The sequence below is a fragment of the Lederbergia galactosidilytica genome, from assembly GCF_017873565.1.
Taxonomy (GTDB): domain Bacteria; phylum Bacillota; class Bacilli; order Bacillales; family Bacillaceae_C; genus Lederbergia; species Lederbergia galactosidilytica.
This window is the reverse complement of the sequence record NZ_JAGGKH010000003.1, coordinates 1-115,343: the sequence shown is the minus strand read 5'-3', so window position 1 is coordinate 115,343 and position 115,343 is coordinate 1. Positions and strand designations below refer to the sequence as shown.

Here is a 115,343-nt window from a genome sequence, read left to right as displayed (position 1 = left end):
GGTCGTCTGGTGCTGAAGCAAAAAAGTCGTATTGAAATGATTCCCAAGAAGGATATTATTTTTGCCGAACGGACAGGGAGATCTACGACGATTTATACAGTCGATGATGAACATGCGACATATTTATCGATGAATGAGTTGGAAGCAAGCCTACGAGAAAATAACTTTATCCGTTCTCACCGTTCTTTTCTTATCAACCTTCATTTTGTAAAAAGTTTTTCGATCTATACGAAAAAGTCATACAGCGTGACTTTCGATGGCACGAAAAAGATAGCTATGCTAACCAAAGATAAAATGGATTATTTGCAGAAGTATTATTTTTGAGGTGAAAAGATGGTAAAATTTCTCCTGTTCCTTCCATGGCTTTTCGCACTAGGATGGACAATGCTTGCAAATCACTATATTTTCACATTGTTCATCTTACTGGGAGCGACATATCAATTATTTTTCATTAAAGGGGATGAATGGCTAAGTTCATGGAAAGGAATAACAATAATCCTACAACTTTGCTGGTTTCTGGCAAGTTATGGGACAAATACTCCTTTCTTACTTCTAGGAATAGGGCTACAAGCCGTTGCCTTACACTTCTACCAAAACAGTTTACTAGTGGAAAGAAGAAAAACCAATGAAATTATCAAAAATTATGAACAACAAACAGCTCTTTTATATGAATTAAGAAGACAGCGGCATGATTTAGAAAAACATGTATCTGCCATTTTACATGCTGGTGGGAGTTCGCAGAACACGGAAAATTATAAACAAGAGGTGGCGTCACGTTTTACAGCACTAGATAAAGTTTTACATAATGAATCCAATCTTGTCGCTGGGTGTCTATATGCCTACAGCAAGCAGGCAGAGGAAAGTCATGTTTTATTAGATTACCAACTTCACCAAGCCTTATCTGGGTTGCCCTTAACAGAGTATGAATTAATCGCCCTGGTAAGTAATATTTTGGAAAATGCAATCGAGGCAGCAACAGAGGTATCCGATGGAAGAGTACTATTCAGTTGTCGGAAACAAAGCGGTATTTTTATTATTATCTGTAGAAATGATACGTTACCCATTCAAGAGCGAATTCTGGAGCGCATGTACACGCCAAAAGCAGAATCAAGTAAAACAGGAACTCATGAGGGCTTTGGTACTCAAGAGATCCAACGAATAGTGAAAAAGCATCAAGGTATCCTAGACTTTTCCTTTATTAAGGACCAGTTTACGTTAAAAATAAAATTGCCTGATGTACGGGAACTAAGGCGTTAACGATAGAATAAAAAGACAAGATGGATGCGACTATTAGCAACTCATGGGGCGTAAAACATCGTCCTTTTAAAAGTTGCCTGTCACAAGAACAATAATGTTGTTTTATGTTTGCCGAGCTCGTAGTATAGTTTTGTAATATTTTTACCTCAATGAAAGTGACGTGAAGGTTTTGAAGCCATCTGAAGAAAAAAGACTTGTAGAGGCCTGCCTTTTAGCGGGAAAGATTTTGATGCAATGTGGGGCAGAGACTTATCGGGTGGAAGATACGATGATGCGTATGGCAGCAGCGTGCGGATTCTATGAAAGTCAAAGTTATGTGACTCCGACAGGGATTATTTTTTCGCTAGAAGACTCTGACTCCTCTCAATTTGTTCGCATTAGTCAGCGTGGAACAGACCTTGAAAAAATTGCTCGTGTTAATCATATTTCCAGAAAGATGGCAGAAGGAGAATTAGGATATAGAGAAGCATTCCAATCCCTGAAAAAGCTTGAACGGGAAAACCTCTCTTTTCCGATTTGGGTTCAGATATTAGCTGCAACAATTTCAACAGGAAGCTTTTTGATTATGTTTAAGGGGGTCTGGAGCGATTATGTTCCAGCCATGCTCATAGGCGGGGCAGGCTTTTCAGCTCTCCTAATTATTCACAATCAAACAAAAGTAAAATTTTTTGCGGAATTTATGGCCGCTTTTGTTGTCGCCTTATTATCGCTTATATTTATTAGGACTGGATTAGGCAAACAGCTAGATGTTATCATTATCGCCTCGGTGATGCCACTTGTTCCTGGACTGCTGATTACCAATGCGATTCGCGATTTAATGGCTGGCCATTTTGTATCTGGATTATCGAAGGGGGCGGAAGCTTTCTTAACAGCGTTCGCGATTGGAGCAGGAGTTGCGGTCGTCCTTACACTTTGGCTTTGATAGCGCATGTTGCTGTTTGATCTGTAGACGGAATTTATCGAGAAGTTGTGCTCGCCCTTTGCCTGGCATGACAGAATTAGGCTTTTTACGCTTGCGTAACCCCTCGTTCGTTGTTATTATCCATTCACTTTAAGGAGGATCCAGCATGTCTTATTATCTGGCCCAAATTAGCCTAAGTTTAATTGCATCAATTGGCTTTGGGATTATCTTTAATGCTCCGCGAAAAGCGTTGCCCCATTGTGGACTTGTAGGTATGGGTGGTTGGATGATGTACTTAATTATGACCGATGCTGGCATTGATATTGTCCAAGCCGCTTTCTGTGGAGCATTTGTTGTCGGCTTGATTGGCCATATATTAGCAAAATATTACAAAACACCCATTATCACGTTTATCGTTGCTGGGATCATTCCTCTTGTTCCAGGGGGGACGGCTTATAACGCTATGCGTCATGTTGTGAGTAACGATTATGGTGAAGCTATTCCGCTTGCGGCAAAGGCATTTATCGTAGCGAGTGCAATAGCCTTAGGACTTGTCTTTGCAGAAGTCTTTGTACAATTTTACTTAAAGGTTTTGAAAAGGAAAAAATTAAAAAACAGCTAAATGGGATGAGGACAAAAGTTTTTAACGAAGAAAAACCGAACTACTAAGTGCATACAGCCCGCCCCGGAAATATACTTCGCTTTCCGCGGGCGGCTGGTGAGTCCTCAAGCCTACAGGATGTAGGTCACGAAAGCGTTGCGACGTACAAGGTAGTACTGGTGTAGGGGAAACAACAGGAAGTTGCGCAGAAATCTTTAAATACTTACATCTCCATGTAAATGTAAAAGAGCACACCCTGTTCGAATGTGCCCACTCATCTTCTATGATAATGCCAACATCCTTTCCAAAGCGAGTATTGCAAAAGTAGATGTGGTTTCATCGACTTGAATAAGATTGCGTTCTTCTCCTTGTTCAATTGATTCCAAACACCAAACAAGATGGGGTAAATCAATCCGATTCATCGTTAAACACGGACACATATGGGGATTCAGCGAAATAATCTGTTTATCAGGATGCTGTTTGATAATCCGTTTTACTAGATTCATTTCTGTGCCAATAGCCCAAGCTGAACCGGGTTTTGATTGTTCAATCGCTTGAATAATATAATTCGTTGAACCGGCTAAATCTGCGAGGGCAACGACTTCTCGACTACATTCAGGGTGGACAATAATCTTCATATTAGGGTAATCATCACGCACCTGTTTCACATTTACTTCAGTAAAATTCTCATGCACGGAACAATGCCCTTTCCACAGAATGACTTTCACTTTTTCAAACTGACCTTCAAAAATCAATTTATTTTGAAGCGGATCCCAAACCGCCATTTCTTCCAAGCCAACACCCAAGTTATAAGCCGTATTCCGTCCCAAATGTTGATCAGGCAAAAATAGAATTCGTTCTTTTTGCTGAAAAGCCCACTGCACCATTTTTTCCGCATTAGAGGATGTGACAGTTGCCCCCCCATTTTCTCCAACAAATGCCTTGATGGCAGCTGTTGAATTAACATAGGTCAAAGGCAAAATTGTATCGCCAAATAGATTCTGTAGCTTTTCCCAAGCTCGTTCTGTTTGGTGAATATTCGCCATGTCAGCCATCGAACAACCTGCACGCAGATCTGGTAAAAAAACTCTTTGTTGTTCTGTCGTTAGTATATCTGCCGTTTCAGCCATAAAATGTACGCCGCAAAAAACAATATATTCTGCTTTACGATTTTCCTGTGATAATTGGGCAAGTTTCAATGAATCTCCTGTAGCATCGGCAAATTGAAATACTTCATCTTTTTGATAATGGTGGCAAGGAATAAAAAGCCTTTCACCCATTTTCTTCTTTATTTTTCGAGCTCGCTCTTCCAACTCTCCTGTTGACATATTCCGATATTTTTCAGGGAGTGTATTTGTCTGTAAAGTATCTAATAGATTCATTCCATATCCTCCTCTTCATGGCAAATCTTCGAACAGCTACTTCTATATTTTGAATTCTCTTAATTTAGCAATCGTCCATCCCCTACTAATATGATTCCTCTCCCTAATGCCTTAAAGAGAGCCAACATCAACCCCTTACGATTTTGCATTCCTGAGTGATTTCAGGGACGGCCAGCGCCAACGCCCTTACCTTTTTCCTCCAATTTTGTTTACAACCAATCCCCGCATCCTTACGCTTTTTCCGAATCTTTCTGATTTTCGTTACGGTCTACACCGACATCCTTACGTTCTCTCCAACTCTCTGTTTTTTGTTATGGCCCAATTTTTTCCCACAAAGCTTTCCGCTCCAGGACAGCCTCACAGTCGTTATTTATTCAAAGTTACCTTTGCACTAATATCCAAGGCTGTGATGGAATGAGTAAGAAATCCTAAGGAGATATAATCGACTCCTGTCTCTCCATAAGAAGCGAGTTTCTCAAGTGTGATGCCCCCTGATGCTTCGGTGACGATATTATCTGGCACTTCTTTGATCCACATGTTAATCTCCTCAGGAGTTCGATTATCAAACATAATCACATCGGCCTGCGCTTCAACTGCTTCTAACATTTGCGCCCTTGTTTCAACTTCGACCTCGATTTTCACCATATGGCCTACGTTATCTCGCGCTGCTGCTACAGCCTTTGCAATCGAACCAGCAAAGGCAATATGGTTATCCTTCAACATGACTGCATCGTACAGGCCAAGCCGGTGATTTCCTCCGCCTCCACAGCGAACCGCATACTTTTCCAACATTCTTAAACCAGGTGTTGTCTTTCTTGTATCACAGATTTTTGTATGATCGCTATTTAACAAAGTGACAGCTTCTTTTGTTTTCGTCGCGATTCCACTCATTCTTTGCACTAAATTTAAAACGACCCTTTCCGCTTGTAGAAGATCGGCGACTGTCCCCTTAATCACTGCTAGCAATTGTCCCTTTTCAATCCATTCCCCATCATGAACCTTTATCTCAATAGCTAACTGATCTACAAGCAGGGAGAAACCTGTGCGGATTATTTCTTCTCCGCAAAAAATCCCCTCATCTTTTGCTATTAGAGCTAGTTTTCCCGTTTGTTCCGAGCTGAAGATACTGCTTGATAGATCACGATCCCCGATATCCTCTAAAAAGAATTGTTTAAGTTGCTGCTGTAATTTGATTTTGTTCATAGGCTATTCCCCCCATCTTTTCGGCTATGTATTAGCAATTTTCGTCTCCAGTTGTGATCATCTTCACTTGGAAAATCAGATCGATAATGACCTCCACGGCTCTCTGTCCTTTGCAGTGCTGCCTTCGTAATAAGAGTGGCTGTAATCAACATAAAATAGCGAGTGAGCTCCTCTTTATCCATCTGATCGAGATTTCCAATCTGGTTGTGCATTCCTCTGTATGACTCTAACCAACGCAACTGTGCTTTTAAATCGGCCCCCGTTCGTACAATCCCCACATAATCCATCATCCGATTCTGGATTTCCACTATAGACGGCAGTGGCTTTCCCTTTTGCTCATCTGGCAACTTCTGTCTGTAAAGAACTTCCTTACGACTCCCTTGAGTAAAGGTTTGGCTATTCAACCATTTTGCAAGATTTTCTGCCATAAACAAACCTTCTAATAATGAATTACTAGCCAAACGATTAGCTCCATGAAAACCCGTATATGCGGCCTCTCCTAAAGCATATAACCCCTGAAGACTACTCCTACCCATGAGGTCTGTTTGAATACCTCCCATTAAAAAATGACTTCCAGGGACAACTGGAATTCTCTTCTCTTCTAGATCAATCCCACTTTCTTTACAAAGGCAAGAAATTGTTGGGAATCGCTTTGAGAATGCTTTTATATGTGAGATATCTAGATAAATATCCTCTCCTTGTGAAAGATATTCATAGATTGTTTGCGAAACAATATGCCTTGGCGCTAAATCTCCCAAAGGATGTATTCCCCTCATTATTTCTTTACCAATCTTTGTCACCAACCGTCCCCCCTCACCTCGAACAGCTTCTGAGACAAGACCTCGCGTTTTCCCATTCGTATAAAGGAGGGTAGGATGAAACTGAATAAATTCCATATCCGCAATATTTGCGCCAGCAAGATAGGCCATAGCGATTCCATCGCCTGTTACTGTCTCAGCATTAGAACTATATCGATATAATTGACCACATCCCCCTGTTGCAAGGACAACATGATCGGCCAGAAAATAATGGCATATGTTCTTTTCGTCTTTTGTCTTCACACCATGACAAATATTATTTTCCACTAAAAGTTCATAAACAAAGTGATTTTCCATCACCTTAACATGATCCGGGATATGGAGAAGCAAATAATCCATGATCGTCTTTCCAGTTGCATCTCCACCGCCATGAATAATTCGCTTCTCACTATGTGCTCCTTCCCTGCCAAGCAAATAGCGCCCTTGCTCATTTTTATCAAAGGGACATCCTTGTTGTGCTAGAGATTGTATGAGTGAGGGTGCCGCAGCTGTTAAGTCCCTAACAACATCAGGATCATTATGAAACCGTCCTGCCATGAGTGTATCAGTACAATGTTTTTCCCATTTATCCTGATCCCCTATAGCAGCTGCAATTCCACCTTGCGCTAAATAAGAATTTGATTCCTTGATATTCGACTTTGTGATAATCATCACATTGATATCATGATGAAGTTGGCAAGCTAATCGGAAGGCCGCAACCCCACTCCCAATAATCAATACATCTATCTGTCTCATAAGTCCCTCCTTTATATAAAAGTAATTTGCAACCATTCAACAGACATAATTATTTTACATGTGTCTTGACACATATATTTACATATAATTAAACTTATGACAAGAGTTTTTTTAAACAATACTAGAATGGTTGTTCAAAAGGCAGGATAAAAGATCTCTGAACACATGACTTGATCTCTATCCTGACTACCAAGGATATGGACGAATTTAACAGATGGTCCGGATTTTTGCGGAACCTCTAAAAAGGAGAGAAAACATCATCAAATACTTTGATTATGCGGCTACTTGTCCTCTTGACCAAGAAGCGGCTCAACTATATGTACAAACGGCCACTGACTTTTTTGGCAATACGAGCAGCCTTCATGATACAGGCGGTCAAGCGCAGCAACTATTAGAAACATGTCGGAAGGAATTCGCGCACATGCTTAAAGTTCATGAAGAAGGGATTTATTTTACTAGTGGTGGATCAGAAGGAAACTTCCTAGCCATTCAAGCTTTGTTATCATCACCTATAAAAAGCGGAAACCATATTATTACGAGTATTGCGGAGCATGCTTCCATTCATAGTACACTTGAAAAATGTAAGCAAAATGGATATGAGGTAACAGCTATCCCCCTCAATCAAGATGGACATATTGATGTGGAAACATTAACAGACGCCATTCGTAAGGAGACTGTTTTGATAACAATCCAAGCTGCTAATTCAGAAATTGGTACAAGTCAACCAATTAAAGAAATAGGCAAGATATGTCGTGATAATGGGATTCTTTTACATAGTGACTGTGTGCAGGCTTTTGGAAAACTAGACATGCAGGAAATGGTCCAATCTGTTGATAGTTTGGCAATTTCAGGACATAAATTTTATGGTCCAAAGGGAGTGGGAGTAGTTTACCTAAGCCCACATCTACATTGGCATCCCTTTTATCCGAACACGACCCATGAAGGGGGATTCCGTCCTGGAACAGTTAATGTACCGGGGATCGCCGCAACGACCTTAGCCGCGCAAAAAACAATCGCCCATATGGAAGAGCAATATCATCATTCTCTAAAACTCCGAAAAGTATTTTTAGAGACAATCAATGCTAAGGGCAAGCAGATTGTAGTCTATCCGTCTGATCTACCCTCAATTATTGGACTAAGAATGAAAGGAATTGAAGGCCAGCTTATAATGCTGGAGTGCAATCGTGCGGGATATGCGATTTCAACTGGAAGCGCCTGCCAAGTCGGCAGTCAAGCTCCCATTAAAACAATGACAGCATTGGGGATAATTGGAAAACCAGCAAAGGAATTTATCCGCATTTCCTTTGGAAAAAATACAAAAGTCGAAGATGTACAACAATTGGGAGAAACACTTATCAAGATTTTGACTGGTCATGGAGGATAAAGCTGGAGTTAGCGGGTATGGTTGATAAGGGACGCCCAATTAGAATAGAGACAAGGATGTTCAAAACAAGCAACCTTTTCTGTGCATCTTTATTTTGCTAGGCATTGCTGTTTATTCTAAAAGCGAAGCCTATGGAAATGAAGATGCATGGAAGAAAGGGCGATATTGTAATCAACCAGGAGATTCGATTGCCGCGATTTGCACTTTGATGGTAAGGTTATAGACAACCCTAATGGCAAATATGCGGAAAGATAATAGCAGTATAGAAACGGAAACCTGTACAATGATCGTGGAAAAGAAGAATTCCGTAGGCTCCGTAGATTCTCTCCCCTCTATCGTTGTACCCCCATAGCTGAATATCACCTTTTTAGTAAATATTGAGGAATGGAAAAACAGCTCGGCAAATAGACCAAGCTGTCGTTTTTATCGCAGTGTAACTGGCGGTAAGACCCCCACTTCAAGAATTCGAAGGAAATGAAGAATTGTAAGTGGGGGATCAACTGCCAGTAACGGCCCGATTGGTTCGGGCCTACAGGATATAGGTCACGCGTTGCGACAGGACGTCGCGACCTTAGCCTTTGTACCCCATTAATCAGTGGGGATGAAGAACCCCCCCACTGATTGAAGTTTCACTTTATTGCGTTTTCTTCGACTTTTCTCCTACTGGAGGATTTTCAAGTGTCCCTTTTAAATTAACACGGTAATTCCAATAATTGATCCCTAAACCAGCTAACATCCCAATAATAATCACCGCATAGCCAGTATTGGTTCTCGCCGTTAGCCCATACCACAAAATAGCAATATATAAAAACACAACCAAAATTCGGATGATAAAATACTTTTTCATGTATTCAACTGTCCCCTCTCATGATCTACCATCATTATAACAAAAAGGGGGTGGAAAAGCAGAACTTAATTAGGTTTGCTATTGTTTCGCTATTTCCCATTCTAGCTCCCTACTACTATGTTAAGTAATGGAGAGACTATTCTTTAACAGATCCCAACACAATCCCCTTTACAAAGTATTTTTGTAAAAACGGATACACTATTAATATTGGCAAAGCACCAATAAAAATTTGTGCGGATTTTGATGTTCTTTCTGATAAATTCTTCATTTCCTCTGGGTTCACGTTCATTTGCGATAAATCCTGCTGAACGATAACCGTTTGTAAAAAAGTAGATAACGGATACTTAGCTGCATCATTAAGATAAATCAACCCATCAAACCAAGAGTTCCATTGGCCAACCATTGTAAACAAACCAATTGTTGCAATCGCAGGCATAGAAATTGGCAAATAGATACTGAACAGAATCCGAAAATGACCGGCTCCATCGATAAAGGCAGCTTCTTCTAATGTTTTCGGAACTCCGGTACGGAAGAAATTCAATAATAAAATCATATTGAAAACGTTAATAGCCGAAGGTAGTACCAATGCCCAAATTGTATTAATTAACCCAAGATTTTGGATCAATATATAGGTCGGAATCAGACCACCATTGAACAGCATAATAAAGATGAAAAAAAACACATAAAACTTTCTCCCTCTAAATTCACTATCCTCTTTTGATAATGAATACGCAGCTAAAATCATACAAAATAAACTAATGAATGTTCCAAGTACTGTTCGAAGAACGCCATTCCATAAAGAACGAAGGAAGCGGTCATTACCCAATGTCTTTTCCCATCCGTCAAAGGTAAAATCAATTGGGATAAACGTAACTAAATTGGCATTTGCTGGTGCAGAGCCGCTAAATGAGACAGCTAGAATATGGACTAATGGTAGTATACAAATAATCCCCAAGAAACCAAGGAATATATAGTTACAGATCGTAAAAATCGTATATGGTGTACTTTTGTAATGCATCGGTTACACTCCTTTAAAAAATGCGGTACCCTGCAAACTTATGTGCAAGCTTATAACCTGTAATAATCAGAACCATCCCTACCAGAGATTTGAAGAGGCCAACTGCTGTTGCAAAACTGAATTGCCCACCTAACAATCCTTCGCGGTAAACAAACGTATCAATAATGTCACCCTTTTCATAAACTAATGGATTGTATAAGTTAAAGATTTGGTCAAATCCTGCGTTTAAGACGTTTCCTAAGGCGAGCGTTGCCACTACAATAGTAATTGGTATGAGCGATGGTAAAGTAATGTGCAAAATTTGCTGAAATCTGTTCGCTCCATCGATCGTCGCAGCTTCATATAAATCTGGATTTATTCCTGATAAAGCAGCTAGGAAAACAATGGCACCATATCCGAATTCCTTCCACACATCCGTTGCAATCGCGGTAAATCGAAACCAATCACCCTCACCAAGAAAAAAGATCGGCTCGATTCCGAATACAGTGGTTAGAAAGTTATTTACGATTCCACCATCAACTGATAACATGTCCAACATAATTCCACCCAGGATAACCCAGGATAAAAAGTAAGGTAAATAGACTAGTGTTTGCACTGTTCGTTTAAATGCCATTTTCCGTACTTCATTTAGTAAGATTGCAAAAGTTATTGGGACAATTAAATGAAAAGCAATTTTCAAAGAGGATATAATAAGAGTATTCCAGATTACTTGTCTTGCATCATCAAACTCTAACATTCTTTTAAATTGCTCGAATCCGACCCATGGTGACTCAGTAAAGCCAAGATACGGTTTAAAATCCATAAAAGCCATAATAATTCCTGGCAAAGGGGCATAACTAAAAACAAGAGCTAATACAAGCGCTGGCAACAAAAATACATGCAGAGGCCAATTTCTTTTTAGATTCCATTTTTGTTTCTCTTTTCTTTTAGATACTGTTTGGATTGAGGTGCTTGTCTGTACTTCCACCTTTATTCACCTGCCTGCTTCATATTTATTATTCATCACGTTAAGAGCCTATGATTGAAGACGATATTCTTGTGGCGTCACTCCATAAAACTCTTTAAATTTTCTTATAAAATAGGAAGGATCTTTGTAGCCGACTTCATTTGCTATCAAATATATTTTTTTATTCGAGTTCTTCAACTGAACAGCTGATTCTTCCATTTTTCGAATAAAAACAAAATCACTAAACGATTTTCCCGTTTCTGTCTTGTAAATTTTTGATAAGTAAGCGGGGTGCAAGTAAACATGGTCAGCTACTTCTTGTAACGATACATCCTTATAAAGATTAATGTTTATATAATGATTCACTTGATCCACGATAGATCGATGATTGGTCACTTTTTCCTTTTTAAAGTTGGCTTTAAGCTTTGCAAATGTTCTTAAAGAAACTTGTTGTAAATCATTGATCGATCCGGTATAAGCAGATTCATGCATGGAATGAATTTGATTTCCTATTACATCTGTCAATAAATAACCGTTTTTATGAGAATAGTGGGTAAATGTATTACAAATCATAAAATAAGCTTGAAGAATGAACTCATGAGATTGATAATCTCCAATCCTCAGTTGGGCAAATATTTCTTTAATTCTTTCCTCAGCGCCATCCCAATTTCCAACATTCAATAAATCTAGCAACTGGGGTTTATCATATAAAATGTCGAAAGGAATGACATCCAAATCAGACTCGGTAAAAAAGGGGATTTTTTTCATAATTTCATGAAAGAAGCGACGATCATTTCGTATGGATTGAATAGCATCTTGAACTGCCTCCATTACTACTTCATCGGCGACTGGTTTTAGTAAATAATCGCATACGGAAAGATGGATCGCTTGCTTTGCATATTCAAATTCAGCATAGCCAGAAAGGAGAATAAATTTTCTTACCCTGTCGTTGCTTAATGATTCAATTAGTTCTAACCCAGACATATCAGTCATCTGAATATCTGTGATGATAATATCAATAGAATTCTCTTGAATGACTGTTAACGCCTCTTCGCCAGAAGTCGCCTTATATACTTTGTTAATCCCAATTCTCTCCCAATCTAGTATAGCCAGCCCTTCAACAATAAATGGTTCATCGTCCACGATTAATAGATTATACATCTATGATTTACCTCCAGCGTATGGTTACTTTGAGCCCCCCCATGGATGATTTAGAAAATATAAGACCCGAATCTTCTCCAAAGTGAAAGGTTAAGCGTTGATGGACATTCCAAGTACCTTGTCCATCTTGAGAACTTATGGAAGTATTAATTTTTTGTTGTAATTTTTCCAGTTCCTCTTCCGATAATCCCATACCGCTATCTTCAATACTAATATGATTCAAGCCATCTATTATTCTTCCAGTGAGCAAGATTTCCCCTTCTTTATTCGCCTTTATTCCATGTTCCAATGCATTTTCAACAATCGGCTGAATTAGGAGCCTAGGAATATAAAGATTGTTCATTTCTTCTACAACATTGATTTCATAATTCAATCGTTGCAATCGGATCACGTGTATGTCTAAATAATTTTTGACAAATTCCAGTTCTTCTCGAAGCGTTACTTTTTTATCATCTATTTTGGTCATATACCTATAGTAATTCCCTAGATGTAAGGACATTGCTTCAATCCCCTCATATTGTTTCAATTTCGCCATGTTTTTAATAATAAATAGACAATTGTATAGAAAGTGGGGATTAATCTGAAATTGCAGTTGTTTTAAATGGACCTCTTGGTAGCGGATCTTTTCTTTATACACTTCTTCAATTAATGTTTCTAACTGTTGGGACATATCATTAAAACTGGAAACCATAAATTGAAATTCATGAATTTGATTAGGCTTTATCCTTGCGGAATAATTTCCTCCTTTTATACGTTGAATCGCTCGGATCATATTCCGGATTGGGCTTTGGATGTTTTGATAAAATAAATAAGTCGTTAAGATACTTAATAGCAACATAATCGTTACAAACAGATAAAACATATTTCTTGTTTTTGTTAAAGGCGCAAAAACATTTTCAGCCAACGTATAATCAACAATAATCCAGCCTAATTTATCCAGTTTCATATAAGTCAGAAAATATTCCTGATCATCATACACAACTGTCACATTCCCTTGATTTTCTTGATCAATGTTGGGAATTAAATTAATAATTTCACGCATTTTTTCTTTGCTGCCCGAAGCTGAAACAAGCGCTTCTTTATCAGTCTGATACATAAATGGATCGCTATATTGATTCAATTTTAATTGGTCAAGATAACTCTCAATATTGCTAACTGGTACTTTAACTTCCATTACAATATCTGGATCTGTGCCTAACGTTATACTATTTATTGGTTCTATGAGATGTTTGATGAAATAAGACGTACCGTTCTTTTTGTCCGTTCTCAATTCCCATTCCCTGGCGATATCTTCAGTGGCTACACCATCACTCTTGGTTTCCAATGCAATAGAGTGTCTTGGTGCATAAACAGAGAAGTCTGCTTTCCATGAGCTAATCCCTTGTAATAAGGCTAATTGATCAAGAATCTGCCGTTTTACAAAAAATTGTTCATATTCGCTATACAGTTCAGCACTTTTCAAATCTTTAATACTAGAATGTCCGCTCAAGGATAATAGAAGAATTGACATATTATCAAAGCTGCTATCAATCTGGTTTTTAACGATGGAAAGACGATTAAGGTTCCGTTCTTTTACTTCATTCTCCATAATTGTCAAGCTTTGATAATAAGAATATGTGTAGATCCCGGTAATCGGAATAACAATCAATAATAGGATCATAACTATTTTTGCAAAAAGTGTTTTACGCCATTTCATAAAAAATCCCCTTAAATTCATAAGTGCAAGTGAAAGCCGGGTCCTCATTATGATGGACCCGTTATAAACAGATTATTTTACTGAATCATACCACTCATTCACTTCTTCTGTCAGTTTGTCTCCGCCAGAACTTTTCCACTTTTCAACGAGATTCTCAAATTCGTCCAATGAAAGTTCACCGTAAATAATTTTATTAAAACCCTCATCTAAAATCTTATCAAGGGATTGACCGCGTGATTTCTGAGTCTCTGTTGGTGCACCTGTAAACATACTTGGCATTGTGATGTCTTTTTGGTCGATTACAATTTTCGCGGCCTCATATATTTCCGGGTTTACATCTGCATTTTGTTTAACCTTTCTTTCAAACGGTGTTTCCGGTTCTGATCCATCAGCGAGCTTGTTCAATGTTTCCAACTGCAGAGATGGAATTCGAGCAACATCAAAGGTTAAAGAATACTTTTCTGCCGCGATAGTCCCACCAGGTACATCTCTAGAAGGTTTGCCATCTTCTAGCAAATAATCATATCCTTCTGCAAATCCATGTTCAAACTCTCCGCCTTCTTCAGGATTAGCATAATGATCAAACAGATAATTCTGGTAGACGAAAAACGCCTTTATGACTTCTGGATCCGCATCCTTGTTAATGAGAACAGCTCCATTGTTAATAGCCGTCCCACGACGACCCGCTTTCCCATCTGGTCCCGTTGGTATAGGATATGCTCGGTACTCTGCTCCATCAATATTCGCTTTCGTATCTGGTAATGGCCAGTCTACCATCCAGTGTGGTCCAGCTATAATTCCTGCGCGTCCAGCTGTAAATAATTCAGAAGCTTTTGTTTCGTCCCATAGCCCAGACTCTTTATTGATATATCCTTTTTCCATCCATTTATTTAGTGTAGCAAGTCCCTCTTTCATGGCTGGATTAGTAGAGCCATTTTCCAATTTTCCATCCTCTGTTAAATTCCATTGGTCAGGCATCGTTCCATAGGCCCCAAATATCCACCCAGCATCACTCATCCAAGTATTTAAGGCGTTTTTAAACCCAAGCGCCAATCCATAAGTATCATCTTTTCCATTACCATCTGGATCTTCGTTAACGAAAGCATCCATAATTTTTTCCAATTCATCAATTGTTTTTGGTGCGTCAAGGTTTAATTTTTTCATCCAATCTTCGCGAATAAATAACACAGGATCCCCATTATATGCATAATCTAGGATCGGTATCGCCATCTTTTCACCATCGCGCATATATGGATACCAAACACTTGGGTCCTCTGCCATTGCTGCCTTCCATGTATCGGATGCATATTTATCAAACAATTCGCCAACCGGCATAAAATTCTTTGAATCGACTAGATCTTGGTCTACCGTATCTCTTAAGGCTATGATATCAGGCATTTTTTCATTTGATGATAAAGCAAGCCTTATTTTGGTTGTAAAAGCATCGTTAGGACCACTTGTTGTCCATAAGTAGTCAAAATTAATATTGAATTTCTCCTTCGCCCATCTCGTATGGACATTATCTTCAATAGTTTCTCCATCTTTAAATGTAACGTCACCGCCTACGTGCCTTACTGTCGTGATCGTCACTTCTTCATCAAACTTTTCTGGAAGCCCTTCACTTTCAGCCGATAATAATTCCTTTTCTGCCTCTGATTCTTTTCCGCTTTCCTTACTGCATGCAATAAGTGAAAAGCTGAGCAGCATAATAATGCTGAATAGACCTAAAACTTTTAATCTCTTAGGCATTCCCATTCCCCCTCTTTTTATCTAACAAGCGCTTACATTCATAATCTTATGGGAAAAGCATATAAAACTATATAGTAACATTTTAATGTTCATAGTACTTTTTAAAGCAATTGCCGTCTTGACCCGAATTAGTATGAGACAAAATTTAATCTATATAGTTTCTATAGAAGCTCCCTCGCTAGTGATTAAAAATAACAAAGGCATTGCTTATGTTTTAAGCAATGCCTCTTATCGAACGATTATCCTATTTTACGTACACTTTCTTTAAGCGGCGAACTCTCAAAGTTTTTTAAATGGATAGAGATCTCAAAGGTTCCCTCTTGAAAAAAGTAAGGTAATCTTCTTCGAAACCATGACTGCATCGGTAAATCGGCAACTTCCTCTTTGGAAACCCAACGTGGTTCACCTTCAGGCGCGTTTTCTAACAAATTTCCTTCGTATTTCGTTGCTACATAATTAAACACGATATAACGATAGCCCTCATCAAGTAAAATATACTCGTCAACACCCTTGTAAATGAGATCTTCCGGATTCACGAGCAACCCCGTTTCTTCTCTTAACTCCCTTACGGCCCCCTCTGCAAAGCTTTCTGTCAGTTCTATTTTTCCGCCGGGTCCTAGGTATCCAGGAAATCCTCTTTTACTTGGACGGTTAACAAGTAATATTTCTCCGCTTTTTTCATTATGTACAATCACCATAGTTAAAAGAGTAGCTTCAATCTTTTGCATATATGAACCCCATTTTTTAAAAATCTTTCTATGGAGCCTATTATAACAAAGATTTGTACTATTCCTATAGATTTATATAAGCAAACTGGTAATCAAGCTAGTATGCAAACTTTATTCATTATTTGTGAGTAACAGATCGATTTTTTCACGCAGTATATCCAAGTTCTTTAATTCGGTGCTCGGACAGATATTTTGTTCAATCACATCTCCGCCAAAATCATGAATCAATAGCCCATTAAAGCAAATTTCCGTTATTTCTTCAATTGGAGCACAGCCAAAATACCCCTGCATATAGGCTTTATCAAATTTAAATAATTCACAAGCAATCAAGGCCTGTTCATAGACTAGCGGAGCTCGCACTGCATCCGCAAAATCGATTATATGTATAGTATGATCATCCGCAAGCAAGAGGTTGTCCCCATTTAAATCACCATGGACAAACACTTTTTCAGCAAACTTATAGTTTTTGATATAATTTTTTCGCTCCTTTTTGAATCTCTCTGGATACTTTGCCCAGCGCTTTTGCCGATTCTCATCTTGGATCACATCGGTATCATTAAAAGGGACACAAGGTATGTTCATTCTATCCGTAAGTTTGCGTAATTTATGACCAATCGCTATTTTATCTGCAAGCGTTAAAGTATAATTTATCTTATTAAGTTCCGTTCCATCGATATATTCCATAATTAAGTAGGAAAATAGGAATTTATCTTTTACCTCTCCACTTGCGACCAACTTTGGTACAGAAACACCAAGCTGCACGGCCCGTCGCATCGCAAATAATTCTGTTGTAAAATCCATCGTACTATCAATCCCTGATTCTGCCGGTGCAAATATTTTGATCACATATTTTCCTATTTTAAAGACAGCATTTGTTCCAGGTGTACAATGCTCTATTTCCGTAAATGGAAGCTTCTCTTTTGCAAATATCGATTGTATGAGCGGTTCAAATGTCGGAATGGATTGATAGAGTCTTCCCCATGAATCCCAGCCATCTATCTCATTAGTAAATAAGTTCATTTAGATGTTCTCCTTACTATTCTTTATGCATCTAGTCTACTTCCGCCTCTTTAATTTGCGCCTGAATAAACATCTTTGCCCCCTCTACATTCTGCAAATCTCTCTTTGGTAAAATATATGCACTAACAGAGCTATTATAAAGATAGATTGCTTGCTGAACTTCCTTCCATATGTGTATACCTAACCAGGTTACTTGTGTTTCCCTCTTTGAGGTTCTCTCCGCAATTCCTGTCTCTGACAAAGCCAGCCGATATTCTCCTAATATATCTTCATTTTCTCCCTCTTTGACTAATTTCTTCTTATTCCGAATGATGGAGCGATAAAAATATTTCGGATAGAAAATCACCCATAATATACTTATTAATAGAAAAGGGATAAATGCGCCCAAGAATGACATATCCGCCATTGTGTGAAAGAATTACGAGATGACAATCAAGAGTAGTGGAAATAAAAATCGTTGGATGTTCAAAGCTCTTTTTACTGTATTTGAATTCTTAGCATGAAACAAATTGAAATTTAGATAATCTTCTTCTGTTAAGCCATAATTAATTTCCATTAAAATCCTCCATACTTTACATAAATAGCCATTCAAACAATTGATAAATAGAATACACCAAAAACCCTAGGCCAAACAAGATAATTAAGAACCGAAACGACCAGGGTAATCTTCGTTCTAGAGTAGCCACAAAGCCTACTAACAAAAAGAAACTTCCTATTACAAAACAGAGTATGATTTCCACTATCATCATCACTTCTTTTGATTGATTTTTTAAACGGTGGCCCTCACAATATAATACGATTGAGTAACAGCTAAGCCGTTCTTTGTGGCCTCTTTATCAAACACTTTTTTAATCTGTTCCAAAGCTGCATCTTCCACCTGTTTAATCACTTCTGGTTTTTGACCAAAACACCGCCGCTTAATAATATCTACAGGCGTATGAAAATATTCGATACTATTGATGGTCTCAATTTCTGAACTTGTAAAATTATTTTCTATTTTTTGTTGAATGATATCCAAGACTGGTGTCCCTGTCGACGCTGTAAACAGGTTTGGAAATAACTGGGGAAGTTCCTTTTGTGATTTATCACCAGGATGTAAGGCAAGGATCTTCCCTCCTTTTTTAACTACTTGTGGCAAATAAGGATAAACAGATGTTGGTCCCTTGCGAATATAGGCACAATCAAATGTATCAGCAGTAAAGGGCAAACCTTGTTTCGTATTGCCTACGATAAAAGAAACATTTGATTTTCTATTTTCCATTCCTATTTGGATGAATCGATCTGTTGCATCAAGACCAATCATCTCTTTCGCTCGTAAAGCACACTTATTTGTGAATTCCCCATGTCCGCAACCAATATCGAGCACCTTTTTGTCCTGAACCATCTCGGCCACTTCTCGATCAAAAATCGACTCCCCATTTGGCTCCGTATGAGTAGATTCCCAAGAGTATTCATATTCCCCTTGTTGCCCGCTAAGCTGCTTATACCATTCGAGTGAATGTGGACGAAGCCACCCAGGTAAATGAGATGGATCGCTAAATGTTGTCATCATTGCCCTCCCTATTAATTTAATCCCATTGCAAAGGATTAATATATTCTAACGGTTTCCAAAATGCTCATTCCCTTAGCTTCACACGATAATATCGCATTGCCTTAGGAATTCCCTTTATTTCAAAAACCCCTTGATTGATCAAACACCGCACTCTATATTCCAAAAAGGAATCTCCTACCATGCCATCAATCTGTCCAAGCACTTCTCCAATCAATCGACCTGTTCGAATAAAATCCTTCCCCTTTTGCTTGTGTAAATTTTGAGCAGCGGTTATAAGCAACTCATCAAAGTAATCTTCCCCTACTTCTTTGATGATATGATCCTCCAAGATCCGCACTACGCCCTTCGTGTTAGATAAAGTGATCCATTCTTTTTCGAATCGTGATCTCTCCTCAAGGGTTAAAGCTTCCGGCAAGTTCTTTTGATAAATATCATTTAACTTCTCTGGATGAACCTCTCCTGTGTGAAAACAAAAATACTGGATTTCATTTGTATTATATAACTCCTGATAGGCAAGGGTTGTATTGATTAGGAAGGCATCATTCGGTTTTTCCTTCAACATATACAAAAGATAGCGTATCCCTGTTTGTTCGCCCGCATTTTCACCGGTCCAGAGCACAATCGGAACATGGTCTGGAATCGCCTCTAGTTCCGCGAGCGTTTTTGAAAATCTTTTTTGATACTCTTTTTCAATAAAATCATCCTCAATATTCAAATGATCCCGTAGCCATTCATAGCGATGCGTACGTCCTTCTTCTTCATGAAGCTTCCAAATGGGACCAGCAGCAAAGAAGTCAGGAAAGCCGATCACTTTATTCCCATGTTCTAACCCAAATTTTAGTGAACCTGTAGTAGATTCGCCGCAGACGATATGTACCGTTTTATATTCCATTTCAGTACATTTTTTACTACTTTGAGCAAATTTAAGGTTCCACCATACATGTAAATCTTTTATCATCTGTCGCTGTGATTCATTAGACTCTGGTATCTTTTTTAACCGAAGCATTGTTTGTAAGAGAATTGACTTTGCTTCACTTTCCGATAATTGATTAATCGAGTTTCTCAGGTTTTCATTCATAGTTATCCTCCATTTTTCGATTATTTCTCTTTCATATGGACATGAATGCAGAAATCATTAATCAGACGAATTCCCTACTAATTCGGCATAATGACGAATTAGTTCTGGGTATTCATGTATCTCTTTTTTCCCCAACTCGCTGATGGTGTATGTTCCTCTGCGAATTCTATTAAACCAGCCATAATAGTTTTTATTGAGGATAGATAAGGTCTTCTCCCCTGTCCCCAAATGACGGAGTGCTTTAGGCGATAACGAGCCGAAATGTTCGAGGCAACAAGCAATGTGGATACAATTTTCTTTATATGCCGTCATAATCTTAGTATTATGACTCCCACCAATATTATGGTCCCCATGCCTCCCTTTAAGTTCATTGAGAAGCCTGTTTCTTTTTTTCCTGCTCCTTTCCATGCTCTTTTTTCGATCAAAAGAGGATGGGGGAATTTTTATTTCAACCTGATCCTGTTCAATTGAAACGATGATTAGACCTAACTCAAGTCTCCTTATCAAGTAACATATGTTTTTCCATTTCTTCGAGAATAGACTGTACTTGGGTTTAGGAATAGCGATGTAAACGAGGTCAGATAAGCGTTGTCTTATGGTAGCTTGTATAAGGAGTTCCACACTTAAATTAAGCTTTAGCTCAACAATAATAAGCTCATTCTCTTTTACAGCAATTAAGTCACAATGGTTAACTTCTCCGTAAACCTCATATTCATGTTGGGTAAAATAGTTTTGAATCGGCTCATATAAATGAGTTTCGTATAATTTTCCTGTTTTATGTTTCATTTTTTTAATACGCTCCTAAACATGAAAGTCTAAATCAAATACTGTTTATCCATTCAACAAAGTAAAAAGCGACTTATGTCCAAATTTTGTTTCTCCCTCTGTTAAAATTGGCAAAAGAAGGTTATCAAGTCCATTTTTTAGTAAATCTATAGACTGTCGAACATATCCCTTTTCAAACTGAGCAAGCGCCACAGGCAGCTCTTCCACATCTAAAATATACCAATCACCATTCGGAAAAACCAAAACATCGATAATCAAATCTTCAAAAGTGATAAGGGAGTCTGTGATAGAGGTGTTTTTCACAATATTAAAATAGGACCCCAAATAATGGCCATTCTTGTCTCGCCAAATATACAAATTATAAGGTCGATCTTCCCAATAATAAGCCAGCGTATAACTCCCTACTGGGATGGTTAAGGTTTCTTGTTCTGTCACCATCGAAAAAGACTTCTGGACCTTATGAAAAAGAACTGCATGCTTCTTGTCCGCATACAATAAAGTACAAGGATACTCTACAATCGTCGCATCATAGCAAATTTTTCTTTCTATTATACTTGGTGTAATCGTATGTATAAATATTGGAAGTCCCCCTTTCGAACGTTGATGCTGCCGTAATATGTTCTTTTACGGATCTACTATTGATTTAGCAGCGAAGAAACTTTCTCCGTCCACTTTCCCTGCTCATCAGCAAGCAGCGTGTCCCAGCCTAGTTCCGCTGCCCCTATCAAATTTTTCTCCTGATCATCGACAAATAACAAAATTCCATTGTTTCTTAGGTAGGTTTGAGTTTTTTCGTATATGGAAATTCCTGGTTTACATGCGCCTACCGCTGCAGAAATTGTTACACTTGTTAAATACTCTTGAATCGGGATGAGGATATGTTCGATCCATTCAAGCCGATGATTGCTTAACAGATGAATGTTCGCAATCTCACTCCAACCAGGAATCTCTTCAACAGCTGGTAAAGGGGTAATCATCGATAATAATTGCTCTTTAGCCGCTTCAATATGAAGGTTAGGAACTTGCCTTTGTAAATTCTCCCAAAAAGCTTGTTCCGTCATCTCTCCTGTCCATAATTTTTCGCGGACCCCTTTTCTAAATTTGAGCAATTCTTCATACTGCACATCATAAGTGGTAGATAAGTAGTGCCAAAATAAGGGTGAAAAATTAGTAGCCAATACGCCGGCAATATCTAAGATCAAATCAGGTTTTTTCATTATTTTTCTCAATTCTCAAAGCCTCTTCCCATGCTTGGAAAAACTGTTTCACACTTGTATAGCGATTATCCCGCTCTTTTTCACTAGCCTGCATGGCCACATCGTACAGTGCCTGAGAAGCTTCCCATTTTTCGATTGATCGATCCAGTTCCCCTCCGACTAACGCGAATGCCGTCGCTCCCATTAAAAAGACATTCGTTCTACTATCAATTTCGGCTTCCTCGATAAATTCCTCAGGGGACATAAATCGGGATGAACCCCAAAGTCTGCCCATTGGATTGGTGTAAGGCTTTTGCTGATACAAATCAATATCACATATCTTCATTTGATGATGTTTAAAATCGTACAAGATACTACCATCATAAAAATCAATGGCCACATATCCCATTTCTTCCACATGAACATGGAATTCAAAGATATTCTTTAACACTGCTAATCGATGATCAATCGATAATTGCCGGAAGCGAAAATACGGTGAGTCTGGGTGTTCATATTTTAATGGAGGGGGAAATTTCCAATGCGGATGTAGACCCTCTCCCTCAAACCATTCAAATACGAGCGCATAACCATTTTCAAGCTGAAAATGTTCAACTAAGTTTACTAAATTTGGGTGTTGCAAACTCTCATAAACAGGGATTGCTTCTTTTAACCTTGTGATCGCTTCTTCCGGATCTCCAGCAAAGTGAAGAGGACTTGCACCCGCATATTTAACGAACTTCTTCACGTCATTCTTTTCCACACCAAAGCTCAAATTGCCTGAATCCTGTTCAGCAAAAACGACAAAGACATTACCTAGATCATGGAGCCAAGTAAAATCATGTGGGGCTTTTACCGAAAAAGACACTTGATCTAACGATATAAGATGACTCATTTCATCCCTCCGATTATTTACCTATGCTATCCTTATTCGATTCCAAGAAAGAAAAATCCTTTAACAGGGGTTCAAGATCCTTTCAATCTGTTGTATAATACGAACATATTTACCGGAGGTGATAGAAAATGGCGAGTACCCTACCGCCAGAATTGGTAGCATCTCATGCAAAGCCTATTATGGAAAAGGCGATTCTTTGCATGGGGTGGACAATCAAATAATCGCCGCATAATGGCTTTGCCCCTTATTAAAAAATAATAAAATAAGGAGCTAGTAAATATGACAAGCCATCTGAAAATAGAAACATTTATTCGAAGTGATCAATATCAATTTATAAAATTCCAAGTGAAAAATCTGGTGCATGCCTATAACACTGTGAAAGATCCCAATGTCTTAAAGGCGGTAAAGTTTGGAACTCTTGATAAAATCCTAGAGTTGTTCCCAGAAATCACTGAACAGCAGCGCTTGCTTTTAAGCCCTGTTACGGAAATAAAAGAAGATTCTCAAGCGAATCAATATGTAAACGAATTGAAGGATTATGTGATTCCCTTTAAAACTATAACGGAAAAAACAGTGAGCAAACTATTTCCTAAAGCAAAAAAATTAAAGCTTCCTTCTTCTTTAAAGGAAGTTAACTTTAAGGAAATCTCTTATTTGGGCTGGTATGATATCCGCTCAGAAAAGAAATTTCTCATATTCGACTATAAAGGAAAATTGATTGGTATTAACGGAACCTTTCGCCAATCCACAAAAGGCATTTGTGCTTTATGCAATGGCCATGAAGAAGTTGGGTTATTTATGGCTAACGTCAAAAGTGGCAAAGAGACCTACACAAATCGCGGAAATTATATTTGCACAGATAGCTTAACATGCAATCAGAACTTACGGTCATTAGATAAACTTGAACAATTCGTTGAGTTGGTAAAGAAATAAACTGAGGGGATTTCCCTCAGTTTTTGCTTTTATTAGGACCTCCGAGATTCCTATTAATTAATTTTCACAATAAAATCTAGCAAATGATTAGAATCAACAGGTATCTTGGCTTTTACTTTAAGACTTTCACTGTCAAGGATAATGATATGATTTCCTTCCTTATCATTGCTCATTTCTTTCACATATATTTCTTTCTCCTCTATGTTCTGATAGAGGGGCTCATACCAATGTTCTGTATTGGCAAAATCGGCATTGAATAATTGAAAATTTGGCTCACCCTCTAAATTTAAGATACCTAAGGAGAAACGTTCTTCCTCCCCTATTCCCCTCAAGCAATATAAAATTCTGTGATCATCTAAAGCTAATTGTCCATTTTCGTAAATATCATAATACTGTTGTGGTGGTAAGTTTTTAAAGGGCTCATAAGTAGAGTACTGAAAGTCCTGATCATAAACATACATTTTTCCATTCTCCCCCAAAATATAAGCAAGTTCACTTGTTGAAAAAAGGGGAATAAGCGCAATATCTTTTGTGCCAAAGTTTTCATACCTTACTGAATCATTCTTTAGATCCACTATAGCAATTCCATGCTCTGCATATTCGTCATTTTTTTCTAATGTGGCCGTTGTTCCGTATATCAACTTCTCCTCAAAATTTAAAATTGGTGCAAAGAGTGGAGAATGCCGGTATTCTGTTTCAAAGCTTTTTTTGACTGTAGCGTTTGAAATGGAAACATTGTAACCACCTATTTTTTCATTGTAATTTTGATCACCAGTTTTATGTGACACGAGCGTCTGTAAAATAATGTCGTTTCCATAGTGCATAAGATGGTCAATGCCAACATCAAAATTAAAATAATCAACATTCACTTTTTCAAAACTCTTTTTGGGGATATCATAGGTAAAATAGTAATTATCAATAGCCGTATCTCCAAAAAAGGATATATATAATTGGTTCATATTATTGGGTTTCTGGTGAGGTAGCATTCTTGAAAGTTCTTCATCGAATATTTTATATTTCCGAATGACCTTACCACTTTTTTCTACTTCTTTCACTAATGTAAAATCCTGTGAAACTCGCAAGTCCCTTGGGTAAATCAGAAAATAATCACCAGTTCCTTGTACTGTTTCTGATGAAAAGTTTTCAATCCCATCAACACGAACAAACTCACTTTGGTTGTGTCCCTTTGCGGAATAAACAATGATAGGTACGATTAGTATTAAAAAGATAAGCAAAAATAATAAGATTTTTTTATTCATTTTCTCTTCCAATCTTTACTTTACATTATGTATTAGTAATCTCCGATACTCATAATATAGACGTAAAATGTTCTAAATTCGTTTCGGTTATAAAAAAATAAAAGCTCCCCCACCCCTCCATCTGTTTGCATCCCCTTACATTCCAATTAAAAATCTAAGTAGATCCACATCTTCCGGATACATATGATTAAGTTTTAGAATATCTGCTAGAGATTTCCATGCTTTTTCTTCAATAAGCTGATCCGGATCTTGAATGCCTCGACTAGCGCCAATTGCCTGGGCAAGAAAATAATAAGTTTTTACTTGAATCCCATTGATGTTTGCATGTTTTATATATAAAGGTTTAATTATTTGTACATGATAACCTGTTTCTTCTTTCACCTCTCTTATACAGCACTGCTCCGGTGTTTCTTCCGCCTCCATTCCACCGGACGGCACAGCCCATAAATCCGCGTCCTTGCTTCTGACCATTAGCACTTGTTGATATTCATTGATACAAATAGCGGCCGAACCGCTCCATTTTTCCATCCTTTTCCCCCTGTAATCGTTGCTCAAGAAAGAACACTCAAATATAAATCCAACGAATTTTTCACTTCTTTTATGACGAACTGAATAAAATCATCGTCATTTTTCGCGGTATGGGCTTTATCCAATGCTTCATAATAAGCTAATCGATTTTCCACTTTGATGACAATGGGTGGAAAACCTGCTTTCATCAATTCTAGATTTAACAATAGGCGGGATGTACGTCCATTCCCGTCAATGAATGGGTGAATACCAACGACAATCCTGTGTAATATGGCCGCTCTTTCCACTGGATGTATGTCTAATGCCTCTCCTCTTGCCAACTCTACACATTGTTCCATTTGTTCCTTAATTAAGAAGTGAGCAGGAGGGACATGGTTGGCTCCAGCAATCAATACCTGTTGGTCACGGTATACACCCGCATAATCATCATCAATTCCTTTTAGAATAAGACGATGGAGATTTTTTATTTGCCATTCCGACAATGGTTCACCTCTTTGTACAATTTCTTCCACGTACTTTACCGCATCTCGGTGGTTAATGACCTCTAAATGCTCCCTCATCGTTTTTCCACCAATCGTGATTCCTTCTAATACGACCTTTGTCTCGTTGAGTGTTAACGTATTACCCTCTATCGCATTAGTGTTATATGTCCATTCAAGCAATAGCTTTTCCTGTAAACTCTTTAAAGTATATTTCGGTATTGGCCTCAGACTATCTAACTTTTCTTTTTTCTCGTTTATTTGTTCAAACATCTAAATCCTCCTCGTAAGCCGATTATTCCCGTCATTGTTTTGATAACATTTTACCATACCCTAGATCTCCAATTTTGAGAAATGAAAAAATCCTCCCTACTATGCAAGTATGGAGGATCCGCTTGTTCATTATCTTTTATTCATTTCGTTGGGAACAGAATTATGACGTTCATTGCGATCCAATGAGGCAATTTTTTCCATGTCCTCATCTGTTAAGGAAAAATCAAAGACATCTAGGTTTTCTTGCATACGTGAAGGTGTGACGGTTTTCGGGATAACCATAACATCTGTCTGCAAATGCCAACGTAGGATAACTTGAGCCGGTGTTTTTCCATGCTGCTTGGCAATCTCTTGAATCACTGGATCTTCAATCACTTTTGTTCCATTCATCAATGGACTATAGGCTTCAAGAAAAATACCATGCTCTTTACAAAATTGTTTTAATTCTTTCTGCTGTAAATATGGATGGCACTCGACCTGGTTCACTGCTGGAACAATTTCACACTCATCCATAATGCGTTGTAAATGCTCAATATCAAAGTTACAAACACCAATTGCCTTTGCCTTTCCATCTTTATAGAGTTTTTCTAAAGCTTTATACGTTTCTACGTACGTATCATATTTTGGTGTTGGCCAATGAATTAAGTAAAGATCCACATAATCTAGAGCAAGCTTTTCAAGACTTTCATCCATTGCTTTTAAAGTTGTTTCATATCCTTGATCAGCATTCCAAACTTTTGTCGTTAGGAAGATATCTTCGCGAGCAAGATTACTATTCGCCAGTGCTTTTCCAACTCCGACTTCATTTCCATAAATTTTGGCTGTATCGATCAAACGATATCCAGTTTCTAAAGCTTGTCTAACGGCATTCTCTGCTTCTTCATTTGGTACCTTCCAGACACCATATCCTAATTGCGGTGTACGAATTCCATTATTCAATGTTATGTAATCCATGTAATCGCTTCCTCCCTTATTTGTTCTATTTTATAGTCTACCATAGGCTTCTCTATAATTAAATTTTTTAATATACGAATCAATGTCATAATTGCTTATTAACGATCAATACACGAACGTTATTGTGAAAGGAGATTGAATGGTTAATCCATGTATTTCCTTAACTAGTTATTGGAGCGGAAGGTGGCGGCACCTCGGAGGATTCGCGTGACAAGTGAGATCCCGCAGGAGCACATATGAGGAGCTCACCGCACGCCCCCCGGAAAGCGTCCACCTGAAGCGTAAATCAGCGTTGTTCGGATTTGAATTCTAAAATCTCTATTATGAAATTGATTCATACACTAACTTTATTATGATAATGAAATAAATATGTCTTTTGTGAAAAAAGCGGACCAAAAGCTGAACTTTTAGCCATAAAAACTCCCTTCTTCCCAGACAAAATCCTTCTTGAACAAATTTAATCAAACATTTGATTAATTTGAGATTCAAACGATTATGCCTCTTTTACCTTATTGATTTTGGAGTAGGTGAAAGCTTCCAGTTTTCTCCAAGCCTCTTTGACAGATTTATCTCTAGCAACTGCCCTACTAAATCGTGTATGATAAGGGTACACGAAACAATAAATTGATCGAAAAATCATAAAAAAATGCAGATGGAACGAGACACTACTAGTTAGTGAAGGAGGAACCCCCTTGAGTTATGGAGCTACATTGCAAAAAGAAGCGATGCACATATTAAAGTTAACAAGTAGAACCTTTTACATCCCAATTAAATTATTGAATCCGACCTTACGAGAAACAGTTGGATCTGCTTACTTGTGTATGCGTGCCATTGATGAAATTGAAGATCATGAAGAGTTGCCATCTGATACGAAACAACATTTACTTCGTTCGACTAGTCGACTTCTTCAAACAAAATTTGATCCTCATGCTTATCAGCAGTTGTTAAAACCCTATGAACATCTTTTACCTGAAGTGACTTTGAGACTTCATGACTGGCTAAACGTATGTCCCGCTGGTGTTATCGATAAGGTTAAGGAATCAACCAGTATTATGGCAGACGGTATGGCCAAGTGGGTGGAAAAAGATTGGATCGTCAAAACTAAAGAAGATCTAGATGATTATACTTATTATGTGGCAGGCTTAGTAGGTGTGATGCTCTCAGATATTTGGGAATGGTATGATGGTACAAAAACAGATCGTGACTTGGCAATTGGATATGGAAGAGGCCTACAAGCCGTAAATATGCTACGAAATCAAGATGAGGATGCAGAACGTGGTGTCCATTTTATCCCAGACGGATGGGGACGTAAAGAAATGTTTAACTACGCCAATGTCCATTTAGAGATGGCGGACGAATATATCCAATTCATTGATACAAAAAACATCTTGTTATTTTGCAAAATTCCACTCGCACTCGCTAAAAAGACTTTAAAGGCATTAAGCAAAGGCGAAGAAAAAATGGGTCGTGCTGAAGTTGAATCAACAGTAAATGAGATTTTAAAAAATCATTAAGAAACAAGAGTGCAAGCGCCTGTCCCGTGGTGTCTGGTTAAATGAAACTTGCAAGATGATCAAACTAATAAATTGTTATCCAGCTTTTACTAGCAAACTAGAACCATAAATAGATTTCCAGAGGTATCCAGCAATTGAACAATTGCTGGATACCTCTTTTTTGTAAGAAAGCAGTAAAAACGATAGGCAGTCTACCACAGTCATGAAACTAAATGGTTTTGCTCACACCTCCTTAAGAAGGAACATTGCTTCATACTTTTCCTTCCAACGCAGTTAGAAAGGCGAGTAATATAGAAGCCAGCCTTTCCACTAGCCGTTGGTAAAAAATAGATTTGCTTCCCTAGATTGTAACCAATAGTCGATAATCTGGCTTTTTTGAAAAAACTTGACTAGCAAGGACGGTAGTTTGCACTTGAACTCACATCCTGTCGGTAGATCAATTTCATATTTCGATTATTTCCGGGGAAATTCTCTCTCTGTTTAAATAATATAAATGGGCTAAATGAAATACTTCCTTTTTCATATGGTCTATATTTGTGATGGAATACATACTATTTAATTTGAATCATGGGCATTTTCGTGAAATTTTAGAATGCTAAAAAACTGTAAACCTGATAAACTAGTAAATCATAATAAGATAGTTGATTAGAATACGCTAGGGGTGTGCTTGTGAAATCATCTAGAAAAATCTTATTTTATATCGTCACTATGATGTATTGGTTTTCCATGTATACGTATGTCCCCATTCTCTCCCCCTATGTGGAGCATCTTGGGGGCTCAGTTTTTATGATTGGGCTAGTTGTCGGCAGTTATGGATTTACACAAATGCTTGTCCGTATCCCTTTAGGCATTTGGTCTGATCGGATCGGGAAGCGAAAACTATTTATTTTTGCTGGAATTGCCTGCGCAGTATTAAGTAGTTTAGGTTTGGCGCTATCGAGCAATGTGTGGGCGATTTTTGGATTTCGCTCACTTGCAGGTGTGGCAGCAGCTAGTTGGGTAGCTTTTACAGTTTTGTTTGCCAGCTATTTCGAAGCAGATGAGGCACCAAAAGCTATGGGGATTATTAGCTTTTATACAAGTATCGGTCAAATGACAGCTACTACTGTGGGCGGATTTTTAGCCGATTATATGGGGTGGCGTGCACCTTTTTATCTTGGTGCGATCGTTGGTCTGCTTGGTTTAATTCTTGCCATCAAGCTTGTCGAGAAGCCAGCTGATCCAAAAAAGAAGCCTGTGGAAGTGAAAGAACTCATTAAAATGGGCGGAGAAAAATTATTGTTATCAGTCTCCTTACTTGCCATTGTTGTACAGTGTATTACCTTTACAACGATGTTTGGCTTTACACCATTACATGCAACTAGTTTAGGGGCATCTAATGCGGAATTAAGTATATTGACTTTACTCTCCACTTTACCGAACGCCATTGCTGGCTATATAAGTGGGAGTATTTTCGTAAAAAGATTTGGCGAAAGATATACAATTTTAATCGGCTTTGTGGCCGCTGCAATTTGTACAATCCTCCTCCCTTTTACACCAAGCTTGGGTTTATTAATTCTCACACAAGCCTTTAATGGATTTGCTCAAGGATTGATGATGCCCGTATTAATGGGGCTCGCTATTCAATCCGTTAATGAGGAGAGGAGAGCTTCGGCGATGGGGTTTTTCCAAGCGCTTTATTCACTCGGCATGTTTGGTGGACCTTTTATTGCGGGATGGATTGGGGAATATGTTGGTCTTTCAGGTGGCTTCATCCTGATTGGCAGCCTAAGCTTTGTCGGGGCGATTCTAGCTTTTCTATGGATGCCAAAGAGAAAGGTACAACAGAGATTGGGACATTGATTTAAAAAGAGGATGAATGACTTTTTCGTCATTCATCCATGTTTCAATCTTGCTTTCCATTCTTGCTCTAAAATACTATAAAGGTAAGAGTCTCTCCAATTATCTTTAATCCATAAATGTTCCCTTAATCTGCCTTCCTTAGTCATTCCGCTCTTTTCTAGCACCTTGGCAGATCCTATATTTCGACAGTCACATGTAGCCTGAATACGATGGATCTCTAATTCTCTAAAACCAAATTTCAATAATATTTGAGCCACTTCTGTTGCAATGCCTTGCCCCCAGTATGCAGGATTGACGACATAAGCAATTTCCCCAACTCGATGTTGAACATCTTTTATATTGATCTCCCCAGCCCCAATTAAGTTCCCGTTTACCACCATTGCAAGTGTATATCTTCTCCTCGCTTGTTGCTCGGCATCTCTGATTGCTTGTAGGACATATTTCTGAGAGTCTATTTTAGTATTTGGTCCCCAGGGTTGATAACGACAAACCATAGCCTGAGAAGCATACGCATGAACAGCCGGCCAATCCCCAACCGCAAATTCCCTTAAAGCCACCCTCTCATTAGAAAGAAAGATAGGTTGATCGTTCATTTCATTCCTTCCTTGATTTCATTAAATTGCGATAGATGATGAACTTGATTGTACTCCTTAATTCTCCACTGATTTTCTAAAAAATGAAGGTGACTAATACAAGCATTGACTAATTTTGTTTTTCCAGAGCCAATTTTACCATCTGAAAAAATAGCTAAAATTGTATTGATCACAGCTCCATGTGCCACCAGAATAATTTTATCATTGGGATATCGTTGCTGAATTTTCTCTAGCCCTTGCATAACACGTTCATTAAGCACAGAGCGTTCTTCTTGTTTAGGAATATGACCATTAGGAAATTTATCTAATCGCTCATCCTTTGACATGCCTTCTGCCTCACCATAACCTCTCTCAACAAATTCCTCCATTTCAATCAACGGAAGTTGTCGTGATGTATTAATAATCTCTGCTGTCTGTTTAGCCCTTTTGAGTGGACTTGTAATCACCCGATCCCAATGAGAACAGGCTAAGTGTTCACCACACTCTCTTGCTTGTCGCTTACCGATTGAGTTCAAAGGGATATCTGTCCTACCTTGTATTTTCCCCATAGCATTCCAATCCGTCTCACCATGTCTCACTAAACAGATCTGGCTCAAATTTACCACTCCACATAATCATTCTTTTATAGCATCCAAGATCAGCGATGGAAAACATACGAAGTCTCCTTGATTCCTAGGGTCATATTTCTTTGAGCGAAAAATCATGCCATCTTTTGCTGACCAATCTTTTGCATAGAAGGTTCCCTTATCATCGCAATATTCCAATAACTGAACTCGATAACCCGCTGTTTCAAACATCCTAGACAAAGTTTTATAATTGTAAACAATTTTATGACTAGCTGCAGGATGTTCCTTTGGCCCAGGCCCACCTACTTTCACATTGTTTTGATAGGCTTCATCTGGGAAAAATCCATCAGGAACAGCACAGCGAATATAACCAGAAGGCAACAAATATTTATAACATAATCGAGCAGCCGCTAGTCCCTCTTCCAATGTCAAATGCTCCCACACGTGCTCTGCTAAAATTGCTGTGATTGATACTGGTTTAAAGCGTTCTTTCCATGTAGTGTCATCCAGTAAATTCAATTCCTTCTCTTGAGTATGGATCCACCCAGGGTTATTATTGTATTCTCCGGCTCCGATCACGATCTTAATATCTGTTTGCAGCAATTCCCCACCCCTATTTATAAATTGTCAGCTTTCAATAAATTTTCACCATTTGATAAAGAATCCTTGAAGTAGTTTTCCTCTCCATTTCATTGTTTCGGTCCAATTAGAAAGGGAAAAATCATTTCTTGTTTTTTACTTTAACAATCAAAAAGTGTGGGCTTTTCATTAATTTTTTATATTTCTCAGGCTTCTTCAGTTTGAAGTGCCCAGTTGGTTGAGGTTCAATCATTTTGTCGATCGTAAAGTAGGTGTTCGCCTCATTTACAATCGTTGCTAGTGATCTTCGATAGAAGGGAACTTCCACTGTTTGCCCGTTCTTCTTCCATTGATCGATAATGAGCTCTGTCTCAAAATAGGCTTGTTTTTCAGATAAATGGATATCCATGGTTGGATGATGGACAGAGAATAATAGGATGCCATTCGGTTTTAAAATGCGCTGAAATTCTGAAAAGGTTTTTCTCCAATCTTCTATATAATGAAGGGCTAAAGAACTGACAATATAATCAAAGGTTTCATCCGCAAAAGGTAAGCTTTCACCAAAATCTAAACATCTTACCTCTGCCGCTGTCCCCACACGCCGCTTTGTTGCCTTGACCATTTCAGGACTTACATCTACAGCTATAACCTTTGCTCCGCGTCGTAAAAACTCATTCGTATACCAACCAGCTGCACATCCAGCATCAAGCATCTGCATTTGCTCTAAATTCTTCGGAATCTCGAGCATCATAGCCGGCCTTTCAAGCTCTGTATTATACAAACTCTCCTTGTCTACAGTGTGCTCGTATGCTTCCGAAAGTTGATTAAACGCCGATTTAATTTTCTCCCTCATAAGTCACCTCGGTTTTTTAAAATGAAAAAGGCTAATATATATTTCTCCAAAAAGAGACTAAATTCCTTTTAGTTACGCAATAAGCATCGAAAGTCACGCATTTCCCTTCTAAACTTCCGCATTTGTGATGAAGAGTCGCGCATTCAACCCCTGACTTACGCAATCAATATAAAAAGTTACGCAATCACGTCTAGAGCCACTCAAAATAAGACACATAGAAAAGGCCAAATCCTGTTAGATTTGGCCCTTACACTTATTCTTTATCATTTGGGATCACACAATTTCCATCGACACAAGCCGCATCATCCGCATCACCTGATAGATCTTGTAATACCGGAGCTGCCTTTTCCTCTTGCCATACTTTCTCCAATGCCCCCACAAATGTTTCCATTGGCTGTGCACCCGAAATGGCATATTTTTGGTTCACAACAAAGAAGGGAACCCCACGCACACCAATTTGTTGTGCAGTGTTCTCATCATATCGTACATCATCCGCATAGGCAGTTTCATCCTGAAGAACTTCAAATACTTCATTCCGTTCCAGCCCGACTTCTACAGCTAATTCAGCTAGCACATCATGATCACTAAGCCTTTTCCCCTCTGTAAAATAAGCGTGAAGAAGTCTTTCTGTAATCTCTTTGTCTTTCGCTTTCGTCTTCGCAAAATGTGCTAATCTATGGGCATCAAAGGTGTTGGCAGGTACCATCGTATCAAATTGAAAGTTGAGTCCAACCCCCTTCGCCTGTTCCCCAACCCCCTCATTCATCTTCTTAGCTTCGTCTACACTCATACCATATTTCATTGCGAGTGCTTCATGAATTGTTTTATCCTGATTTTTTGCAGTTGTTGGGTCAAGCTCATAGCTACGGAACTCCACCTCCACTTCATCTTTTTGTGGGAATTTTTCTAAAGCTTGTTCTAAGCGACGTTTGCCGATATAACAAAAAGGACAAACAAAATCTGACCATACTTCTATTTTCATTTCTACACCTCCGGATTTCTACAATTCCTTCTTTATATAGCTCCCCAATGTACGTACATCATAACCATATGTCTCTAAAATTGTCTTTGCTCTCTGCAATTGGTCATCTTCTATCCCTGCCGCTGTTTCAATAAAAAAGCGATAGGTTCCAAGTTTTTTCTTCGTAGGGCGTGATTCAATCCACGTTAAGTTAATTCCGAGGGAAGAAAAGACATTGAGAATAATCGCCAATAATCCTGGACGATCTTCGGTTGGAGTAATTAAGAGCATCGATTTTGCCTTTCCTCCTGTTTCAACACGATGTTTAGGAGATTTCGTGATAATGACAAATCTTGTCGAGTTGCAATCATTATCATGAATATCCTGTTGAATCACCTCCAAGCCAAATGTTTCTGCTGCCCATTCTGAAGCCACTGCACCTGCATCCATTCTTGCTTCCTTCTGAATTGCCTCTGCAGCCGCCGCTGTACTACTATAATGCTTCGTTTCAGCATGGATTTCTCTTGTAAACATTCGGCATTGGGCAAGGGCCGGTGGAATGGACCAAACCTCTTTTATATCTTTTAGTTTGGCACCTGGATTTCCTAATAATTGCAATCGAACCGGAAGCACGGCCTCCCCTTCAATCCACACATCATGATGAATCAATCCATCTGTTGTCATCGTGATAGTTCCTTCCAAAGCATTCTCAATTGGAACAATGCCTTTGTCTACTTTTCCCTCATCCACTGCTTCTAACACTTCAAAGATCGAGCTATACATAATCGGCTCCACGTCATCCTCTATAAAATAACGAACAGCCGCTTCTTCTGAAAAAGTCCCTTTAGGTCCTAGATAAGCGATTTTCACTGGTATACTCCTTCCCATTCATTTTCTTATCTTGCTCTATCATTCTTTTAAAGATTTGTTCAAAATGGGAATAAAAAACAAAGAAATTCACCTAATCATTAAACTGAAATTTCGAACATACTCTTATAATCAAGCAATTCTTAAAAGTTAATGTTTTATAGGAAAAGACAGCATAATCGCTGCCTTTTCATTTATTCTGTACATTATTTTGATAAAGCTGTCGTTAATGGTGGAACAATTTGTTTCTTACGTGAGACAACCCCTTGTAAAACAGCAGATTTTGCTTCCAACTTCACATTGAATGCTTGTTCCACTGCATGAGCTGCTTGTCCGACTGCAATTGCTGTCGAATCATTCGTTAAGATATCTGTTACAACAAATAAAAATAGATCCAGACCTTTGTCAGCCACTACCTGCTCCAATGCAGCCTCAATTTCTGCTTTGCGGGCAAGTACATCTTCCACACCAACCGCATTTACTTGTGCAATCTCAACTTTCGCACTTCCCATTGAAAATTCCTTAGCATCTAAGGAAAGCAATTCTTCCGCCGATTTCCCACTAATATCAGCGCCTGCTTTCAACATGTCCATTCCGTACTTTTCCGCATCGACACCAGCAATGGCAGCTAGTTCTTTTGCTGCTTTTATATCTTCATCTGTACAAGTAGGTGATTTAAATAATAAGGAATCAGAGATAATCGCAGACAGCATTAGACCTGCCATTTTTTGCTCTATCTCAAGCCCTTTTTCATGGTAGATTTTCTTCAATATCGTTGCCGTACAACCAACAGGTTCGGCACGGAAATAAAGGGGATCACTCGTTTCAAAATTAGCAATACGATGATGATCAATCACTTCTGTAATCTTCACTTGATCAAGATCACTTACACTTTGTTGACGTTCATTATGATCAACTAAAATAACCTCATCTACTTCCCCAGCAACGGTTTCGACAAAGCGAGGAGCTTCTACTTGAAAGTAGTCTAAAGCAAATTGGGTTTCTCCATTGATTTCCCCTAAACGAACAGGTTCTACTTCAAATCCCAATCTCGTTTTAACATCCGCATAGACAAGAGCCGAACAAATTGTGTCGGTATCTGGATTTTTATGACCAAAGATGAAACTTTTTCCCATTTTTGTCTCTCCTTACTATATAATATGTATGATTTCATTGCTTTTTCCATTTTACCATATGACAGCCTATTTGAAAGAAAGAATGATTTTTTTTACAATGAATAATGGGGGTGTAGACGTGAAAAAACAATGGTTTCTTATCTTATTGGTTCTATTCATGATGATTCTATCGGGGTGTAGTGATAAAGTAGCGAAGCCTGAGGATCAATTTGATCAATATGTGAAGCTTTGGCAAGAACAAGATTTTGACAAAATGTATAACTATTTATCTACAGAAACAAAAGAACAAGTAAAAAAGAAGGATTTTGTCGAACGTTACAGTAAAATCTATAAAGACTTAGAGATAAAAGATTTAAAGATTCAATTTACTAAACCAGAAGAAGAAACAGATAAAAAAGCAGAAAAAATAGAATTTCCGTTCCAAGTTTCCATGAGTAGTTTAGCTGGAGAAATTGCCTTTGACCATCAAGCACAATGGGTAAAAGAGGAAGATGATGATAAAGCCACAGAATGGCGAATGAACTGGGATAGCACTTTTATTTTTCCTGATTTAGCAGATGGGGATAAAATTTCCGTACCAACAATCCCCCCGATCCGTGGAGCCATCCTTGACCGCAATGGGATTGCTCTAGCAGAAAATGGCGAGGCCTTGCAAGTCGGACTTGTTCCAGGGAAAATGGAAGAAGACGATACTATTACTAAATTAGCAAAGTTACTAGGGATAGACTCTAAAAGCATTGAAAACGCCTTAAACCAATCTTGGGTAAAACCTGATCTTTTGGTCCCGATTAAAACTTTGCCAGCAAAGGACGAGGATTTACAACAGAAGTTATTGGAGCTTCCGGGAGTCAGTCTTGGTACAACAAATGCTCGTGTTTACCCTCTCGGTGAACGAGCCGCTCATTTAACAGGGAATTTATCGACTATTACAGCGGAGGATCTAGAAAAGCACAAAGGTAAAGGATATTCCGATACAGATATGATTGGCAGACGGGGACTTGAGCTTGTTTTAGAGGAGCGGTTAAGAGGGACGCCTGGCGTACAAATTATTATTAAAAAGGAAGATGGCAGTGAGAAAATTCTTGCCGAGAAAGAAGTACAAAATGGCGAGGATATTGAGCTTACAATTGATAGTGCTCTTCAAGTCAACATCTATGATGAGTTCGAAGGCAAGCCTGGTACCGCTGCAGCAATTGATCCTGAGACAGGTGAAACTCTAGCACTTGTAAGTAGTCCCGCCTATGATCCAAATGTGTTAACACTTGGTGCGAATGAGGAGCAATGGAAAAAATTACAGGACGATCCGAAACAACCGATGCTCAATCGTTTGAATTCAGCCTTCGCACCTGGTTCAGTCTTAAAACCGATCACAGCCGCTATTGGTCTTAAAGATGGCACCATTACATGGGATGAAAAATTAACAATTAATGGTAAGGGCTGGAAAAAGGATGAGTCCTGGGGAAAATACGAAGTAAAACGTGTAAGCGATCCAGGAGTCCCGATTGATTTAGAAAAGGCTCTGATTTATTCAGACAATATTTACTTTGCACAAAAAGCGATCGAATTAGGACAAAAAAAGTTTGAAACAGGTCTTAAGAATTTTGGCTTTGCTGAGGACATGCCCTACTTATATCCAATGCATCAATCCACCTATGGGGAAATTGGATCCGATATTGCCCTTGCCGACTCAAGCTATGGTCAAGGCCAAGTTGAAGTAAATGTGCTCCATTTGGCTACCATGTACTCTCCTTTTACCAATAAAGGAAATATGATCAAACCGATCTTAGAAGCGAAAGAGGAAAAGGGGCAAATATGGAAAAAGAGCCTTCTAACAGAAGAACAAGCAACACAATTAACTGCTGCTCTACGTAAGGTTGTGGATGACCCTAACGGTACAGCCCGTGGAGCAAGAATTGAGGGCTATCCGCTTGCTGGAAAAACAGGTACAGCAGAATACGAAAAAGCGGAACAAGGTGTAGAAGGGAAAGAAAATGGCTGGTTTGTAGCCTATAACCCTGAAAAGCCTGATCTCATTATTGCTTTAATGGTTCAAGAAGGTGGATCCGCGGGTGCGATTGATCATGTGACAAATATATTTAAAGAACAACGTTAAGAACAAAAGAACAATCGCCTGTTTAGCGACGTACAAACTTCAGTTAATTAATTCAGCGTCCATTAGCCTAAGATAAAGATTACATGGCGAGGAATGACCGCTGTTGACTTATCGTAGGAAGAAGTTGAAAGTTTACTAGCTGTTGGAGCTAGACCTAATCCCGGCCAATTTTTATATTTTCTAACCTTTTAAGAAAGGAACCAGCACACCGATTGGTATACTGGTTCCTTTCTTAACTTTTATTGAAATTGAGCTTTCTTATACATTTTCTTAAAGTCTTCTAATTTATTAGTTGTACATAAAATGTTTGGGTAACGACGGAAAATATCAAATTGCCATTGCTTATCAACTGGCCAGACAATAATTTGTAGCCCCGCTTCCTCACATTCCCTAACAAATTCATCTGTTAAGTATTCAATTCGAACAGCAAGGGAGGATGCCTTGATTTCTTTTAAAAAATGGAACAAGCCAGGAGTTGCCCCATGTTGGATTACACCTAATTCGATTTCCTCTGACAACTCTCTCATCTTTCTAATAGAATAGTGATCAAAGGAATTGACATAAACCGAATCCATCATCCCTGTTTCTTCAATGATCTTAAGAGTCTTTTCCTCTAATTCAGGATATAGATAACCATGTTGCTTTAACTCTACAGCAACATTCATTTTCCCTTTAGCGAATTGAAGCGCTTCCTCTAAAGTGGGAATTGTTTCATTTCCTCCAACCTTTAGCTTTCTAAGTTCGGCAAAAGTAAAATCCTTCACAAATCCTTTTGCGTTCGTCATTCGATTTACTGTTATATCATGCATCAAAATAGGAACCCCATCTTTACTAAGCTGAACATCGATCTCGATATGGCTAAACCCCAATTCATATGCTGCCCGATATGCCGTTAATGTGTTCTCTGGATATTTTCCAGGATACCCGCGGTGGGCAAGTGCCGTAATCAAATTTATTCCCCCGTTCACTTTTAGTATAGTAATGGCTATCATTTTAAATCTTAGCAGTACTCCCTAAAACTTGTCTACACGAAAGCCCATAAATTTCCACATTTAAATATATAATCTTTGATAAGAAGCTTTAAGACAGGATTGATATTTCATTTAAAAAGCCATCAATAAGCAAATTTTTCTTACTGATGGCTTGTCATTATGTAATTCTTAATGATGATGGTCATAATCAAGTAGCTTACTTTCTTCATCCCGGCTATGGATTTCGTTGACAATGAGCATACTTGTAAAGCAATCTAATATTTCTTGTGTCACTGCTTCTTCTTGTAAATACCCACGAACTCTCTTCGCTAAAATCCGTAAAATATCATGATCTCTCGTCAGCATATTAATTGTTTCTCGCATTTCTGGATCTTTTTCAAGCACTTCTTTATAGAAGCCTTCTTCTTCTGAATCTGCATGAGTAATAACGCGCATTTCCCAATGTTCAATCAATGCATCAGCAACCGCTAAGGCTTTTTTATCTTCCTTTTCCTTTACTAATTGAGTCAGCACTTCTGTTAAACTTTTGGCTTCCATAAAAGCACCGTCATGAATGGCACGATGTGCATCCAATTTTCTTAATGATGGGCCTGACATAATAAATCCCCTCTCCCTTAATTAAAAAACTTTTATGAGGTTATGCAAAAAGATATGAATCAAAGGCTAACTTGGGCACATTCACTATATCTTAGCGATTTTTTCAGCTCAAGATCTTTTATAATAACCTTCTCCCAGCACGTCGATTTTCTAGCGAAAGACTCGAATTCAGACGGAAAGATATTTGGGCTTTTGTTATGGACAGAACATCAGTATAATTAGCCAGCTAATTCCGTTTATCCTCTTTAAGTATATTTTTTAACCTTCATTCTCTTCCATTTTTCTCCGCACCTGCTGCGGGTGCATTTTCCGATAAATAATATACTTGCGATATAAATACTCAAGTGGCAAACTCCACACATGCACGAGCCTTGTAAATGGCCAAATTGCAAAAAGTGCAAATGCTAAAAAGACATGTAATTGGAAGCCAAATGGAGTGCCGACCATTAATTCCGGTTTAGGGCTGAACATTAGTAATCCACGAAACCATGGACCAATGGAGGTACGATAATCAAAGTCTCCTCCAGTAGCGGTATACCCTACAGTGGCCGAAAAACCAACAAGTACAACGGCTCCTAATATAACTAAAGTAAACATTGCATTCATATTACTTGTATTCCGAATTCTCCTTGTGCCACTTCGACGTAAAAACAATAAGAATCCACCAATTACTGTCGCAAGACCTGCAATTCCACCCAATGAGAATGCCACTAAATGATACATATGAGGATTGATCCCCATTGTATCATAAACAATTTTCGGCACTAAAATACCGGCGATATGTCCAAAGAATACAAATATAATTCCCCAATGAAACAGAAGACTTCCCCATTTTAATTGCCTTTTCTCTAAAAATTCACTTGATTGAGCAGACCAACCAAATTGGTCTACCCGATAACGATAAATATGGCCTACAATAAAAATGGTAAGACAGAGATATGGAAAAACAGCCCAAAAGAAGTAATCCCAAAATGTCATGTTATCCTCCCTTCCGTTCCCTTAAAGGTTATTCAAACAGTCCGGTAAAAAGCTTCGAACGTTCGACACACACGATGTGCTAATGTCTGACGTTAGTGATTGACATCAGACATTACCGACTTAGTCCTTTTTACCTTCCCTTTTGAATACTCACCTTAGGAAACTTTTTCATTTTCTTTTGTACTTTCAATACATTTTAAACATGTCGCAATTAAATACCGGTAAGGACTGTCAACACCTTGTAATTCCAGCTCCAAGTTTTGAATAGAGCGTAGATGAAGTTGTAATATTTTTGCAGAATGCTTTTCGGGAACGATGGAGGCAAATTCAAGAACTAATGGTAAGTAATCTGGTAATTCTTCTGTTGTAAATTCCATTCCATAATCCATCATTTGCCGCCTTAATTGAACAAGGATAGAGCCTCGATCCCGATTATCCTTGAAAACTGTATAAGTTAAATACAAAGTTGTTCGATCATAAAAATCAAATGTATACACGTAACTTTTACATAATTCTTCATAAGAAGTTTTTTTCATATAATCAAGGAAGGGCTTGAGAGTGAGTCGAATCGACTCATCTGAAAATTCCTCAAGCACATCCACTTGTTCAAGCCATTCCTTCCACTCACGTTCTGGATATTGGAGCAATGTAGAGACAAGGCTATACACCTTTTGATTTTGATTCATCCAATTCCCTCCAATATTGTTCTCCGTAATACTCTAGAGGTGCTTCTGGCGGATGCATCCCAACGGCACAGGTTTCACAACTGCCTCCACCATTTCCAAATTCCTCAAAACCAGCCATTCCTCTTTCCGTAAACATATCTCCAGACAATTCTTTATGAGATGGTGGAATCACATAGCGATCATGATATTTAGCAATTGCAGAGAGTTCATACATTTCTCTGACAAGTTCTTCTGTTAAACCAGCTGCCTCCAGTAAATTTGGATCTGCATCTTTCCCTAAGTTCTCATTACGCATATAACTTCTCATTGCCACAAGCTTTCTTAAAACATTTTTGATCACTTGTGTATCACCCGCTGTAAACAAATTAGCCAAATACTCAATTGGAATCCTCATCTGTTCAATCGTCGGAAATACAACACGCGGGTCGATTGAATCACCTGCACCACCAAAGGCATTCATAAAGGGACTTAATGGAGGAACATACCAAACCATTGGTAAAGTACGATATTCAGGATGTAAAGGAAGAGCAATTTTCTGTTCAACAGCCATTTTATAAACTGGTGATTCCTGTGCTGCTGAAATCCAATCATCTGGAATGCCTTGTTTCCTAGCCTCTGCAATGATCTCTGGATCATGTGGATCTAAAATCATATCAAGTTGAGCTTCATATACGTTTTTATCATCTAGAACAGACGCAGCCTCTTCAATTTTATCAGCATCATATAAAATTAAACCGATATAACGTAGACGTCCCACACAGGTTTCTGAACAAATCGTAGGTTGGCCTGTTTCAATCCTTGGAAAACAGAAAGTACATTTTTCTGCCTTATTCGTTTTCCAGTTAAAGTAAACCTTCTTATAAGGACAACCCGACATACAGAAACGCCAACTTCTGCAAGCATCTTGATCAACCAAGACAATTCCATCTTCATCACGCTTATAGATAGCTCCAGATGGGCATGAGGCAAGACAAGATGGATTAATGCAATGCTCACAAATACGTGGCAAATACATCATAAATGTTTCCTCAAATTCGAATTTGATTTGTTCTTCCAATCCATCCATATTTGGATCCTGTTTTCCTGTTTTATAGACACCAGCCAAGTCATCTTCCCAATTTGGTCCCCATTGGATATCCATGTATTCATCAGTTAACTGGGATTTCGGTCTTGCAACAGGTTGATGTTCCCCTTCTGGACTATTAATCAAATTCTCATACGTATAATCCCATGGTTCATAGTAATCATCGATCTCAACTAAATTAGGGTTATAGAAAATGCTTAATAGCTTACTAACTCGTCCTCCTGCCTTAAGTTCAAGCTTGCCGTTTCTTACTTCCCAGCCGCCTTTCCGTTCTTCCTGGTCTTCCCAACGCTTCGGATATCCGACTCCTGGCTTTGTCTCCACATTATTCCAGTACATATACTCTGCCCCTGGTCGATTCGTCCATGTGTTCTTACAAGTGACGCTACAAGTATGGCAGCCAATACATTTGTCTAAATTCATCACCATTCCGTATTGTGCTTTAATCCTCAAGCCAATCCACCTCGTCCCTTTCAAGTTTACGGATGACAACCTGTTCATCCCTTTGATTTCCTGTTGGTCCGTAGTAGTTAAATCCATAGCTTAATTGGGCGTACCCGCCAATCATTTGCGTCGGTTTCATATGAATGCGTGTTGGACTATTAAATGTTCCGCCTCGTTGCTTCGTAATTGGAGAGCCTGGAACGTTAATAATTCTCTCCTGAACATGATACATAAACGCTACTCCGCGCGGAATTCTATGACTCACCACAGTCCTTGCCACAACCACTCCATTTCGGTTATACATCTCGATCCAGTCATTATCATCCAATCCAACTGATTTGGCATCTTCATTATTCAGCCACACATGTGGCCCCCCTCTAAATAAGGTCAACATTGGTAAAGTATCTCCATAAGTACTGTGATAGGACCATTTAAAATGGGGAGTGAGATATTTTAAAGTAATTTCTTGTCCCTCCATAACAGGACGGTTATCACGATCATAAAAGGCCATTTTTTTCAATGGTGCTTTAAAGGTAGGCAATTCCTCGCCAAATTCAAGCATCAAATCATGATCTAAATAAAAATGCTGTCTTCCTGTTAACGTTCGGAATGGAACAAGTCTTTCAATATTCTGTGTAAAAGGGGAATAACGACGATCCCCTTTATTAATTCCCGTAAAAACAGGAGTTGTCAGCACTTGCTTTGGCTGGGTTGTAATGTCATGAAAAGTAATATGTTCCCCTGCCCGATCACTCGTTATATCTTTTAATTCTTGTCCTGTTTGTTTTTCCATAACATCCCATGCCTTCATGGCGAGACTACCATTTGTCGCACTGGAGAGAGTGAGCATAGCTTCAGCTGCATTTCGATCTGTATACAAATTTGGTTGATCCTTAAAATCCTTCGAGTGCTTAGAGGGACCTAACATTTTAAATAATTTTTCGTATTCTTCTTTCCCCTGAAAGGAAACACCGTGAGCACCTAATGCCTGTTTTACATTAGGCCCAAGTGTGATGTATTTATCAAAAATCTTAGTGTAATCCCTCTCAACAATCTGTATATTTGGTAAATTCAGCCCTGGCGTAGGCTCAAACTCACCATGTTTCCAATCGGGAATATGGCCGTATTTTTGGCTGATTTCACCTGGTGAATCTTTACCAAATGGTGTTGTCACAACATCTTGGACAGGCCCATCAAAGTAATGCTTGGCCATTTCTGAAAAGCGCTGTGCTAAATTTCGAAATGCCTCCCAGTCTGATTTCGCTTCCCACGGAGGGGTAATAGCTGGGTTAAATGGATGTACGAAAGGATGCATATCAGTACTTGAAAGATCAAACTTTTCATACCAAGTTGCGGCAGGTAAAATAATATCCGAATATAAACCTGTACTACACATTCTGAAATCAGCACTAACCATTAAATCAAGCTTGCCTTCGGGAATCTTTTCCACCCAATTAATTTCCTCTGTCGCCTCTTCTTCATTTTCAGTACTTAATGTTCCTTCATGTGTTCCTAACAGATGCTTCAAAAAGTACTCATGCCCTTTGGCTGAACTTCCAATCAAATTCGCCCGCCAAACAAATAATACCTTTGGAAAAGAACGCTGATTTTCTGGATTTTCAACAGCAAACTTGAGCTCGTCACTTTTAAGTTGTTCCACAAATTTCTCCTGAAGTTTTTCATTAGAACCTTCGCTCTCTGCGCCTAATTCAATCGGGTTTTTATTAAATTGTGGGTAACTAGGCAACCAACCAAGTCTTGCAGCCAATACATTGTAATCACCAGGATGGTTGTATTTGCTTTTTTCTACTAAAGGAGATTTTAAATTTTCCATTCGCTGATCTTCATAACGCCATTGTTCAGTAGCAAAATAGAAAAAACTCGTACCATTCATTAATCGCGGGGGACCGCCCCAATCTCTTGCCATGGCAATTGCGCCCCAGCCTTCTAAAGGACGAACCTTTTCTTGCCCAACATAATGAGCCCAGCCCCCACCATTCCGACCTTCGCACCCAGTTAACATCACAAGGTTTAGAATTGCACGATAAATGGTATCAGAATGATACCAATGATTGATTCCCGCTCCCATGATAATCATAGACCTACCTTCTGAATCAATCGCATTTTGTGCAAATTCTCTTGCTATTTGGGCCACTTGTTTCTGATCAACACCTGTTAGCTTTTCCTGCCATGCAGGTGTATAAGGAATATCTTCGGTATAGCTTTTCGGGTAATCACCCGGTAAGCCTCGATCTACTGCACAATTCGCCATCATTAAATCGAAGACAGTTGTAATATAGACTTGTTCACCTTCGATTTCGATCTTTTTCACAGGTAAACCGCGTTTTAAGACACCTTCTTGCTCCTCACCGAAATAAGGGAACAAACCCATAACTGTCTCATCCTCTTTACCCAGTAGACTTAGCTCAGGCTCTATCTCCCCTAATTCATTGTCACGGTCTTCCAACTTCAAATTCCATTTGCCCTTTTCATTTTCCCAACGATGACCAATTGTTCCATTGGGACTAGCAAAACGCCCTGTCTTTTGATCCAATAATACAGGCTTCCATTCTGCTTGATCAACGTCCATTCCTAAGTCACTGGCACGTAAAAATTTATCCCCAACAAAGTGACCATCTTTTTTCTTCAGGGTAATCATGAAGGGCATATCTGTGTATCTTTTAATATAGTCTGTAAAAAAGTCTACTTGCTGATCAACATAAAACTCTTTTAAAATAACATGGGTCATTGCCATAGCCAACGCCCCATCCATACCGACTTTTACTGGAAGCCAATTATCCGCAAACTTGACGTATTCCGCATAATCTGGGGCAACTGCTACCACTTTTGTGCCTCGATAGCGCGATTCTACGTAAAAATGAGAATCAGGAGTTCTTGTCTGCGGTATATTAGATCCCCAAGCGATAATGTAACTTGAGTTAAACCAATCCGAGCTTTCTGGGACATCTGTCTGATCCCCCCAAACTTGCGGAGAGGAATTAGGTAAATCGGCATACCAATCATAGAAACTTAAAAGCGAACCACCCAACAAACTTAAAAATCTGCCACCAGCCGCATAACTGACCATCGACATAGCAGGAATCGGTGAAAATCCAAAAATCCGATCAGGTCCATATTCCTGAATAGAGTGAATTAAGGCAGCCGAAATTAAGGTGTTTACTTCGTCCCAGTTGGCCCGTACTAACCCACCTTTTCCTCTCGACCGTTTAAATCTTGTTGCTTTTTCTTCATCCTCGACAATACTACGCCAGGCAGCAACCGGATCTTTCGTTTCAGCTAAAGCCTCATGCCAAAGTTTAAGCAATGAACCTCTAATATAAGGATAACGAATCCGTAAAGGACTATATGTATACCACGAAAAGCTTGCACCCCGTTGACAACCACGTGGTTCAAATTCCGGCATATCAGGTCCTGTTGAAGGATAATCAATCTGTTGCATTTCCCAGGTGATGATCCCATCCTTTACATGAACCCGCCAGCTGCATGATCCCGTACAATTCACCCCATGTGTGGTTCTTACCACCTTATCATGTTGCCAGCGTCGGCGATAAATTCGTTCAGACCCACGGTCAAAAGGCTGGACAGCACTTTGATCTGTCTTCTCATAAGTCTGACCGAAAAACTTCAACTTTTTCCAAAATGGGTTTGAGGATTTTGAAATATTGGCCATCTTCAACTTCCTTTCCGCAAAATTTTGGGTATACTCGGCATCTTTTTCCTATTTTCCCCTACTTTTTTCCAATTAAACGGAACATTTAATAATCCACATACTTAAGAAGGAGAATGAGATTGGAAAAGTCGCTTAGGGTAAGCTTGCCCATGCTATTTCACTGTTCCATTCATTTCTATATTAGAATTTCCGCGGCCATTTACCGATTCGTTAATTCATTAAACATCCCTGCATAATACTCAGTATCGCCGACTTCGTTTTTTACGGAACTAATGGTAAGAGATTCTTTATACACTTCTCCATTTTTTCGTTTATTCCAAATTTCTCCGCTCCAATAACCTCGCTCTTGTATGCGTTCCCACATCGCTTGATAAAATTCTTCACCATGTTTCCCTGAATGGAGGATTTTCGGTGTTTGACCAATAGCTTCTTCAGAAGAGTATCCTGTTACCTCTGTAAAGGCTGGATTCACACGAATAATTTTTCCGTCTGTCGTTGTCAGCATCATACCAGAAGCTGTATTTTCTAGCACATTATCCGCGATATAAAGGCGATCTTGATGGTACATCCATAAGACAAGGATTAAGCTGGCAAGTGAAAATTCAGACAGGGCCATAAAACCAATGGCATAATGGCCAGTCATACTAAATAGAGTTGTGAGAATTAAGGGTGGAAAAAAGCCACCTAATCCTCCCATCATTGCAACAATTCCATTTACAATCCCTGCTTGCTGGGAAAAGTATAATGGAACAAGTTTAAAAATAGTTCCGTTCCCAATTCCAGCGCAGATCGCTACTCCTAAACAGCCAATCGTGTAAATCGCCAATGAGGGAGTAAAAGAAAGCAAAAAGCCCGCAAATGTAAGGCCAGCAAATACGATCGCTAAAATTTTAAAAGAGTTAAACTTATCCCCTAACCAACCACCAACTGGTCGCAATAATGTAGCTAATACGATGAATCCAGCCGTTCTAAGACCAGCATCTACTTTTTCTAGAGCAAAATGATCCACTAAAAAATTAGGTAAATAAATAGTGAAAGCAACAAACGAGCCAAAAGTAATAAAATAAAACAAGCTTAAAAACCAAAGCTTAGAACTTTTGTAGACGCTACCGATCTGTTCAACCATTGAAACGTTAACCTTAGGTTCCTTACGATCACCGAGCACAAAGTTTAGTAACGCAAATAAGAGCATCAATATGACATAAAACAAGACTGTTTTTCGCCAACCAAATTGATTAGCAAGTACGGGAGCCGCAAAGCTAGTAATGGCTGTTCCGATATTTCCCATTCCATATACACCATTAATAAAGCCATGTTTTCCCTTTTCATAATATTTAGGAAGGGAAGTGACACCAATGGAAAAAATCGCACCACCGACACCGATAAATAAGCCACCAATAATTAAATCAACTAGCGTATTAGCGATGCTAATATAATAAATCGGCACAATTAAAACTAAAAAACTAATAAAAAACAAAAAGCGTGCTCCAAATCGATTAGTCCAAAACCCAATCGGAACCCTTAATAAGGATCCTAATATAACTGGAACAGCTGTTACCCAAGCCATTTGTCCAGTTGACAAAGGGATATCGACACTAATAAAAGGCATTAACGAGGAAAGAATAACCCAGACCATAAATCCTGCAACCAGACTACCTGTCTGTAAGGTTAATTGTCTACCTCCGCAATTCATCCAACCCACCTCCTCTCTATATAGTTACCAATATAAATGAAGGTAAAACCTGAAAATGTCTTGCAAAGGGTGTACGAACCCACTGTTCTTTAAAATAAGAGCATTTACCTCAACATTTATTGTCTAATACTTTCAAAAAGTTCTGTTTGGGAATTAAAATTCTCGATACTTTATGTGATATACTTCACATAAAAAGTTAAACTTAATTACATAAGCAGTCATTAGATCCCTCATCTGTTCGCACAACTCAATACCCATACTATTTTTAAAATCCTTATAGGTATTCTTTAGAATAAGATGTCTGCAATACTAGGTTCGAAATTATTTTCCTCAATACTAAAAGGACGTCCAATCATCGAAGTTTCGACTAATTGGACGTCCTTCAAAAAAGAAATGACATGGTTCGGACTCATTCTTAAGCCCAACCAAGTATCCTTTAGTTTGAATTAAAATACACACAGATTCGGCAATTATTTAATTGTTGAATCGGGATATCCATATCATAAATTTCCTTTAAAGATTCTGATTGAATAATCTCATGTGTTGGTCCATCTTTCACAACACGACCATTCTTCAAAGCAACAATTCGATCAGAATAAACAGAAGCAAAGTTAATATCATGAAGAACAATCACAACGGTCTTCCCTAGATCATCAACAAGCCTACGCAAAATTTTCATTATTTGTACTGAATGTTTCATATCCAAATTATTTAATGGTTCATCTAGTAAAATGTAATCTGTATCTTGCGCAATAACCATGGCAATAAAGGCCCTTTGTCTCTGTCCACCTGACAATTCATCAAGATATTGATCCTCAATATCACGTAACACCATATAATCAATCGCTTCATCTATCTTTTTCTGATCAATATCATTTAGTCGTCCCTTTGAATAGGGAAAGCGTCCAAAAGAAACAAGCTCACGAACAGTTAAACGAACATTCATATAATTAGATTGTTTAAGGATCGATACTTTCTTCGAGAATTCGCCTGACTTCATGCCTTTAACATTATTTTTATCCACTAATACCTCACCAGTATCCGCATCAAGCAAGCGACTTACCATCGATAGTAAAGTAGATTTCCCAGCACCATTCGGACCAATGAAAGATGTAATCTGTCCAGGTTGAATATCAACCGTTACATCTTCTACCACACGTTTTTTCCCATACATTTTCGTTAAATTTAGCACTTGAATCATGCGGATCTACTCTCCTTCAACAATAAATAAATGAAATACACTCCACCGATAAAGTTAATAATAACACTTAACGTTGTCGTAAACGTGAAGACTCTTTCGACGACCCATTGTCCACCAACTAAAGCAACCACACTCATAATCGATGCACCCGTGATTAACACGCTATGTTTATATGTTTTGAAGAACTGATAAGCCAAATTCGCGACAATTAAACCAAAAAAGGTAATTGGGCCGACTAAAGCTGTGGAAATAGAAATCAATATTGCTACAATTACGAGCATTTGTTTAACAATTCGATCATAAGATACACCTAAATTAATTGCCACATCACGGCCAAGTGATAGTACATCTAGATATGGCAAGTTTCTCCAACCAATTAGTAGGATTGCTCCTACAAAGAAAAATGATAACCAAACTAAATCTCCATTAACATTATTGAAACTTGCAAACATCTTATCTTGAACCATTTGGAATTCATTAGGATCAATTAATACTTGTAAAAACGTCGAAATACTTTGAAAGAATGTTCCAACAATAATTCCGACTAAAAGTAGGAAATAAACCGATTGCTGACCTTTTTTAAATAAAAATTTAAACAACAATAAAGCAAAAATAATCATGGCAGTCACAGATAATAAAAAGTTTACCTGTTTATTCACAATCGTAATATGATCAGAACCTAAAAAGAAGATAGCAAATGTTTGTATAAGCAGATAGAGGGAATCTAATCCCATAATGCTCGGCGTTAAAATACGATTATGAGTAATCGTCTGAAAAACAACTGTTGAATATGCTATAGCGATGCCTGTAATAACCATGGCTGCTATTTTAATCGTTCTTTTCGGCAAAGCATAATCGAAGCTACCATTTAGATTATGGAATAAATAAAGTCCACAGCATCCTGCAGCGACCAGCACAAGAATACTGATTTTTACTGAATTACGCATAAGCTTTCCTCCGGAATAGCAAATATAAGAATATGCCACTACCAATGACCCCAACCATCAAACTAATGGAAATTTCATATGGGTAGATAAGCACACGTCCCAATATATCGCAGACAAGGAGGAAAATAGCCCCTAGCAATGCTGTGTGCGGCAATGTTTTTCTAATATGGTCGCCTTTCATAATGGAAATAATATTAGGGATGATTAATCCTAAAAATGGAATTGTTCCAACCGTTAGCACAACTGTGACCGTAATCAATGCAACGAGGATTAATCCAATATTGACAATCCGCTTATAAGGAAGACCTAAGTTTTTTGCAAAGTCTTCTCCCATTCCTGCCACTGTAAAACGGTTAGCAAAGAAATAAGCAATAATTAAAACAGGAATACTAATATATAAGAGCTCATATCTGCCCTTAAGAATCATCGAGAAATCACCTTGTAGCCAAGAAGACATATTTTGAATCACATCTGCCTTATAAGCAAAGAAGGTTGTAATAGATGATAAAATATTTCCAAACATCAGACCTACAAGTGGTATGAAAATTGCATCTTTAAACTTAATTCGATCTAATATTTGCATAAATAATAAAGTTCCACCAAGCGCGAAGATAAAGGCAACAAGCATTTTCTCAAATGTAGAGGCATTTGCAAATAGAAGCATTGAAACAAGAATACCTAGTCTTGTTGCATCTAATGTGCCTGCCGTTGTTGGCGAAACAAATTTATTTCGACTCAATTGTTGCATAATCAAACCAGCAATACTCATTCCGGCACCAGCTAATAATATAGAAACAAGTCTTGGTACCCGACTAATTAAAAATATTTGAGTTTCTTCTGATTGAAAATTTATCAGATCCTGAGGTGTGATATCACTTACCCCAACAAATAACGAAATAAAAGACGCCAAAATTAAGGCGACAACCAAGTACCACGTTTTCATAGGAAACTCCGATCCAGCCAAATTTTCTTTATTCTCATTGAAAATCATTATCAATGAATCAATTACATTATAACACTATATCCATCGAAGTCAATGCTCTCACCCCTTATGAAATCTGGCAATTCTAGCATTTGTCAATCTTTCTTCACATTCGAGTTTATATTTATGTGGAATTAGGAATGACCTTTTAACAATTTTGTAATTCATCTTTTCAGACAAACATCATTTTGCTATCATTGTTCTATTCTCTTATTATTCTACTTCGGAAAAGGGGAGGAACGATGATTCTTGGCAACTTTGAATTTTTTATCCGTGTTTTGGTAGCGGGGGTATTAGGAGCAATCGTTGGGCTTGAGAGAGAAAAAAGATTCAAAGAAGCTGGATTACGAACTCATTTTTTGGTCGCATTAGGAAGCGCTGTCATGATGATTATTTCAAAGTATGCTTTCAATGACATTTTACATGAAGAAGGGATTGGCCTTGATCCGAGTCGTGTTGCCGCTCAAATTGTAAGTGGTGTTGGATTTTTAGGAGCCGGAATGATTCTTGTCCAGCGCCGTTCCATTTATGGATTAACTACAGCAGCTGGAATTTGGGCAACAGCTGGGATTGGTATGGCGATCGGTGCTGGGATGTATGCACTAGGCATCTTCGGCACCATCTTAATTCTCGTTGGGTTAGAATTACTAAATCGCATCTTCAAATTTGCAATCCCTAAATCGTACCAATTATCAGTTGATTGCCTTTCAACAGAAAGCATCAAAATGATCATCGAAAATCTTACCCTTCATAAATTTTCAATTAAAGATTACCGAGTTAGAATGGAAAACCTTGATAATACGACTAAGTATGTATTAGAACTAAAAATACAATCTAAGACTCATTTAGAAGACAATCAAATTACTCAACTACTATATAAATTGAATGGTGTCACAGCCATTACCTTTCAGTAAATCCGTCCAAATTTACTTATTTCTTCCTCATAAAGCATGCAATCCGATGATTACCCCATCAGATTGCATGCTTTTGCTTTTGGTTTTTCTATAAATCATTATTCTTTCATCATAGCCAACTACTCGTCTGTAGATAAGAAGCCTATCCCCCGCTAATTTAAATAAAGTCTTCGCGCCACATTTTGACTGATTGCTTTTTTAATAAGCCGTCCAACCACCATCAGCTGTAATTACTACACCATTTACAAAGTCTGAATCACGTGAACCAAGGAAAAGAGCAATGGTAGCAATTTCTTCTGGCTTCCCATTTTTCGGGTTGAATTCGGCTCCACTCATTGCCTTCTTCATTCCAAATGGATCTGGATTATTTATTGTTGAGCCGATATTTGTTTCAACTCCACCTGGAGCAATTGCATTACAACGAATACCGAATTCTGCATATTGAAAAGCAACATTTTTCGTTAAGCCAATGACAGCATGCTTCGATGCGGTGTAGGCAGCACCAGCTCTTGACCCATAAAGACCTCCAATGGAAGCATTATTAATAATCACTCCACTTTGCTTTTCTTGAAAAATAGGCAATACTTTACGGATCGCTCGCATCACACCTGTTGTATTAATGGACATAACACGTTCCCATAATTCATCTGTCACATTAGCAGCCGGCACAAAGTTATCCATAATCCCTGCGTTATTCACTAAAATATCTACAGTGCCATATTCTTTTAATGCTACATCCACCATGTTTTCAATATCCTCTTCCTTAGCGACATTCGCTATAACAGCAGAAGCTTGTCCACCGGCTTCCTTAATCTCGTCTACAACCGCTTTCACTGTTTCTCTGTTGATATCACTCGCAATCACTTTAGCCCCTTCTTTTGCATATAAGACCGCGATTGCTTTTCCCATTCCTGATCCAGCACCTGTCACAATAGCAACTTTATCTTTTAATTTCATTTTCCAGCACCTCCATTTTTATTGGGATCCCTTATCTTTAATATATACGATCAAGGGAGATTGTGCAATATTGAGCAAGGTGTTTTTTTAAAAATCAGACAGATGATAACCTAAAAAAATGTATACGAAGTCAGGAATACTTCGTATACACTTTTTTAATAAAAAGCATACCTTATTGTTCTAAAAATTCTGGATGCATGTGCCTATTAATAGTCTGTATTTACTTAAACGCCATCGTAGCTTCAATCGCTTTCTTCCATCCATTATACAAAGATGTCCTTTGTTCTTCCGCCATATTGGCTACAAAGTTTTGATCTATTTCCCAAAAGCTTTTAATTTCGTCTTTGTCTTCCCAGAAGCCAATTGCCAAACCAGCCAAATAAGCCGCTCCCAAGGCCGTTGTTTCTTCTACCTTTGGTCTTTCTACTGGTACATCGAGCAGATCACTCTGGAATTGCATTAAGAAATCATTTTTGACAGCCCCGCCATCGACACGCAATGTTTTCAGGGGTATTCCTGAATCTGCCTCCATTGCATTTAAAACGTCCTTTGTTTGATATGCAAGAGATTCCAATGTCGCACGAATAAAATGCTCCTTCGAAGTGCCTCGCGTCAGGCCGAAGACCGCTCCCTTTACATCACTATCCCAATAAGGTGTCCCTAATCCGACAAAGGCGGGCACAACGTACACCCCATCTGTTGAGGATACCCTTCTAGCGTATTCCTCACTTTCAGCTGAATCACGAAACATACGTAAACCATCTCGGAGCCACTGGATAGCAGACCCTGCCACAAAAATACTTCCCTCTAAGGCATACTCAATTTTTCCATCTATTCCCCAAGCAATCGTTGTCAATAAACCGTGTTTTGATTCAACTGCCTTTTCACCCGTATGTAATAGCATAAAGCAACCTGTTCCATATGTGTTCTTTCCCATACCACTTTCAAAACAGGTTTGACCAAATAATGCGGCCTGTTGGTCTCCTGCCATACCAGCAATTGGCACAGCACGACCAAAAAAATGGTAATCTACAGTGTGCGCGTAGACTTCAGAAGATGGACGCACTTCAGGAAGCATTGCGGCTGGTACATCTAGTATATTTAGCAATTTCTCATCCCATTGTAGTTCATGAATATTGAACATAAGTGTTCTGGATGCATTCGAATAGTCTGTTACATGAGCTTTTCCACCAGATAATTTCCACACAAGCCAAGTATCAATTGTTCCAAATAATAAATCGCCATTTTGTGCTTTTTCCCTGGCTCCTTCGACATGATCTAGTATCCATTTAAGCTTTGTTCCGGAAAAATAAGGATCAATTAACAAACCCGTTTTATTTCTAAAAGTCTCCTCTAATCCTTGCTCTTTAAGATCATGACAAATTGAAGCTGTTTGTCGTGATTGCCAAACAATCGCATTATAGATCGGCTTGCCAGTATGGCGATCCCATACGACCGTTGTTTCCCGCTGATTCGTGATGCCGATTCCTTCGATTTGCTCAGGTAGTATATTTTTATCCGTCATAACACTTGCCACTACAGCTAGAACCGAACTCCATATTTCATTCGCATTATGTTCTACCCATCCCGGATGGGGAAAATATTGATTAAACTCAACTTGCGATTTATGAAAAATCCCCCCCATTTTATCAAATAAGATGGCTCTTGTACTTGTTGTTCCCTGATCCAATGCCAAAATGTATTTCTCCATAATTTCCCTCCTCTAATTTATCCATTATTCTGTATCGTTTACAGCTTTTTCAAAAGCTTCCCACAGTTCCATTTCAGACGTTGTTACTGCTTCTGCACCGGCCTCTAATGCCGCTTGTACTTGCTCTACCGTCCGAATTAGGCCACCAGAAATAATTTTACATCCTGTATGCTCCTGTATTTCACGAATTAGCTCTGGCACTACTCCCGGTAAAACTTCAATATAATCGGGTTTTGTTCGTTCAATTAGCATATAGCTCTTTTTTAGGGCAATCGTATCCAAGAGGAACGTTCTTTGAATCGCTAAAATCCCTTTCGCTTTTGCTTTTAAAATCATATTTGACCTTGTAGAAATTATCCCCGCTGGTTTTATATCATTACAAATAAATTCTGCTGCATAATCATCTGTATTCAAGCCTTGAATTAAATCAACATGAACAAGAACCTTTTTCCCACGTTTTTTAGCTGCATGGATAATTTTTTTGAGATTACTAATACGTACTTCCAGTAGAACAAAATATTCATAATGACTATCTAAAATATGTTCGAAATTCCGCAAATCTCTTAATGCAGGTAATACTTTCTGTTCATGGAAAGCCACGACATTACCCCTTCCTTTCATAAAAAAGCACAAACACCCGTTTTCCAGCTCAGGTATTAGGCCAAATTTATCCTTTCCCATCCTTTTTAAAAAGAGCCATTCATTAGAATATAAATAATTACCTTATGTACATATTGGTTCTTGAGCAGAAGGCAGTCTTTTTCACGAGCAACCGGTCTAATCTGAAATCCCGTGTCTTCTGCTCTCATTTAGCTATTTGAATCAATTTTATAATAGAGATTTTAGCCTTCAAATCCGAACAACGTTGATTTACGCTAGGTGGAGGCTTTCCGGGGGGGCGTGCGGTGAGCTTCCTCGTCGCTATATGCTACTGCGGAATCTCACCTGTCACGCTAATCCCCCGGAGTCGCCACCTTCCGCTCCAATCAACTAAGTTAAGGAATACATGGACTAACAATTCAATCTCCTTTAACAATAACATTGTATGGATCATTAATAAGCAATGATGAAATGGACTCATTTATATAAAATATTAAAATGGTCTCTCGTTTCGTTTTTCAGAGTCAATCTTATCATGCATCATGCCATTACTCTTTTATCGTAGCAGCTGTACCAGTTGCATGTTTAAGTTCATGTTCTAATGCTTCCTCTGCTCTTTTGCATTCTGTTTCAGACCAGGTAAATATTGAAGCCATTTCCTTGATAACAGCGTCTTTCCACTGATGGACCAAGCCAACTTCAAATAATAACTCCCCTGTTCTCCGGATAAAGAAGTCTACTGGTTGAACTGTCATTTCATGGTGGATTGCATATAAAAGTTGGGCATGCATTGTAACAGGCAGTTCTCCTTTTTGTTTCGGCAAGTACTCTAAAACAGTATCCACATTTGTACCATATAACTTCGCCAGTTTACGGCCTTCTTCCTCTGACAATCCATAACTTTCTGCTATTTTACCTTTTTCTTGAATAAATGCATCTAGACGGGAGGCCCCCCCCATATCCCCACCCGAAATAGGCAGATTTCTTGTTTGACAAGCTGCAAAATGATTAGAGTCTCTCTGGTTTAATTTACTTACAACTAAATTTACCACAGTTTCTGCCATCTTACGGTAACCAGTTAATTTTCCACCTGCAATGGTAATTAGACCACTATTCGATTCCCAAATTTCATCTTTCCGAGAGATTTCCGATGGGGCCTTACCTTCCTCATGGATTAAAGGACGTACTCCAGCCCAACTAGATTCTATATCAGAATCTGATACCTTTAAATCAGGAAACATAGATAAAATAGCTTTTAATAAATAACTACGGTCTTCTTGGGTTGCATACATCTCTGCTGGATCCCCTTCAAAAAACGTGTCTGTTGTACCGACATAAGTTTTACCATTGCGTGGAATGGCAAACACCATCCGACCATCAGGAGTATCAAAGTATACGGCTTGATGTAATGGAAAGATTGATTCATCAAAAACAATATGCACACCTTTAGACAAACGTAAATGCTTCTCAGTTTTGGAACCATCCATTTCACGCAAATCATCTACCCACGGACCTGTTGCATTGACAATTTTGCTCGCCTTTACAGTCACACGCTTTTCACTAAGACGATCTTGTACTTCGATCCCGATTGCTTGCCCTTCGTTATTATATAAAAATTTATCTGCCTGCGCATAATTGACAACCGTAGCACCTTTTTGCACAGCCGCCTTCATAACCTCAATCGTTAAGCGTGCATCATCTGTCCGATATTCAACATAATAGCCACTGCCTTTTAAACCAGCCTTTTTAATGAACGGGACCTTCGCTAAAGTTTCATCAATGGAAAGCATCTTTCTTCTTTCTGACTTTTTTACGCCAGCTAAAAAGTCATACACCATTAATCCAACAGAAGTGGTGAATTTCCCAAACGTGCCTCCTGTATGAAAAGGAAGTAACATCCATTCAGGTGTGGTCACATGTGGACCATTTTCGTAGACAATCGCTCGTTCTTTTCCGAGGTCAGCTACTTCCTTAATTTCAAACTGCTTTAAATAACGTAATCCACCATGCACTAATTTGGTTGAACGGCTTGAAGTACCTGATGCAAAATCATTCATTTCTACGAGTGCTACTTTCAAGCCTCTCGTAGCTGCATCTAGAGCGATTCCCGCGCCTGTTATGCCTCCACCAATAACAAGTAAATCGAAACTCCCTTGTTCCAACTTGGTCAAAACATCCACTCTGTTTAAACCCGAAAATTCTTTCATAGTGTCATTCCTCCCTTTATTAGGAAAACGCAAGCGGACGACTAAAATAGCGACAGCCTATGAACTTCCCTTAGCAAAGCCACGATTAGCCAAAACCCTACTTACCTCTCCAATTAAAAAAGACGCAAAAAAAGAGACACAAACAAACACTATAAATTAAGACAATAGTGTTGCTCGGTCTCTCTGCATCTCCAACCATTTATGAACTTACTATTATAGTATCATATTCTGGTCTCTTTTGCATGGTTAAAGATCGCCTACATCTAACTAATCTAAACCCTTTTTAAAACTATTATTGCCACTCTGTAAACTTTCGATTAATTGCAAGGTTTGAGCAGCCTGTTCAATTTGCTGTTGCACCTGTTCTAATTGTTGCTGGGTGGCTGTTGTAGCTTGTTCAACAGCCAGTCCTTGCATTTGTGTTAGTTGTTGGGTGGCTTGTTGCAATTGTTGTTCTGTTTGTTTCATGGCTAACTGATCCATTGTTGTCAAATTTTGTTGTAATGTCTGACTTGCCTGCTGAATCGTCTCTTGTGCTTGCTTTTTTTGATTTTGAAATTGTTCCTCAATCTGAAGTTGATTTTGCTCTAGTTCTTGCTGTTTTTGTTGAAGCTCTTGCTGGAGGCTGCCTTGAACAAGATATACGGGAACAATCGGCAGCTATTTACACTGCACGAACAATGAAAACGCTAGTCTATGATTTAAGTTCCGAGGATGATCTCGGTTGGGGAAAAGGTGCGGGATGCAATGGAGAAATTACTGTTTTACTTCAGGATATTGATTCTTCTTTGCGCCAAATGTTTTTCGAAATCTCCTATTCTTTGCAAAAACGCAAACCTGTTTTATATGTGCAATCCTTACTAGATTATGATGATTTTCAACTTTATACAGCTGATCAGCCCTCTATCTTCCTTGATCTATTTAATTGCCCTTACTCACACGTAAATGGCATCAAAACGATTAATGATCAGCCCTATTATTACCAAATGATCTGGCCTAAGCCATATCTGTATATTTTTGGGGCAGGACTAGATGCTCGGCCTCTTACAGGATTAGCTGCTTGGGCTGGATTTTCCGTTCATGTGCTAGATTGGCGGGAAACTTATGGGCAAAAACAGTATTTTCCAGATGCCGATTCTTTAACTATTGGCAATCTTTCAGATCTTACAAGAGATGTAGTTTTTTCCGAATGGGATTTCATCATTATAATGACACATGACTTTCAGCAAGATACTCAAATCCTTGCGCAGCTACAAGATAAGAAGCTTCGCTACTTGGGAATTTTAGGTTCCAAAAACAGAACGAAACGTTTATTGTTGGACAGTCCTTTTCCTAACCATCTTTATACCCCTGTCGGACTCGCAATCGGTGCTGAAGGACCTACAGAGATTGCCATTAGCATTATTGCTGAATTAATTGCCGTGCAACGAGGAAAGATAAAATGAAAATTGGCGGAGTTTATTTAGCAGCTGGTAAAAGTATGCGAATGGGAAAACAAAAGCTAACCTTACCTATCCACAATACAACCATTGGCAGTATGGCTTTACGTGAAGCTGTACAATCTTCATTAACTACAATATACGTGATCACCATTGGCAATCATACTTGGGTAGACCAAGATTTGCTGATAAATAAAAAATGTATGTTTATTGAATGTCCAACTGCAGCGCGAGGACAGGCGGAATCTTTGAAATGGGGTGTGAAGCATGCCAATATCGCAAAGATGGATGCCATTATCGTTTTACTTGCCGATCAACCCTTTATTTCAAAAAAACTAATTGAGCAACTTATTACTTGTTTTAAAAATGAAACTTCATTAGATTTTGTAGCATCATCTACAGCCGGAATTACCATGCCTCCCATTTTATTTTCTGCCACAATGTTTCCAAGGATCAAAACATTGGAAGGAGATAAAGGTGCTAAGGCTTTTTTAAAAAATAAAGCTTTTCACGGAAAAAGACTTATCATCGAAAATACAAGGCTTTTTTATGATGTTGATACAGAGGAAGATTATCGAAATTTGCTGTTTTATGCAAACAAGTCATTTGAAAAAGACCTCAATCATTGTTATGGTGGAAAAATGAAAACTTTTAAATGAAAGGAAAACGGCATGAAGAAAATTTCGAATGTATTTTGGATATCTGCTGCCATCTTAGTTATTGCGGTAATTTATGGCGTTGTATCACCTAACAGTTTTGAAGCCGCAACCTCGAATATTAAGGATTTTATTACAACCCGATTTGGTTGGTATTATTTAATTTTAGTTTCCGTCATTGTTATTTTTTGTATCTTTCTTATTTTTAGCCCTGTAGGCACCATTCGTTTAGGAAAACAAGATGAAAGACCTGAATTTTCTAGGCTCTCATGGTTTGCCATGCTCTTTAGTGCCGGTATGGGAATTGGCTTAGTTTTCTGGGGAGCTGCAGAGCCTATCTCTCATTTTGCCATTTATCCCCCTACTGCTGAGCCTGGCACTGATGACGCATTAAAAGAATCAATGCGTTATGCCTTTTTTCATTGGGGAATCCACACATGGGCGATTTATGCACTGGTTGGATTAAGCTTAGCCTTTTTCAATTTCCGCAAAGACCAACCAGGCTTAATAAGTGCAACATTAAGTCCCATATTAGGAAAGTATTCAAAAGGCCGAGTTGCTGTATTAATCGACATTCTTGCTGTTTTGGCTACAGTCATTGGGGTGTCGACAACTCTAGGTTTTGGAGCTGCGCAAATAAATGGGGGACTAGCTTACCTTTTAGATATTCCAATTTCTTTTCCGATCCAGCTCATCATCATCGCAATTGTTACAGTCTTATTTTTGATGTCCGCCTGGTCAGGATTAAGTAAAGGAATCAAGTACCTAAGCAATACGAATATGGTTTTAGCAGTAATCTTACTCGTTTTGGTCTTTATCCTTGGCCCTAGCTTATTTATTTTAAATATGTTTACTGATACAATTGGAGCCTATATTCAAAATATCATCCAAATGAGCTTCCGAATCGCTCCACTCTCTCCTAACCATCGAGAGTGGATCAATGACTGGACAATTTTTTATTGGGCATGGTTTATTTCATGGTCACCTTTTGTTGGTATTTTTATCGCCAGAGTTTCTCGAGGGCGTACCATTCGCGAATTTATTATCGGCGTTCTATTGCTACCAGCTATTGTCAGCTTTATTTGGTTTGCTGTATTTGGCACGACAGCTATCGATGTTCAACAATCTGGAGCGGTTGATCTAACACAATTTGCAACAGAAGAGCTATTATTCGCTGTCTTTCATGATATGCCTTTCTCCATTTTCTTATCAATAATCGGAATTGCTCTAGTCGCAATCTTTTTTATCACATCTGCAGACTCAGCAACCTTTGTTTTAGGCATGCAAACGACCTATGGCTCCCTTACACCACCGAACATAGTTAAGCTTTCGTGGGGAATTATCTCAGCTGCAATGGCCGCTATTCTCTTATACAGTGGTGGCTTGGATGCATTGCAAAATGCTTTAATTATTGTAGCTTTTCCATTCTCGATTATTATAATCTTAATGATGCTCTCTCTCTATAAAGCATTAGCCCGTGAGAAAAAGGAATTGGGTCTTGTCCGGAAGCCAAGAGAACCAAAACCGGAAAAAAAACGAGAAAAGGTAAAAAAGAAAACGCCTAGAGAAGTGTAAAAATTAACCCGGGGTCCTCAATCGGACCTTCGGGTTTTTAATGTGAGGGAATTCCTTCCAATCTTATGATTCGAAGTAGGCATCAAATACCTTGCGCGGGATATCGAGAATAGCCTCTTCTTTATCTGTATCCATATAGGGCAAAGCAACAGAAACAGCAATCTCGGGATGATCAGCCGGAGCATATCCAACAAAGGTTAAATTCCATACTGCCCTCATATTGGCAGATTGAACAGGCCCCGAATAAAAAGCTTGTGCTGTTCCTGTTTTAGCAGCAACCTTATATGATAAATGAGCAAGCCTTTTTCCTGTACCATGCTGATGACTACCATGTACGACATTATATAAACCAGACTTAACTCTATCGATATAAATTCCGTCAATATCTACATGATTCAAAATCTTCGGAGAAAATAATGTTTTAAGTTCACCGATCTCTCCCTGATCTGTATTTCCTCTTATCTCTTTTACTATTCTTGGGGCAATCCGATTACCCCCATTTGCAATCGTTGATATATATTGATTCAATTGTAAAGTGGTATAGGTGTCAAATTGACCGAAAGAAAGGTCAAGAGCAAGCCCTGGATTTGATTCCAGTCCTTTTAGACCAGGGGTTTCACCTGGTAGATCAACTCCTGTCAAAACCCCAAGTCCAAATTGTGCTAAATAGTACCTTAGCTTTCTAAAAACTTGTTCACTATCCATTTGTAATCTTTCATCGTATGTATAATCGTATTTGCCACCCATACGCAGAGCCAGTTGCATCATATAAGAGTTCGAAGAAGTTTCTAACGCACTTAAATCATTTAAAACCACACGTCCATTTCGATTAAACCAAGAACTTTTCGATTTCGTTTCTGCAAATTTAAGTGGTTTATCCACTAATGTATTATCATCAAGTGAAATAACTTGATCCATATAGCCCGCAAGAACAGTAGCTCCCTTTATACTTGAACCCATTGTATATTGAGAATTAAACACACCCAATGTATCATCTTCTACTTTACCTGTTGTCATATTTAGCCTTTTTCCAACCATGCCAAGTATCTCACCATTTTGGGGATTTGTGGCAACAATATAAAGGCGATCTGCCAATTTACCTCGGCGTTGAATTAATGTATTGGTAGCAATATCTTCTAGCTTTTTTTGAAAATCAAGATCAATAGTTAATACAAGATTGTCCCCCTTTTTCCCTTCCCTTCTTAAAACTGATTTATCTCTTTCACCTTTGTTTATGATAAGTTCATATTGTTCCTTCGCACCTTTCAGTACATCTTCATAACCCTTTTCAAGATAGCTACTACCGACCCGATCATTTAACGCATAATCCTTAGCTAGTAATAATTCTTGTTGATCACTCGGCAATCCTACCTCTTTCGTTGTAACTGAACCAAATACACTTCTTAACATATCCCCTGCATGGTAGTCTCTTTCCCAGTCTATCGTGACATCAATCCCTGGTAATTGTGACAAATTTTCGCTGACCTTTGCTACTTCTTCGTCTGTTACTTGTTTATTTTTAATGGTCCCTATATTAAATGTTGATATACTATTCATCTTTTTGTAGATCATCGCAACACTTTTATCTGATTCCGATAAAGTAGCCAAGTCTTGGTCCGTTACCTTGGCCAGTTGGGCTTCATACAGCTCCCCTTTTTCTAATTGTTGTTCATCCTTCGTAAGTCTTTTGTTAATCCTCTCCGGATATTTAGCAAAGAAATAGGCCTGCAAATCATATAGTTTAAGCTGATTATGATCAATGGAAATATATTTAGTAAGGTTTTCTGCTATTTCTAGCATGTCATCTGATGTTACATCGTTATCCCGAAAATAAGTAATGGTCTCCACCGCCCTATTTCCAACCAAAAGCCGATGATGGCGATCATAAACGGAGCCTCTTGGGACAGGCTTCTCAACAATTACAACATCTGTTTGATTTAATTCACGATCAAAATCTTCCCCTTTCGTGATTTGCAAGTAGCCCAATCTAATAATCAGCAAAATAAACGTACAAAAAATAATGAAAATAAGAAAATTGAAACGAAGTAATTTAGCTTTATGAATTTTGTTATTCATGTAATGACACCTTTCACTTTTCAAAATACCATAAATACTACATATGTAGTATTTATTCTTAAAAAATACCCTGAAAGGAGCTAATTCCTTTCCGAGGGTATCATTTACTGAAGTTATATCCCGCTTTTACCTTTTCCATACTGTATACCTGACCTCATTGACGCCTCAACCAGCAAATAAACTCATCGATGATCAACAACCAATGAATAAAACTAGAATGCACTACTCTGAATGCCAATAAATGTTTTTATCGTCTAATATATGTTTGACAATGTTCGCTGCCTTACTACCATTTACTCCGTTTTTCTGAATATTAACTGCAAAATAATAAAATTGGCCTGCTTCTTCTATATAACCAATAAACCAACCATTCACATCTTGGCCATTTATTGTGCCAGTACCGGTTTTTCCAAATAACTGTCCTCTTTCTTTCTTCTCAATCGAGATGGCTTGCTTAACAGCTTGAATATTTTCTTCTTTAAAACCAAAGTCATTTTCTTCTAACGCAACTAGTAGTTCGACTTGTTCAATGGGCGAAACTTTCAAGGTAGATTCCATCCAATAACTATCTAACGGCCCCGAAATATTTTCATTTCCATATTTAATTTTATGAAAATAATCCTGTAATTGTTCTTTACCAACCTTCTGATCTAGATTTTGAAAATACCAATTTACTGAACTTCCCATTGCTGTAGATAAATTCTGATTTTGATTCCACACTTTAAAGGGTTGAACTCTTCCATCCCAAACCTGGTCATTGCTATCCGGAGAGATTACTTTTGATTCCAGGGCAAATAGGGCAGAGTATATTTTATATGTGCTATTAGGAGAAACCCTTTGTTGACTCATTTCTCGATTATGGATGAGATATTGCCTTTTTGTGGCATCATATAAAACAAAGCTACCTTCATGACCATTAAAATAGTTACTTAAATCTTCATAAATAATATTTTTCTTGGTAAATTCATAGACATCATCCGAACTGGCTACTACATAGGTAAACGGAGTAAGGCCTAATACTAAAATTCCTAAGGCTATACAAATTGCTTTGCTTTTCCATATTAGTCTTTGCGAATCTCTAGTGTACTTGGCAATGCTCAAAATTCTTTGTTTCATTTGCTTTTTTGTTCCTCCCATTCCCGGAACAAATTGCTGATATGCATGATTATATTTTCCACTCGCAAAATGAATGATTGTCTGCCCATATTCGATGAATGCACGTTCATCTATGAGGTTCAGCACAGACGCATCACAAGCTAATTCACGATCTACCCTCATCCGTTTTAAAGCATACCAAACGAATGGGTTAAACCAATAAATAGTTTGCAAGATCCACATAATATAATTAATAAGCACGTCTTTACTTTTTTGATGACTAAGTTCATGTAAAAAAACATATTTTAATTCATGTAAAGAAAAATCTTTACAAGTATTAAGCGGTAATAATATATATGGCTTTAATAACCCCAATGTTAACGGAGAGTTTATTTTGGAACTTTCTTGTAATAATATGCCTCTTTTTACACCAACAATCTCCTTACATTCTTCTAACAACTCATTTATTTTATGGTCTTTTATAAATGAGGCTGTTTTTTTAATCTGTCGTATTTGTATATTGGAATAAATGATCCATCCAACTAGAATGACCATGCCAAGCACCCAAATGGTCATTCCCAGATTAAAGAAAAATTCAGAGGTTGACCTATTAACAGATACAGCCAAATCATGTAATAAATCACGATTTTCTAAATAGGGAACTGAAGCCCCTGCGACTCTATTATTCGTTAGAGAGAGATTACTATTTTGAGTAAGTATTGTTTTAAATAAATCTGATATTATTTCTAGTTTGAAAAAACCCCATGGAAAAAAAGGAGTTATCAGGGGAATGGACAGAAAAAACCAGATCTTATAATGTGCTTTTACTGAAAGATGCTTATTCAATACCCTTTTGAGCAAAACAATCGTAACAATAAGCAGAGTGACTAGCAGTATACTTAGCAAAAAACGATGTATAAAAGTATCCATTATTCTCCCCCTTTTTTCTTATCCCTCTCAGATAATATTTCTCTTAGTTCGGCTAAATCTTCCCTGGATAGCTGATCATTTTCAATAAAGTTTAATACCATAGAATTCAATGCTCCATTAAAAAACTGCTTGAGGAATAATTTACTTTTTTGCTCAACATATTCAGACTGCTGAACAAGTGAAGTGTAAACAAATACTCTACCATCCTTTTCAGTTTTCAAGACCTTTTTCTTCACCAGACGAGCAAGCATTGTTTGTATCGTATTCGGTTTCCAATCAATTATTTCCATTACCTTTTCTACAACCTCAGGAGTTGAAATGGGCTCATATTTCCAAACAATTTTCATTACTTCATACTCTGCTTCCGATATTGGTGGGATATCTCTCACTTTCGTCCCCCCTCCTCCACTCTTACATTTGTAGTATTAATTATATAAAACAAATAAGGAGACGGTCAAATAGGGTTTCCTTCATTCCCCCCATTTTTGAAAATAGGAATATAGCTGCTCAATAAATGTTTGATTTAATTTGGTTGCAGAATTTCCGGAAGTATAGTTTTCAACGAGAGAAACCATTAAGAAGTCATCAGCCCCGGTATCAAACGCAAGTAAAAAACTATTTTCATTTCCTTGTTCACCTTGTTTCTTTTTTAACTCCGCTGTTCCAGTCTTGGCAGCTAGATGATACTGCGGGCTATACAGGAGATGAGCAGTCCCATTTGGATCACGAACTACCTCAACCAAACTTTCTGTTATTTCATTGGCAGTTTTGCTCGTTAGGGCGGCTTTTGTTCTTCTCTGTTTATTATCTTTTAATAGCCGCGGATATATAATATTTCCATCGTTCTGAAAAACCGAGTACATCGTTGCCTGCTGAATAGGAGTGATCAATAATTCTCCTTGTCCATAGGCCGTATCTGCTAATAAGATTTCCGAATCTAGTTTATCTTGGTTCGATAATTGCGCAGGGTTCATTGCGATTGGTAAATCTAATTCTTCATCAAAGATAAATTTCTGCAGACCATCGCTAAACGTTGCTTCTCCCATTTCTAAAGCTTCTTGTGCAAAATAGATGTTATCTGAGTGTATTAAAGCTTGTTTCATATTCACTTTTTTTACATTTGAAACTCGTGTAACAGTATAACCTCCCCAACTTTCATCCTTTTGCCAATTTAAACCGTTTATCTCTCTCAGCTTATCTGGGCGGGTTACATTTGCATCAAGCCCAATACCTGCAGTAATTGTCTTAAATGTAGATCCTGGCGCATAGCCAAGCGCAAATCTAGAAACAAAGGGTTTATTCTCATCATTTGCATAATCATTATATTCTTTCTGGGATATCCCTTGAACCATTTTATTAGGATCAAATGAGGGAGAACTAACCAAAGCATAAAGCCCTCCGTCTTTAGGATTCATAACGACCGTTGCCCCCGCATTTCCTTTTAGATGTTCAAAAGCTTCCTTCTGAATATAAGCATCAATTGTTAATTCGATATTTTCCCCATTAATTGTCTCCACTTTTTGGATTTCTTGCTTATTCTCTCCATCCTCATTCGCAATAAAGAGTTCCCCACCAGCTTTGCCTCGTAATTCCTTATCAAAGGCTCTCTCTAATCCCATTTTTCCAATCAAATCTGCTTCAGATAATTGGGGATTTTTTTCTAGTTCCTCCCTTGTAACTTTTCCAATATAACCAATTAAATTAGCTGCAGCCTCTTTTAATGGATAATAGCGAACTTTAGCATCTTGATAAGCAACCCCTGGTAATGCTTTTACTTCATCAAGTTCAATAATTTTAAGAGGGACGAATAAATCTTCTTTTACCCAGCTTTGTTGCAATGTTTCATCCAACTCATCTAATGAAATAGCAAATTGTTTACTTATCTTTTGCAGTTGTTTCTCTTTTTCCCTTCCTTGTCCTAATTCCTTCGGCACAATACCTACCCATTTAAAATTCTCATTAGCGGCCAATTTATTACCAAGATGGTCGCTAATTTCTCCACGTTCTGCCGGATAAGTACGAAAAACCACTTTATCCTTGCCTTCCATTCCGGGAAAAATTAGTGAAGGATCCCATTTCACAAAATAGGCATCTTCTTTCCTCACAATCTTTGTCTCATATTCCAAGTCATTTATCTCACCTAAAGGAGTTATGAAGCTTAATTGAAATGAAAGCATTTGTTCCTTATCATCTATTTCTTCTATATTTACCTCAGTAGCATGGATGTTTTGAATCGGGATGCCATTAAAAATACGATCATATTTATCTCTTACTTCGTCCAAAGTATAGCCAAGCTCTGTATATGATTGCTCATCAAGTACATCAGCCAATTTTTCATACTCTTTCTCCTCTAATATTTGCAAAAAGTGATTTGCTACTTCTTGAACTTGATCACGATTTTCTGCCTGTATGAATTGTAAAAAGATAAACCCGCCTATTCCGATCATCAAAATTAATACTAAATATGGAGTAATTTTCCGCTTTCTTCTTTTCATTCGCCTGGTCATATCTTCATTTCATCCTTTAATTATTTAATTAAGTACTACATCTGTAGTATAAAAGGTAAAACTACATTCGTAGTAATTTGTTTTATTATATCACGGCAAAAGCAACTGTCCAACTAAAAATATAGCAAACCTTCAATTCGAACAATCGTTAATGGAGTTATTTCTAGGAACTACTTTTCATTTTCCCTTATAGCGAATGTTATGATCTATTTCTGTTCATATTAAATGCATAAGTCCAATTTTTAGGAGGTATTCGCGTGGAGTTCTTCAAACAAACGAAAAATAATACGGAGAATCCCCCTGTCGGAAACTCTAATAAATTGAGAGAAACTTTTTCAAATGATATGACGGCTAACGTAAATTTAATGAAAACAGAATTCCATTATCCAACCAATACTGCATTAAAGATAAGGGAATTAGACCTTCCTAGCTATAATAAAAAATCCACTTTGTTATTTGTTGAAGGAACCATCAATATAGATACTCTTGAAACACATATTTTAAAACCTTTATTACAGGAGGGTCACACTAGCACAAATGTTGTCATAAGTTCTTTGCCAAAAGAAATAACAGAAAATGTGTTAACTAGCGCTAATACAAAGATAATCACGAAAACTAAAATAGCTGCAAAGGAATTATTAAATGGAAATAGTCTGCTTCTTTTTGAGAATGAATCTGAGGCAATCTGTGTGGAAACAGCTGGTTTTGAAGGTCGTCCTGTCTCACAAAGATGTGTGGTTAACTGCTAGGAACAGCAAGTAGTTAGCCTTTAACAGGCGTTGGCACTTATGGAAAACCAATCATTTAGTAAATTCTGGAGGAAATAAAAGGATGGACGCCAAGTTTTAGTAGTTACCCCAAAAACTATCCACATTATCCACAGAACTCCCCTCACTTATACACAGTTTGTTAGTATCCTTGTATTTTATAAGATTTAACTTTTTGTATAAATAATATCCACAGTGTTATCCACAATCCATCCACAAAACCCTACCACATAACACTATTAAAATTACGTCACTTAACTTCCTTGTATTTTTCATTCCATGACACCGCATTGTATAATATCCTTTTAACAAGGGAAAAACTCCTACTTAAACTATTGACTTACCAAGTTATTTGGGTTAATTTATTAGTAATCAATTACATAAATCATACTATTTTCTTATCGAGAGAGGTGGAGGGACTGGCCCTACGAAACCTCGGCAGCGGACTCTTAGAAGTACTGTGCCAATTCCAGTAGTTATTTACTTGAAGATGAGAAGAGGAAGTTTACCATGTTTTAAAACCTCTTCTGCTTATAGGAAGAGGTTTTTTCATTTTATTTGCGGATGACTTAAAAAGCTATATTTAGCTATTGATGACTTTTTCATTTAATACACCGGGAGCGTATGACAAAAAATTTTAGGATAATCTTTCCATCTACCAACAGCAGATTGAAGCTTATCTCTAATGCTTTTGTCTGTTGTTCTTTAATTTTTCTTAATAGCCAACTGGCTCACATTGTATTAAAAATAGCATTAGAAAGATTTTACGATAAACCTCTGTTAGCAACACAGAAATTTGGGGTGTCCGGTTTTCACCGAGCTTTTTCAACACCTCTAACACTTATCTTAAAAAGGGGAATAAACAAATGTATACTATAAATCTTACAGGAAAAGTAGCGATTGTCACAGGCGGGGCAAATGGCATCGGAAAAGCCATAGTCGAGGCGTTTTTAGATTGTGGGGCGAATGTAGCAATTGCTGATATGTCCATAATAGAGGATGCTCCAAATGACCGTCTATATTATGTCCAAACGAGTGTATCTAAAAGCGATCAAGTCGAGGAAATGATAAAGAAGGTAACCAATCATTTTGGAAGATTGGATATTTTAGTAAACAATGCAGGTATCTCCACCATGGATTATATGGTGGACATAGAAGAACAAGATTGGGATCGAACGATGGATGTAAACGCAAAGGGCGTATACCTCTGCATGCAGGCAGCCGCCAAAGTTTTGCAAGCACAAGGCCAAGGGGGAAAAATCATCAATATTTCTTCGCAAGCAGGTAAAAACGGCTATCGTTTAATGGGAAGCTACGTGGCTTCAAAGCATGCAGTACTTGGAATGACAAAGGTAGCTGCGATTGAATTAGCCCCTGACCAAATTAATGTAAATGCCGTATGTCCAGGAATTGTAGAAACTGATATGAAAAGAGCTGAAAGAGTAGTCGGAGGCGAACTGCGGGGTCTAGACGAAGAATTGATTCGCTTAGAAGACAACTCTCAAATTCCATTAGGAAGAACGGCATTACCCGAGGATATTGCTAATGTTGTCGTCTTTTTGGCCTCAAAATACTCTGATTACATGACTGGTCAAGGCATAAATGTGACTGGCGGGATGACAATGAACTAATTCGTGCTTAAAACCGATAGACATCAAGATTCACTTTAAATTTTAGGGAGGTTTTTCTATGACGAAAGAGACAAAAAAAGGAAGTCTTCTTGCTTTACTGCCATTGCTCATCTTTGTGTTGCTTTTTATTGGGAATGGAATTATTTCTGGAGACTTTTCAAATATGCCGTTAAATGTTGCGATTGTCATTGCAGCTGCCTTTGCATTAGCTATGAATAGAAAAGAAACTTTAACCAATAAATTAGAAATCTTTACAAAAGGGGCCGGCCATCCCAACATTATCTTAATGGTTGTCATCTTTATATTAGCCGGCGCTTTCGCCGAAACGGCCAAGGGAATGGGAGCTGTAGATTCTACTGTTAACATGGGACTATCCTTCATTCCTAGTAATTTATTAATGGTAGGGCTATTTATTGTTGGCTGCTTTATTTCCATTTCAATGGGTACATCCATGGGGACAGTAGCCGCTTTAGCACCGATTGGCATAGGTATTGCCGAACAAACAGGCATATCAATGGCTTTAGCTATGGGAACGGTAATCGGAGGAGCGATGTTTGGAGACAATTTATCGATGATTTCAGATACGACGATCGCCGCGGTACGGACGCAAAAAACTAAAATGAGTGACAAGTTCAAAACGAACTTTTTTATCATTTTACCAGGAGCGATCGTGACAGCTATCATTCTATGGCTTGTAACCATGGGAAATGAAGTCCAGACTCTTGGAGAATATCCTTTCAATTTTATTAAAGTTCTTCCTTATATTCTTGTACTAGTTTCCGCAATAATAGGGGTTAATGTTGTCATTGTCCTTCTGTGCGGGACGATTTTTGCCGGAATCATTGGCTTAATCGATGGCTCCTACACAATGACGGGTTTGATTAAAGCAATTTCACAAGGAATTATAAATATGGAGGATATTGCCATTGTCGCTGTACTTATCGGAGGTATGATTGGCATTATCCAGCATAATGGAGGAATTGATTGGCTACTAAACTTTGTCACAAGTAAATTGAAAACAAAAAAGGGAGCAGAATTTGGAATTGCCGGTTTAGTCAGCGTAGCAGATATCGCTACAGCCAACAATACGATTTCGATTATTATGACAGGACCGTTGGCAAAAGATATTGCGGATGAATATAAGATTGATCCAAGAAAATCCGCAAGTCTACTAGATATTTTTGCAAGCTGCTGGCAAGGAATTGTTCCTTATGGCGGACAAATGCTTGTAGCTTCAGGACTTGCGGCCATTTCACCCGTTAGTATTATACCTTATTCATTTTATCCAATTGCGCTTGGTATCTGCGGTGTCTTAGCTATTCTTCTTAATTTCCCAAGATATAATAAAGTGAATAACAAAAATAAGTAAAACAAATAATTAGCTAAGTTAGAGAGTAATTATATAAAAACCAATTTTCAGTAAAGTATGTTACTATATTATAGTAGAAATTAATAATCGTTTAGGAGTGAATGGATCATGGCTCAAAAAATGAATGTTGAAAGTTTTAATCTTGATCATACTAAAGTAAAGGCACCGTATATTCGCCTAGCTGGTGTAACAGAAGGCGAAAATGGGGATGTCATTCATAAATATGACCTTCGTTTCAAACAACCAAATCAAGCACATATGGAAATGCCTGCTCTACATTCACTAGAACACTTGATGGCAGAATTAATCCGTAATCATCATAATAGTGTCGTCGATTTAAGTCCAATGGGATGTCAAACAGGATTCTATCTAACAGTCATTAATCATAATGACTTTGATGAAATCCTCGAGACAGTTGAAAAGACACTAAATGATGTGCAACAAGCAACAGAAGTCCCTGCCTGCAATGAAGTTCAATGTGGATGGGCAGCAAGCCATAGCTTAGAAGGCGCACAAGAACTAGCCCGTGAAATGCTTTCTAAAAAAGATGAATGGCGCAATGTTTTCGGAGAATAATATATTGCACTAAACTACTCAGTGGGAATACACTCTCCTCATTGATCAAATTGCACTTAAGCCTTGTTGCTCTTAACAATGCCTGTGTTACCAATCATGGCTCCAAAATAATGCATAAAGAAAGCATGCTATGAAAATACAGCATGCTTTCTTATTTATTCATTTTCAACCATTTGCAAAAGGGCTTCTTCCTTTTGAGCTGAAACATAGCGAACTTGATGTCCATCCATTTCATTTACAGTGAAAGAGTATTGGTCATGTGAGAATGTGTCCCCTATTTTCACATCACTATTCTGTGATAAAATCCAACCTCCGAGTGTATCTACCTCTTCGTCAGATAATGTGATTCCTAATATATCATTGACCTCATTGACCAAAACTTTCCCACTAAATAAATATTGATCTTCTGAAACCTTAGTAATCTCCTCTTGCTCATCTGTATCAAATTCATCCCGGATTTCTCCGACGATTTCTTCAATAATATCCTCAATTGTGACAAGGCCTGATGTGCCTCCGTATTCATCCATTAACACAGCCATATGAATGCGCTCTTGCTGCATCTTCAGGAATAGCTCCTGTATGGAAATCGTCTCAATAATGAGGATGACAGGTTTGAGAAAAGAAGTTAACTCCATTTCCGAAAGTGTCTTTGTATGATTAATTTGCGCCATCAAAATATCTTTTACATTGATGATGCCTATAATATTGTCTTTGTCACCATCATAAATAGGATAACGTGTCAATTTCTCTGTTTTTATGATGTTCATCCAGTCTTGAAAACTATTATCGGTCGAAAGAGAAACCATTTCTGTTCTAGGGACCATAATTTCCTTCGCACTTCGATCGTCAAACTTAAAAATATTATTCACATAGAGTAATTCCGAGTGATTAATTTCCCCACTCTTATAACTATCTGACAAAATAATTCTTAACTCTTCTTCAGAGTGGGAAGTCTCATGTTCTGTTACTGGTTGCATCCCAAATGCTTTAATTATAAGACGAGCTGAGCCATTCAATAACCAAATAAACGGAAACATCAATCTGTAAAACCAGACAATCGGTTTAGCAGCAAGTAAGGTAACATTTTCTGCCCTTTGGATCGCCACCGTTTTTGGTGCAAGCTCTCCTACTACAACATGGAGATACGTAATAAATAAAAAGGAAACGGCAACTGAAATAATGGTTGAAACAGATGGATTAATTTGCAACTTATCAAAAATCGGATCAAGTAAACTTTTGACTGCTGGCTCTCCTAACCAACCAATTCCAAGCGCTGTAACCGTAATCCCCAGTTGACAGGCTGATAAATATTCATCCATGTGAGTAATCACATGTTTGGCAGCTTTTGCGCCCGCCTTTCCTTCTTCTACTAGCTGGTCAATCCGAGAACTTCTAATTTTAACAATCGCAAATTCCGTAGCAACAAAAAAGGCTGTTAAAGCAATTAATAAAGCAATTAAGAGTAAACTGGCAATGTCCAAATGGTTCACCTTTCACAGAAAGGTGGTCCACCTCCTATTTTTTTAAAATGGTGTTAGATTATATTATACTATGAAAAAGTAGTGTATGTATATTATTAATTATTGATAAATATGTTCTTTTTTTCCGTAAAACCGTGTAAACTGAATAAAAGATGGATGTTAAGTTAGCTAGAAAGTAAAGGTTTAGTACTGAAAGGAGTTACTTATGGATATTCGCGATTGGATTGTCGCACTTATTCTTGGTTTTGTGGAAGGTATGACAGAGTTTGCGCCTGTCTCATCAACTGGCCATATGATTATCGTAGATGATATGCTGTTCAAATCAGCACAATTATTAGGTTCACAAGAAGTTGCCAATACATTTAAAGTTGTGATTCAACTTGGATCCATTATGGCTGTTGTTATTGTCTTTTGGTCACGTCTTTGGAGTTTAGTCGGGATCAATATTGGAGGGACAAGCACATCAACACCAACAAATCATTCTCGTTTAAAACTTTCCCATGTTATTGTCGGTCTTATTCCCGCCGCTGTGCTGGGATTAGCCTTTGAAGACGTTATAGACAAATATTTATTTCGAATTGAAACAGTCCTGTTAGCACTTGTTGCAGGAGCTATTCTCATGCTTATCGCTGATCGGCAGTCTAAAAAGGAGCGAGATTTTCGCGGGAACTCCCTCGATGAAATTACATATCGCCAGGCTCTGCTGATTGGACTATTTCAATGTATTGCCTTGTGGCCAGGATTTTCGCGTTCAGGCGCAACCATTTCTGGTGGTGTCTTGATGGGATTGAAACATCGTGCAGCCGCTGATTTCACTTTTATTATGGCAGTTCCAATTATGTTTGGGGCGAGCGCCGTTTCCCTTTTGAAAAAGTGGGATGTAATGACACTAGATGTCTTGCCTTTTTTCATCGTTGGCTTTATTAGTGCTTTTGTTTTCGCTTGGGTCTCCATTCGCTTTTTCCTTGCGCTAATCAGCCGTGTAAAATTACGTCCATTTGCCATCTATCGAATTATTCTAGCCGTTGTCTTAGCGATTGTCTATTATTCTATCGGTTGATTTACTTCAGTCTAAGACGAAAAATCGGATTAACCATTCTATAACATCCTCTGTAGACCAAGTCCTGAAAACTTGGTCTTTTTAATGTCACTAAGAAGAAAGATATCTCTATACGATGTTAAGAGTAGTTTCTGTAAAAGAATTTCCACTCTTGGTATAGTAGTAGGTATAAATCTTGAACGAGGTGAAAAACATGGACTCTATAAAGTTTTTCCCAATGGGTGAGGACGCTTTAATAATGGAATTCGGAGATACAATGAATATAGAAATGAATAATACGATTCTTAGTTGGAAAAAGACAATTGAAACAGCCGCTATCCCTGGAGTAAGTGAAATTGTTCCAGCCTATACTACGCTTACAGTATTTTATCGTCCTGAAGACATTTTCGCTTATCACCCTTTCGAAAGATTAAAGGAATTGATTTTACAGTTATCTCCCCCTTTATCCACAATTATTAAGAAAAAACAGATCAAAGAGATTCCTGTATGTTATGAAGAACCTTATGCGCTAGATCTTAAATTTGTAGCGGACTTTAACAAGCTTTCGATCCAAGAAGTGATTCAAATTCACATCAGCCAAATTTACCCTGTCTATTTTCTCGGTTTTTCACCGGGTTTTCCTTTTCTCGGTGGAATGGATTCAAAAATAGCAACACCGAGACGAACTGTTCCCCGTTCCACAATCCCTGCTGGCTCTGTTGGTATTGCGGGTGAGCAAACGGGCATCTATCCTTTAGCCTCTCCAGGTGGTTGGCAAATTATCGGAAGAACACCTTATCAACTTTTCGACCAGAGCCATCATCAACCTACCCTTCTTCAATCTGGAGATTTGATTCGTTTTATCACAATCAGTAAAGAAGAGTTTCAAGCTTTGGAGGGAAAACATGTCGATTAAAGTAATGAAGCCAGGCATGCAAACAACGATTCAAGATCTTGGAAGGTATGGGGGGCAAAGTCTAGGTATTTCAGTTTGCGGAGCAATGGATCAATGGGCGGCAAGGATAGCCAACATTCTTCTTAATAATTACGAAGATGAAGCTGTTTTAGAAATGACATTTCAGGGACCCACACTAGCAATCGAGGAAGACCTCATTCTGGCAATTTTCGGGGCAGACATGAATGCAAGCTGGAATGAAAAAAAACTACCACAAGGCAAACCAATCTTCGCCAAAAAAGGTGATGTTTTATCCTTTGGTTATGCGAGAGATGGAGTTAGAGCGTATTTAGCTGTAAAAAACGGATTTTTTCTAGAAAAGGTCTTAGATAGCTATAGCACTGATGTGAAAGCGAAAATAGGCGGACTAAATGGGCGGCCCATAAAAGAGGGAGATATTCTTCCAGCCAAAGGTATGTTGCCTCCCCTGCCCCCCAATCAAAGTTTCCCTTATTATATAGACAATAATTATCTCGATAAAAATGACTCCCCTATTCGTTTTATTAGAGGTCGACAATATCACTGGTTTTCAAAAGAGTCCTTACAAACTTTTGAGTCAAGCTCTTTTACAATAGAACCTGACTCAGATCGTATGGGGTATCGGTTATCTGGGCCTACCTTAGAACGGAAGGAGTCAAAGGAGTTAATGACCGAAGGGACAACATTTGGCAGCATTCAAATCCCTCCAAATGGACAACCAATTATTTTGATGGCCGATCGTCAACCAACAGGTGGTTATCCGAAAATAGGTGAAGTTATACGAAGTGACCTTCCGCGCTTAAGTCAAATGCGGCCAGGAAGCAAACTTTCCTTTCAAGAAATTTCTCTACAAGCTGCTTATCAAAAAACGCGTAAACAACTGGGGGATTTGGAAGTAATAAAAAAAGCTTGCCACTTGAAATGGAATGAGATTTTTAAGTAGGAGGATTTCATATGGAACAGATTGATCTAAATTGTGATATTGGCGAAGGTTTTGGCACATATAATGTTGGGTTTGACGAGGAAATTATGCCCTATATTTCTTCCGCCAATATTGCCTGTGGTTTACACGCTGGAGACTACACAACGATGAATAAAACCGTTCAGTTAGCATTAGAGAATAACGTTGCGATCGGAGCACATCCCGGTCTCCCCGATTTACAAGGATTTGGGAGAAGAAAAATGGCTATTTCGCCACAAGAAGCGTTTGAAATGGTTCTTTACCAAATCGGTGCTCTTCATAGCTTTGTTATCGCTCATGGCGGTACACTTCGGCATGTGAAACCACATGGTGCTCTTTATAATATGGCAGCCGTTGATTCAAAATTAGCAGAAGCCATCACAGAGGCGATCTATCGTTTTCAACCTGAACTGATTTTATTCGGACTAGCTAATAGTGAATTAATTAAAGCCGGCAAAAAAATAGGTTTACAAACCGCTAATGAAGTATTTGCTGATCGAACCTATCAAAATGATGGAACACTGACACCGAGACATCAAGCAAATGCACTTATCCACGATGTGGAACAATCTGTAGATCAAGCAATCCGTATTGTCAAAAAACGAAAAGTGCGGACAATAGAAGGCATTGACATTGCTGTCCAGGCAGATACAATCTGTCTACATGGCGACAGTCCTTCTGCCCTTCACTTTGCCCGTATGTTAAATAAAAAGTTTACAGAGGAAGGCATTAAGATTTTTAAGAATAAATAACCATACTGTAAAGAACCTATGCTTCCAATCCACTTTCAGAGCATAGGTTCTTTTTTATCTAAAATTAACTTTTAATTTAAATGCAATTTTTTCATCATACTAACGCTGTTCTTCCCTTTACAATGCTTGCATAGAATAGTCATATGATCTTATTAGGGGTGGTTTTATATGATTATTCATGTAGTGAGAAAAGGAGAGACATTAAATAGAATTGCGAATCAATATGGAACTCAAGATCAACTAATTGCAGCGGCAAATGAATTACCTGATCCGAATCAGCTATTAGTTGGTCAGTCTTTGGTGATCCCTATTGCCGCTATTCACCATACAGTCCGTGGAGGAGAAACATTATGGGGAATTGCGCAGAAATACGGCATTCAATTTAATGCTCTTCTTCAGGCAAACCCACATGTGAGTAGCCATCCTACTTCCCTTAGTGTAGGAACGATTATTGTCATTCCACCACGTACACATGTGGTACGGGCTGGAGAGACCTTATGGCAGATTGCCCAAAATTACCAAATAAATATTCAAGAATTGATCCAGGCCAATCATATTCAGAATCTCAACCAAATTGTGCCCGGTATGGTTTTAATCATCCCTTTTCCTAAGCCTGTCATTGATGTAAATGCTTATACGATTAATACTGGTGAAACGGCTGCCCAGGAGCTTCGTGAAGTGGCAAAATATCTAACCTTTATTGCACCTTTTGTTTATTCGGTGAAAGAAGATGGAACATTAAGCTCACTCCAGGATGAAGCGGTTATTCAGGTGGCGAATGAAAATCAAATTGTCCCGATGATGTGCATTACAAATTTTTCTTCTACAGAAACTGGAACAGCATTAGCCCATCATATTCTGTCAAATCAACAGCTTCAAAACACATTGCTCGATCATATTGTACAGGTGATGAGGGAGAAGGGTTATAAAGGGTTAAATGTCGATTTTGAAAATGTGCAGCAAAGCGATCGAGAAGCTTATAACCAATTTTTACAAGGGGCTGTCAACCGCCTCCACCCATTAGGATTTTTCGTTTCAACAGCAGTAGCACCTAAGACAAGTTCCGAGCAAAAAGGACTTCTATACGAGGCACATGATTATGAAGCACAAGGAAGAATCGTAGATTTTGTTATTTTAATGACCTATGAATGGGGCTATCGTTTTGGACCGCCACAAGCAATTTCCCCCATTAATCAAATGAAAAAAGTTATCGATTACGCGGTCACGGTCATTCCCCGGAATAAAATTTTTATGGGTTTTCAATTATATGCACGGGATTGGCTTTTACCACATGTAGAAGGTCAAGAAGCCGAAACATTTGATATGCAGGAGGCACTCAGACGCGCCTTAAAATATAAGGTCGCCATTCAATATGACACCGTGGCACAATCACCGTACTTCCGTTATACAGATGAACAAGGAAAAAAACATGAAGTTTGGTATGAGGATGCTCGCAGTGCTCAAGCAAAATTCGATTTAGTGAAGCAATATCATTTACAGGGCATAAGTTATTGGGTGCTCGGATATCCTTTCCCACAAAATTGGCTGCTTCTTAGTGATAATTTTACTATTCAAAAACGCTAATTGACTACTCCCTGCCCTAGCACTGTTACAAGCAGTAAACTTATCTTTACTTCCAGAAGATATTTCTCATGCTTGCGAGAAATATCAACACACGGTTTTATCCAGTGATTGTTTTAGACGGACAATCTTCTAACGTTGTAGCCGAACTTTGCTTTTCCATTCGACATGAGATAAGGAGTACCAAGCGGGATATACAAGTGAAAAAGTCTATAATTTCCGAGTCTAGCAAAATGGCAGATGGGCTTTCCTCCATCTGCCGTTCATCTTTCTCAATCTTCTTTATTGGAGGTATCTTTGCTCACTGGCCGCCAAAATTGTCTCGTCTTCTCATCGCGTATAATATAGCCCAGTTTAGCTAACTCAAGACGGAAATCTTTGATATCCTCTTCTTTTTTCTCCTGCAGAGCTTTCTCACGTGCCCGCAAAATTGCGTTGACAGTAGGAGATAGATCAGAGGTGTCGGGAATCCACCGATGGTATTCCTCCTTAAACGGATCACCCATACCAGACCATGGATAATCATGAAATCGAAAAGCTTCCTCTACTTTTTTTAATGATTCATCATTATTCTCACGTGCTAGCTCATATCCCGATTTACCGAGAAATACAAGTTGTTTTCCATCTGGAAAAATAGCTGCAATCTCGTTTTTTAATAGGGTCTGGACCTGCTCTTTTATTTCTAACTTTACCTCTTGATCGGTTATCTTCAGAATCAGAATTTCTCTTTTTGCTATAAAAGCTAACACTATCCCTGCAATCAGCCCAATGATCGCCAGCACAATATGAATCCAATCGCCTTGAAAAAAGTGAATTAATTTTAACGGACCTTGAAAAGGAACCCAAGGCAATGTTAAAGCCCAGGTAGCTATTTGCGGAAGAAAATACCCAATAAAGAAGCCCAATCCTCCCAAAACGCCAAATAATACTATACCCGTTGTTCTCGTATATCCGATAATTGTTTGCTGATCATCCGTTCTCATTTACTCCTCCTAATGCCTCTCCCTTATCCTTATCTTTTAATACCGTACGATGTAGAATTGTCGTTAATTCCTTTATATAGGTATCTACATCTACCTCTCTGGCAATTCTACTGTTCGATAACATAAACTCACCAATAGCCCCTTGAATTACACTTGTCATCACTTCTACCGAGAATGGAGCAAAAACCCCCTCCTTCTGCCCATCGTAAAGGATTTGTTGCAATTCATTTGTCAGTTGTTCCTCTTCATCATCTTCCATCTTATAATAAGGAATATTCTCTGGAGTGCGGGCATTAAAAACAATTTCCAAAAGGGCTGTATTACGGGATGGATGAATCGCTTGATACATAAGACTTGCTTTTATAAAGGTATCTAATTTTTCTTTTGGACCTTTTACTTTTTCTATTTGTTCTACAATTGCTGTTGTAGAATCAGCCATCAATTTCATCAACACATGGTTCATCAGATCTTCCTTCGATGAAAAATGGTATGAAATTAGAGCCGTACTGATCCCTGCCCGCTTCGCAATTTGAGACAAGCTTGCCTTAATAAAACCAATTTCGTCTAGTGTTTGAATCGCTGCATCCATCATTTGATCACGTCTCGCACTCGCAATAAAACTTGAGCGTCCCTTTTCTTCCTTCAATCTTATCACCCACCATTCAGCAATCAGGGATATTTCGATTAGTCAAATTACTGATTGATCATACAATCAAATTTTATCAATAACTAAACTGTACGTCAATTAGGCAAAGCAAAATTTCCATATTAGCTTGTTAAAAAGTTAATTACTTTTGAATAGTTGATTATAAATCGTTACAATAAAAGCACAATACAGGAATGGAGGTTGGTGCATATGGAATTGAAAGGCATTCATCATGTCTCTGCCTTAACGGCGAAGGCAGCTGAAAACTTAGACTTTTATACAAATGTTCTTGGCATGAGATTAGTGAAAAAAACAGTCAATCAAGACGACACATATGTCTATCATCTTTTTTACGCAGATGAAAAGGGGAATCCAGGGACTGATTTAACCTTTTTCGAAATTCCCATGTTAGCACGTAATTACCGAGGTGTCAGTAGTATTTCCAACACTTTTTTGCGCGTCCCTAACGATGCTGCCCTCGCTTATTGGAAAAAAAGGTTTATGGACTATAATGTGGAACATGCTGATATTAAAGAGCAGGCTGGACGAAAAATCCTCCCATTTATCGATCATGAAGGACAGCAGCTAACATTGATTTCCGATGAAATGAATCAGGGAGTTGCTCCAGGAAGTCCGTGGAATAAAAGTCCCGTTCCCGTACAATATGGAATTACCGGATTAGGGCCTATTCAATTAACCGTGGAAAATGCTGAACCAACAGTAAAGATTTTAACTGATATTCTTGGTTTTCGATTAAAGGAGTATAATCCTTCTCCAATTAAAGGACAAGCCGATATTAAAATTTATGAAACCGGTGAAGGTGGATCCGGTGCACAAGTTTATCTAGAAGAAAGAAAAGATCTTCCCGCAGCGCAATTAGGACGTGGCGGTGTTCATCATGTCGCATTTCGCGTTCAAGATGAAGAAACCTTAAGAAAATGGGTGGACCGTTTGCGTGCAGCGCGAATTGCCAATTCCGGCTTCGTTGATCGTTATTATTTCCGCTCACTATATTTCCGTGAGCCTAATGGAATTCTCTTTGAGCTTGCCACTGATGGACCTGGCTTTGATATCGATGAGCCAATCGAACATTTAGGAGAAAGCTTAGCATTACCATCGTTTTTAGAGCCCCAACGGGAACAAATTGAAGCCAAACTCAAGCCGTTAAAAACGCAGTCCTAAAGATAATCGACTTTGATATAGTTGACTAATATTTGCGGAGCATATGAAAAGAGCTTCATCTCATTCAAAATGAGATGAAGCTCTTTTGACGGCCTAATTCTAGTGCTCATTAGAGCTCTAAAAGTGTTGAAGGCGGACGGAAAGTGGGATCATAAGAGTATTCCACTAGTTCTCTCAATCTCCCCTGTCCCCCTAAAACTGGCGCTTTATAGTTTTCCTTAATCTTTTGTACCATTTGTGTACTGGTAATCATTCGGATCAATTGGTACAAAACCATCAGGTTGATAGAAACGGAGTAAATCCTTCGTAACAATTCGATCCGAAATTTCTAATTTTTCCTTCGCAATTTGATCATCTGCACGACATTGCTCATCCTCAATCGGCTCACCTGTATCAGTCGCGTAACAAACACCATTTACCTGTGTCACTTCAGGAGTGATAAAGTCTCCGTTACGGAAAGGAACAATTTCCTTAAACTCAGGTGATAAAATATCGTTTCCTATGTTTAAATAGTTACGCGTATCAATGCCTAATAAATGGAGAATCGTTGGTTGAACATCAACTTGACCACTATATTTATGAACGACTCCACCCTGTACCCCTGGTACGTGGATAAAAAGTGGAACTCTTTGCAATTCGGCATTTTTAAATGATGTTACTTCTTCTCCAGTAACCTTTTCCATTGCATCATTATGATTTTCTGAGATTCCGTAATGGTCACCATACATCACAATAATCGTATTGTCATATAAACCAGCTTCTTTTAGATTCTCAAAAAACTCTTCCAGAGCCTGATCCATATAATTTGCTGACTGAAAATACTGATTCACTACTTTATCGCCAAAATCTCCTGCTGGAAAATCTGTATCTCCTTCATCCATCGCAAATGGAAAATGGTTCGAGAGCAACAATAGTTTAGAATAAAATGGTTGTGGCAAGGATTCTAATAATGGCATAGATTCCTCTAAGAATGGTTTATCCTTCAAACCATAGTTTTTCACATTTTCTGCTGTCATATTATAATAAGTGGCATCGAAAAAGTGATCATAACCTAAAGCTTTATAAAATTCATTTCGATTCCAGAAAGTTTTATAGTTTCCATGTAATGCAGCAGATGTATAACCTTTTGATTTAAGGATCGCAGGTGCAGCATGATACGTATTTTGTGCTTTATTAATAAACACTGAACCTTGGGATAATGGGAATAATGATGTATCCATCATAAATTCCGCATCAGATGTTTTCCCTTGACCTGTTTGATGGAAGAAATTATCAAAATAAAAAGTGTTTCCATCATGAGCCAACGAATTTAAGAATGGGGTTACTTCTTGACCATCCAATTCATAATCAATTATAAATGTCTGCAACGACTCAAGGGATATATACATAACATTCATCCCTTCGGCTTTTCCAAAATAATCTGAGTTGGGCTTGGAGAAGTTAGCCTTCAAGTTATTTTCGATCTCAGTGACATCATCACTGCTGGCAAGAGTACGCTGCATCGAAGAACGTGCCGTTTGGATACCATCATAAATGGTAAAATTATAAGCTCCCAAATACTTCACAAGATAATTTCGGTCAAATGATCGTGTCAATAGCTCGGGTCGATCAGCTTCCGCTAAGGACAAATTAAACATAAAAATTCCCACTGCAACAGCCATTGGGATAATAGCTAATTTCCTCGTGGAGGCGGCCTTTAATTGAATGACCTTAAAGCCTAACAATGACAGCAAAATAATCGTATCTGTGAAATAGAGAATATCAAGTGGCGTCATCAAAGATAAGGCACTCTCAGTTTGTCCCCCATTTACCTTCAACTGTAAAACGGTTGGCCATGTAATAAAGTCATCAAAGAAACGATAATAGACAACATTTGCGTAAAGCCAGAATGATAGAACAAATTGGATAGCAATTAAGGCTGCTCCCCAATGTTTTTTAAATAATAAAGCTGCTCCGAAAAATAAAAAAGCAGAGCTAAGTGGATTGATAAATAAAAGAAACTCCTGAACAGAATTATCAATTCCCAAATTAAATTCGATTCTATACGTTACATATGTTTTTATCCAAAATAGAACAATTGCGATTAGAAAAAATTGTACACTTTTACTATGAATGTTGAATGAGAATTTTTTAAGCCAATTCAACTTAAACGCTCCCCTCTTACTAAAAAACAAAAGTGCAAAGTATGTGCCACTTTTTGTTTTAAGTTAACACTAAAAATCCATAAAACTAGGTTTCTTTCTAACTAAAAAAAGTGACTACGATATTATAACTCTTTTTATAAAAATGTCCAACCTTCTATTTCAATTTCAATCTGTCAATATTTGTTAAAAATGCATCATATCCACTCTTTTGGACATAGTCTAAAAATTTTTCAGCACAAATTGACAAAAGCCTCTTTACTTTCTTCTTTATTTTTTTCCCATTCTTGATATACATCAAGGAGCTATCATTTTAATCCCTTTATGATAAGAATACAAACAATAAAGGAGGCGGTCGAAATGGCCACTGTCAAATTTCAATTAGAAACTCTTTCCTGTCCATCTTGCATCAAGAAAATTGAAACAGTTTTAAATAAACAAATGGGTGTAAAAGAGACAAGTGTTCTTTTCCATTCGAGTAAAGTTAAAATAGCATTCGATGAAACAAATACAACAGCCGAACAGCTAGAGAAAATAATCACAAAACTTGGCTATCCAGTTATAAATGCAAAGGCATGATAGGAAATTATATTATCGGGTAAGGTGACGGCTTGGTGACATCAATTCCACCTGCTCGAAAAGTATCAGAAGGGAGTGTTTTCATTGAAAAGTAAAACTAAGGCACAAATAGCAGGTGTCACAGGCATCTTACTTTTATTCGCCTTTATTTCTCATCTTCTTCATCTCACCCAGTTTCAAAATATACTTTTAATAATTGCAACTAGCATTGCGGGCATCCCGATCATTATAAAGGCGATTCAATCGCTAAAAATGAAGACATTTAGTATCGAGCTACTTGTATCAATTGCGATTATTGGCGCCATCTTCATTGGAGAATATATAGAATCCGCTGTTGTCTCCTTTTTATTTTTATTTGGCGCCTATCTTGAAACGAAGACATTGGAAAAAACAAGAGGTTCCTTAAAAGACTTAATCGATCTTTCTCCTCAAGTAGCAACTGTCTTACGGGATGGAGAAAAGGTCGTTCTTCCCATCGCAGAGGTGAAGAAAGGTGACCATGTTATTATTCAATCTGGAGAGAGAGTAGCGGTTGATGGAATAGTTGTTACTGGGACAGCTTTTGTCAACGAAGCTGCTATTACAGGGGAGTCCATTCCAGCCCATAAAGAGATCCAAAATCCTGTTTTCAGTGGCTCAATCTTGGATCACGGCTATATAGAAGTGATTGCAGAAAAGGTAGGAGATGATACAACCTTTGCAAAAATTATTGAACTTGTGGAAGAAGCTCAGGTATCGAAAACAAAAACCGAAAAATTCCTTGAAAAGTTTGCCAATATCTACACCCCTGCCATAGTAATTTTAGCCACTATAGTGTTGATTTTCACTCAAAACATTGAATTTACTTTAACCTTTCTTGTCATTGCTTGTCCAGGTGCCCTCGTGATCTCAGCACCTGTTTCAATTGTAGCTGGGATTGGCAATGGAGCAAAAAACGGTGTCTTGATGAAAGGCGGGGAAACTGTCGAGAATTTGGCTAAGATAGACACAGTTGTTTTTGATAAAACTGGCACTTTAACACAAGGAAAACCAGCAGTAACCGATATTAAATCGTTCACAATGAGTGAGGAAAAATTATTGCAAATAGTAGCGGAAGCTGAAACCACCTCTGAGCATCATCTCGGTCAAACTATTGTTCAAGAAGCGAAACATAGAAACATCTCCCTAATCAACAAACCCGTCCAAACCAAAGTTATCAAAGGGAAGGGCCTACAAGCTGTTATTTCCAATCAACAACTTGTTATCGGAAATCGCCTTTTAATGAAGGAACACAGGATTTCAATCCCCACTCATATAGAGTCATCCATCTTAAAAATGGAAAAACGGGGAAACAGTGTCGTTCTTGTTGCGATAAATGGAGAAATAGAAGGGTTTATATCAATTACTGATCAAATCCGGATTGATGCCAAAGAAAGTATTAAGAATTTAAAAAGGGCGGGAATAAAACAAATCTATATGCTTACTGGTGATAACCGCTATACAGCAGAACGGGTAGCGGCTGAATTAGAAATCGATCACGTATTAGCAGAATTACTTCCTGAAGAAAAAGTCGCTAAAATTGTGGAATTACAAAAAACAGGTTTGCGTGTTGCTATGGTCGGGGACGGAATTAATGATGCACCTGCAATTGCCACAGCTGATATTGGTCTTACCATGGGAGGTACTGGGACTGATGTTTCGTTGGAAACCGCAGATATTGTCTTAATGGCTGATCAGTTAGATTCATTACCTCACGCATATTCCTTAGCAAAGGCGACTGTACGTAATATGAAGCAAAATACTTTTTTCGCAGTTAGTACTGTTTTCCTTCTTCTTATTGGTGTTCTATTTCAAAAAGTATTTTTAGCTTCTGGTATGTTTATCCATGAATTGAGTGTACTACTCGTTATTCTGAACGCCATTCGAATAACAAGTTATAATAAAATGAAACGGAATACTACTATAAGAAACAAGGAGCAGATCCAATTTGAAAGCTTGTGACCATCATCCAAAAGAGATGCAGCAGCTCTGTGTCTCGCTTGTACCCATTTTCAACCATTTACAACCGGAGGAAATGCTAGAAATTGCTAAAACAACCACACATGCTCAGTACGAACGGAATGATATCATTTATGGTGCAGGTGATCAGTCCGCTCATTTGTATATTGTTCATCAGGGTCGTGTGAAAATTTACCTCCTCTCTGAATCAGGCAAAGAGCAACTTATTCGCATTTTAGAACCAGGTGATTTTATGGGAGAACTATCCCTATTTACTGAATCTATGTTTGATCATTATGCCGTTGCCATGGAAAAAACTGAAATATGTGTTTTGAGACGAGTAGATTTGCAAACTTTTTTATTAAAGTATCCGACCATTTCGATAAAAATTCTTGAGGAATTCGGACGGCGTTTAGATCGAACGGAAAAGCTAATCAGCAGCTTAACGTCAGAGGATGCAGAAAAGCGAATTGCAGCCTATTTGCTTGAACTATTAGACGGTCAAAACGACCAAACCCTCATCCTGCCAATGGCTAAAAAGGATCTTGCTTCATATCTTGGAACAACTCCTGAAACCGTCAGTCGAAAACTTGCTGAATTTCAAGAGCGCGGCTGGATTGAACAAACTGGTCAAAGAAAAATCAAAATCCATCATATCCAAGCTCTACAAGAAGTATAAATAGCTGCGGGCTTTCGCAGCTATTTTCTATCTCATATCTTCCTCCTATTTCCGTATAGTTTATAAGCTTTTGCCAAAACTACCTATAGAAGATTTTTGGAAACGAAACTAGGAGGCCCCAACAATGCCTAAAAAATCAACTTTATCATCCTCCACAACAAAAGATTGGCTAATTCAACAATTTAAAGATTCCTTCGACTTTACCCATAAACCATTAAAAATTGACCAAAAGGAAATGGAACTACTTTTTATCAAAACGGTGACAGATAATGATCAACTTCAAAAAGTGATTATCAAGCCTTTTTTTGAACTAACTTCCATGGAGCAAGTAGAAGCCTATTTAAACTCTCTTCCAAACCAGCAAATCATCAAATCCAAGGAACAAATCCAACTAGAGTTAACAAAAGGGAGTCTCGCCATCTCTCTGAACGAGAGTATTCTCTTATTCGACTTTAAGACCGTAAGTACAGATACCGTGCTTGAAAGCAATGTTGAGCCTACTATCATGGGTCCACAGCTTGCTCTAAGTGAAGATATTGATACCAATCTAAATCTAATCCGCCAACGCTATCACCAGCCTTCATTAGTAATCGAAATGCATGAAGTCGGGAAGAAATCTCATCAATCATTAGCGGTCATTTATGATAAGGATTTGGTCAAGCCGGTAGTGTTAAAACAGATCAAACAAAGATTAAAGAAATTAAACAGTGATGTTATTCTATCCAGTGCCGAACTAGTTCGCTTTTTAAATGTAAAGAAACGTTCACTGCTTCCCACTATGCTGCAGACAGAACGTACGGACCGGATTACTTATAATCTATCTGGTGGAAAAGTCGTCCTCTTACTTGATGGCGATTCTTTGGTTATCCTGGCACCAGCTGTTTTTTTCGATTTTATGACCTCTATGGAGGATAATTACCATCCTTATTGGGTAACGAAGTTTGCAGAGATCCTTCGATATATTGGGCTTGTTACCTGTGTTATTTTTCCAGGATTATATGTCGCAGTGGCTTCTTATAATCCCGAAATTTTTCGTGCAGAATTAGCTTTATCTGTTGCCGGTTCTCGGATAGGAGTCCCTTATCCCTCCTATGTGGAAGTTTTATTTATGTTAATCGTCATGGAGCTATTAACGGAAGCGAGCATTCGCCTGCCAAAAGCTGTCAGTGCTACAGCTACGACCGTTGGCGGACTCATTCTAGGAACGGCTGCGACAGATGCAGCGCTCACCTCAAATATTATGATTATTATTATATCGGCTGTAGCAGTATCGACTTTCGTTATTCCGATTAACGAAATGAGTTTCTCTATTCGGGTTTCTAAATATATCATCTTATTGTTCGCCACTTTTGGGGGGATGGCCGGTTTGGTGTTAGCATTTATTGGCTTTATCATGATTCTTTCCAATAAAAATAGTTTTGAAGAACCTTATTTTAAATTATTTATTCAGGCGAAAGAAAAGGAAACAAGTGGGGAAACATCATGAATCGTTATTATTACTATCTCATATTTGTCAATTTGATCGCCAATATGATTTCGGCTGTGCCAAAGATCTTTTTCCTTAATAAAGAGAATGGCACTTCTTTTTCTCTGCTTCTTTCCCTTCCAGCGGGATTGCTATCGGTTTATCTGTTTATTCGTTTTTTTAACTCCTTTCAAGGAAAGGACCTGTCAGAATTATTGAAGCAATATGTTTCCAAACGGATCTATCTACCTATTTTAAGTCTCCTAAGTATTACTTGGCTTGGGGCTGGATTAATTACTTTAATCACCTTTACCTTTATGATCAAACGGTTCTTAACACCGGACATGTCGATTATCCTTATTGCCTGCCTTTTTTTAATCTTTATTTCTTACGGGATTCTCATGCACACGAGGAGCGTTTTATATACCGTCGAAACAGTGCTTATTTTCTCCATTCCACTAATTGCTTTTATCTTTTTTAAAGCGTATAGTAGCCCCAATTTCATGTGGGATTATGTTGGCGTTGCAGTAATGTATAGTAATAGATGGCCAAGCTATAGTGTCTTTTCCGCGGCTCTTTATTGTTTCCTTGGGATTGCTAATCTAATTGTTTTTAATCGAGCTTTCAAAAAAGTAAAATTCCAGCTATCTTGGAAGTCAATGTTAGTCATCGGGATTGTTGGTAGTCTTACTATTATTTCTACCTATGTGATCCCAATTGGGCTTAATGGCTTTGAAAAAATTGATCATCTTGTTTACCCTGGCATTACAACGAGTGATACGTTGCGGATGAAGTTTGGTGTAATCGAAAGAGTGATGTTTATTTTTTTTATGTTTTTCCTAGCTGTCACATTTATAAGTCTCCTTATCCATTGGCATGTGGCATTAGAGCTGTGTAAGAACATTTTTTGGTTAGAGAAATTCAATTGGAAAAAAACAAATCTTACACCATTTATTTATATAGGTTTTTTTTGGATTGTCACCTTGTTCCTAACAACCCATTTGAATGAATATACGTTATTAATCTACACAAAATACTTCTTTAATTGTCTTCCACCTTTTTTTCTATTTATGTTCATTCTTTTCTGGTATGTGCGAAGGAGGGCAAAACAGCATGAAGAGACTGTCTAAAACATATATGCCGATTATTCTTTTTGTATTTTCTCTTACTCCATTCCTGTCTAGCTGTGGTTTTAAAGATATTGATAAGAGAATTTTTGTACAAGGAATCGCAATTGATTATACAGGTAATGAAGAAAAGCCTTATAGAGTTACCCTTAAGTTGGCGATCCCTACCGGCTCCCTTAAAGAAGCATCAGGCAATAAGTATGGCTACCTATCACGGGAAGATTCTAGCTTAGCGGGGGCCATCCGTTTTCTAAAAACGCACGCTGATAAGGAACCTGATTTTGGCCATAGTCAAATTATCCTCCTAGGAGAAAAACTGTTAGATCATAATATAGAAGATGTCATGGACTTTATCTTTAGGAGAAGGGATATTCAAATGATAGCCTGGGTAGCCGTGGGTCAACCAACAGCTGAAGATGTTCTAAAAACCGAGCCTGTATCCGAAATGGCTGCCTCCAATCTTTTGACAAATCTCTTTTCAAGAAATGGTGTAGAAAGCGCCTATACTGTTTCCACTTTTCTATTTGAATTGCGAAGGGGTTTGTTTGAGCCAGGAATTGACCCTGTCTTGCCTGTAATTCAGACTAACAAAAAAAAGACAAAGGTCAGGGTCAATAAATCCATCATCCTGAAAAATGATCGAAAACATTTTCATCTCTCAAGTAAACATACAAAATCCTATAATGTACTTGGAAAGGAAATAAATAAATATGATCTTCGGGTGAAAGATCAAGATAATCATTTTCTCTTAGCGATCGATTCGATTGATGTAAATTATAAAATTGATACATCAGGGGAAACACCTGTTATCAAAATGAAAGTTAAATTAGCAGGAATCATTGAGGAATCGTTTGAAGATATGCCGGCATCAAAATTAGATCATTATAGCAAGCTTGCAAGCAAAACAGCCAAAAAGAACACCATTGAATTTTTAAAGATGCTTCAGGAAGAGAATGCAGATCCACTAGGATTTGGCCTCCGATATCGCGCCACAAGAATCCATAACCGTGATACGAATGAGGAATGGAAGGAACTTTATCCAAATGTAAAATTTGATGTTCAAGTGAAGGCATCCGTCAAGAGTACGGGCACAATTGAATAATAGCGAATCGAAGGAGAACATTTAAGATGCATCGGGTAAACCTTTGATTGGATAACTGTCTAGGATGTTGAGCTATTTCCCTTTGTCTTTTTGAACCAGTGAGGGTGATGGTCGAACCATCACCCTTACTTTAGAATTCCACCTTCCCAGCTTTAAAGTAACTTAGCTAGATCAAGGAGCTATTTATCGCACAATACAAACTTATTCTGTTGATAATCCTCTCCCCTTTTCTCCTAAAAGCGTCGCAGTTACAGCAAAGCCTAGCCCCGCTAATACAATTAATAGTATAAAGACTTGATGCAAGCTTGCTTCTAACTTGACACCCTGCAATTGATCACTTAACCAAAGACCAGATACGGCAATCCCAATAGTTTGGCCTAAAGTACGAAATAAATTATTAGATCCCATAGCAGCACCACGCATATTCCAACCAACAGAAGATTGTACAACCACAGTAAATAAAGTGGTTGATAACCCGAAACCAAGTCCTAAAATAGCGGTTATTAGCATCATCCAGGGTAAGCTTGTGCCGGTTTGCAACAAGCTCATCCCGATACATCCAATAATGATAAAGACCATGCCAACTAAAGCAATCTGCCCAACCACCATTTTCCTCACCCATTTTCCAACTAGCAAAGCACCTAATGGCCAGGTTAAGGATTGCGGCAACATGGCAATTCCAGACAAGGTAGCATTTAAGCCAGTTACACCTTGAACCCATAGCGGAATATAAAAGGTCACGGCAATCAATATAAAGCCAATTAAAAATCCTGCGATATTTGATACAACGATTAATTGGTTTTTAAATAAAGAGAGCGGCAACATTGGTTCTTTTCCCTTTGATTCAATCCAGATAAAAAGAAGAAGACTAACCAAGGCAAGCGCAGAGATGATCATAATATTTCCGGTTAATTGTCGCTCTTCTTTCCAAAGATTCAATGCATATAAAAACGAAGTCATACAGACTGCAAAAGTTAAGATTCCTGCATAATCGATCGTCCGTTTCTTCTTTTCCATATGTTCATGTAAAGAGATGGCAATTAAAATTAAGGAAATGATTCCAAATGGAAGATTCATAAAGAAAATCCAGTGCCAGGAAATAGAATCTACGATAAAGCCCCCCACTAATGGACCTAGAATACCTGAGATTCCCCACACACTGCTAATTAACCCCTGAATCTTTGCGCGCATTTCATATGTAAAGACATCGCCAATGATCGTCATCGGGATCGTCGTTAATGCTCCAGCTCCCAACCCTTGAATAATTCGGTAGACAACAAGCTGATGCATTGACTGTGACAAGCCAGAAAGCACGGAACCTACCAAAAAAATGAGCACTCCAATCGTAAACATTCGCTTCCTACCATATAAATCAGCCATTTTCCCAAAAATCGGCGTACTAATGACCGTTGCAAGCAAGTAAACCGATATCACCCAAGTATATAAATGGCTTCCACCTAAATCACCAACAATTTTTGGCATCGCTGTACTTACAATCGTCCCCTCAATAGCCGTTAAGAAAGTGGCAATTAATAAAGCAGCTACAACGTATTTCTGTTTTGTATTCTTTTTCACTATTCTCTCCCTACCATTCTGTGAATAACTAGACATAAACGTGTCCTCTAATCTTATTAATTCTTGATCTTGACTTGCTATTCCAATCAGTGACATTCTTATATTATATATATAAATGAAGAAGATAAGGAGAAGATTCTGAAAAAGCGCTATTATCAATCAGTCATTATCTTTCACATTTTAGTCAATGCCATCTTTTACCTAAAATAAACCTCGAGCTTTAAACTAAATATAGGCATCCAAAAAAGTTAGGTGAAAAACCATTTGGATGCCTATATGGTATTTATAGAATAAAAAGCCTTTCAAACACTTTCGCAAAATATTTATCCCAAACATTTTCCTTCGAAAATAGGCAAAGGAATGCATAAGCCAACAAGGAATATCTGATGGATATGCTATTTGGTCTAGCAATAGGAAAATGCGTTATATCATCCACCATTCTACATGATGATATTATGTATCTGAGAAAGATCTTTTTTCGGATACATATACATCCCTATCTTTACGAACTTACCATTACACCCCCATTTACATGGAGGACTTGCCCAGATACGAAGCTTGCATCATCTGAAGCAAGGTAAACATAAGCAGGTGCTAACTCAACAGGCTGTCCTGCTCTTTTCATAGGCGCATCTAGTCCAAATTTCATAATATCTTTGGCAGAAAAACTAGCTGGAATTAACGGTGTCCAAACCGACCCTGGCGCTACCGCGTTTACGCGAATCTGTTGATTGGCAAGGGAAAGTGATAAAGATCGTGTTAATGTCACAATCGCACCTTTTGTTGCACTATAATCAATCAGCTTTTTATGCCCTTCATACGCTGTAATCGAAGTCGTATTAATAATCGAACTACCAGCCTTCATAAAGGGGAGAGCTGCTTTAATCATGTAAAAGAATGCGAAAACATTCGTTTGGAATGTGAACTCAAGTTGCTCTTTCGTAATATCAAGAATGCTCTTTTGGACATATTGTACCCCATGATTATTCACCAAAATATCAATCTTCCCAAAGGCTTCTATTGTCTTTTGAACAACATAATTAGACATTTTCTCATCTTTTAAATCTCCAGAAAGCAGGAGACAATCTCCACCAAGCTCATAAATTCTTCGCTCTGTTTCCTTCGCATCACGATGCTCATTCAAATAGACAATCACCACTTTAGCTCCTGCTTTTACAAAAGCATAAGCAATTGCGCGCCCAATACCACTATCTCCCCCCGTAATGATAGCCACTTTATTTGCTAATTTTTCGGAGCCGCGCTCATTAGGATTTTCAGAGATCGGACGAGGGTGCATTAAATATTCTAGTCCGGGTTGTACAGGTTGGTGTTGCGGTGGAAATGCGATTGGCTCATTTTTACATTTTGTTTGATACCCAAAATAGGGATAATTTGGAAACATTGGATAAACCTCCTCATTATGGGCCATTATATTCGTAAGGAAGACGATGGGTTCATTAGCTCCTTTCACGGCTTAGAAGAAGCCGGGAAAATTGCCAATAAGCTTCTATCATTTCAAAAAGGGACCTTTTCGCTAAATGTGCAAATTCTGGTAATCTAAGAGGAGACTTTGCAGTTGCGTTCACAACCTTTAAAATGGTCTTTTTTTAAAAGGCAAAATTAGACCTAATTTCGAGGACATTTAAGCAGAAGATAAATTTATATGAAAGGGACCCCTATTTACTACCAATAGGTTTAGGTATCGTCTGCTCCTCCAATCTTGCCTTTCTCACTGTAGAAAAAAGCATTCTTGCTGCGACCACCTCACATTTCAAACATTTTCTTAAAATTTTCTCGACAATCTTATACAAATTCTATTTTAGGAAACACTATACCTACTTATATCTAAATAGGAGGTAAATGCATGACAACCCACGACCATATGAAATTAACAGCCAGTGAATTAGGCATTTTATTTGAATCTTACACAAATGATGCCTTAGCCACCTGTATGCTATCTTATTTTGTCGAACATGTAGAAGATCCCGAAATTAAAGCTTGTGTTGAATATGGATTGGAGCTATCAAAAAAGCATATCGATATCGATAAGAATATTTTTCGAGAGGAGGATCTTCCCACTCCTGCGGCATTTTCAGAACAAGATGTAAATACCTCGGCACCTAGATTGTACAGCGATGAACTTATTCTTCATTATGTGCAAAACCTTGGGATTATGGGGTTAAACACCTATAGCATGGCTCTTCCTAATACAACTCGGAAAAGTTTACGTGAACATTTTACCCATTGCCTTCAATCATCTGCTGAATTATTTAACCGTACAACTGACCTTTCGATCCAAAAAGGTATTTATGTACGTCCTCCCACTATTCCCTATCCGCAACAAATTGATTTTGCGCAAAAGAGGCATTTTTTGGCAGGATGGATGGGAGAGCAAAGACCACTTACAAGTATAGAAATTTCATTACTATTTATGAATCTTTACCGAAATGCTCTTGGCGGTGCCTTATTAACTGGATTTGCCCAAGTGGCACAATCGAAAAAGGTACAAAATTATATGACAAGGGGTGCGGAGATTTCCAAGCATCATAATGCAGTCTTTGTCAAGTTTTTAAGTGAAAGTAATATTCCTGCACCAGCTACAGGAAATTTCACGGTTATGACGACAACAGATCCTATTTTTTCAGATAAACTTCTTATGTACCACACGAGCTTCTTAGAAAGTGCAGGAATTGTTTTCTATGGGCAAAGTATCGGTGGAAGTGCAAGAAAAGACCTATCCGCAGCTTATAGTCGTCTAATGGTGGAAACCGGGGAGTATTCACTGGATGGAGCAAATATAATGATTGATAATGGCTGGTTCGAGAAGCCTCCCTCTGCACCTGACCGCAGAGAATTAACAAAGGGCTAGAATAATGTGGATGCAAAAGAAAAGCTTTTTTGGAGCATTGCCTTTCCCGGTTTCGGACAATTATTAAATAAAAAATATGTAAAAGGTCTTGTGTTGATTGCCCTAGAATTTGTCGTCAATGTAAAAGCCCGTTTCAATGATGTCATTATCGCTAGTTTTCATGGTGACATGGATATGGCCATGGAACAAGTTAATTTCCAATGGTTACTTTTCTATCCCTGTCTGTACTTTTTCGCCATGTGGGATGCCTATAAAGATGCTGGGGGTGGGAAAGAACCGTATTCCTTTATGCCCTTTGTTTTCTGTGCCTATTTTGTAACTGTTGGTACGATTTACTCAAGTAAAATAACGTTTATTCCTGGAATCATCTGGCTTCCTATGCTCAGTGTCATACCCGGTGTAATCGTAGGACTCTTCATAAAAAGAATATGTAATTATTACGCAAAGAAAAATGACAAGGGATAATGTCCAACGAATATTGCTCCCTTGTCATTTTCTTAATTGTTATAGCGGGAAACATCTTTAAAAGAATAACTGCGAACAACAGCGACAAGGGATGACTACGTCTTTTTCCCTTGTCGCTTGTTCTTTATAAAACGAAGCACTGGTAATAGAACGATGACCAATGGATAGAGGATATAAAAAGTCTTTTCACCGCCTTGCATTAATAAAAGGGGGCGGGCCCACAGTTGAAAGGCTTCCTTCAAATTGAGGCCAAAAGTAAAATTCATGCAAATGGTTAAAACAGATAATAGAGTTATCATGAGAATAAAAATCCCCAGTACTTTCATGTATAGCTCCTTTCATTCACAATTTGTTCCTGCTGTATTCTTTACTTTGGCCCTTTTCAGTTATAAAAAGGGATCAAAATGGGTAAAACGAAGAATGAACTCATATTAAGATTTATTTAAAAGGGCTTAAGTTTACTAAAGATACTGACGTCAATTGCTAACGACTATCTTTTACGAATTATAGTCTGTTCAAATACTAGGTAGTTCCACATGGATATACAGAAGATTTGAGGTTGCGATCCTCCTACAATTGGGCGTATCCCATTGGGAACATATTTGAGCAGCGGAATCGCAATCCAATGAGCTCTGTTGCATCAAACTCCTTGCCGCATTACAGGAGTTTCGCAATTTAGCTCTTTTTAAACATTCTTTATTAGAATTTGCGAAAGAGGGGGGATCTATCCATGGAGCCAGCTAAAATTAGTTCTTATCAGCTTTTTGTTTTAATCATTATGTTTGAACTTGGTAGTGCTTTACTATTCCCAATTGGAATTAAAGCGAAACAAGACGCCTGGATCGCCATCTTAATTGCCATGTTAGGTGGTTTTTGCATATTTCTTCTTTATTATGGGCTTTATCGATACTATCCAGATGTATTACCAACAACCTATGTACAAAAAATAATTGGTAAAGTTCCCGGAAGAATACTTGCTCTTTTTTATATGCTCTTTTTTTTATATTTAGCGGCTAGAGTTCTTCGTGATCTCGGGGAAATGCTCACAATGGTTGGTTATTCAAGTACGCCAATTGTGATCAACCATTTCTTACTAATTATCATTGTTGTATATACTGTAAGGAAAGGAGTTGAGGTCATCGCAAGAAGCGGAGAATTATTTTTTGCTTTTATTTACTTTTTGGCTATTATCGGTTTTATTCTTATTATTTCTTCTGACCTTATACACCTAAGTAACCTAAAGCCAATTTTAGAAAATGGGATATATCCTGTTATAAAGGTAGCAGCAGGCGAAGTTTTATTCTTTCCATTTGGCGAGATTTTTGCATTTTCAATGATTCTCCCCTATTTAAACAAACCCCAAAAGGCGAAAACGGCCGGGTTGTTAGCGATTGCCTTAAGTGGAATTAATTTAACGATTAGCATGGTTGTGAATATTAGTGTTTTGAGTGTTTCTACATTGGAACGAACTCAATTCCCTCTCCTAAATACAATTCAGTCTATTGAATTAGCGGAGTTTTTGGAACGTCTTGATATCTTTTTTATGCTCGCTCTCATCATTCTTGGATTTTTTAAAATAGTTATTTATTTTTATGCTGCTATTATTGGGACTGCTGATCTATTTAATTTGCCCGAACCTGCAAGATTAGCACTTCCATATGGGTTCATTGTTATCTTCATTTCAATTGTGACAGCTAATAATGCACTTGAACACCTTAAAGAAGGTTTATTTGTCGCTTCCTTATATATACATTTTCCCTTTCAAATAGTCATTCCTTCTCTGTTACTTTTAATCGCATTTTTTAAGAATCGAAAGAAGAAAAAAGCTTCATAAATAAAAACCGAGCAGTATTAATTCTAAAGCACTTCAAAAAGCTACTTTAAGAATTAACCATGCCGGTTTTTTATTTCCCATTATTTCTCATATGTAAAAGGGTTTTTCCTCAATCCAGTTCTGGAAATACTTACGTCGACCTTAACAACAGCCTCTAATTCGGGATAGTGTTCCTCATTCCAATCTTCCTTTAACTTTTTCCAAGAATCAGGATCATTTTGATACAGCTTTTCACCGATGCCAAATATATCTGTTTGATATTCTTTGCTTTTTGTAATCGTAGATTGAACGATTTCCTTAATTCTTCTCATTGCTTTTTCCGCTATTTCTTTACGAACATGATAGTCTTCAATATTGACCGGTATATTAACCTCTCCCAATTCACCCCTAGCGACAATATTAATAAAAACGGTTGGTTTCCCATTTTTCATGGCCACCTTTACTTTGGTCTTTTCGCTAATAACTTGGAAGGAAATTGGCTTTTTCTCCTCTTCCCAATCAATTCCAATAGTAGTTTCATGAATATTACTCATAATCCATGCCATTCCCATTGCTTCCTCCCCATGGAGATAGCCAATTAATTTGTCCTTTTTAAACACAGCAATACTATCAGCTTTAAGGACGGTCTCGGGAGCGGTACTTTGCAAGTTTTCCATTCGCTCGCCCTCCTCTACACTGCCAAAATATTTAAAGCTGGGAATAATGGCCTCCCTTCCATCAGCGGATAGTGCATTAAGAAGTTCCCGAATATTAACTGGCCATTGTTCTCCCCATTGCTGTTCGGAAAACTCAAGTGTCTTTGTAATTTTATTTGCCGGAATTTTATCAATTGGACTAGACACCTTTAATAAATTATTGGCGCTTGTATCTTTGGCGATCACCACTCTTGCCGTATCACGAAAACGGTCATCACGGTCAAGTGCATCCAAAAAACTCGCAATTCCTTTCTCCTTTGCCAATTCTTCGCCTATTACAACTAAATTTGCATGAGAATAGAATAAGACTCTTGATATTTCACTAGCTGCCTGCCGGCTCACTTCAGTCAAATTATCACCATATATCTCATAGACAGTGACCGTTGAGCTATCTTGACCTGATCCACCTTGTAATCCACCTGCTACATTTCCAGGGTTAATAATTTGAAAGGTACCGATAAAGCCTCCATCTTCAGCCTTGTCCACTCCAATTGCGGCGACAAATGCAATATCTGTCAGTTCTCTTTTATCCCAACAACCGGATAGAAGAACAATTGGGACCAGTAGTGTAAGGAAAATTCTCATATTATGAGTCATTCGAGTCACCCTTCTCAGATTCTCTTACTGTCATATTACGACCTTTGGGCGGTTTTGGCTTTGGCATTTTCCCTCCATGCATTTGTTTCCCTTTCATGATTAAATTTGCTCTATTTCTTGTTGTCCAAAGTGGCACACGGATTAAAGTATCACCTAAATTTCCAAATGTTGATGGAGCAATAGGTGTCATGTATGGAACGCCAAAGGAGCGTAGACTGCATAAATGTACTACCAGAAAAATTATTCCTAAAATCACACCGTACATACCAAATGTTGCAGCGGCCACCATAAATACAAATCGAATTAATCGTGAAGAAATGGCGATCGCAAAGGAAGGGGTAGAAAAGTTGGCAATTGCTGTAATAGAGACAATAATAACCATAGCAGGAGAAACAATCCCTGCTTGTACGGCTGCTTGACCAATAACTAGAGCTCCTACAATTGATATCGCCGAACCGACCGCCCTCGGCATTCTCACACCTGCCTCACGTAATATTTCAAAAGTTACTTCCATCATAATTGCTTCTATAAAAGCTGGGAATGGAACTGATTCTCGCTGTGCCGCAATGATAATAGCCAGCTCAGTCGGGATCATTTCTTGATGAAAAGTAGTACCTGCAATGTATACTGAGGGAGCAATAATTGATAATAAAAAAGTTTGAATGCGCAAAAACCTTAAAGCTGTTGCAATGTCGAAACGGGCATAGTAATCCTCAACAGATTGGAAGAATTGAATAAAGACCGCTGGAGCTAATAAAACAAAAGGGGTTCCATCAACAAAAATCGCGACCCTTCCTTCCAAAATATTTCCTGCTACAGAATCCGGTCTTTCTGTATGATATAACGTCGGAAAAGAGGTCCATACCTGATCTTCAATTAGCTGTTCAATATAACCTGACTCTAATATGGCATCGATCTCGATCTTTTGTAAACGACTGCGAACTTCATCCACAATTTGCTCATTTACAACATCTTTTAAATACATGATTTCGACATTTGTTTTCGTTCTATTGCCAATTTTCATTGATTCAACCCATAGATTTTGATTACGTATTTTTCTTCTCACAAGGGAAGTGTTTGTTCGAATCGACTCTGTAAAGCCATCTCGAGGACCACGAACCGTAACTTGGCTTTCTGGCTCTTCTATAGCGCGATGCTCTCCACCTATTGTATCAACAGACATGAATTCGCCGATTCCTTCAATAAGAATAATCGTATTGCCATCCATTAATTCAGTATATAACTGCTCCCATTCCTTCGCTTTCTGAATCGGTCCCATCGCGACAACCTGTGTAGAAAGCGATTCTATCATTCCCTGGACTGTTTGTTCTGTTTTCATATCTGACTCATATATTGACTCAATAATAAAGTCATGGACTGAGGTATCATCAATAAGACCATCGACATAAACAATGGCTAAAGAAATCGTCGGTTCTCCCTTTTTCAACTCTCTTATGACAATATCTGAACTATTCCCCGTTTCTTTCTTTATTCTTTGTATTGTTTCAGATAAATCAGTACCTAATAAATCTTTCTGGGATTTGTCGTTCGTTAATCTTGTCTGGTTATACTTTTTCTTAAAAAATGAAAACATGACAAAAAATCCCTTCCGTTTTCCCATTAGCATCCGTTAAAATTTCTGTTTTATACATTTTTCTATCGGCACGTAAACTTTGCTATCCACACATAAAAGGCTGCCTCCTGGATGGGGCAGCCTTTTGCGAACACTCGAGAGTGCTTATTCATTTGTACTTAGGGATTTTTTAATTTTATAATCTTCCTTTTTCTCGTTCAACCATGTTTGATATTCTGTTTGGAGCTTTTGTTCAAACAGTGTATCTTTAATTTCTTCTTTATGATCTGCCAATTTTGCCTTTTTGGCATCCTTTTTATCTGTCACTTTGATGATATGATAACCATGTTCTGTTTTTACTGGATCACTAATTTCATCCACTTTCATGGAGAAGGCCTTATCTTCAAATTCCTTAACCATTTTTCCTTTTCCGAAGAAGCCTAATTCTCCGCCAGATTCAGCATTTGATTCATCTTTTGAATATTCCTTCGCTAATTCAGCAAAATCTTCGCCTTCATCTAACTTTTTCTTTACCTCTTTAGCTGTTTTTTCATCATCGACCAAGATATGACTTGCCTCTACTTGTTCTTCTTGATCAAAGTTGGCCTTATTACTCTCAAAATATTCCTTGATTTCATCATCCGTAATTTCAATTCTTGGTTCTAGTATTTTTTGAATCGATAAATATTGAACAATATCCTTTTCTAGATCTTTTTTCTTCATACCTTGTTGTTGTAAAGCTGAATTAAAAGCTTCCTCTCCACCACTTTGCTCAATATAATCGTCCATTTCCTTCTGAATTTCATCATCAGAAATAGAGATTTTCTCCTTCTTCACTTCCATATTCACAATTTTTTCATTGATCATGCCATCAAGTGTTTGCTCCCCATAGTTATCCACGAGTTGATCATACAGCTCGTCCTTCGTAATTTTGACATCTCCTACATTTGCGACAATCTCCCTCTTCACAAAGGCCGCTGTAAAAATTACAGCTGCACCTAGAAGAATTAGGACAATCACTGAAATTGTAAACTTTTTGCTGGATGATTTTTGTTGCTGATTTTGACTCATTTTTTCCTCCCCCAATACTTATTTTTCTAAATACGCACATAATGCGTGAAAAAACATGACGAACTTAACCATTCACTAGTAGTTTATCGTACAAATATGAATAAACTATTACGAAAAGCGCAAAAATCCAGTTTGCGATTTATGAACTTTTTTCCATAAAGAATCATTCATTCTTCCAAAATATGTCTCCGGAAACTTAATGGACCTTAAAAGCAATTAGAAGGCAAAAGTTTGCTAGTCGCTAGACAGTGAGCTTGACATAACAATATGATATATGAAAACGTTAAAAACTTCGACACTTATTTTTCAAAAGGAAATATTAGAGTAAAAATGGTTCCCTCCCCTTGCTCACTTTCCACATCAATTTGCCCATCATGTAACTGAACAAGTTGCTTTACAATGGATAATCCCAAACCAAATTCTCCATAAGGGTTGTTCGTCCTTGACACCATCGCCTTATAAAATCGATGCCAAATCTTTTTGATTTCACGTGGGTCCATTCCTATTCCGTTATCTTCTATTTCAATAACGGTCTTTCCCTCTGCCATTCTACCACGCAAAGTGATAATCCCTTTTTCAGTAAATTGAATACTGTTTTTCGTGATATTAATTAAGATTTGCGTTAAACGATCATAATCTGCATACACTTGGACGTCGTTGTCTACTTCGAGTATGATTTGATTGTCTTTTTCTTCGGCTTGAATCTCTAATTGATCGCGAATTACCTCCATTACCTCGGAGAGAAGCAGGTTTTCCTTATGAAGTTTAATTTGATTAGAACGTATTTTTTCGTAATCGAGATTTTCATTCACTAATCTGATCAATCGCTTTGTTTCTTGACTCGCCATCAGCATGGCTCGCTCTTTTTCTGTCTCGGGAATCATTTGATTACGAATACCATCAATTACGCCTCGAATCGTTGTTAACGGAGTTCTTAATTCATGGGAAACATCTGCCATAAATTGCCGACGTCGATTTTCTAAACGCTCAATCTCCTCCATCGATCGCTCTAATGTTCCAACCATTTGATTAAAATCTTTTGATAGTTCACCGATTTCATCAAAATCAGAGGATGGAATACGCACAGAATAATCCCTTTTTGCGATTAAAGAAGTTGCCTCCTGTAGACGTTTAATTCTTCTTACATGAAAAGCCGATAAGATCCAACTTAATAATAGCGCAACAGCTACTGCCACCAATGCTGTATAAAATAAATCTTGATTAATCTGCGAAATAATATCTCTTGATCCTTTAATCGGGGAAGCAAGCAAAATGCCACCGACAAATTGACCTTGGCGAAGATATGGTAATAATACAAAAGTGACCCCTTCATTAAAGCGTTTATAGTCTTGCTTAACTACAACCGTATAACCATCTCGTATCTTCTCCCATTCTTCTGCCTCCAGCTTGATCCTTGCTCCTCTTCCTGTAGAATAAATAATTGCTGAACTTGGATCAAATAAACTATATTGAATATCACGCCCCGCTAAAACATGGCCGTATTCTTGGAGAATAGATTCAGAATCATAGTTTTGTTCAAGGTCTGCCAAAACGTTTTTTCCATAAGCTGTAAGCTCATCAATCTTATCTTGATAAATCAGATTTTCAATAAAGTGGGAGAACAACAAGCTTAAAATGAGGATTGCAATTACAATAACACCCACATGGCTTAGAAGTTGTTGATAAAAATATTTTATTTTCATGGGCGATTCTCTTTTTTAGGATCTTCCTCATTTTGTTTTTCCAATTCATCCGCTAATTCTTCAAATTTATACCCCACACCCCAAACAGTTTTAAAAAATGGGTGGTTCGAGGAACCTAATTTATTTCGTAGACGTTTGATATGCACATCCACAGTACGGTCATCTCCATAAAAATCATAGCCCCAGACTTTATCTAATAATTGTTCACGTGAAAACACTTGTCTTGGATGTTGTAAAAAATGATAAAGTAAATCGAATTCTTTCGGTGTTAAATTAGTAACAGCCTTCCCATCAAGAAATACTTCACGTGTATTCTTATTTACTTTAAAATGAGGTGTTTCAATTATATCGGTATTCGCTTGCTTACTTGGCTGTTTTTGAGATCTGCGTGTGACAGCCCGAATTCTCGCCATTAAAGCAAGGGGACTAAAGGGTTTTGTCACATAATCATCTGCACCCATTTCTAAGCCTAAGACTTGATCAGATTCCGTATCTTTGGCAGTGAGCATAATGATCGGTACTGTTTTATTAGTCTCACGGATTTTCCGGCATATACTGATTCCGTCCATTCCTGGGAGCATCCAATCAATAATCAAACAATCCCATTGCCCTTGTTCAGCTCGTTCATACCCAATGATCCCATCTTGGATAAATTCTCCCTGAATCCCTTCTTTTAAAAAGAACATTTCTATCATAGAAGCCACATTTTCATTATCTTCGATGACTAATATTTTCAATTTGGGCACCCCCTCATATTTAAATGTAAATAAAATTAAATCCTTGTGCAAGCACGAAATCAGAAAGTCCGACAACAAAAAAGGGTTCCATAATAAAACACCCCTTGCCATCGACAAGAGGTGCGAAAATCTCGACAAAGATTAACTTTGAGGATTTGCAGTTAGTGTCACAAAAAAGGTTTTCTCTTTACCGTCCCGATAGACTTGGAGTGTGGCCTTATCGCCAACTTTAAGTTCGGTATAAAGAAGTTTCCTTAAATCACTAGCATTTTCAATCTTATGATCATTAATACCAACTAAAACATCTTCCATTTGTAGGCCAGCTTTTCCAGCTGCAGAATCAGGATCAACAGACGTGATGATCACACCAGATTCAATTTCTTTAGGTAATTGTTGTAGATACTGTGGAGCAACTTGCTCAAAATCTACCATGCTAATTCCCATATATGGCCGTTCAATCTTTCCATGTTTAATCATTTCTTCAATAAGTGGCTTAGCATCATTGATTGGTATCGCAAATCCAAGACCTTCTACGCCACTCTCAGCAATCTTCAAACTATTTATACCAATTAATTCACCATTTGTATTAACTAAGGCACCCCCACTATTGCCTGGGTTGATCGCAGCATCTGTCTGAATAACATTTAATTCCCAATTCCCTGCAGAAGTTTCTACATCAATCGAACGGTTAACGGCACTCACAATTCCCTGTGTCACTGTCCGCGAAAATTCAAGTCCTAGTGGATTTCCAATTGCTACAACTTGTTCACCTGCACGCAAAGCATCGGAATCACCGAAATTCATGACAGAATCAACATTGCTACCATCGATTTTAAGTACAGCTAAATCTGTTAAAGCATCCGCTCCAATCAATTCCGCTTCAAGCTTATCGCCATTTTCGAGATTGACCTCAATATGTTCCGCACCCTCAATCACATGGTTATTCGTCACGATAAAGGCATTATTATCTTCCTTTTTAAAAATAACTCCAGACCCTGATGATTCACTTCGGTTTGCATTCTGAGGAGCAAAGGGATTTTCCTGTGTTTTGCTCGTACTCACAATCCCAACTACCGTTTTCGATGCCTGTTCAACCATATCAGCAAGTGATGTCGTATCAGCTGAAAGTTGTTGGATATTTTGGGAAGAACTTTGCCCCGTATCCGCGTTAGCTGTTGGAACTGCAGCCTCTTGTGAATCAGCATCTTTAAAAATCGGTGTATTAAAGACAACCGTTAAGGTTAAAACTGACCCAATCACACCAGCACTTACAGTGGATACAACTCTCTTCACTGTCGTTTTTCCCTTTATCCAACGTTTTTTAGGTCGTTCCGTAATATTACTAACTTCATGTTCATCTTGATCTATCATTATTATTTCCTCCCTGCAACTTATAGTACTTTTATCATAATCACAAGATATGAATAAACTATGAACGAAGCATGAAGAGTTAAAGAAAAGGGCTATTCAGATTATCGTGTGGAAAATATGGAGTGCTCAACCAACCTAAAAAGTGAAATATGCAAGACTGCTCCGGAAGCATAGGAGGCTGCGTCAATGGATCAAAGGCTAATTTCCCGTCATCTAGCGGAGGCACAAAGCTCAACATCCTGTTGTTACGCCTGCACTAGTATATTCTAGTAAGGCACAACAGCGACATGACATACAATCTATAGGTCTGTGTAAAGAATTCATGTTGGATTTATCGTTTTAAAAAGCTGTATCTCACTTCACATAATTTCCCGATTACTAGGAAATACGCAGATCACTGCTTAGCGGCGTAAAACTTTCTAGAGTCGGACGTGATAAAGAAGACATTGTGAGACTGAAAGCTAATGTCGACTTATCATAGAAAGCTGCAAAAGTTTACTAGCCGCGTGAGTCGGGCCCGAGCTAGACCTTGAATGTGCGAGTGACTTAATGATCAGTTAAAAGTTCAACGACTTTTGTCTCTTAACCACTGTTACTGCTATTCTCGGCATCTACTCTAGGTTATCACTGGCAAGTAAACTGTATACAATATGATCCACATAATGATCATAAAGCCACTCTGTTTCGCGGAGAACTCCTTCTTTTTTAAAACCAAGTTTTTCAGGTATCGCTTGACTCTTTTTATTACCGACTGCGATACGAATTTCAATCCGGTTAAAATGAAGATGATTAAGCGCGAAGTCTGCTAGTGAACGGACAACCCGATTCATAATTCCATTGCCTTGATAGCACTGACCTAACCAATACCCAATCGACAGCACTTTATTTTCTACATCCATTTCATTAAATCCCGCTACACCAACGATTTTCTCTCTATATAGAATAACCAGATTCATGGAAGTAAATTCAGCAAAACCTTTCTGACTAAATTGAATGAAAGTGATTGTATCTTCTTTTCTTATCGTCCTGTCAATCCAAGGTAACCATTCCCGTAGGGATTCCCTAAATCGATCTATTAGTTTAAAAAGTTCTTCTGCATCTTTCTCTTCCGCTATTCGTAAATAGAGCTCATTATCCACTGGAAGTACAAACATAGACCCACCTCATTCTTAAAACAGCTTATGATTCCACCGATCTAGCGGAAGCATCTTTTAGCAATTCTTTTTCACTCCATCTTCCAAAGCGATAATATCCAAAAGCCACTACACTGCTAATGACAAAACTACTACCTAATCCATATGCGATTCCCTTCTCGCCAAAATATTGGGCAAACATCCAAGTTAATGGGAAGCGTAAGATCCAGAAGGAGATAAGATTTAAAACTAGTACTTGAAAAGCAGCACCAGAGGCACGAACAACCCCATTCCATACAAAATTAAAACCTAAGAATGGGAAGAAGAATGCGACCATCTTTATATAGTCTGTACCAAAATGAACAGCTCCTGGTTCAGAAATAAACAACCGAATTCCCCAGCCACCGATCACAAAAATGAGAAGGGCTATCAGCAGCATAGTAACCAAGTTCAAGATCGTTGCATATAGAGTGATTTTATGAACCCTTCTCCATTTTCCTACCGCAATATTTTGACCTGCCATACTATTGACTGAAGTCCCCAATGCTTGAGCAGGAAGCATAATCATACTTTCCAAACGTTGTGCTGCTCCAAACCCCGAAACAGCATCACTTCCAAATGAAGTAACAACACTCATGATCGCTGCAGATCCTGCCGAAATCACAGTCATTTGCAATCCAGCTGGGAGGCCTTGTCCAAGTATTAATTTTACCTCCTCTACCTTTGGCAGGGATGGGCGTGAAAAAGGGATTTGCTTATGGGAAACACTTAAATACACACCATATATGAAGGCAACCCCTTGAGCTACAATCGTTGCAAACGCCGCCCCGTCTATCCCCCAATCAAACACATAAATAAAAAGCGGATCTAGAAAGAGATTTAGAATCACCGCAATCCCAACAAATCGTAATGGGGTTTTACTGTTTCCTAGCGCTCGAAATACCGTCCCAATAAAATTATAACCAAATAGGAAGAGAATCCCTAAAAAGTTTATTTGTAAATAACCTGTTGCAGCACTCAACATTGACTCCGGTGTCCCTAATAACCGGAGGATCCACTCAGCTGAAAAGTAGCCGAGAACTCCAAGAATAATAGCCATACTCCCTAAAATGACAGTGAATGCATTCGTATAATTTTTTAATCCAACCGCATCGCTCTTTCCTTTTAATTGGGACAAAATCGTCAATGTAGCGTTATTAATGCCAATAATAAATGATAGCACCGTAAAAATAACAGTACTAGACACTGCTACAGCTCCAAGCGCCGAAGCACCTAGTAGATTTCCAACCCATAAGCTATCAATCAATTGATAGGACACTTGGAGAAGATTAGTTAGAATAATGGGGCCTGAAAAAAAGAGCAACTGTTTCCCGATTGGGCCACTTGTAAAATTCTCTTGCTGCATGTATATAAAATTCCTTTCCTCTCATTTTCTATTATTCTATCGTGGCAGTAAGACAATAGAATTTACAATTCCTATTATAATAATTTACCTATTTAACATTAATGGAAAATTTCCCTTTTTTAAAAATGTAATGACTGCAACACAGGCTATTTCAAAAGTTGAAAATTGCCTAAAAAACTCCCCTGCCGCAGTCGTTTCGTCATTTTTAGCGATTTTTTTGAAATTTATTCATCTTCTATAGACACGGCCTTTCTTAATCGTTTTTGAGAGCTTATTGTACTACTCCGAATCCTTTCAAAGGGTTATTATGTTTTTGGGATGACAAAATACAACAAATAATATATTTGTAAAAAGCTTCGATTTCAGTTAAGAAATCGAAGCTTCTTCTTTAGGCAAGTATGTCTTCTATTTTATCAAGTACATCGGCAGTTAATTCAAGCTCACTACCTTTTACATTAGCCTCAATTTGTTCTGGTCTACTAGCACCAACCAAAGCACTCGCTATCATTGGCTGACGCAAAATCCAAGCAATGGCCAATGCCGGTAATGTTGTGTCCAACTCTTTTGCTACTTCATCTAATTTTCTTACTTTATCCAATACTTCTTCTGTTAGCATACCTTTTACGCCATTATTGATTTCATTATTTGCTGCACGGCTTGTTTCTGGTATATTACCACCAAGATATTTTCCAGTTAAAATCCCCTGTGCAAGTGGAGAGAACACCACTTGTCCAATGCCATACTTACTAGATACAGGTAAAACTTCCTTCTCTATATAGCGATTCAACATATTATAGACAGGTTGATTGACAACAATTCGATCCAATAATTTTCGATCAGCTATCCCTACTGCTTCCTCAATTTGGGCAGCAGTCCATTCACTAACACCAGCGTATAAAATTTTCCCCTGACGAATCAAATCATCGATTACACGAAGAGTTTCCTCCACAGGGGTCTCAGGGTCATAACGATGGCAATAAAATATATCAACATAATCCAAATCCATGCGCTTTAAACTATTATGTACTTGTTCATAAACATGTTTACGAGATAGGCCGCGGTCATTCGGTCTCTCTCCCATCGGCCAAAAAGCTTTTGTAGTAATTACGTAAGATTCACGAGGGAATTCCTTTAAGGCTTTGGAAAGTACCTTTTCACCTTCTCCTTGTTCATAAACATTTGCGGAGTCAAAAAAATTAATCCCTAAATCATAGGCCCTATGTATCGTCTTTGTTGCAGTATCATCTTCCACAGATTTCCCATAGGTTAACCAGCTTCCAAGACTAATCTCACTAACTTTTAAACCTGTTTTACCAAGTCTACGATACTTCATTAGGATCGCCCCTCACTAATATTTTAATAGTAGCTTTACACTTTTATGATTCCCTATTTTCCTGATAGTGTCAAGCATTCTTCCTTATATTTCCCTTGACAAAATTCGCGCACTTTCTCTTTCTTCCTCCTCCGTATATATGTTTTATTTCCTTAATATGATAAACTGCTTAAAAGTGCGTGTTCAAAAAGGAGAATAAAATGTCTACTTATCAGGTATTATTTTTAGATATTGATGGAACTATTCTTAAACCAGATCATACTTATGATCCCTCAACAAAAGCGGCGATCCAACAGGTACAAAAGAAAGGATTAGAAGTATTCCTAGCCACTGGTAGACCCTTACACGAAATTAGGGATTTGGCAAAGGAACTGAATGTCCATTCTTTTATTGGCTATAATGGAGCCCTGGCACTTTACAAAGAAGAACCTGTTGTCGATGAACCGATGAAAAGTGAAACGGTATTAAAGTTTCTAGAGATTGCAAAAGAAAACCAACATGAAATGGTCTTATATACAAGTGAAAAAAACTATTTTACTCGCTTAAATTCACCTGTTGTCCAACATTTCATTGAGATGTTCCAATTAAAACAAAATGAACTGTTTACTGAAGAAGTGGCCGATCAAATTCTTGGCGCTACTCTAATCAATCTTAAACCTGAAGATCAAAAATTATATCATTTCGATTCAACCTATCATCTTTCCCAAGTCAATGTGGAAGCATTACTTCACTGTTATGATGTTATTCGTGATCGGGTAAATAAAGGTGGAGCCATTAACAAAATACTAGAAGTTTTACAGATTCCAAAGGATAATGCGATTGCGTTTGGAGATGGTATGAACGATAAAGAAATGTTACAGACTGTAGGAGAAGGATTTGCCATGGGCAATGCTCATCCAGATCTTTATCAATATGCCAAGCACAAAACGACCAGTGTCACTGAATCCGGAATCTCCAATGGTTTAAAATCACTTAATCTTATTGAGGAATGATGATATGTCAACTGTTCATTTTCATCCAGTCTGGGACCAGCAATTAACTAAAAATGAAAAGATTCAGTATATACAAAAGGCAGATTCCATCTGTCTTCCTAAAGGTTCCTTTTCAGTCACTCCTTTATTGACAAAATATAAACGAAATGGTGGACTGGTGGCAACGGTCTTTCTGCACAATGGTTTTCCTCATCCTTTACAGCTACAAAGACAAATTGTAAAGGTCACGGATGATCGTAACGAAACGATTGCACAAGGAATCTTCTCTTCTTTATTAAAAATCGATCCTATGTCATCTCAACCATGGTCCTTTGTTTTTTCTAAACAGATGATGGAAAGGGAAGAGGCTGATTTAACTACAATATTCATTTCCGTTGTAGAGGAGGAAGTCGAGTGATTCATGTATTATTTGTTTGTCTCGGTAATATTTGCCGTTCCCCTATGGCAGAGGCTATTTTCCGTGACTTAGTTGAAAAAGAGGGATTAACAGAAAAAATCAATGTTGATTCTGCCGGCACGGGGGATTGGCATGTTGGTTCTCCCCCTCATCAAGGAACTTTGGAGATCCTGAATGAATATCAAATTAATGCAGATAAGTTATTGGCAAGGAAATTTACGAAAAAAGATCTAGACAAATTTGATTATATTATTGGAATGGATGAAAGTAATATAGGCAATATGAATAAAATTTCTGGTCATACTCCACACTCTAATATGATCCGTCTTCTGGATTTAACTGATCAACCTAAAGATGTACCTGACCCTTATTATACAGGTGACTTTCAAGAGACATATCGACTTGTAAGTCTTGGTTGTCAACACTTATTAGAAAAAATCAAAGCAGAAATGAAGCTAACCAAATAATCGAGAACATCCCTAATACTCCCAGCCCCCTTTATGTGCTGGGAGTATTTATGTTGACCTTTCTGGGGAATAAGCGGTTTTTCATCCCTTTTAAAATATCTTCCCTTTAACAAAACATGTTTTATTAAATGATACAGAGGGTATCAAACAGTTATCAAGACGTATAGAGAGGATTTTTACAAGAATTGTAGCTTACGTTGATTACATATGCTCTTATCCTTGCTTATCCATTCTCATACTGTTTTGAGAATTTTTCCTTTATTCCAGCTTTAGTAGATAATAAAGAACGGGTGGAATAAAAGCCCAAACGTCTATTCTGCGAATTACACATATGTATATTTTGCCAGTCACTTTACAAATCTGAAAAAGTAAAAAACTCGGAGAATGGATATAAAAAATCAGGAGGGGTGTCTCAATTTTGAAGAAAAAGTTATTTTTCCTTGTAGCAATGGTTTCCCTTATGCTAGCGCTTGCAGCATGTGGAACAAAAGAAAATGCTGATGGAGGTAGTAACGGAGACGGTGATTCGAAAGGAAAAACCTATACAGTCGCAACAGATTCGAATTTTAAGCCATTTGAATATCTTAATACAAAAACAGGGGAACTAGAAGGTTTTGATATCGACTTGATCACAGAGATCGCCAAACGTGCTGGCTATGAAATTGAATTTGAATCAATGGATTTTGATGGTCTGCTTGCAGGTATGCAAGGTGGCCGTTATGAAATCGGCATTGCCGGTATGTCGATTACACCTGAACGTGAGGAAACACTTGATTTCTCTATTCCCTATTATGATTCTGGCATTATCTTAATGGTACCTGAAGACAGTGATATTGAATCGATCGATGATGTAGATGGAAAGAAAATAGGATCTCGCCAAGGCTCTACAAGTGAAAGCTTCTTAGGAGAAAATACAGAAGCTCAAGTGGAGGCTTATCCCGAAATTGTCACAGCATATATGAACTTAGCCAATGGTAAGCTCGATGGAGCTTTATACGATGTTCCAAATGTTCAATACTTTATCGCTCAAGAGGGTAAAGGAAAATTAAAAACCACAGGGGAAATCCTTCAAGGTGAATCCTATGGAATCGCCTTTAAAAAGGGATCCGAATTGGTTGATGATTCCAATGAAGCGCTTGAAAGTATGATTAAAGATGGCACATATGCTGAGATTTATGAGAAATACTTTGGTGAAAAGCCTGGGGATGATTGGTTAGGCGAAGAATAAATGGAAGCTGCCAATTGGAGAGTTTAGGATACAGGAGTAATTTAAGGATCAAAGGCTAAACTCAGTTTCTTGTAGCTTTTCATGTGGCCGACGGCATCCTGTCAGCTTATTGGCACTAAATTTTCCTGTTCGTCTGCCCTGTATCCTCCAATCCCTCTCAACTGCTCAGCTAGTCGCAACAAGTACCATTAACTTGTTGCGACTTTTCACTCATGTAAAATTTGTTTTTAAAGGGAGAGAAATAGAGAATGTTAGAAACAATCATGGATAGTCACTATATTCAAAGCCTCCCCATGCTTTTTAAAGGATTGCTTTGGACATTAATTATTACGATCATCGGTCTAATTCTTGGTTTTATTCTTGGTGCTTTAGCTGGTTTAGGCCGTTTATCAAAGAGTAAAATTCTCCGTTTCATTTGTGGCTTTTATGTCGAAGTCGTGCGTGGAACTCCGATTCTTGTGCAAATTTTATTTATTTATGTAGGGCTTTCGGAAGATTTAATTGGCTTTAATATTGATAAGATCACAGCCTCGATTATTGCCATTTCTATTAATGCTGGTGCTTATATTTCGGAAATCGTTCGTGGGGCCGTAAAATCCATTGATGAAGGACAGCATGAAGCTGGACGTTCGATCGGATTAACTGCGAAACAAACGATGCGTTATATTATTTGGCCGCAAGCTTTTAAAAGAATGATCCCTCCCCTCGGGAATCAATTTATCATCAGTTTGAAAGATACTTCCCTATTTTCAGTTATTGCTGTGGGTGAACTTCTTTATATGGGAAAACAGTATTATAATGCCACTTTCTCCGCATTCCAAACGTTAATTATGGTTTGTGTGCTATATCTTCTCATTACTGTTCCTACCTCATATTATTTGCAAAGATTAGAAAGGAAGCTGGATGTCTAATATGATTACAGTAAATAATTTGCATAAGAGCTTTGGTAAATTGGAAGTTTTAAAAGGAATTGATATGGAAATTGAAGAAAATGAGGTGGTCTGTGTTATCGGCCCATCTGGTTCTGGAAAAAGTACCTTTCTACGTTGTCTCAATTTATTAGAGGAAATTTCATCAGGGGAAGTGATCATTGATGGTGATAATATCGTTGATCCTGCTGTGAATATTAATGATATCCGTTCCCAGGTTGGAATGGTGTTTCAACATTTTAATCTTTTTCCACATAAGACAGTGTTAGACAATATTATATTAGGTCCACAAAAAGTAAAAGGGATGTCTAAATCGGATGCTGAAAAAATTGCTAAGCCCTTATTAGACAAGGTCGGTCTTTCCGATAAGGCTCATGTCTATCCGCAAAGTCTATCAGGAGGCCAGAAGCAACGAGTCGCCATTGCGCGCGCATTAGCAATGAATCCAAAAGTTATGCTTTTCGATGAACCAACTTCTGCTTTAGACCCAGAATTAGTTGGCGATGTTTTACAGGTAATGAAAGAGCTAGCAGATGATGGAATGACTATGGTAGTCGTAACACATGAAATGGGCTTTGCGCGTGAAGTTGGGGATCGCGTAGTTTTTATGGATGAGGGAATTATCATGGAAAAAGGAGATCCTGATCAAATTTTTGACAATCCACAAAACGAACGTACACAAGAATTTTTAAGTAAAATATTGTAACATGATAAGAGCTAGGCACCTGTTTATTCTCGTGTAAGAATAAACACTAAGAGTGTCATCCGGGCACAGTGCTATTCTAACCACATCTTGTAGACCTATCGGAGAAATCTATAAAAGTTTATTAGTCTTTGAACAGTTGAATTCGACACAATCATTAACATAATGCAATAATCATCCTTTAGAAGGGGCTTTTCTAGGAAGTAAATAATAAACTATAAACGTTTTGAAATGACTTCACCTCAGGTAAAATTGACCAATTCTTTATCGATTGCGCCAATTTGACAAATGATAAAATACGAGAAGAGACAGCGTTCTTACTGTATTGACCGCTTCAAAAAGGAATCTTCTTTTATAAATGAGGAAGAACATAATGAACAGGTAATATTTTTTGCAAAATTTAATCTTTTACGATCAGTTGGCATTTTGTATGCATTCTTTGCTATAATATCTTATAGTGTGCAATCTATCTAAAGTGAGGGAAATACATTATGAACCAATTTTACAAACCAGGTGACACAGCACCCGTAGCAGGTACTTATGTGGAAGCAGGTCATGGCGGCGGGAAAGTAAAGGATCCGCAACGTGTAGAACTTCAACAAGGAGATAAACTCCCTGACCTTAAAGCTTATACAGTAACAATTGAACATAAAGGCGAAGAAAAAGTAAGAGATCGTCAACATGTTTGGATCTTAGAAAAATAAGAAGTGCAATCTGCACAAAAAGCTGCCGAGAATTCTCGGTAGCTTTTTTATTTCCACCTGTGCATTCAAATAAACCTTCTACCTCCTAAATCATACAATAAACGGTAGTGTCAAAAATTCTATGAAAACAAAAGCCTAAACGTAGCTCTACGGTCTAAATGTGGTGGTAAGCTACCGCAATCGCTCTTGACAAACACGCCAATGGTTTGAATTACAAGTAACAAGGGC

Annotated in this window: 105 protein-coding genes and 1 riboswitch (1 of these 106 running past the window's edge); of the genes, 39 read left to right on the top strand and 66 right to left on the bottom strand. The window is 38.1% G+C overall.

Translation table 11 applies throughout. The features are described from left to right. The 4 genes from J2Z23_RS04030 to J2Z23_RS04015 all read left to right on the top strand — a co-directional run. Window positions 1-324: the 3' portion of a LytR/AlgR family response regulator transcription factor gene (locus tag J2Z23_RS04030; RefSeq protein ID WP_057988436.1), read on the top strand. Its footprint begins 375 nt before the window's first position; only the last 324 of its 699 coding nucleotides appear in the window; its start codon lies beyond the left edge, outside the window; it ends in the stop codon at window positions 322-324. A 9-nt stretch (window positions 325-333) separates the two neighbouring features. Next, window positions 334-1,257, top strand: coding sequence for a sensor histidine kinase (locus J2Z23_RS04025; protein WP_057988438.1), 924 nt, complete (start codon window positions 334-336; stop codon window positions 1,255-1,257). Window positions 1,258-1,426: 169 nt separating this feature from the next. Further along, window positions 1,427-2,179 carry a threonine/serine exporter family protein gene (locus tag J2Z23_RS04020; RefSeq protein WP_057988440.1) on the top strand — a complete coding sequence of 251 codons (753 nt, stop codon included), beginning with the start codon at window positions 1,427-1,429 and terminating at the stop codon, window positions 2,177-2,179. A gap of 145 nt (window positions 2,180-2,324) precedes the next feature. Continuing rightward, window positions 2,325-2,780: a threonine/serine exporter family protein gene (locus J2Z23_RS04015; protein ID WP_057988442.1), complete on the top strand. Its 456-nt coding sequence runs from the start codon at window positions 2,325-2,327 to the stop codon at window positions 2,778-2,780. A 260-nt stretch (window positions 2,781-3,040) separates the two neighbouring features. Here the strand turns inward: J2Z23_RS04015 and nadA are convergent, their stop codons facing one another. From nadA to nadB, 3 genes are all read right to left on the bottom strand, one after another. Continuing rightward, window positions 3,041-4,141, bottom strand: coding sequence for a quinolinate synthase NadA (nadA, locus tag J2Z23_RS04010; protein ID WP_057988444.1), 1,101 nt, complete (start codon window positions 4,139-4,141; stop codon window positions 3,041-3,043). Window positions 4,142-4,507: 366 nt separating this feature from the next. After that, window positions 4,508-5,344: a carboxylating nicotinate-nucleotide diphosphorylase gene (nadC, locus tag J2Z23_RS04005; protein ID WP_057988446.1), complete on the bottom strand. Its 837-nt coding sequence runs from the start codon at window positions 5,342-5,344 to the stop codon at window positions 4,508-4,510. Continuing rightward, window positions 5,341-6,897 carry an L-aspartate oxidase gene (nadB, locus tag J2Z23_RS04000; RefSeq protein ID WP_057988448.1) on the bottom strand — a complete coding sequence of 519 codons (1,557 nt, stop codon included), beginning with the start codon at window positions 6,895-6,897 and terminating at the stop codon, window positions 5,341-5,343. Before nadB ends, nadC begins: the two co-directional genes overlap by 4 nt. A 214-nt stretch (window positions 6,898-7,111) precedes the next feature. On the opposite strand from nadB, the gene J2Z23_RS03995 reads away from it, so the two are divergent. Beyond that, complete coding sequence (locus tag J2Z23_RS03995; RefSeq protein ID WP_238482600.1) at window positions 7,112-8,281, top strand: IscS subfamily cysteine desulfurase; 1,170 nt, start codon at window positions 7,112-7,114, stop codon at window positions 8,279-8,281. Between the two features lie 634 nt (window positions 8,282-8,915). Here J2Z23_RS03995 and J2Z23_RS03990 read toward each other — a convergent pair. The 16 genes from J2Z23_RS03990 to J2Z23_RS03915 form a co-directional block, all read right to left on the bottom strand. Beyond that, on the bottom strand, window positions 8,916-9,128 hold the full coding sequence (locus J2Z23_RS03990; RefSeq protein ID WP_209973268.1) for a hypothetical protein: 213 nt from the start codon (window positions 9,126-9,128) through the stop codon (window positions 8,916-8,918). Window positions 9,129-9,264: 136 nt separating this feature from the next. Then, window positions 9,265-10,146 carry a carbohydrate ABC transporter permease gene (locus J2Z23_RS03985; RefSeq protein WP_057988453.1) on the bottom strand — a complete coding sequence of 294 codons (882 nt, stop codon included), beginning with the start codon at window positions 10,144-10,146 and terminating at the stop codon, window positions 9,265-9,267. 13 nt (window positions 10,147-10,159) lie between these two features. Beyond that, window positions 10,160-11,113 carry an ABC transporter permease gene (locus tag J2Z23_RS03980; protein WP_057988456.1) on the bottom strand — a complete coding sequence of 318 codons (954 nt, stop codon included), beginning with the start codon at window positions 11,111-11,113 and terminating at the stop codon, window positions 10,160-10,162. Between the two features lie 48 nt (window positions 11,114-11,161). Then, window positions 11,162-12,253, bottom strand: coding sequence for a response regulator transcription factor (locus J2Z23_RS03975; protein ID WP_057988458.1), 1,092 nt, complete (start codon window positions 12,251-12,253; stop codon window positions 11,162-11,164). Between the two features lie 7 nt (window positions 12,254-12,260). After that, entirely contained in the window at window positions 12,261-13,949 is a 1,689-nt protein-coding gene (locus J2Z23_RS03970; protein WP_064467800.1) for a sensor histidine kinase, read from the bottom strand. A gap of 72 nt (window positions 13,950-14,021) precedes the next feature. After that, window positions 14,022-15,698: an extracellular solute-binding protein gene (locus J2Z23_RS03965; protein ID WP_082881239.1), complete on the bottom strand. Its 1,677-nt coding sequence runs from the start codon at window positions 15,696-15,698 to the stop codon at window positions 14,022-14,024. A gap of 239 nt (window positions 15,699-15,937) precedes the next feature. Further along, entirely contained in the window at window positions 15,938-16,426 is a 489-nt protein-coding gene (locus J2Z23_RS03960) for an NUDIX domain-containing protein (protein ID WP_057988464.1), read from the bottom strand. Window positions 16,427-16,537: 111 nt separating this feature from the next. Next, the gene (locus J2Z23_RS03955) at window positions 16,538-17,446 is read right to left on the bottom strand and encodes a phosphotransferase (protein WP_209973266.1); all 909 of its coding nucleotides are present in this window, start codon (window positions 17,444-17,446) and stop codon (window positions 16,538-16,540) included. 31 nt (window positions 17,447-17,477) lie between these two features. After that, window positions 17,478-17,834, bottom strand: coding sequence for a YcxB family protein (locus J2Z23_RS03950; RefSeq protein ID WP_057988469.1), 357 nt, complete (start codon window positions 17,832-17,834; stop codon window positions 17,478-17,480). A gap of 30 nt (window positions 17,835-17,864) precedes the next feature. Continuing rightward, window positions 17,865-18,002: a hypothetical protein gene (locus tag J2Z23_RS03945; RefSeq protein ID WP_165589660.1), complete on the bottom strand. Its 138-nt coding sequence runs from the start codon at window positions 18,000-18,002 to the stop codon at window positions 17,865-17,867. 213 nt (window positions 18,003-18,215) lie between these two features. Further along, the gene (locus tag J2Z23_RS03940) at window positions 18,216-18,995 is read right to left on the bottom strand and encodes a class I SAM-dependent methyltransferase (protein ID WP_238482599.1); all 780 of its coding nucleotides are present in this window, start codon (window positions 18,993-18,995) and stop codon (window positions 18,216-18,218) included. 67 nt (window positions 18,996-19,062) lie between these two features. Further along, on the bottom strand, window positions 19,063-20,076 hold the full coding sequence (locus tag J2Z23_RS03935; RefSeq protein ID WP_238482598.1) for a DUF1835 domain-containing protein: 1,014 nt from the start codon (window positions 20,074-20,076) through the stop codon (window positions 19,063-19,065). A gap of 57 nt (window positions 20,077-20,133) precedes the next feature. After that, window positions 20,134-20,862 (bottom strand): DUF2161 domain-containing phosphodiesterase, encoded by a 729-nt coding sequence (locus J2Z23_RS03930; RefSeq protein ID WP_057988472.1) that lies wholly within the window; start codon window positions 20,860-20,862, stop codon window positions 20,134-20,136. A 45-nt stretch (window positions 20,863-20,907) separates the two neighbouring features. Beyond that, complete coding sequence (locus tag J2Z23_RS03925) at window positions 20,908-21,441, bottom strand: ribonuclease FAU-1 family protein (RefSeq protein ID WP_082881237.1); 534 nt, start codon at window positions 21,439-21,441, stop codon at window positions 20,908-20,910. Between the two features lie 56 nt (window positions 21,442-21,497). Further along, a complete protein-coding gene (locus tag J2Z23_RS03920) occupies window positions 21,498-22,091 on the bottom strand; it encodes an HAD family hydrolase (RefSeq protein ID WP_238456093.1) in 594 nt (197 codons plus the stop codon). Next, window positions 22,066-22,950: a protein kinase domain-containing protein gene (locus J2Z23_RS03915; protein WP_064467798.1), complete on the bottom strand. Its 885-nt coding sequence runs from the start codon at window positions 22,948-22,950 to the stop codon at window positions 22,066-22,068. Before J2Z23_RS03915 ends, J2Z23_RS03920 begins: the two co-directional genes overlap by 26 nt. Window positions 22,951-23,229: 279 nt before the next feature. Here J2Z23_RS03915 and J2Z23_RS03910 point away from each other — a divergent pair, with 279 nt between their 5' ends. Continuing rightward, on the top strand, window positions 23,230-23,883 hold the full coding sequence (locus tag J2Z23_RS03910) for a FusB/FusC family EF-G-binding protein (protein WP_174517101.1): 654 nt from the start codon (window positions 23,230-23,232) through the stop codon (window positions 23,881-23,883). A 53-nt stretch (window positions 23,884-23,936) separates the two neighbouring features. On the opposite strand, the gene J2Z23_RS03905 is transcribed toward J2Z23_RS03910, so the two are convergent. The 4 genes from J2Z23_RS03905 to J2Z23_RS03890 form a co-directional block, all read right to left on the bottom strand. Then, a complete protein-coding gene (locus J2Z23_RS03905) occupies window positions 23,937-25,142 on the bottom strand; it encodes a hypothetical protein (RefSeq protein WP_209973264.1) in 1,206 nt (401 codons plus the stop codon). Window positions 25,143-25,277: 135 nt separating this feature from the next. Then, window positions 25,278-25,670, bottom strand: coding sequence for an NUDIX hydrolase (locus J2Z23_RS03900; protein WP_209973262.1), 393 nt, complete (start codon window positions 25,668-25,670; stop codon window positions 25,278-25,280). Between the two features lie 23 nt (window positions 25,671-25,693). Beyond that, on the bottom strand, window positions 25,694-26,422 hold the full coding sequence (locus J2Z23_RS03895) for a Fic family protein (RefSeq protein WP_064467797.1): 729 nt from the start codon (window positions 26,420-26,422) through the stop codon (window positions 25,694-25,696). 129 nt (window positions 26,423-26,551) lie between these two features. Further along, window positions 26,552-27,376, bottom strand: a complete 825-nt coding sequence (locus J2Z23_RS03890; RefSeq protein ID WP_064467796.1) for an aldo/keto reductase — start codon at window positions 27,374-27,376, stop codon at window positions 26,552-26,554. A gap of 692 nt (window positions 27,377-28,068) precedes the next feature. Here J2Z23_RS03890 and J2Z23_RS03885 point away from each other — a divergent pair. Beyond that, entirely contained in the window at window positions 28,069-28,890 is an 822-nt protein-coding gene (locus tag J2Z23_RS03885; protein ID WP_057988521.1) for a squalene/phytoene synthase family protein, read from the top strand. Window positions 28,891-29,559: 669 nt separating this feature from the next. Next, entirely contained in the window at window positions 29,560-30,732 is a 1,173-nt protein-coding gene (locus tag J2Z23_RS03880) for an MFS transporter (RefSeq protein ID WP_209973260.1), read from the top strand. 32 nt (window positions 30,733-30,764) lie between these two features. Here J2Z23_RS03880 and J2Z23_RS03875 read toward each other — a convergent pair whose 3' ends face one another. From J2Z23_RS03875 to J2Z23_RS03845, 7 genes are all read right to left on the bottom strand, one after another. Further along, window positions 30,765-31,325: a GNAT family N-acetyltransferase gene (locus J2Z23_RS03875; RefSeq protein WP_209973258.1), complete on the bottom strand. Its 561-nt coding sequence runs from the start codon at window positions 31,323-31,325 to the stop codon at window positions 30,765-30,767. Continuing rightward, window positions 31,322-31,921 (bottom strand): histidine phosphatase family protein, encoded by a 600-nt coding sequence (locus tag J2Z23_RS03870; protein ID WP_209973256.1) that lies wholly within the window; start codon window positions 31,919-31,921, stop codon window positions 31,322-31,324. The genes J2Z23_RS03875 and J2Z23_RS03870 overlap by 4 nt, the downstream gene beginning before the upstream one ends. Before the next feature lie 18 nt (window positions 31,922-31,939). Further along, entirely contained in the window at window positions 31,940-32,494 is a 555-nt protein-coding gene (locus J2Z23_RS03865) for a class I SAM-dependent methyltransferase (protein ID WP_209973254.1), read from the bottom strand. Window positions 32,495-32,612: 118 nt separating this feature from the next. Next, entirely contained in the window at window positions 32,613-33,323 is a 711-nt protein-coding gene (locus tag J2Z23_RS03860; RefSeq protein ID WP_057988530.1) for a class I SAM-dependent methyltransferase, read from the bottom strand. A 253-nt stretch (window positions 33,324-33,576) separates the two neighbouring features. Further along, window positions 33,577-34,305, bottom strand: a complete 729-nt coding sequence (locus tag J2Z23_RS03855) for a DsbA family oxidoreductase (RefSeq protein ID WP_057988532.1) — start codon at window positions 34,303-34,305, stop codon at window positions 33,577-33,579. An 18-nt stretch (window positions 34,306-34,323) separates the two neighbouring features. Then, window positions 34,324-35,154, bottom strand: a complete 831-nt coding sequence (gene pheA / locus J2Z23_RS03850) for a prephenate dehydratase (RefSeq protein ID WP_057988534.1) — start codon at window positions 35,152-35,154, stop codon at window positions 34,324-34,326. A 203-nt stretch (window positions 35,155-35,357) separates the two neighbouring features. After that, window positions 35,358-36,287 carry a manganese-dependent inorganic pyrophosphatase gene (locus J2Z23_RS03845; protein WP_209973253.1) on the bottom strand — a complete coding sequence of 310 codons (930 nt, stop codon included), beginning with the start codon at window positions 36,285-36,287 and terminating at the stop codon, window positions 35,358-35,360. Window positions 36,288-36,405: 118 nt separating this feature from the next. On the opposite strand from J2Z23_RS03845, the gene J2Z23_RS03840 reads away from it, so the two are divergent. Beyond that, window positions 36,406-38,400 (top strand): penicillin-binding transpeptidase domain-containing protein, encoded by a 1,995-nt coding sequence (locus J2Z23_RS03840; RefSeq protein WP_209973252.1) that lies wholly within the window; start codon window positions 36,406-36,408, stop codon window positions 38,398-38,400. 239 nt (window positions 38,401-38,639) lie between these two features. Here J2Z23_RS03840 and J2Z23_RS03835 read toward each other — a convergent pair whose 3' ends face one another. The 10 genes from J2Z23_RS03835 to J2Z23_RS03790 all read right to left on the bottom strand — a co-directional run bounded on the left by J2Z23_RS03835 (window position 38,640) and on the right by J2Z23_RS03790 (window position 51,656). Then, window positions 38,640-39,392, bottom strand: coding sequence for a glycerophosphodiester phosphodiesterase (locus J2Z23_RS03835; protein WP_057988539.1), 753 nt, complete (start codon window positions 39,390-39,392; stop codon window positions 38,640-38,642). A 168-nt stretch (window positions 39,393-39,560) separates the two neighbouring features. Continuing rightward, complete coding sequence (locus tag J2Z23_RS03830) at window positions 39,561-39,989, bottom strand: hemerythrin domain-containing protein (RefSeq protein WP_057988541.1); 429 nt, start codon at window positions 39,987-39,989, stop codon at window positions 39,561-39,563. A gap of 258 nt (window positions 39,990-40,247) precedes the next feature. Further along, complete coding sequence (gene narI, locus J2Z23_RS03825; RefSeq protein WP_064467795.1) at window positions 40,248-40,967, bottom strand: respiratory nitrate reductase subunit gamma; 720 nt, start codon at window positions 40,965-40,967, stop codon at window positions 40,248-40,250. Between the two features lie 155 nt (window positions 40,968-41,122). Next, window positions 41,123-41,653 carry a nitrate reductase molybdenum cofactor assembly chaperone gene (narJ, locus tag J2Z23_RS03820; RefSeq protein ID WP_057988544.1) on the bottom strand — a complete coding sequence of 177 codons (531 nt, stop codon included), beginning with the start codon at window positions 41,651-41,653 and terminating at the stop codon, window positions 41,123-41,125. Then, entirely contained in the window at window positions 41,628-43,190 is a 1,563-nt protein-coding gene (gene narH, locus J2Z23_RS03815; protein WP_057988546.1) for a nitrate reductase subunit beta, read from the bottom strand. The genes narJ and narH overlap by 26 nt, the downstream gene beginning before the upstream one ends. Beyond that, window positions 43,180-46,872: a nitrate reductase subunit alpha gene (locus tag J2Z23_RS03810; RefSeq protein WP_128738479.1), complete on the bottom strand. Its 3,693-nt coding sequence runs from the start codon at window positions 46,870-46,872 to the stop codon at window positions 43,180-43,182. The genes narH and J2Z23_RS03810 overlap by 11 nt, the downstream gene beginning before the upstream one ends. Window positions 46,873-47,071: 199 nt before the next feature. Continuing rightward, window positions 47,072-48,565: a nitrate/nitrite transporter gene (locus J2Z23_RS03805; RefSeq protein ID WP_209973251.1), complete on the bottom strand. Its 1,494-nt coding sequence runs from the start codon at window positions 48,563-48,565 to the stop codon at window positions 47,072-47,074. 436 nt (window positions 48,566-49,001) lie between these two features. Then, a complete protein-coding gene (locus J2Z23_RS03800) occupies window positions 49,002-49,766 on the bottom strand; it encodes an iron ABC transporter ATP-binding protein (RefSeq protein ID WP_057988550.1) in 765 nt (254 codons plus the stop codon). Beyond that, entirely contained in the window at window positions 49,763-50,713 is a 951-nt protein-coding gene (locus J2Z23_RS03795; RefSeq protein WP_209973250.1) for an iron chelate uptake ABC transporter family permease subunit, read from the bottom strand. The genes J2Z23_RS03800 and J2Z23_RS03795 overlap by 4 nt, the downstream gene beginning before the upstream one ends. Continuing rightward, window positions 50,706-51,656, bottom strand: coding sequence for an ABC transporter permease (locus tag J2Z23_RS03790; protein WP_209973249.1), 951 nt, complete (start codon window positions 51,654-51,656; stop codon window positions 50,706-50,708). The genes J2Z23_RS03795 and J2Z23_RS03790 overlap by 8 nt, the downstream gene beginning before the upstream one ends. 284 nt (window positions 51,657-51,940) lie before the next feature. Between J2Z23_RS03790 and J2Z23_RS03785 the strand changes: the two genes are divergently transcribed. After that, window positions 51,941-52,609, top strand: a complete 669-nt coding sequence (locus J2Z23_RS03785; RefSeq protein ID WP_209973385.1) for an MgtC/SapB family protein — start codon at window positions 51,941-51,943, stop codon at window positions 52,607-52,609. Window positions 52,610-52,807: 198 nt separating this feature from the next. On the opposite strand, the gene J2Z23_RS03780 is transcribed toward J2Z23_RS03785, so the two are convergent. The 5 genes from J2Z23_RS03780 to J2Z23_RS22170 all read right to left on the bottom strand — a co-directional run bounded on the left by J2Z23_RS03780 (window position 52,808) and on the right by J2Z23_RS22170 (window position 58,576). Then, the gene (locus tag J2Z23_RS03780) at window positions 52,808-53,566 is read right to left on the bottom strand and encodes an SDR family oxidoreductase (RefSeq protein WP_209973248.1); all 759 of its coding nucleotides are present in this window, start codon (window positions 53,564-53,566) and stop codon (window positions 52,808-52,810) included. Between the two features lie 220 nt (window positions 53,567-53,786). Then, window positions 53,787-55,277 carry a glycerol kinase GlpK gene (glpK, locus tag J2Z23_RS03775; protein WP_209973247.1) on the bottom strand — a complete coding sequence of 497 codons (1,491 nt, stop codon included), beginning with the start codon at window positions 55,275-55,277 and terminating at the stop codon, window positions 53,787-53,789. 24 nt (window positions 55,278-55,301) lie between these two features. Further along, a complete protein-coding gene (locus tag J2Z23_RS03770) occupies window positions 55,302-55,877 on the bottom strand; it encodes a glycerol-3-phosphate responsive antiterminator (protein WP_338018411.1) in 576 nt (191 codons plus the stop codon). 548 nt (window positions 55,878-56,425) lie between these two features. Then, entirely contained in the window at window positions 56,426-58,084 is a 1,659-nt protein-coding gene (locus J2Z23_RS03765; protein WP_209973245.1) for a glycerol-3-phosphate dehydrogenase/oxidase, read from the bottom strand. A 267-nt stretch (window positions 58,085-58,351) separates the two neighbouring features. Next, window positions 58,352-58,576, bottom strand: a complete 225-nt coding sequence (locus J2Z23_RS22170; RefSeq protein ID WP_238482595.1) for a hypothetical protein — start codon at window positions 58,574-58,576, stop codon at window positions 58,352-58,354. A gap of 11 nt (window positions 58,577-58,587) precedes the next feature. Here J2Z23_RS22170 and J2Z23_RS22165 point away from each other — a divergent pair, with 11 nt between their 5' ends. The 3 genes from J2Z23_RS22165 to J2Z23_RS03750 are packed head-to-tail and all read left to right on the top strand — an operon-like array spanning window position 58,588 to window position 61,754. Then, a complete protein-coding gene (locus tag J2Z23_RS22165; RefSeq protein ID WP_238482594.1) occupies window positions 58,588-59,529 on the top strand; it encodes an XdhC family protein in 942 nt (313 codons plus the stop codon). Next, entirely contained in the window at window positions 59,526-60,182 is a 657-nt protein-coding gene (locus J2Z23_RS03755; RefSeq protein WP_209973244.1) for a nucleotidyltransferase family protein, read from the top strand. Before J2Z23_RS22165 ends, J2Z23_RS03755 begins: the two co-directional genes overlap by 4 nt. Window positions 60,183-60,194: 12 nt before the next feature. Continuing rightward, the gene (locus J2Z23_RS03750) at window positions 60,195-61,754 is read left to right on the top strand and encodes a glycine betaine uptake BCCT transporter (protein WP_209973243.1); all 1,560 of its coding nucleotides are present in this window, start codon (window positions 60,195-60,197) and stop codon (window positions 61,752-61,754) included. Window positions 61,755-61,817: 63 nt separating this feature from the next. On the opposite strand, the gene J2Z23_RS03745 is transcribed toward J2Z23_RS03750, so the two are convergent. The 4 genes from J2Z23_RS03745 to pbp4 form a co-directional block, all read right to left on the bottom strand. Next, window positions 61,818-63,830 carry a peptidoglycan D,D-transpeptidase FtsI family protein gene (locus J2Z23_RS03745; RefSeq protein ID WP_209973241.1) on the bottom strand — a complete coding sequence of 671 codons (2,013 nt, stop codon included), beginning with the start codon at window positions 63,828-63,830 and terminating at the stop codon, window positions 61,818-61,820. A gap of 222 nt (window positions 63,831-64,052) precedes the next feature. After that, the gene (locus tag J2Z23_RS03740) at window positions 64,053-65,855 is read right to left on the bottom strand and encodes a BlaR1 family beta-lactam sensor/signal transducer (RefSeq protein ID WP_209973239.1); all 1,803 of its coding nucleotides are present in this window, start codon (window positions 65,853-65,855) and stop codon (window positions 64,053-64,055) included. After that, window positions 65,855-66,244: a BlaI/MecI/CopY family transcriptional regulator gene (locus tag J2Z23_RS03735; RefSeq protein WP_057988572.1), complete on the bottom strand. Its 390-nt coding sequence runs from the start codon at window positions 66,242-66,244 to the stop codon at window positions 65,855-65,857. Before J2Z23_RS03735 ends, J2Z23_RS03740 begins: the two co-directional genes overlap by 1 nt. Before the next feature lie 81 nt (window positions 66,245-66,325). After that, the gene (gene pbp4, locus J2Z23_RS03730; RefSeq protein ID WP_238482593.1) at window positions 66,326-68,350 is read right to left on the bottom strand and encodes a penicillin-binding protein PBP4(5); all 2,025 of its coding nucleotides are present in this window, start codon (window positions 68,348-68,350) and stop codon (window positions 66,326-66,328) included. A gap of 269 nt (window positions 68,351-68,619) precedes the next feature. On the opposite strand from pbp4, the gene J2Z23_RS03725 reads away from it, so the two are divergent. From J2Z23_RS03725 to J2Z23_RS03715, 3 genes are all read left to right on the top strand, one after another. Beyond that, the gene (locus J2Z23_RS03725) at window positions 68,620-69,111 is read left to right on the top strand and encodes a spore germination protein (protein ID WP_209973235.1); all 492 of its coding nucleotides are present in this window, start codon (window positions 68,620-68,622) and stop codon (window positions 69,109-69,111) included. A gap of 413 nt (window positions 69,112-69,524) precedes the next feature. Continuing rightward, window positions 69,525-69,626: riboswitch (SAM riboswitch) on the top strand. A 369-nt stretch (window positions 69,627-69,995) separates the two neighbouring features. After that, the gene (locus tag J2Z23_RS03720) at window positions 69,996-70,760 is read left to right on the top strand and encodes an SDR family NAD(P)-dependent oxidoreductase (protein WP_209973233.1); all 765 of its coding nucleotides are present in this window, start codon (window positions 69,996-69,998) and stop codon (window positions 70,758-70,760) included. 58 nt (window positions 70,761-70,818) lie between these two features. Beyond that, window positions 70,819-72,129 carry a Na+/H+ antiporter NhaC family protein gene (locus J2Z23_RS03715; protein WP_209973231.1) on the top strand — a complete coding sequence of 437 codons (1,311 nt, stop codon included), beginning with the start codon at window positions 70,819-70,821 and terminating at the stop codon, window positions 72,127-72,129. 63 nt (window positions 72,130-72,192) lie between these two features. Here J2Z23_RS03715 and J2Z23_RS22775 read toward each other — a convergent pair whose 3' ends face one another. After that, complete coding sequence (locus J2Z23_RS22775; RefSeq protein WP_420795704.1) at window positions 72,193-72,255, bottom strand: hypothetical protein; 63 nt, start codon at window positions 72,253-72,255, stop codon at window positions 72,193-72,195. Between J2Z23_RS22775 and J2Z23_RS03710 the strand changes: the two genes are divergently transcribed. Beyond that, on the top strand, window positions 72,238-72,705 hold the full coding sequence (locus J2Z23_RS03710) for an S-ribosylhomocysteine lyase (RefSeq protein ID WP_209973229.1): 468 nt from the start codon (window positions 72,238-72,240) through the stop codon (window positions 72,703-72,705). The genes J2Z23_RS22775 and J2Z23_RS03710 overlap by 18 nt on opposite strands. A 155-nt stretch (window positions 72,706-72,860) precedes the next feature. Here J2Z23_RS03710 and J2Z23_RS03705 read toward each other — a convergent pair whose 3' ends face one another. Beyond that, on the bottom strand, window positions 72,861-74,186 hold the full coding sequence (locus tag J2Z23_RS03705; protein ID WP_209973228.1) for a hemolysin family protein: 1,326 nt from the start codon (window positions 74,184-74,186) through the stop codon (window positions 72,861-72,863). Between the two features lie 205 nt (window positions 74,187-74,391). On the opposite strand from J2Z23_RS03705, the gene J2Z23_RS03700 reads away from it, so the two are divergent. The 5 genes from J2Z23_RS03700 to J2Z23_RS03680 all read left to right on the top strand — a co-directional run bounded on the left by J2Z23_RS03700 (window position 74,392) and on the right by J2Z23_RS03680 (window position 79,456). Next, complete coding sequence (locus J2Z23_RS03700) at window positions 74,392-75,246, top strand: undecaprenyl-diphosphate phosphatase (protein WP_057988590.1); 855 nt, start codon at window positions 74,392-74,394, stop codon at window positions 75,244-75,246. A 193-nt stretch (window positions 75,247-75,439) separates the two neighbouring features. Next, entirely contained in the window at window positions 75,440-76,141 is a 702-nt protein-coding gene (gene pxpB / locus J2Z23_RS03695; protein ID WP_057988592.1) for a 5-oxoprolinase subunit PxpB, read from the top strand. Next, the gene (locus J2Z23_RS03690; protein ID WP_209973226.1) at window positions 76,131-77,102 is read left to right on the top strand and encodes a 5-oxoprolinase subunit C family protein; all 972 of its coding nucleotides are present in this window, start codon (window positions 76,131-76,133) and stop codon (window positions 77,100-77,102) included. The genes pxpB and J2Z23_RS03690 overlap by 11 nt, the downstream gene beginning before the upstream one ends. Window positions 77,103-77,113: 11 nt before the next feature. Continuing rightward, window positions 77,114-77,872: a LamB/YcsF family protein gene (locus tag J2Z23_RS03685; protein ID WP_057988596.1), complete on the top strand. Its 759-nt coding sequence runs from the start codon at window positions 77,114-77,116 to the stop codon at window positions 77,870-77,872. A gap of 168 nt (window positions 77,873-78,040) precedes the next feature. Next, a complete protein-coding gene (locus J2Z23_RS03680) occupies window positions 78,041-79,456 on the top strand; it encodes a glycoside hydrolase family 18 protein (protein ID WP_064467785.1) in 1,416 nt (471 codons plus the stop codon). A gap of 269 nt (window positions 79,457-79,725) precedes the next feature. On the opposite strand, the gene J2Z23_RS03675 is transcribed toward J2Z23_RS03680, so the two are convergent. Continuing rightward, window positions 79,726-80,436: a YqeB family protein gene (locus J2Z23_RS03675; RefSeq protein ID WP_209973224.1), complete on the bottom strand. Its 711-nt coding sequence runs from the start codon at window positions 80,434-80,436 to the stop codon at window positions 79,726-79,728. Then, window positions 80,423-81,082 carry a TetR/AcrR family transcriptional regulator gene (locus tag J2Z23_RS03670; protein ID WP_238482592.1) on the bottom strand — a complete coding sequence of 220 codons (660 nt, stop codon included), beginning with the start codon at window positions 81,080-81,082 and terminating at the stop codon, window positions 80,423-80,425. Before J2Z23_RS03670 ends, J2Z23_RS03675 begins: the two co-directional genes overlap by 14 nt. Before the next feature lie 210 nt (window positions 81,083-81,292). On the opposite strand from J2Z23_RS03670, the gene J2Z23_RS03665 reads away from it, so the two are divergent. Beyond that, the gene (locus J2Z23_RS03665; RefSeq protein ID WP_057988603.1) at window positions 81,293-82,264 is read left to right on the top strand and encodes a ring-cleaving dioxygenase; all 972 of its coding nucleotides are present in this window, start codon (window positions 81,293-81,295) and stop codon (window positions 82,262-82,264) included. A 218-nt stretch (window positions 82,265-82,482) separates the two neighbouring features. Here the strand turns inward: J2Z23_RS03665 and ltaS are convergent, their stop codons facing one another. After that, complete coding sequence (gene ltaS / locus J2Z23_RS03660; protein WP_057988605.1) at window positions 82,483-84,408, bottom strand: lipoteichoic acid synthase; 1,926 nt, start codon at window positions 84,406-84,408, stop codon at window positions 82,483-82,485. A gap of 357 nt (window positions 84,409-84,765) precedes the next feature. Between ltaS and J2Z23_RS03655 the strand changes: the two genes are divergently transcribed. The 6 genes from J2Z23_RS03655 to J2Z23_RS03630 all read left to right on the top strand — a co-directional run bounded on the left by J2Z23_RS03655 (window position 84,766) and on the right by J2Z23_RS03630 (window position 91,334). Then, complete coding sequence (locus tag J2Z23_RS03655) at window positions 84,766-84,984, top strand: heavy-metal-associated domain-containing protein (protein WP_209973222.1); 219 nt, start codon at window positions 84,766-84,768, stop codon at window positions 84,982-84,984. Between the two features lie 75 nt (window positions 84,985-85,059). Continuing rightward, window positions 85,060-86,964 (top strand): heavy metal translocating P-type ATPase, encoded by a 1,905-nt coding sequence (locus J2Z23_RS03650; protein WP_338018409.1) that lies wholly within the window; start codon window positions 85,060-85,062, stop codon window positions 86,962-86,964. Next, window positions 86,951-87,640 (top strand): Crp/Fnr family transcriptional regulator, encoded by a 690-nt coding sequence (locus J2Z23_RS03645; protein ID WP_238482591.1) that lies wholly within the window; start codon window positions 86,951-86,953, stop codon window positions 87,638-87,640. Before J2Z23_RS03650 ends, J2Z23_RS03645 begins: the two co-directional genes overlap by 14 nt. Before the next feature lie 124 nt (window positions 87,641-87,764). Next, complete coding sequence (locus tag J2Z23_RS03640) at window positions 87,765-89,126, top strand: spore germination protein (RefSeq protein ID WP_209973218.1); 1,362 nt, start codon at window positions 87,765-87,767, stop codon at window positions 89,124-89,126. Then, complete coding sequence (locus J2Z23_RS03635; RefSeq protein WP_064467779.1) at window positions 89,123-90,235, top strand: GerAB/ArcD/ProY family transporter; 1,113 nt, start codon at window positions 89,123-89,125, stop codon at window positions 90,233-90,235. Before J2Z23_RS03640 ends, J2Z23_RS03635 begins: the two co-directional genes overlap by 4 nt. Further along, entirely contained in the window at window positions 90,219-91,334 is a 1,116-nt protein-coding gene (locus tag J2Z23_RS03630) for a Ger(x)C family spore germination protein (protein ID WP_057988616.1), read from the top strand. Before J2Z23_RS03635 ends, J2Z23_RS03630 begins: the two co-directional genes overlap by 17 nt. Window positions 91,335-91,535: 201 nt before the next feature. Here the strand turns inward: J2Z23_RS03630 and J2Z23_RS03625 are convergent, their stop codons facing one another. Together J2Z23_RS03625 and J2Z23_RS03620 are read right to left on the bottom strand one after the other, a co-directional pair. Continuing rightward, window positions 91,536-92,909, bottom strand: coding sequence for an MDR family MFS transporter (locus J2Z23_RS03625; RefSeq protein ID WP_338018408.1), 1,374 nt, complete (start codon window positions 92,907-92,909; stop codon window positions 91,536-91,538). Window positions 92,910-93,411: 502 nt separating this feature from the next. After that, window positions 93,412-94,311 (bottom strand): glucose 1-dehydrogenase, encoded by a 900-nt coding sequence (locus J2Z23_RS03620; protein ID WP_064467777.1) that lies wholly within the window; start codon window positions 94,309-94,311, stop codon window positions 93,412-93,414. Between the two features lie 462 nt (window positions 94,312-94,773). Between J2Z23_RS03620 and J2Z23_RS03615 the strand changes: the two genes are divergently transcribed. After that, entirely contained in the window at window positions 94,774-95,778 is a 1,005-nt protein-coding gene (locus J2Z23_RS03615; RefSeq protein ID WP_209973214.1) for a DUF3231 family protein, read from the top strand. Between the two features lie 6 nt (window positions 95,779-95,784). Then, complete coding sequence (locus J2Z23_RS03610) at window positions 95,785-96,243, top strand: hypothetical protein (protein WP_209973212.1); 459 nt, start codon at window positions 95,785-95,787, stop codon at window positions 96,241-96,243. A 95-nt stretch (window positions 96,244-96,338) separates the two neighbouring features. Here J2Z23_RS03610 and J2Z23_RS03605 read toward each other — a convergent pair whose 3' ends face one another. Further along, window positions 96,339-96,569: a YczF family membrane protein gene (locus tag J2Z23_RS03605; protein ID WP_209973209.1), complete on the bottom strand. Its 231-nt coding sequence runs from the start codon at window positions 96,567-96,569 to the stop codon at window positions 96,339-96,341. 404 nt (window positions 96,570-96,973) lie between these two features. On the opposite strand from J2Z23_RS03605, the gene J2Z23_RS03600 reads away from it, so the two are divergent. Further along, on the top strand, window positions 96,974-98,077 hold the full coding sequence (locus J2Z23_RS03600; protein WP_057988628.1) for a GerAB/ArcD/ProY family transporter: 1,104 nt from the start codon (window positions 96,974-96,976) through the stop codon (window positions 98,075-98,077). A gap of 80 nt (window positions 98,078-98,157) precedes the next feature. Here J2Z23_RS03600 and J2Z23_RS03595 read toward each other — a convergent pair whose 3' ends face one another. The 9 genes from J2Z23_RS03595 to J2Z23_RS03555 all read right to left on the bottom strand — a co-directional run bounded on the left by J2Z23_RS03595 (window position 98,158) and on the right by J2Z23_RS03555 (window position 109,695). Continuing rightward, a complete protein-coding gene (locus J2Z23_RS03595) occupies window positions 98,158-99,357 on the bottom strand; it encodes a Ger(x)C family spore germination protein (RefSeq protein WP_238482590.1) in 1,200 nt (399 codons plus the stop codon). Between the two features lies 1 nt (window position 99,358). Beyond that, window positions 99,359-100,963 carry a spore germination protein gene (locus tag J2Z23_RS03590; RefSeq protein WP_209973379.1) on the bottom strand — a complete coding sequence of 535 codons (1,605 nt, stop codon included), beginning with the start codon at window positions 100,961-100,963 and terminating at the stop codon, window positions 99,359-99,361. Between the two features lie 144 nt (window positions 100,964-101,107). Next, window positions 101,108-102,013 (bottom strand): peptidylprolyl isomerase, encoded by a 906-nt coding sequence (locus tag J2Z23_RS03585; protein WP_064467773.1) that lies wholly within the window; start codon window positions 102,011-102,013, stop codon window positions 101,108-101,110. Between the two features lie 299 nt (window positions 102,014-102,312). Then, window positions 102,313-103,716 carry a sensor histidine kinase gene (locus J2Z23_RS03580; protein WP_057989066.1) on the bottom strand — a complete coding sequence of 468 codons (1,404 nt, stop codon included), beginning with the start codon at window positions 103,714-103,716 and terminating at the stop codon, window positions 102,313-102,315. Further along, window positions 103,713-104,453: a response regulator transcription factor gene (locus tag J2Z23_RS03575; protein WP_057989068.1), complete on the bottom strand. Its 741-nt coding sequence runs from the start codon at window positions 104,451-104,453 to the stop codon at window positions 103,713-103,715. The genes J2Z23_RS03580 and J2Z23_RS03575 overlap by 4 nt, the downstream gene beginning before the upstream one ends. A gap of 141 nt (window positions 104,454-104,594) precedes the next feature. After that, window positions 104,595-105,824 (bottom strand): S1C family serine protease, encoded by a 1,230-nt coding sequence (locus J2Z23_RS03570; RefSeq protein WP_082881232.1) that lies wholly within the window; start codon window positions 105,822-105,824, stop codon window positions 104,595-104,597. A gap of 611 nt (window positions 105,825-106,435) precedes the next feature. Beyond that, window positions 106,436-106,978, bottom strand: coding sequence for a GNAT family N-acetyltransferase (locus J2Z23_RS03565; RefSeq protein ID WP_209973207.1), 543 nt, complete (start codon window positions 106,976-106,978; stop codon window positions 106,436-106,438). Window positions 106,979-107,003: 25 nt separating this feature from the next. Further along, entirely contained in the window at window positions 107,004-108,362 is a 1,359-nt protein-coding gene (locus tag J2Z23_RS03560) for an MATE family efflux transporter (RefSeq protein WP_064467771.1), read from the bottom strand. Between the two features lie 388 nt (window positions 108,363-108,750). Further along, window positions 108,751-109,695, bottom strand: a complete 945-nt coding sequence (locus J2Z23_RS03555) for an aldo/keto reductase family protein (protein ID WP_057989074.1) — start codon at window positions 109,693-109,695, stop codon at window positions 108,751-108,753. A gap of 200 nt (window positions 109,696-109,895) precedes the next feature. On the opposite strand from J2Z23_RS03555, the gene J2Z23_RS03550 reads away from it, so the two are divergent. The 7 genes from J2Z23_RS03550 (at window position 109,896) to J2Z23_RS03520 (ending at window position 115,115) form a co-directional block, all read left to right on the top strand. Continuing rightward, entirely contained in the window at window positions 109,896-110,687 is a 792-nt protein-coding gene (locus J2Z23_RS03550; RefSeq protein WP_057994813.1) for a Cof-type HAD-IIB family hydrolase, read from the top strand. Window positions 110,688-110,691: 4 nt separating this feature from the next. Further along, window positions 110,692-111,084 carry an SLAP domain-containing protein gene (locus tag J2Z23_RS03545; RefSeq protein WP_209973205.1) on the top strand — a complete coding sequence of 131 codons (393 nt, stop codon included), beginning with the start codon at window positions 110,692-110,694 and terminating at the stop codon, window positions 111,082-111,084. Beyond that, window positions 111,081-111,551, top strand: coding sequence for a low molecular weight protein-tyrosine-phosphatase (locus J2Z23_RS03540; protein ID WP_057989080.1), 471 nt, complete (start codon window positions 111,081-111,083; stop codon window positions 111,549-111,551). Before J2Z23_RS03545 ends, J2Z23_RS03540 begins: the two co-directional genes overlap by 4 nt. Window positions 111,552-111,969: 418 nt before the next feature. Next, window positions 111,970-112,779, top strand: coding sequence for a transporter substrate-binding domain-containing protein (locus J2Z23_RS03535; protein ID WP_057989082.1), 810 nt, complete (start codon window positions 111,970-111,972; stop codon window positions 112,777-112,779). Between the two features lie 248 nt (window positions 112,780-113,027). Then, window positions 113,028-113,690 (top strand): amino acid ABC transporter permease, encoded by a 663-nt coding sequence (locus J2Z23_RS03530; RefSeq protein ID WP_057989084.1) that lies wholly within the window; start codon window positions 113,028-113,030, stop codon window positions 113,688-113,690. A 1-nt stretch (window position 113,691) separates the two neighbouring features. Beyond that, window positions 113,692-114,414 (top strand): amino acid ABC transporter ATP-binding protein, encoded by a 723-nt coding sequence (locus tag J2Z23_RS03525; RefSeq protein ID WP_057989089.1) that lies wholly within the window; start codon window positions 113,692-113,694, stop codon window positions 114,412-114,414. A 488-nt stretch (window positions 114,415-114,902) separates the two neighbouring features. After that, window positions 114,903-115,115 (top strand): YjzC family protein, encoded by a 213-nt coding sequence (locus J2Z23_RS03520; RefSeq protein ID WP_057989085.1) that lies wholly within the window; start codon window positions 114,903-114,905, stop codon window positions 115,113-115,115. Window positions 115,116-115,343 lie beyond the last annotated feature (228 nt).

Bases quoted from the DNA above. Each gene is read 5' to 3' on its own strand.
- J2Z23_RS04025 (WP_057988438.1), top strand. From the start codon at position 334: ATGGTAAAATTTCTCCTGTTCCTTCCATGGCTTTTCGCACTAGGATGG.
- J2Z23_RS04015 (WP_057988442.1), top strand. From the start codon at position 2,325: ATGTCTTATTATCTGGCCCAAATTAGCCTAAGTTTAATTGCATCAATT.
- nadA (WP_057988444.1), bottom strand. From the start codon at position 4,141: ATGAATCTATTAGATACTTTACAGACAAATACACTCCCTGAAAAATAT.
- nadC (WP_057988446.1), bottom strand. From the start codon at position 5,344: ATGAACAAAATCAAATTACAGCAGCAACTTAAACAATTCTTTTTAGAG.
- nadB (WP_057988448.1), bottom strand. From the start codon at position 6,897: ATGAGACAGATAGATGTATTGATTATTGGGAGTGGGGTTGCGGCCTTC.
- J2Z23_RS03995 (WP_238482600.1), top strand. From the start codon at position 7,112: ATGGTCCGGATTTTTGCGGAACCTCTAAAAAGGAGAGAAAACATCATC.
- J2Z23_RS03990 (WP_209973268.1), bottom strand. From the start codon at position 9,128: ATGAAAAAGTATTTTATCATCCGAATTTTGGTTGTGTTTTTATATATT.
- J2Z23_RS03985 (WP_057988453.1), bottom strand. From the start codon at position 10,146: ATGCATTACAAAAGTACACCATATACGATTTTTACGATCTGTAACTAT.
- J2Z23_RS03975 (WP_057988458.1), bottom strand. From the start codon at position 12,253: ATGTATAATCTATTAATCGTGGACGATGAACCATTTATTGTTGAAGGG.
- J2Z23_RS03970 (WP_064467800.1), bottom strand. From the start codon at position 13,949: ATGAAATGGCGTAAAACACTTTTTGCAAAAATAGTTATGATCCTATTA.
- J2Z23_RS03965 (WP_082881239.1), bottom strand. From the start codon at position 15,698: ATGCCTAAGAGATTAAAAGTTTTAGGTCTATTCAGCATTATTATGCTG.
- J2Z23_RS03960 (WP_057988464.1), bottom strand. From the start codon at position 16,426: ATGCAAAAGATTGAAGCTACTCTTTTAACTATGGTGATTGTACATAAT.
- J2Z23_RS03955 (WP_209973266.1), bottom strand. From the start codon at position 17,446: ATGAACTTATTTACTAATGAGATAGATGGCTGGGATTCATGGGGAAGA.
- J2Z23_RS03945 (WP_165589660.1), bottom strand. From the start codon at position 18,002: ATGGAAATTAATTATGGCTTAACAGAAGAAGATTATCTAAATTTCAAT.
- J2Z23_RS03940 (WP_238482599.1), bottom strand. From the start codon at position 18,995: ATGACAACATTTAGCGATCCATCTCATTTACCTGGGTGGCTTCGTCCA.
- J2Z23_RS03935 (WP_238482598.1), bottom strand. From the start codon at position 20,076: ATGAATGAAAACCTGAGAAACTCGATTAATCAATTATCGGAAAGTGAA.
- J2Z23_RS03930 (WP_057988472.1), bottom strand. From the start codon at position 20,862: ATGAAACATAAAACAGGAAAATTATACGAAACTCATTTATATGAGCCG.
- J2Z23_RS03915 (WP_064467798.1), bottom strand. From the start codon at position 22,950: ATGAGTCATCTTATATCGTTAGATCAAGTGTCTTTTTCGGTAAAAGCC.
- J2Z23_RS03910 (WP_174517101.1), top strand. From the start codon at position 23,230: ATGACAAGCCATCTGAAAATAGAAACATTTATTCGAAGTGATCAATAT.
- J2Z23_RS03905 (WP_209973264.1), bottom strand. From the start codon at position 25,142: ATGAATAAAAAAATCTTATTATTTTTGCTTATCTTTTTAATACTAATC.
- J2Z23_RS03900 (WP_209973262.1), bottom strand. From the start codon at position 25,670: ATGGAAAAATGGAGCGGTTCGGCCGCTATTTGTATCAATGAATATCAA.
- J2Z23_RS03895 (WP_064467797.1), bottom strand. From the start codon at position 26,422: ATGTTTGAACAAATAAACGAGAAAAAAGAAAAGTTAGATAGTCTGAGG.
- J2Z23_RS03890 (WP_064467796.1), bottom strand. From the start codon at position 27,376: ATGGATTACATAACATTGAATAATGGAATTCGTACACCGCAATTAGGA.
- J2Z23_RS03875 (WP_209973258.1), bottom strand. From the start codon at position 31,325: ATGAACGATCAACCTATCTTTCTTTCTAATGAGAGGGTGGCTTTAAGG.
- J2Z23_RS03860 (WP_057988530.1), bottom strand. From the start codon at position 33,323: ATGAGGGAGAAAATTAAATCGGCGTTTAATCAACTTTCGGAAGCATAC.
- J2Z23_RS03855 (WP_057988532.1), bottom strand. From the start codon at position 34,305: ATGAAAATAGAAGTATGGTCAGATTTTGTTTGTCCTTTTTGTTATATC.
- J2Z23_RS03845 (WP_209973253.1), bottom strand. From the start codon at position 36,287: ATGGGAAAAAGTTTCATCTTTGGTCATAAAAATCCAGATACCGACACA.
- J2Z23_RS03835 (WP_057988539.1), bottom strand. From the start codon at position 39,392: ATGATAGCCATTACTATACTAAAAGTGAACGGGGGAATAAATTTGATT.
- J2Z23_RS03830 (WP_057988541.1), bottom strand. From the start codon at position 39,989: ATGTCAGGCCCATCATTAAGAAAATTGGATGCACATCGTGCCATTCAT.
- narI (WP_064467795.1), bottom strand. From the start codon at position 40,967: ATGACATTTTGGGATTACTTCTTTTGGGCTGTTTTTCCATATCTCTGT.
- narJ (WP_057988544.1), bottom strand. From the start codon at position 41,653: ATGAATCAAAATCAAAAGGTGTATAGCCTTGTCTCTACATTGCTCCAA.
- J2Z23_RS03810 (WP_128738479.1), bottom strand. From the start codon at position 46,872: ATGGCCAATATTTCAAAATCCTCAAACCCATTTTGGAAAAAGTTGAAG.
- J2Z23_RS03805 (WP_209973251.1), bottom strand. From the start codon at position 48,565: ATGAATTGCGGAGGTAGACAATTAACCTTACAGACAGGTAGTCTGGTT.
- J2Z23_RS03800 (WP_057988550.1), bottom strand. From the start codon at position 49,766: ATGATTCAAGTGCTAAATTTAACGAAAATGTATGGGAAAAAACGTGTG.
- J2Z23_RS03795 (WP_209973250.1), bottom strand. From the start codon at position 50,713: ATGCGTAATTCAGTAAAAATCAGTATTCTTGTGCTGGTCGCTGCAGGA.
- J2Z23_RS03790 (WP_209973249.1), bottom strand. From the start codon at position 51,656: ATGAAAACGTGGTACTTGGTTGTCGCCTTAATTTTGGCGTCTTTTATT.
- J2Z23_RS03780 (WP_209973248.1), bottom strand. From the start codon at position 53,566: ATGAAATTAAAAGATAAAGTTGCTATTGTGACAGGTGCTGGATCAGGA.
- glpK (WP_209973247.1), bottom strand. From the start codon at position 55,277: ATGGAGAAATACATTTTGGCATTGGATCAGGGAACAACAAGTACAAGA.
- J2Z23_RS03765 (WP_209973245.1), bottom strand. From the start codon at position 58,084: ATGAAAGAATTTTCGGGTTTAAACAGAGTGGATGTTTTGACCAAGTTG.
- J2Z23_RS22165 (WP_238482594.1), top strand. From the start codon at position 58,588: ATGTCTGACTTGCCTGCTGAATCGTCTCTTGTGCTTGCTTTTTTTGAT.
- J2Z23_RS03755 (WP_209973244.1), top strand. From the start codon at position 59,526: ATGAAAATTGGCGGAGTTTATTTAGCAGCTGGTAAAAGTATGCGAATG.
- J2Z23_RS03750 (WP_209973243.1), top strand. From the start codon at position 60,195: ATGAAGAAAATTTCGAATGTATTTTGGATATCTGCTGCCATCTTAGTT.
- J2Z23_RS03745 (WP_209973241.1), bottom strand. From the start codon at position 63,830: ATGAATAACAAAATTCATAAAGCTAAATTACTTCGTTTCAATTTTCTT.
- J2Z23_RS03740 (WP_209973239.1), bottom strand. From the start codon at position 65,855: ATGGATACTTTTATACATCGTTTTTTGCTAAGTATACTGCTAGTCACT.
- pbp4 (WP_238482593.1), bottom strand. From the start codon at position 68,350: ATGAAAAGAAGAAAGCGGAAAATTACTCCATATTTAGTATTAATTTTG.
- J2Z23_RS03720 (WP_209973233.1), top strand. From the start codon at position 69,996: ATGTATACTATAAATCTTACAGGAAAAGTAGCGATTGTCACAGGCGGG.
- J2Z23_RS03715 (WP_209973231.1), top strand. From the start codon at position 70,819: ATGACGAAAGAGACAAAAAAAGGAAGTCTTCTTGCTTTACTGCCATTG.
- J2Z23_RS03710 (WP_209973229.1), top strand. From the start codon at position 72,238: ATGGCTCAAAAAATGAATGTTGAAAGTTTTAATCTTGATCATACTAAA.
- J2Z23_RS03700 (WP_057988590.1), top strand. From the start codon at position 74,392: ATGGATATTCGCGATTGGATTGTCGCACTTATTCTTGGTTTTGTGGAA.
- pxpB (WP_057988592.1), top strand. From the start codon at position 75,440: ATGGACTCTATAAAGTTTTTCCCAATGGGTGAGGACGCTTTAATAATG.
- J2Z23_RS03690 (WP_209973226.1), top strand. From the start codon at position 76,131: ATGTCGATTAAAGTAATGAAGCCAGGCATGCAAACAACGATTCAAGAT.
- J2Z23_RS03685 (WP_057988596.1), top strand. From the start codon at position 77,114: ATGGAACAGATTGATCTAAATTGTGATATTGGCGAAGGTTTTGGCACA.
- J2Z23_RS03680 (WP_064467785.1), top strand. From the start codon at position 78,041: ATGATTATTCATGTAGTGAGAAAAGGAGAGACATTAAATAGAATTGCG.
- J2Z23_RS03675 (WP_209973224.1), bottom strand. From the start codon at position 80,436: ATGAGAACGGATGATCAGCAAACAATTATCGGATATACGAGAACAACG.
- J2Z23_RS03665 (WP_057988603.1), top strand. From the start codon at position 81,293: ATGGAATTGAAAGGCATTCATCATGTCTCTGCCTTAACGGCGAAGGCA.
- J2Z23_RS03655 (WP_209973222.1), top strand. From the start codon at position 84,766: ATGGCCACTGTCAAATTTCAATTAGAAACTCTTTCCTGTCCATCTTGC.
- J2Z23_RS03640 (WP_209973218.1), top strand. From the start codon at position 87,765: ATGCCTAAAAAATCAACTTTATCATCCTCCACAACAAAAGATTGGCTA.
- J2Z23_RS03635 (WP_064467779.1), top strand. From the start codon at position 89,123: ATGAATCGTTATTATTACTATCTCATATTTGTCAATTTGATCGCCAAT.
- J2Z23_RS03630 (WP_057988616.1), top strand. From the start codon at position 90,219: ATGAAGAGACTGTCTAAAACATATATGCCGATTATTCTTTTTGTATTT.
- J2Z23_RS03620 (WP_064467777.1), bottom strand. From the start codon at position 94,311: ATGTTTCCAAATTATCCCTATTTTGGGTATCAAACAAAATGTAAAAAT.
- J2Z23_RS03615 (WP_209973214.1), top strand. From the start codon at position 94,774: ATGACAACCCACGACCATATGAAATTAACAGCCAGTGAATTAGGCATT.
- J2Z23_RS03605 (WP_209973209.1), bottom strand. From the start codon at position 96,569: ATGAAAGTACTGGGGATTTTTATTCTCATGATAACTCTATTATCTGTT.
- J2Z23_RS03600 (WP_057988628.1), top strand. From the start codon at position 96,974: ATGGAGCCAGCTAAAATTAGTTCTTATCAGCTTTTTGTTTTAATCATT.
- J2Z23_RS03595 (WP_238482590.1), bottom strand. From the start codon at position 99,357: ATGAGAATTTTCCTTACACTACTGGTCCCAATTGTTCTTCTATCCGGT.
- J2Z23_RS03590 (WP_209973379.1), bottom strand. From the start codon at position 100,963: ATGTTTTCATTTTTTAAGAAAAAGTATAACCAGACAAGATTAACGAAC.
- J2Z23_RS03585 (WP_064467773.1), bottom strand. From the start codon at position 102,013: ATGAGTCAAAATCAGCAACAAAAATCATCCAGCAAAAAGTTTACAATT.
- J2Z23_RS03580 (WP_057989066.1), bottom strand. From the start codon at position 103,716: ATGAAAATAAAATATTTTTATCAACAACTTCTAAGCCATGTGGGTGTT.
- J2Z23_RS03570 (WP_082881232.1), bottom strand. From the start codon at position 105,824: ATGATAGATCAAGATGAACATGAAGTTAGTAATATTACGGAACGACCT.
- J2Z23_RS03565 (WP_209973207.1), bottom strand. From the start codon at position 106,978: ATGTTTGTACTTCCAGTGGATAATGAGCTCTATTTACGAATAGCGGAA.
- J2Z23_RS03560 (WP_064467771.1), bottom strand. From the start codon at position 108,362: ATGCAGCAAGAGAATTTTACAAGTGGCCCAATCGGGAAACAGTTGCTC.
- J2Z23_RS03555 (WP_057989074.1), bottom strand. From the start codon at position 109,695: ATGAAGTATCGTAGACTTGGTAAAACAGGTTTAAAAGTTAGTGAGATT.
- J2Z23_RS03550 (WP_057994813.1), top strand. From the start codon at position 109,896: ATGTCTACTTATCAGGTATTATTTTTAGATATTGATGGAACTATTCTT.
- J2Z23_RS03545 (WP_209973205.1), top strand. From the start codon at position 110,692: ATGTCAACTGTTCATTTTCATCCAGTCTGGGACCAGCAATTAACTAAA.
- J2Z23_RS03530 (WP_057989084.1), top strand. From the start codon at position 113,028: ATGTTAGAAACAATCATGGATAGTCACTATATTCAAAGCCTCCCCATG.
- J2Z23_RS03525 (WP_057989089.1), top strand. From the start codon at position 113,692: ATGATTACAGTAAATAATTTGCATAAGAGCTTTGGTAAATTGGAAGTT.
- J2Z23_RS03520 (WP_057989085.1), top strand. From the start codon at position 114,903: ATGAACCAATTTTACAAACCAGGTGACACAGCACCCGTAGCAGGTACT.